Source organism: Flavobacterium lacustre, from assembly GCF_027474525.2.
GTDB lineage: Bacteria > Bacteroidota > Bacteroidia > Flavobacteriales > Flavobacteriaceae > Flavobacterium > Flavobacterium lacustre.
The window spans coordinates 921,850-1,037,192 of record NZ_CP114882.2; the positions used below are offsets into that span (position 1 = coordinate 921,850).

The following is a 115,343-nucleotide window of genomic DNA, read 5'->3' on the forward strand; positions in this document are numbered from 1 at the left end:
AATATAAGGAGGTAAAATGTAAACAATATTACCAACAGGACGTAAAATAACGCCATTTTCGATGAAGAAATTATAGAGTTTGTTGCGTAAACCACCATAATAACTCGCAGCAGTTTCGGTTTTTATTTCTAAAGCAAAAATGACTCCCAAAACACGAGTTACAGTTACTTTTGGATGGTTTTTTATACGTTCTTGAAAATCCAAATGACTTTTATTTACTCTGATAATATTCGCTTGCATTTCATTGGTTTGCAGCAATTCTAAACTGGCCAAAGCTGCCGCGCAACCCGTTGGATTTGCCGTAAAAGTGTGACCATGAAACAACGCTTTATTAATATCATCATCATAAAAAGCCTCAAAAATTACTGAGGAAAAAGTCGTAATCGCCATAGGAATTGTACCTCCGGTTAGCGCTTTCGACAAACACATCATATCCGGTTTTTTAACCAAATAATCCGTTGCAAACGTTTTTCCCGTTTTTCCAAAGCCTGTCATCACTTCATCGGCAATGGTTAGAACATTATTCTCTTGACAAATTTGCATCAATTTATCCAGCGTTTCCGGTTCATACATCACCATTCCTGCCGCTCCTTGTACCAAAGGTTCAAAAATAAAACCGGCGCAAGTATTGTTTTTAACGACTTCGCGCAAAGCAGAATAACTACTCTCTTCGTTGCCTTTTACCGGAACCGGAATCCGAACCACATCAATAAACATTCCTTGAAAAGCTTGTGTGTAGAACGAAATGCCGCTCGCTGCCATTGCTGCAAAAGTGTCGCCGTGAAAAGCGTTTTCAAAAGCAATTATTGTTGTTTTCTTTTCTCCTTTATTAAAAAAATACTGCAAAGCGACTTTAATTGCGACTTCAACAGCCGTAGAACCATTATCGGAAAAGAATATTTTTTGTTGGTTTTTTGGCAGAATTTCAACCAGTTTTTCGGCTAAAATTATCGCAGGTTCGTGTGTAAATCCCCCAAAAAGAACATGCTCTAATGTCGTGAGTTGCTTGTAAATGGCATCGGCAATAAAAGTATTTGAATGTCCAAAAGGATTGACCCACCAAGAGGCGATGGCATCAACATATTCCTTGTCGTTTTCATCCCAAAGCAAGGCGCCTTTTCCTTTTTTAATAGCAATTGGCAACGCTGCTGTTTTGTGCTGGGTATACGGATGCCAAAGGTGTTGGCGGTCTCTTTCTGTTAAATTCATTTTGCAAAGATAAAAGAAGCAAATACAAGAAGTGAAAAAAACACAAAAACAAGTCTTGATTCTTTCCTCTTGATTCTTAATTTTATAAACTCAATAGATTTTCTCTAAATCGATCTGCGTATTCTTTGATTACATTTTGATCAAAATACGGTTCTTGTTCGATTCTTCCAATACATTTTAAACCTGACTTAGTCTGTATTATTTCCTCTGTAGCTTTATTTTCGTCACCCGAAAAAATGATTCCGGCGATTGTAATTTTTCTGTTTTGCAAAGCTTCAATAGTCAATAAAGTGTGATTGATACTTCCTAAATAATGTCGGGAAACTACAATTACCTTATAATCCGGCTGAACCAAATCTATTACGCAATCCTTTGAATTTAAAGGAACAAAAACGCCTCCTGCTCCTTCAACAACCAAGTGACTTGCTGTTTCTGGTTCGATGATTTGATTTAAATCAATCGTAATCCCGTCAATTTCAGCAGCGAGATGCGGACTCGCCGGAGTATTCAACGCATAACTATTGGGATGAATTACTGTCTTTTTATTAGACAAAAATGATTTGATTTTATGACTATCAGAATTTTCTAAGTCGCCCGCTTGAATGGGTTTCCAATAATCTGCCTGTAAAGCTTCTGTTACAATAGCTGACACGATGGTTTTACCAACATCAGTTCCAATTCCTGTTATAAATAGTTTCATTTAATTAAATTCAAATTTACACTTGTTGCATTTGTATTTATGCTTTGAATAAAAAGGCAATAGAATAAAAAGTATCGAAAAAAAGAATGATAAAAATGATTTAAAATCTGTTAAAGACGTAATCATATTAATCTGTTTTTCACCACATTTTGGACAGCAAATCAATTGGCTATTTTCATCCAATGAATAATTACTAACCTCAGAAAGAATCCTGTTTGCTTCAAAAAAATCTTCGCTTTTCACAAAAAGTTTTACGCCACCAACAGCATTACTATACAGTGGATTTGTATCAACAGTAATTTTATCCCGTATAAAAACTTCAATCCCTTCTGACTCTAATTTCCCTTTAAAAATTATTGCTTCTGATGAATATTGATATGTAGCTATTATTTTAAAAATTGGTTCTTCCATTTTACTAAAATGCAAAAGTACTCAACAAAGTCAACACTTCGGAGATTTCTTCCGTTGAATTATAGCTGTGAATACAAAACCGCAATCGCTCCTGTCCTTCGGGAACGGTGGGCGAAAGAATAGCTTTTACATCAAACCCTTTTAGGTGTAATTGATTGGCAATAGATTTTACCTTTTCGTTTCCGGGAATAATCGCAGATTGAATAGCCGACTTGCTTCGAACAAAAAGTGGTTTTAAACTCAACATATTTTTATGCTGATTGAAGAAAACAATGTTTTCTCTTAGTTTTAAAATTGGAATCAAATCCTTTTCTAAATGTTGGTATCCTACCAAAATCGCAGCAACCGAATGGGGTGAAAGCCCCGTAGTGTAAATAAAACTTCGGGCAAAATTGACTAAATAACTTTTTAACTCCAGCGAACCTATAATCGCAGCGCCGTGACATCCCAATCCTTTTCCAAAAGTCATAATTCGGGCAAAAATCTCGTCTTGTAAACCCAACATTTGAACCAATCCTTCGCCTCGTTCTCCAAAAACACCCAACGCATGCGCCTCATCAACAACAAGATAACAATTGTACTTGTTTGAAACCGAAACCAATTCTTCTAGATTTGGACAATCGCCATCCATAGAAAAAACAGTTTCAGTAACGATATAAATAGTGGTGTTTGGATTGCGCTGAATTAATTGTTCTAAATCTTCAAAATCATTGTGATTGAACTTATACGCTTTTGCTTTCGATAGTTGAATTCCGTCCCTGATGGAAGCATGACACAACTCATCATACAAAATTAAATCCCCGCGTTGCGGAACAGAACTAAAAAAACCAACATTGGCATCATAACCCGAATTGAAAATTAAAGCCGATTCCGATTGATGAAATCGAGCAATAAAATCCTCTGTTTCTATATACAATTGATGGTTTCCGGAAAGCAATCGAGAACCGGTTGCGCCGTTATTTTTTATGTTTCTGTCTAATAACAATTGATGCGTTTCATCAAAAATAAGTTCCGATTGGGACCATCCCAAATAATCATTCGAAGCAAAATCAGTCAAAGATGTTGTGTTCGGCAGTTGCCTCAACGCATTATTTTGTTTTCGAATCTCAAGTTTTTCAGAAAGGTTTTGAGGTAAATTTTTCATACGCTACAAAAATAAGCATCTTTTTTGGTTTCTCTATTTACCAATTTATTTGTTGATTCGAGTTGGCGTTCTATTTCTGTTTTTGTATTCTTTACACTGCATTTAATTCTTTTTTAAATAAATGATAAAAGACAAAAAGCTACACTAAATAATCCTATTTAAATTAACATAAAAGTTCCGAAAAGCTTTTCGATTTTAAGACCAAAATAAATTATGTTAAAAAAATCTTAAATAAATTATAAAAAAACGCACCGTGTCCTTTTGTTTTTCTATTTTCGACCCCATGAAAAGAATTGCATCATTATTTCTAGTAGTCACATTGTTCTACAATGTACTTGGATATTACCTGATGTTTGCTCAACAAGAAGAGCAAGCTTGGGTAGCTTCTATGGAAAAAAATGAAAGTGCAGCTTATAAAGTAATTCACCTGAATGCTACTTTATATTCTTTTATAGAAGATACTGATTTTGAATATGTAAACGAAAACGTAACTATAAACAACAAAACGTACCATATTTTTAAGAAAAGGATTCAAAACAATATTTTGAGTTTGTATTATCTTCCCAATTCCCATCAAGATGAAGTGGGCAAAAATTTGAATAGCATTGTAGACAATCAATTATTCAATAATGGAGATTCTAAAGATACTCCTGTAAAAAAATTATTAAAATCTTTTCTAAAAGATTATGTAGCCCATGAAGCTACTGATGTTTGTTTTTCTCCAAAAAAATCAGTGCAGACTATTGCGCACAATATTGCTACAAAAGAGGCAATTCTTGCAGGATACTATACTTTACCGTATTCTCCGCCCGATTTAGTTTAATTATTTTCTATTACCAAAAAACTTGATTCCATTGTCATTCGACAAAACGAGCGTGTAAAACTGGCTATTGGGCTTAGATTTATACTTTATTTTAATTCGTTAGTCTTAAAATAAAGGCGTTTTTAAATTCTTTTGAGGAACCAAAAATCAATCGATTTAACCTGTTTTTCTTCGTAATAGAACGAAATAACTTGACCCTTCAAGGAATTTCAACTCTAGTTTACCACATTCTAATTAGTAACTTTTTTCGTTTTCCTTTTTGGATATTCCAAAAAAGAATCCCCCATTCAAATTAGCCCATGCCCAAGACATGGACTGATTCAACTATTAATTTACTCCCCCCAAGAAGCGACTATATTAACTATTTAAAACAATTAAAACTAAACCAAACCATGAAAAAATTATCCTTCTTAACTACTGCTTTTACTTGCATAATCTGTATTGTAACCACTCTTTTTACAGAAAAAATCAATGCCCAAGGCTGTGTTGCCATCAAAGGTAATGCTACAAGTTGCATGGCCATTCATGCAGACAGCACTAACGCATCGGGATGGCAATTTGCCAGTAGCGGACGCTATTTCAGATCGTTCAGACACTTTTCGGGAACTGAGGAAAACAAAGACCGATTGGTACAAAAAACAGAAGTAATCAACTACACCTCTGTATTCAATCTTTCATTAACAAGAATACTAAACAATCGTTGGTCCGTTATGATTGACATTCCAGTATCAAACAATGTTCGCTCTTCGTTGTACGAACACGGATTAGTAAATGGTGCTTATGTTAAAAAAGAAAGACATTCAACAAGTTCTTTTGGCTTAGGCGACATTCGATTTGCCGCTTACAGATGGCTATTAGATCCGGTAAAAAACACAAAAGGAAATGTACAATTAGGATTAGGGATTAAACTCGCTACGGGTGATTACAACTACAAAGATTATTGGTATAACGTAGGTCCAAACGGAGCAAAAGAATTACGCACAGTAGATCAATCTATACAATTAGGAGACGGTGGAACTGGGTTTACTGTTGAATTGAACGGGTTTTACAACCTTATGGACAACTTAGGAGTTTATGGTAATTTTTACTATCTAATGAATCCTCGTGAACAAAACGGAACCAGAACTTACAGAGAAACAATATCTCCAAATTTAGCTAATGAAGCTATTATGAGTGTTCCGGATCAATACATGCTTAGAGCAGGATTCAATTATTCTTCCCATTATATAAAAGGGTTATCAGTAGCTGCAGGCGCACGTTTAGAAGGAATTCCTGTTCATGATCTTGTAGGTGGCAGTGGCGATTTCCGTCGTCCGGGATATATCTGGTCTGTAGAACCATCTGTAAATTACGAATATAAAAAAGTTACTCTTTTTGCATCAGTCCCTTTTGCTGTGGTACGCAACCGTACCCAAAGTGTTACCGATAAAGAAAATTCAATTACCAGAGGAGTTCATGTTCAGGGGGATGCAGCATTTGCAGATTACACCATTAACGTAGGTATTTCAACCCGATTTTAAATAAATGTTCTTTTATAAAATGATTCATTTCAACAATTAAATTACAATTTTAAACCAAAACCATTTTTAATGAAAAAATTTTATATGGGTTTTCTGCTGATATTACCCCTGTTTATACAAGCACAAACCGACATTGACGCCATTATGATGAGCAAAAACAATTTTTGCTTTGGAGCCGTTTATCAATACAGTGGCTGGGACGAATATTGGGAAGGTGATTTTCAAAGAGAAAATTTAAATTTAGGAACAGTTACTACAAAATCTATTGGAATTATGGGTAATTACGGTATTTCCGATAAATTAAACGTTCTTTTCAGTCTGCCGTATGTAGAAACAAATGCATCTGCGGGAACAATGAAAGGTCAAAAAGGAATTCAAGATCTTACGCTTACGCTAAAATACATGCCGATAGAAAAAACAATTGGCAAATCGACTTATTCTGTTTACGCCTTAGCCAATGTTTCAGCACCATTATCAAATTATCCGGCGGATTATCTTCCTTTAAGTATTGGTATGCAAAGTAAAACTGCCTCTTTACGATTGATGGGGGATTATCAAAGAGGGAATTTTTTCACCACCCTTTCTGGAGCCTATGTAAAAAGAGGCAACAGCACCATCGACAGAAATTCGTATTTAACGAATGACGAAGTTCATTATACCAACGAAGTCGATATGCCTGATGCTATTTCGGTCAATTTCCGAGCAGGATACCGTTCTAACCGATTAATTGCTGAGCTTGTTCTTGACAATTGGGTTACACAATCCGGAGGATTTGACATCACCAAAAACAATATGCCTTTTCCAAGCAATACGATGAATGCATTAAGATATGGTGTTAACTCAAAATACACATTCAAAAAAATGCCACAACTTTCCCTTGTTGGTGGTTTTAATTATGTGGCCGAAGGAAAAAACGTAGGGAAATCTGACACCTATTATGGAGGTGTATTTTATGTGATTAATTTTAAAAAAGAAGTTCAAGATGAAAAATAGAATAGCAAAAACAACCTTAACCAGTCTTACGATTTTGTTTCTCGCCTTCACTTTTTCTTGTAGTGACGATATAACCGAGAGAAATGAAGATTTTACAGCCTTAAACCCAACCAATCCGGATGAATTGGCCGGAACTTGGAAACCTTTTTTATTAACAACTCCCGACGAGTTCACTTTGGATGCACCCATTGCCACAAATACTCCGGCATTTACCAGAGAAATTAACGAAATAAAAAGCTACCAAGCCTCCTTGACCGATGAGCAAAAAAGCATCATCAAATACTGGAGCGCCGGTGGTGTGCTTCGCTGGAATGAAATTATGCGAACATTAGTAGCGAGACACAACCGTCCGCCGTACCAAAATGAGGATGGGACTTACCCGGCACCATCAGGGGCAAATCCGTTCGCCAATCCGCAATTCCCGTTTTCAAATCCTCCTTATGCTGCCCGTGCTTACGCCTATGTGAGCGCCGCACAATATGATGCTTTGATTGCTGCTTGGCATTACAAAAAACTATACAATAGAGCAGCGCCTTTTACCGTAGATGCTGATTTACAAGTTTTAATTCCAAAAAGCACCTTGCCATCTTACCCATCTGAAGACGGAGTTTTGGCCGGAGTTACAGTCGAATTATTAAAATTGTTATTCCCTACCGAAATTGCGTATATCAACGAAAAAGCCGACGAAGAAAAACTATACAGAATCATAAGCGGTGCCAATGTTCGCAGTGATGTGGATGCCGGAATTACATTAGGTCGAAAAATCGCAGCCAAATTTATTGCGCGTGCAGCCGGTGACGGAGCAGGAGCAGCTATAGGAACTCCTGAAATTTGGGCGCAATTAGAAGCACAAACTATTGCCAAAGGAGAAACCCCTTGGATCTCGTTAGACTCTCCAAAAAGACCTCCAATGTTACCATTATTTGGTAAAGTAAAATCATTCTTAATGTCACCGGAAATGGTTGTTGCCAGTCGCCCTGTCGCACCACCCTCTACGAAGTCACCGGAATTTGCAAAAGAGCTTGCCGAAATCAAAGCCTACAGCCAAAACAACTCTAAGAAAAACATGCAAATTGTAACTTTTTGGGCAGACGGAGTAGGAACTTATACCCCGCCAGGACACTGGAACGCTATTGCTACCGAAGCATTTGTTGCAGAAAATTACAGCGAAGTACGATGGGCAAGAAACATGGCTTTATTAAATATTACCATGATGGATGCTGCTATTAGTTGCTGGGATGCGAAGTATTTTTACTTTAATCCAAGACCAAGCCAAATGGATGCTTCTATAAAAACAACAACCGGAGTTCCTAATTTTCCGGCTTATGTTTCTGGACATTCTACATTTAGCGGTGCCGCTGCCACTGTATTATCACATATTTTGCCTTCAAAAGCACAAAGTTTTGATGCTATGGCAAAAGAAGCTTCAGACTCTCGTATGTTTGGTGCCATTCATTATAGAAGTGACTGCGAAAAAGGACTGGAATTAGGCCAAAAAGTAGGCACATTTGCCATAGCAAGAGCCACTACTGACGGTGCCGAATAAATACATCTATTTAAATTGATAGTTCATCAAAATAATTTATTTCAGTGGTTTGTTTTAAAATATTGAATTAATTATCAATTATAACCTAACAGGAATTAAAAAGCCTGTTGGGTTTTTTATCAAAAAATTATTTTACAGCATACCGCATCAAAAACCGAAAAACCATAACCGAAAATCTAAATACCATGACAACAACCTTCAACACTTTGTATTTTAAATTCAGTGAAAAAATAGAAAAACACAGCATCAACAGCATGCGAATAGCATTGGCTATTGTTTACATCTGGTTTGGCGCTCTTAAAATATTCGGGATGAGTCCCGCTGGTGAGCTGGTTGAAGAAACGGTATTTTGGTTTAATCCGGAGCTGTTTATTCCCATTTTGGGAGGATGCGAAATAGTGATAGGATTGGGTTTACTCATAAAACGATTTATTCCTGTTACCATTATGCTATTGCTATTGCATATGGCAGCTACGTTTTTTCCGGTTTTTATTTTAAAAACAGTTTGCTTCGATGGCTTCCCTTTTTGCCCTACATTAGTGGGTCAATACATCATCAAAAATCTGGTATTGATTGCGGGAGCACTCATCATTGCCGGAAAATATAACAAAGAATACTATATGGCACAACAGGAAAAACAAATCGAATAGCCTATTTGAGCCATTTATTTTTCAATTTCCAAAAAAAGCAACAAGTAGTATACTCTTCACTTTGAGTATACTACTTGTTTTTTTGTATAAAACAACGATTTATATGTATAAGACAACAACTTATATGTATAACACCTACCTAAGCGGGGTGTAAAACAACAATCTATTTGTATAAGACAACAACTTATATGTATAACACCTCACTAGGTGTGGTATAAAACAACAATCTATTTGTATAAGACAACAACGTATATGTATAACACCTCCCTAAGTGGGGTATAAAACAACTATTTATATGTATAAGACAACAATTAGGGACTATTGAGAATAATACCATCTCTACCCTTTATAGCACGCTATTAGGTCTTTTTAATTGCGCTGCAAATAATCAGCATCATAATTCCAATTAGAGCTCACTAATGACTTTTGGGATAACCAATAATAAAAAAACGCCTTACAAGTACTTGTAAGGCGTTTTTTTGAAGTATTAGAAACTCTTTTAGTCAGCTAAAAGAATTATTTTATTGTCTTTCATTTCGATTGTTCCTGAATCAACACTTAATGTATAAAGTTGATCATTTACTTTCGTGAACTTCTCCACTGTTTCTTTTGAGATATTAAAACTAGGTGCTGCAATTTTTACAGTTCCTTTTTTTAGCAATGAAACAATTGGTGCGTGATTATTTAAAATCTGAAACTCTCCATCAACACCCGGAAGTGATAATGAAGTTATTTCTCCTGAAAATAATTTTGCTTCTGGTGATACTATTTCTAATAACATAGTTATGAGTTTTGAATTATACGTATGCGTTTTCAAAATTTATGAAAACGCATAACGCATAACTTATAATTTTTAGGCTTCTGCCAACATTTTTTCTCCAGCTTCGATAGCGTCTTCAATAGTTCCTTTAAGGTTGAAAGCTGCTTCTGGCAAGTGATCCAATTCACCATCAATGATCATGTTAAATCCTTTGATAGTATCTTTAATGTCAACTAAAACTCCTTTCAATCCTGTAAACTGCTCAGCTACGTGGAAAGGTTGAGATAAGAAACGTTGAACACGACGTGCTCTGGATACAGCTAATTTATCATCTTCTGATAACTCCTCCATACCAAGAATCGCGATGATATCTTGTAATTGTTTGTATTTTTGTAGAATTTCTTTTACTCTTTGTGCACAGTCATAGTGCTCATCACCTAAGATTTGAGGAGTAAGGATTCTTGAAGTAGAATCTAACGGGTCAACCGCTGGATAAATACCTAACTCAGCAATTTTACGAGACAATACTGTTGTAGCATCTAAGTGAGCAAATGTAGTAGCCGGAGCTGGGTCAGTTAAATCATCCGCAGGAACGTAAACCGCTTGTACAGATGTAATAGAACCTTTGTTTGTAGAAGTAATACGCTCTTGCATCGCTCCCATCTCAGTTGCCAATGTTGGTTGGTAACCTACCGCAGATGGCATACGACCTAAAAGTGCCGATACCTCAGAACCTGCTTGTGTAAAACGGAAGATGTTATCCACGAAGAACAATACATCTTTACCTTGATCAGAACCTGCTCCATCACGGAAATATTCTGCAATTGATAATCCAGAAAGTGCTACACGAGCACGAGCTCCTGGAGGCTCATTCATTTGACCAAAAACGAAAGTCGCTTTAGACTCTCTCATTCCTGGCATATCTACTTTAGACAAATCCCATCCTCCATTTTCCATAGAGTGCATGAATTCCTCACCGTATTTTATAATTCCTGACTCTAACATCTCACGAAGTAAGTCATTTCCTTCACGTGTTCTTTCTCCTACTCCTGCGAATACTGAAAGTCCACCGTGACCTTTTGCAATGTTGTTAATCAACTCTTGAATCAATACTGTTTTACCAACACCGGCACCACCAAACAATCCAATTTTTCCTCCTTTTGCGTAAGGCTCAATCAAATCGATTACTTTAATACCTGTGAATAAAACTTCAGATGAAGTTGATAAATCTTCGAATTTAGGAGCCGATCTGTGAATTGACATTCCGTTTTCACCTGTTTTAGGTAAATTTCCTAAACCGTCAATGGCATCTCCGATTACGTTGAACAAACGTCCGTAAACATCAGCACCGATTGGCATTTGGATTGGATTTCCCGTTCCAACTACTTCATAACCTCTACTCAAACCATCTGTTGAGTCCATCGAAATGGTACGAACGGTATTTTCACCAATGTGAGATTGTACTTCTAGAACTAATAAAGTTCCATCTTTTCTTGTGATTTCTAACGAATCATAAATTTTTGGAAGTTCAACATCTTTACCGTTGAAAACAACGTCAACTACTGGGCCAATGATTTGGGCAACTTTTCCTATTACTTTAGACATTACTTATGTATTTATTAAATAGCTATTTAGGTTTATGAAATGCAACCAAGCGAAACGTATCGATTAAATGCTTTTTTCAGAGTGCAAAGATAATTTTTAAAATATAAAATCAATAATTTTTTTTATAAAAAATTCAGGATAATTTCATTGTTCTGCATATAAAGGATACACAACTTACAAATAACTACTATTTATCCCAAAATAAAAAAACCACCACGTATAAAAACGGGTGGTTTAATACTGTAATATGGTAATTTTTATGGTAAAATAGCCGGATATAATATTTGATATAATCCTAAATCAACTTTCTTCAATGTAGAGGTATATTTTTCATTTATCGCCGCAGTAAAAGCATTTGCGATTAATGCATATCCTCTTGGACTAGGATGTACTCCATCAAGTGAGAATGCACCACCGGTAACGTAAGTAGATTTTAAAGTAAAGCTATTACTTACTACTCCTGTAGTTGACAGTTGAGCCATTATTGCTTTGGTATCCACAAAAGCCAATCCTTTTGCATCAGCAACAGCTTTTATAGTAACATTATATGCGTCTGTAGCTATTTTTACTTCGGCAATTTCATCTTTAGACAAAACCCATTTATCCGCTAACGGCACTGAAACTCCATTAACTTTTGTAGGATCTCCACCAATGGCTGTTCCAATAAAACTCATTGAAGGCAAAACCATCAAATCTTCGGAGGTAGCATGTCTGTATGATGGAATTCCGTATCCTGATAAATTAGTCAAATAACTATCTGCAATTACCACTGCATTGCTTCCTGCAACAAAATTAATGGTTCTTTTTGTCGCTTCTTCTGAAGATATCAATCCATTGGCAGCAGCATACAACAACCCGCCATTGTAAGCAGCATATCCTGCATTCAATTGTGCAGCTACACCAGCCGAAAGCGGAACCGGATTGTAAGGTACTGTTGTAAAATAAGGCAATGTACTTACATAAGGTAAATTTGCAACGACCCCTTTAGCTCCATTTGCGGTTAAATTGGTCACTATCCCTGAATAAACACTTGCAAAAACATTAGGATCTGTAATATCATTAGATGTATAAGTACTAGGGTCTAAATTTCCGGTTTGGTTCACGCCACTTCCTCCTGAAGTTGCATACCCTAAAACGTCATTTCCACCAATCCATAAAGAGAAAAAAGTTGGAGACTGAGCCAAAGCATCGGCCAAAACCGTGGTTCCAGATGCCGTAGCAAATCGAGCAAAATAAGGATTTGCAGCACCCGATGCTACTCCCGCAACGTTTCCATATCCAGGAGCTACCAAATGATAACTTTTAGCTCCGGGAACTCCTAAATTATTAAATGGTCCAGATAAAACTGTTGACACCTCTGTAGTTGGTGTTCCGCTAACCGTAACCGGTCCTGATCCATTAAAATAAAGACGAGCAGTTGCAATTTGGGTTCCACCCAAAAGCAATCCTCCAACATTATCAGACGTAAAAGGTGTTTTAAATTCCCCTCCTCCAGCTTCTGCAAACTGTTGTGAAAGTAAGTTTACATAAGAACCTTCCTGTCCTTTTTTGAAAAGAGCTCCATCACTATATCCGGCAGCAAACGAATCTCCCAAGGCAACATATTTAGTGAAATTTGCCGAACCAGGAGAAACTGGTTCTTCTACAACTGTATTGTCATCATCATTATTACAAGCTATAAAGGTTAGGGAAACCAATAAAAGCCATTTGAAATTTTTTATCATAATAGTATATTTTAAAAATTATTTCTCTTTTTGTCCTCTCTAAAAAGGAAAAAAAAGCAAACACATTTGTTTTATTTATATCACTTTAATTATGGATTGATTGTCCAAGAAGCAAAATATTGTTGCCCGATTAATCCTGCTCCCAATACTTGAGTGTATTCTTTACCTCCAAGATTTGAAGCTCCCAGTTTTAAGGTTGATTTTAGTTTTGGAATATTATAATTGATTTGAGCATCAACTACAGTAGCCGAATCAATCATACCATCTACCATTGTAGATTGCCATAAATATTCGCTGTTCCATCTTCCGCTAACATTGAATCCGAAATTTTTAAATAATCTTTCGTTTCCAAATGATGCTTTTACTCTATGTTTAGGTGTATTAAATCCAGCTTCAAAACTTGGATCTTTTGCCTGATCAAACTTAAATTCAGCATAATTATAATTAACACCAACTTCAAAATCTCTGTATACTTTTTTAGAAAGACCAAGACCAAAACCAAGTGATTTGATTTCAACATCTGTATTAGTGTACAATTGATATACTCTATAGTTCCCGTTTTGAATTGCATGTAAAGATTGTGCTCCTGCATCCGTTGGTCCTCCAAGAGGATTAGGTGCATCTTGAGCAGTTCCGTAAAAAGGAGCAATAACATTTAGATTCCCAATAAAGTCATTATATATATTATAATATCCGTTTACATCAATTGATATATCTTCAATAAAAGAACGGTATCCTAACTCAAATGCTTTTACTTGTTCCGGTTTAACATATTTTACACTTGTTTTTCTTAATAAAGCTGGATTTCCTGTAGCACTAAGCGCTCCTACTGAAGATGCAGTATACGAATTATTGTAAGCATTCAATCCAGTCATAACAACTGAAGTTCCTCCTGCAAAAGCCTGTCCAACTAATGTAGAAACAGGTAATGTTTCACTGTATCTTGTCAAGTTATCCGGAGCTGAACCAAGCAATATGGCACTTCCTACATTAAAACCAATATATTGATCTTGTGTAGATGGATTTCTAAAACCTGTTTGGAAAGAAGTTCTGAAATTATGTTTTTTAGATTCACCCGCAGAATATACTAAAGATACTCTTGGAGAAAAATTACCATCGAAATTTTTTGATTTATCATAACGAAGAGATCCTGTAAATTTCAAACGGTCATCTAATAATTTTTTAGTCAATTGTGTATATGCACCGTACTCATTATAATTAATAGGTCCGTTAGCATCAGTATAAATTCTGCCATAAGAATTCAATTCATACAGTCTGAAAGATCCACCCACTTGAATTTCAGCAAATTTTATAAGATCCTTAAAATTATAATTGGCATCTGAGTGATAGATTCTAGAATTATCAACCAATTTTGATCCCGAAAGTACACTTGGATCAGCAATTACTTCACTAAACGCTTTTTTAAATCCTGCAGAACCTGGCAATAACCTACCTGTATCAGCAACATTTCTAGCTGTAATATGAGCATTTTCAGGAGTCATTCCTCCTAAAGTTGACTGAATGTAAGCACCTGCATATTGACCAAACCAAGTTTTATCATCTTTCCATTTTCTGTTTACATTAATACCTGTAAAAAGCATATCGTATGATTCTCCTCCGTCCTCAGTCGTAGTATATCCTCTTACAAAAAAGTTTTTCCCTTTTAATTCTAATTTATGTTGTTGCATAAAAAAGTTGTTCAGGTAATATCTGTTTGCTCCTTGGTAAACTGCGTTTCCAAAACCAAATTTACTTTGCCAAATAATTTCAAAATCATTTGCAAACGGCTTAAAGTGAAGAGAGAAATCTATTTTGGTATTACTCGCTCTGTTATCTGTCAATTCAACCTCGTTGTAACCCGTTCTGCTCACATTATAATCAGGCAATAAATTTACTGCACCCGCCGGAATCAAACCTAAAGTTGCTAATGATTGCCCAACACCTTTAATATTTGTTGTAACTTCATCACCATATACATTTATACCATCATAATTTACATGACTTCTGTCTCTTCCTGCATTTGTTTTGTCATCATAGTTAGTTGCATGCCAATCTGTACCACGCATGTATGTAAAGTTAGCTTTTGCAGCAAAATATTTATTAAATGCATATGCAATTCTAATTCCGTAATCAACAAAATCATTTGAACCCGCAGCTTGTTGGCTAGTTTGTCCAAATTTTGCATAAGCAGTAATTCCCTGACTGGTAAATGGACTCTTGCTATTCATAAACAAAATACCATTAAAAGCATTGGCACCATATAAAGCAGAAGAAGCTCCAGGTAACAACTCAACACTTTGAACATCAATTTCAGAAATACCAATCATATTCCCTAATACAAAATTCAATAACGGAGATGAATTATCCATTCCGTCAACCAATTGCATGAAACGGGTATTTGCCACAGTAGCAAAGCCACGAGTGTTTATAGATTTAAAAGACAAACTACTGGTATTCATTTGAACTTCTTTCAAGTTTTCCAGACCGTCATAAAAACTAGGGGATGCCGTCTTTTTTATGTCAGTGATGCTCATTCTCTCAATCGTAACCGGAGATTCTAAAACACGCTCTGGAGTTCTTGAAGCCGAAACTACAATTTCATTTAATTTCGTTTCTTCGTCCTCTAATTTTACATTTATCTTTTGAGAAATTGATGTTACATTTACCTTTTTTGATCCAAAACCTAAAGCTGAAATTTCGATTACATAAGGTAATTTTTTTGATGGATTTAGAGTAAATTTTCCATCAATCTCGGTAATTGTACCATAGGCATCACCAATAATTTTGATGTTAGCTCCAGGAATAGGCTGATTGTTTCTGTCTGTAACAGAGCCTGAAATTGAATTCTGCGCAAAAGAAATGCTACAAAAGAACAATGACAAAAAAAGTAAATACACTCTCATTGGGGTTAAATTTTGTTGGTTTATGGCGCCAAAGTACAAATATTTTTTTGCTATTAACAAAAAAACAAGTAAAAAATTTCATAATTACCAATCATATTGCAATATTTCTAACTAATCAATATTTTAGTTTTTAAACTTTTGACAATAAATGGATTACAAGTGAAGAAAAATACTATGCATACATATGAATTTTCAAAAAAAACTGAATTAATCACAAAAAAATGGCATTTAAAAAAACTTTTACGCAATAAAAAAAGCGTCGGCTTTCGCGGACGCTTTTTATAAAGTATATCGACGATTATTCTACCGTCACTGATTTTGCTAAATTTCGCGGCTGATCTACATTACAACCTCTCATTACTGCAATATGATAAGACAAAAGCTGCAATGGAATTGTAGTAATCAACGGAGATAATGCATCTGATGTTTCTGGAATTTCAATAACATAATCCGCCAATTCACGAACTTGAGTATCACCTTTGGTTACAACCGCAATAATTCTTCCACTTCTGGATTTTATTTCTTGAATGTTGCTTACAATTTTGTCATAATGTCCTTGTTTTGGTGCAATTACCACTACCGGCATATGTTCATCAATCAATGCGATTGGTCCATGCTTCATTTCGGCAGCAGGATATCCTTCTGCATGAATATAAGAGATTTCTTTTAGCTTTAAAGCACCTTCAAGAGCCACTGGAAAATTATAACCACGACCCAGATAAAGGCAATTCGGTGCATCTTTGAAAGTAGCCGCAATTTCTTTTGCTTTGTCATTTGTTTCTAATGCTTCCTTAACTTTTTCAGGAATTATCTCTAATTCTTGTAAATACCTATGGAAATCTGAATTAGATAATGTGCCTTTGGCTTTTGCCAAACGCAAAGCAATCATGGTCAAAACAGTAATTTGAGTAGTAAATGCTTTTGTCGAAGCAACACCTATTTCAGGTCCGGCATGCGTATAAGCACCTGCATGAGTTTCTCTTGAAATAGAAGAACCAACTACATTACAAACTCCAAACACAAAAGCGCCATTTTCTTTTGCTAATTTTATTGCTGCCATAGTATCGGCAGTTTCACCAGATTGTGATATAGCAATAACTACATCTTTACTATTGATAATCGGATTTCTATATCTGAACTCTGAAGCGTACTCTACTTCAACAGGAATACGGGCAAACTCTTCAAAAATATATTCTGCCACTAAACCTGCATGCCATGACGTTCCGCAGGCTACAATAATGATTCGGTCTGCATTAAGAAATTTCTCCAGGTTGTCTTCAACACCCGCCATTTGAATCAATCCTTCATTAGCATGAAGCCTTCCTCTGTAAGTATCTTTTATAACGTTAGGTTGTTCGTAGATTTCCTTTAACATAAAGTGATCGTAACCTCCTTTTTCAATTTGCTCCAAATTCATTTGAAGTTCCTGAATGTAAGGATCAACCTGAGAATCGTCTTTAATTTTTCTGACTTTCATAGGTTTATGTAACCTAATATTTGCCATCTCACCATCTTCTAAATAGACCGCATTTGATGTGTATTCTATAAATGGAGAAGCATCAGAAGCAATAAAATATTCTCCTTCTCCAACCCCAATAGCTAATGGACTTCCTAAACGGGCTGCAACAATTTCATTAGGCGTCTTCTTGTCAAAAACTGCAATTGCATACGCACCTACAACTTGATTCAAAGCTACCTGAACTGCTTTTCCTAGTTTTAAATTTTCTTTTTTCTGAACTTCTTCTATAAGATTTACCAAAACCTCAGAATCCGTATCAGAATAAAAAACGTAACCTCTTTTTATTAATTCTTCTTTTAAAGGAGCGTAATTTTCAATAATTCCATTATGAATGATTGCTAAATCTCCAGAATTAGAAAGATGTGGATGAGAGTTTACATCGTTTGGAACACCGTGAGTTGCCCAACGAGTATGTCCTATACCAATGGTTCCATTCATAGTAATTTCTGTAGCCGCTTTTTGTTCCAGATCAGAAACTTTTCCTTTTGTCTTACAAAGTTTCAAATTCTCTCCGTCATATAACATGACACCAGCACTATCATATCCTCTATACTCTAGTCTTTTCAGACCTTTAATAATTATAGGATAAGCTTCTCTATAACCAATGTATCCAACAATTCCACACATAATTTTAGATTAATTAGGTTTTGTATAATAAATTTCAAGTTTTAACCTTTTGTCAGCAGGCACCGATGGATTGCTTCCGTATAATACTGTCCCTAGCGGATTCATAACAGCCGATCTTGGCGTTTGAATATAAAAACTAGGAATTACACTCGTAACATTTATTGGCGTTTTCCATTTTTGGCTAACGGTAGTATTTGTAGTGCTTATATCTTCAGTAACCACAAGACCTAACTTAACATTAGTAGAATCGGCATTTTTGATCAGGTTTCTTATCTGATTGGTAATTCTTATTTTGTACGTAAGACCCCTTCCCGTTCCATCAGTTTTGACTTCTTTATTGATAATTCCATCAAAAACATACTTTGCTTTTTTGGTATCTGAGCTTGTTGTGGCATCATTATAATAATCGACTAACGGGCGATTGTTATTTAAATCGTATAAATAAATTCGATTCGGTTCATAACCACTTGCCATTTTATCGGTATCAATATGAAAAACAAGATTCGCTTCATTGATCAACCAATTGTTTTGTCTTATTGTTTCCAATCGTCCTGGTGTACTGAAAAGATCTATTATTGACATCGAACCTTCACCGCCTTTTACATACAAACGCTCGTCACCAAGTGAAGTATCAGGATTTGTGACAGCAGTTGTATAATCCGTATTAGCATTGCTTTGTTGCAATAAACTTACTGTGTTTCCGGTTAAATTAAGAACGATTGATTGTTCTTCTTTTACCGTTTCAGCATCAGTGGTTATAGCTGTTTTGGCTTTATATTTTATGGTGATTTTACCTAATTTAAAATTCAACATAGCCATACTTCCTGCACTTCCAGCATCTTCAACTTTAAAATATAATCCTTTGAAATAGTCTTTGAACACATCATTAGTGGCCAATTTACCTGTTGGAGCGTTTATAATTTTATTTGCAAAAAAAGCAGCATTCAATTTTAAGCGCATGGCAGGAACTGATCGTGTAGTTGTAACCTTATTATCCGCATCTTTAGTCGTTTCTACAATTTCTTCAGAATCAAAAAAGAATTGGGTGTTTTGACTTGTATCAGCATTATCATTTAAAAGTGTTTGTTTCAAATTATCAAAATCAGCATTTTGATCTGTAAAATATTTTTGAGTTTCTTGAAGTTCTGCAATCGGGTCTAAATCTCTCATGAAATACCCAGATTCGTAAACACTCAGTTTTATTTTTGCTTTATCAGCGCCATAAATTGAATCTAATTCATACTCATGACTACCGTCAGCATTGGTTGTTTTCAATGTACTAAAATAAGGCACTGTCAAGTAAACACTATCAATAACAGCTTCTTCTCCAATTGTTGGATTAGGTGTTGCTAAAACTATTTGAGTGGCAAAATTTGCAGTTGTTTTTCCAAAAGCACCATCGTTGTAGATTCCCAATGCATTAACCGGCAAATTATTAGATTGAATCGGCCCTACTTTTTGGTTGTAAGCCACCACATCTGAACTATATTGAAGCAAATCAAAATGATTATCACCTATTAATTCGTCTCCAATTGCATTATATTCTTTATCACAAGAGTATAAAAAAACTAAGCTTGCTGCTACCAGCATTTTCTTGAAAAAAGAAGTATTGTACATGTTTATAATAAAAGTTTAATTTAAAGAACCTCGTTTTTATAGAAATTCGTATACGCTTCTGCGAACGAATCTTTCGGTGTGAAAGGTAAAAAAGGTTTTCCTGAAGATTCTATAAATTTTGTTAAACTTGGCGAAAGGTTGTCAGAGGCTATAATAACGGCATCCGAATGTTTAACCGAAGCTTTTATAATATTTTCATACGTTGGACTCTCTAAATCGGTAATGGCTTCGTAAGGAATGTCATCAAATTTTACTTTGTTAATCATTTCAATATCCAAAGTACCTTCAAAAGACTGACTGTAAACTGAGGTTACAATCTTTGTTTCAGAAAACAAGGCTTCATTTTTATAAAAATGTTTCATGTAAATAGGCAACATTGCTGCCATCCATCCATGAACATGAATAATATCCGGAACCCAATTCAATTTTTTAACGGTTTCTACTACTCCTTTGGCAAAGAAAATAGCACGTTCATCATTATCCGGATACATAACACCTTCCTCATCGGCAAATGTTGCTTTCCTTTTGAAATACTCATCGTTGTCAATAAAATAAACCTGAATTCGCTCTTTGGGAATGGAAGCTACTTTAATAATCAATGGCATATCCAGATCATTAACTACTAAATTCATCCCTGAAAGTCTAATTACTTCATGTAATTGGTGTCTTCTCTCGTTAATATTTCCATATCTGGGCATGAAAATTCTTATCTGTCCACCTTGATCATTTATCATTTTAGGCACGTCGTAAGACATTAAAGAGACCTCATTTTCAGCGAGATAAGGAACAACTTCAGATGATACATATAATATCCTCTTATCTTTCATAATGTAATTTACTTAATTTATTGGCAATAAAAACCACGCAAAATTACAAAAATTTATGCAGTTATTAACTAAAATAGTAAGTTTGCATTTAATTTTAATAATACCACCATGCACATTTTCTACGGAAAAGCACCTTTGACAGCGTATTTGAAATCTATTAAAACAACAAATTCATCCATAGGATTTGTCCCTACGATGGGTGCATTGCATCAAGGACATCTTGCCTTAATGAAAAAATCATTGCTAGAAAATGACTTTACCGTTGTTAGTATTTTTGTCAACCCAACCCAATTCAACAACCCCGAAGACCTGGCAAAATACCCGAGAACATTAGACGCCGATGTAGAAAAAATGACTGCTCTAAACCCGGAAATCATATTATATGCTCCAACCGTAGACGATATTTACGAAGGCGAAACTGTTTCAAAATCCTTTGATTTTGACGGATTAGAAAACCAAATGGAAGGCAAATTCAGACCCGGACATTTTAATGGTGTTGGTACGATTGTAAAAAGACTTTTTGAAATTGTAGAACCTACAAACGCTTATTTTGGCGAAAAAGATTTTCAACAATTACAAATTGTAAAAAAAATGGTTTCGAAAACCAACTTGAAAGTAAACGTTATTGGTTGCCCTATTTTTAGAGAAGCAAACAACCTCGCCATGAGCTCCAGAAACGAGCGCTTATCGACAGAAGAAAGAGAAAAAGCAGCCATAATTTTCCAGACTTTAACTGTTGCCAAAGAAAAATTTAAAACAAAAAGTGCCAAATGGGTCACAGAATGGGTTCAAAAGTCTTTTGAAAACAATCCTTTATTCGATTTAGAATATTTTGTAATTGCCGATGAAGCAACGCTGCTCCCTTGTTCTACAAAAAATAAAAACAAGAAATACCGTGCTTTTATTGCGATTTTTGTCAATAACATTCGTTTGATAGATACCATTTCACTAAATTAATTTACTTTTGTAGCATGCAAATTCAAGTCGTAAAATCAAAAATTCACCGAGTAAAAGTAACTGGAGCCGATCTTAATTACATCGGAAGTATTACTATTGACGAAACATTATTAGATGCGTCAAACATCATTGAAGGCGAAAAAGTATCCATTGTAAACATCAATAACGGAGAACGTTTTGAAACCTATGCCATCAAAGGCGAAAAAGATTCCGGAATCATAACCTTAAATGGTCCGGCAGCCCGAAAAGTGCAAAAAGACGATATCATCATCATTATTTCCTACGCCACTTTAGAATTTGAAGAAGCCAAAACATTCAAACCTTGGATTATTTTTCCAAATGAGAACGATAATTCTTTGACTTAATTTTCAAAAATTACTTTTCAACCGAATTACAGGAATTCTACTTACATCATTTATAATTTTCCTTATTTGCTGTCGGGGACAGGAATTGATTTTGCCTTTTTGATTTTTAATAAAAGTAAATAAAGTGTTATCTTGGCTACTTTATTTTAATTTTAATTTCAAAAAAAGCCCCAAATCATGAAACAACTCACCTTCTTGTTTTTCCTGCTGAGTAGTTCTGTTTTTTCACAAAAAAAAACAGAATCATTTACATCTGCCAAATTGGGAGAAAGCAGAGAAATCACTATTGGTTTGCCGGCTTCCTATGAAAAAAATCCAGCCAAAAAATACCCAATCCTTATTTTACTCGATGGCGATTACTTATTCGACCCTTTTTATGGAGCTTTGAATTATGGTGGTTATTGGGATGATTTACCGGAAACAATCATTGTTGGAATCAATCAAAATCAAAATGACGAACGAACAGACGACTGTTATTCCGACCAAGCCGATGGTTTACCTGCAGAAAAAGGAGCGCGATTTTTCGAATTTATTGGCGGTGAATTACTTCCCTATATAGAAAAAAAATACCGTGCTGCTCCTTTCCGAATGATTGCGGGACACGACACTACGGCTGGGTTTATAAACTTTTTCCTTTATAAAGAATATTCTATTTTTAACGCGTACATCTCTTTAAGTCCGGAATTGGCAACCGATATGGAAACGCGAATTCCAGAAAAATTAAACCAATTAAAACAACCTGTTTTTTATTACCAATCCTCAGCAGATGGTGATGTAAAAAAACTTCGGGAACCTATAGAACAATTAGACGCGAATATAAAACTGGTAACCAACCCTTTATTGAATTACAAATACGATTCCTTCAAAGGAGCTTCTCATTATTCCTTGGTTTTGCACTCCATTCCAAATGCCTTATACCAAATTTTCGAATCATATAAGCCCATTTCTTCTATTGAATATACTGAAAAAATCGCGGTTCTTTCCTCTGGATATGTGGATTATTTAGTAACTAAATACGATCTTTTATCAAAGAATCTGGGTTTAAAAATACCCGTCCGAATCAATGATTTCAAAGCAATTGAAGCGGTAATTTTAAAAAACAAAGCCTACAACGAATTAGATCAATTGGCTCAGATTGCCAATAAAAACTACCCAAAATCAATGTTAGCCGATTATGAATTGGGTCTAATGTTCGAAAAATTAGGCGATGCCAAAAAAGCAGCAAAAAAATACCAAACCGCCTCACAATTAGAAGAAATTGGCGATTTAACCAAAGATATGATGATGGAAAAATTTGATGATATGCAAAGTTTAATACAAAAAAAATAATGGCAAAAGTGAAAACAACTTTTTTCTGTCAGAATTGTGGCGCACAATATGCCAAATGGCAGGGACAATGCAATTCCTGTAAAGAATGGAATACAATTGCCGAAGAAATTATTCAAAAACAAGAGAAAGTAGCTTGGAAAAGCGAATCCGTTTCGAGTAGCAAAGCACCAAAACCTTTACGAATAAACGAAATCGACTCCACTCAGGAAATTAGGTTAGACACTACCGATGCCGAATTAAATCGTGTTCTTGGCGGCGGAATTGTTCCTGGTTCTTTGATTCTTTTGGGCGGCGAACCCGGCATTGGAAAAAGTACGCTATTGCTTCAAATATCATTAAAGTTACCCTACAAAACTTTATATGTTTCGGGCGAGGAAAGCCAGAAACAAATCAAAATGCGAGCCGAAAGAATCACGCCAAACGGAGACAATTGCTACATTTTGACGGAAACTAAAACGCAAAATATTTTCAAACAAATTGAAGCTATCGAACCCGAAATCGTCATTATCGATTCTATTCAAACACTTCATACGGATTATATTGAATCTACTCCAGGAAGTATTTCTCAAATACGGGAAACCACAGCTGAACTAATCAAATTTGCCAAAGAAACAAATATTCCGGTAATTCTGATTGGCCATATTACCAAAGACGGAACCATTGCAGGGCCAAAGATTCTGGAACACATGGTGGATACGGTCTTGCAATTTGAAGGCGACCGAAACCATGTTTATCGTATTTTACGTTCGCTTAAAAACCGTTTTGGCTCTACTGCCGAAATCGGAATTTATGAAATGCTGGGCAATGGTTTGCGCGAAGTCTCAAATCCTTCCGAAATTTTAATTTCGCACAAAGACGAGGAATTATCCGGAACCGCAATCGCTTCAACACTGGAAGGAATGCGTCCTTTAATGCTCGAAATCCAAGCATTAGTCAGCACCGCAGTTTATGGAACGCCACAGCGAAGCACTACGGGATATAATGCTAAAAGACTCAATATGATTTTGGCCGTTTTAGAAAAAAGAGCAGGTTTCAGGCTTGGCGCCAAAGATGTTTTCCTTAACGTAACCGGAGGAATTTCGGTAGATGATCCAGCAATTGACTTAGCCGTTGTAGCTGCTATTTTATCTTCTAATGAAGACATTCCTGTAAGTAAGGACTTTTGTTTTGCTGGCGAAGTAGGACTTTCCGGCGAAATACGTCCTGTAAATCGTGTGGATCAACGCATTCAAGAAGCAGAAAAACTAGGCTTTTCTACCATTTTTGTATCCAAATACAACAAAATTGCGCTGAAAAATACCGGAATAAAAATCAGATTGGTTGCCAAAATTGAAGATGTAGCGAGTGAACTATTTGGATAAAATATAGTATCAAAAAAACAAATAAAATAATACACTATGAATCTAAAAACAAACTGTATCGGAATTCTGCTGTTGCTCATTCCTTTCTTTTCGATGGCGCAACAAGCCGAAAATCAAAATGCTTTTCCTATTCAACTGACTATTGCTAACGGAACTATTGAAGGTGAATTTGACATAAAGACAAACATTCAAAGTTTCAAAGGAATTCCGTTCGCACAGCCACCAGTAGGTGATTTACGATGGAAAGCTCCACAGCCCGTTACAAATTGGAATGGGGTAAAACAAACCAAAAAATTTGGACCACGAGCCATTCAATCTAATGTTTTTGGCGATATGGGTTTTAGAAGTGATGGTATGAGCGAAGATTGTTTGTACCTGAACGTTTGGTCACCTGCAAAATCTGCCAATGAAAAATTACCAGTTTTAGTGTATTTCTACGGTGGTGGTTTTGCTGCAGGCGATGGCTCAGAAAGTCGTTAAGACGGTGAGAATATGGCAAAAAAAGGAATTGTAACTTTAACCGTAAACTATCGATTAGGGATTTGGGGATTTTTCTCCCATCCGGAATTAACCAAAGAATCACCGAATCATGCGTCAGGAAATTATGGGCTATTAGACCAAAATGCTGCTTTAAAATGGGTACAAGCCAATATTTCAAAATTCGGAGGCGACCCAAAACGCGTAACTATTGCAGGAGAATCAGCGGGTTCTATTGCCGTAAGTGCACAAATGGCTTCTCCTTTATCAAAAGGACTTATTGCAGGAGCTATCGGCGAAAGCGGTGGTTCTATATTCCCAACATTAGCACCGGTTCCTTTGGCCGAAGCCGAAAAAACAGGCCTTGAATATGCCCAAAAAATCGGAGCAACTTCCTTAAAAAACCTGCGTGAAATGTCTACTTTAGAACTTTACCAAAAATCGTTAGGAAGCAGTTTAGGCGTTTTCAAAACTACCATTGACGGTTATTTTTTAACCAAAACATTACCTGAAACTTTTGAAGCCAAACAACAAGCTATGATTCCTTTATTATTAGGATGGAACTCCGAAGAAATGACTTACAGAGCATTGACAGCCGGAAAAGACATCAGTAATGAAACCTATATTCAAAAAGTAAAAGAATTGTATGGCAAAAAAGCCGATGAAGTATTGAAATTATATCCAACAGGAACTCTGGAAGTAACAGAGCAATCTGCCACCGATTTATCGGGTGACCGTTTTATCGCCTACAGCACCTGGAAATGGTTTGATTTGCATCGAAAAAACAGCACACAACCGGTATACCGCTATTATTACACACATCCCAGACCAGAAATGCGAGACAACAGTCTTGAAGCTGGCCTTGCTGGCGGTGTCATCAAAAAGAATTCAAACACTCCAAAAGCACCAATACCAAAAGGAGCGGTTCACTCTGCTGAAATCGAATATGCAATGGGTAATTTAGCCGGAAATAAAGACTATGCCTGGACAGAATCTGATTATGCAGTTTCAGAAACGATGCTGAATTATTTTGCCAACTTTATTAAAACTGGAAATCCAAATGGTGATAAGCTTCCGGTTTGGCCAATGGCAAAAAATGAAGAAAAACCCGAAATCATGATTATCGATTTAGCCTCAAAATCAGTACGAGCAGAGAACGACGCCCGTTACTTATTTTTAGACAAAGAATACTCTAAAAAATAATTTTTCTGCCGTTGCAAAAAAGAGGAAGTCACTAAAAAAGGCTTCCTCTTTTTTTGTTAAAAACTGAAAATCAAATAATTATATTTAAAAAATTTACAAGTGTTAGAAGAAAAAACAAGAAATCAAGAACAAGATTGTTTATTTTTTCGTAAATTTATATGTTGTTTTTTTTCCTCTAAAAGATTAAAAAATGAAACCTTCTCACCAAACAATGACTCGTTTTTACGAGCACCTAGGAAAAGTGTTTTACTGCATTGCGGCCATAGATAAAAATGTTCGTGAAGAAGAAATAATGAAGCTCAAACAGATTGTTAAAAACGAATGGCTTCCGCTGGAAAACACTTTTAATGAATTTGGAGATGATACTGCTTATGAAATCGAAATCGTCTTTGACTGGCTTGCTGCCAATGAATGGGATTCTAAAACGATTATTCCTGATTTTAAAATCTTCAGAAAAGAACACGAAAGCCTGTTTACACTCGAAACAAATTCTTTAATCCTAAAAACAGCAAACGCTATTGCAACTTCTTTTTCAGGAAAAAATAAAACAGAACACGTTTTAATAAGTGAACTGAAAAACATACTGCAACAATACCCCTAAATTAAACAATGCCCATTATTCTTTTCCGAAAAAACAGTTGAAAACATTCTACTTAAACATTTAAAAAAAAAGAACATGAAAACACAAACAGGCATTTGGATAGACAGCTCAAAAGCGATAATTGTAACGCTTAACGGTGGCAAAGAAAAAATTACAGAAATAGATTCTGAAATTGAAAACAACGTATATCACAACAAAGAAGGCAACAAAGGGACGTTCTCAGGCGCACATCAAAGTGACAGCGAAACGAAATTTAAAAACCGCAAAAATGAGCAAACAGACTATTTTATAGAAGCTGTTTTATCGAACGTTAAAAAAGCAGATGAACTCTATGTTTTTGGTCCTGCCGAAACAAAAACAAAACTAGAGCAAAAAATTCAGCATCAAAATATAATAAATCCCAGCATACTGAGAGCCGTTGAAACTTCGGATAAAATGACTTTAAATGAAATTGTGGCCCAAGTAAAAGATTTCTATAAGTCTTAATACAATAGGAAACGGGAATGCTTATTTTAAGCAGAAATACAGTATTGACTTAGGTGTTTTTATGAAATGCTTTTTTATTAAAAACAATCAAAATACCTACGCCTGTTGAAATAGCCATGTCCGCTACATTAAAAATAGCGTTAAAAAAAGTAAACTCTCTTCCTCCCCAAATTGGTAACCAAGTTGGTAAATTTCCATGCCAGAAAGGGAAGTAAAATAAATCGACAACTTTACCATGAAACCAAGTTCCATAAGGTGTATCTGTAAATAATGTTGCTAATTGTTGTTGGCTGTCATCAAAAATCACTCCGTAAAAAACAGAATCGATTATGTTTCCGAATGCTCCGGCAAGAATTAACGAAATGGCTACTATAAGATAATTTGTGCTGTGTTTTCTTTCAACCGAATCCCACAACCAATAGCCAATTCCGCCAACGGCCAGTAAACGGAATACCGTTAAAAACAATTTACCGTAAGCGCCAGGTATTTCGGTCCCCCATGCCATTCCTTCGTTTTCGATAAAAAGAATCTTAAACCATTTGAAAACCTCAACTTCTTCACCCAAAACAAAGTTTGTTTTGATGTATATTTTAGAAAATTGATCAACAACTAATATGATGAAAATAAGGAGATACGCTTTTCGTAATGACATTTTATAAATTTTAATGGCGCAAAAATAACAATTTATTCAAAAAAAACGCTCCCAATGGAGCGTTAATTATTTTGTAACAAGGTGATTATCGTTGTAAGTTCTTCGCTTCGATGCTCATAGTTGCATGAGGAACGATTTTCAATCTTTCTTTCCCGATTAATTTACCCGTAACTTTACAAATTCCGTATGTTTTGTTTTCTACACGGAATAGTGCATTTTTCAAATCACGAATGAACTTTTCTTGGCGAATTGCCAATTGTGAGTTGGCTTCTTTAGACATTGTTTCGCTACCTTCTTCGAAAGCTTTGAATGTTGGCGAAGTATCATCTGTACCATTATTCAAGTCGTTCATATAGGCACTTTTTATCAAATCTAAATCAGCTTGTGCTTTTTGTATCTTTTTTTGGATTATTTCTTTGAACTCGGCTAAATCACCATCTGAGTATCGGGTCATTTCATCTATCATAGCTTATTTATTTAGTGATTGTTATTTTTGTTTTTATTTCGTCAAATTCTATTTCTGTTCCATTTGCTATATTTTCTTCAAAAACCAAAAACTCTGTAAGCGTTTCGGATTTAATATAAGCTTCATTTGCTTTTACAGCTTCTTGTAATGTATCATTATTTTGCAAGTATACTTTAATTTTATCAGTAACTTCAAATCCTGAATCTTTACGGATATTCTGAATTCTGTTTACCAATTCTCTTGCAATTCCTTCTTGTTTCAATTCCGGACTGATTGTAATATCTAATGCAACTGTAATGCCATTTGAATTAGCAACCAACCAACCTTCGATATCTTGGGATGTTATTTCTACATCTTCTAATGATAAAATTACATTATTTCCTGCAATAACAATCGAAAGGCTTCCGTCTCGTTCCAATTGATTAATCTGTTCCGAAGATAAAACCTGTATCTCTTTAGAAATCAAACCCATATCTTTTCCAAAACGGGGTCCAAGTGCTTTAAAATTAGGTTTTATTTGTTTCACCAAAATACCCGAAGCATCATCTAAAAGCACAATTTCCTTCACGTTTACCTCTGCTTTTATTAGGTCCGAAACCGCCTCGATTTCAGCTCTTTGATTAGCGTCAAGTACTGGAATCATTACCTTTTGCAAAGGTTGGCGCACTTTAATCATTTCCTTCTTTCGGAGTGATAAAACCAGTGATGAAATGGTCTGCGCTTTCTGCATTTTACTCTCTAACGATTTATCAACATAGTTTTCAACCAAAACCGGAAACGTCGCCAAATGTACCGACTCAAATTCTTCCGATTGTGTAGCCTGCGTTAAATCTCTGTAAAGTTTATCCATAAAAAACGGAGCAATTGGCGCACCTAGTTTACTTATAGTCAACAAACACGTATATAAGGTTTGATAAGCCGCAATTTTATCCTGTGCATATTCTCCTTTCCAGAAACGTCTTCTGCACAAACGAACGTACCAATTGCTTAAATTTTCCTGTACAAAATCTGAAATCGCACGAGCGGCTTTTGTTGGTTCGTAATCGGCATAAAAACCATCCACTTCTTTTATCAAGGTATTCAATTCCGAGATAATCCATTGGTCAATTTCTGGTCTTTCGTTTAACGGAATCTCCGCTTCGGCATATTTAAAACCATCAATATTAGCATATAAACTAAAAAACGAATATGTATTGTATAACGTTCCAAAGAATTTACGACGAACCTCAGCAATTCCTTCCAAATCAAATTTCAAGTTATCCCAAGGATTCGCATTCGAAATCATGTACCAACGTGTGGCATCAGGACCATATTCTGCTAAAGTTTCAAAAGGATCTGCGGCGTTACCCAAACGTTTGGACATTTTTTGTCCGTTTTTGTCTAAAACCAATCCGTTTGAAACTACATTTTTATAAGCTACTTTATCAAAAACTAATGTTCCAATGGCGTGTAATGTATAAAACCAACCACGGGTTTGATCCACTCCTTCGGCAATAAAATCCGCTGGAAAATCTTTGTTTTCATCAATTTTATCTTTATTTTCAAAAGGATAATGCCATTGTGCATAAGGCATTGAACCAGAATCGAACCAAACGTCAATCAAGTCCGCCTCACGCTTCATTGGTTTTCCGGAAGCAGAAACTAATGTAATTTCATCGACTACATTTTTATGCAAATCAATTAAATCATAGTTACTTTCGTCCATATTTCCTACTTCAAAACCTGCAAAAGGATTTGTAGTTTGAAAACCTGCCGCAATAGATTTTTCGATTTCGTTGTATAATTCTTCAACAGAACCTACTAAAATTTCTTCTTGTTTGTCTTCGGTTCTCCAAATTGGCAATGGAATTCCCCAATATCTGGAACGAGATAAATTCCAGTCGTTGGCATTTTTCAACCAATTTCCAAAACGGCCTTCACCAGTTGCTTTTGGCTTCCAGTTGATGGTTTCGTTCAAGTCAAACATTCTATCTCTAACTTCCGTGATTTTGATAAACCAAGAATCTAACGGATAGTACAAAATAGGCTTATCGGTTCTCCAACAATGCGGATAACTGTGCACGTATTTCTCTACTTTGAATGCTTTATTTTCTTCTTTTAATCGAATGGCAATTTCTACATCTATAGAACGTTCGGGTGCTTCGCCTTCGTTGTAATATTCATTTTTCACATATTTACCGGCATATTCACCCATATGTGACGTGAATTTTCCTTGCAAATCTACCAAAGGAACCGGAGTTCCATTTTCGTCAAGAACCAACATTGGCGGAACTTCTGGCGTAGCTTCTTTAGCCACTTTTGCATCATCTGCTCCAAAAGTTGGTGCTGTATGAACAATTCCTGTTCCATCTTCGGTGGTTACAAAATCACCAGAAATCACTCGGAAAGCATTTTCTGGATTTTGATATGGCAAAGCAAACGGCAATAATTGTTCGTAACGAATACCAACTAAATCAGCTCCTTTACATTCTGCCAAGATTTGATATGGTATTTTTTTATCGCCTGATTTGAAATTTTCAAAATCAGCAGCTTCTGTACTTGCAAAAAATCCTTTTCCGAATTGTTTTCCAACTAAGTTTTTAGCAAGAATAACATTTACATTTTTGAAAGTATATTGATTAAATGTTTTAACTAAAACATAATCGATTTTTGGACCAACAGTCAACGCAGTGTTTGAAGGTAAAGTCCAAGGTGTTGTCGTCCATGCTAAAAATTGAAAAAGGCCTTTCATCGACCCTTCTCCGAAAAAAAGAGGATACTGTAACTTGAATGCTTTCTCAACTGTGTTCTCTGACGTTTCTCCATTAGGATAAACCGTTGCACTAAACTGCGCCACAACCGTCGTGTCTGTAACATCTCTGTAACTTCCCGGTTGATTCACTTCGTGTGAAGATAATCCTGTTCCTGCTTTTGGAGAATACGGCTGAATTGTGTAACCTTTATACATCAAATCCTTGTTGTAGATTTGTTTCAAAATCCACCAAACCGTTTCCATATATTTGGGTTTATAGGTCACATATGGATCTTCCATATCTACCCAATATCCCATTTTTTCGGTCAAATCATTCCAAACGTCCGTATAACGCATTACTGTTTTTTTACAGGCCTCGTTATATTCTTCTACCGAAATGGTTTTCCCGATATCTTCTTTTGTAATTCCTAATGCCGCTTCAGTACCTAATTCCACAGGCAAACCATGAGTATCCCAACCCGCTTTACGCTTTACTTGGAATCCTTTTTGAGTTTTATATCTGCAGAAAATATCTTTAATGGCACGCGCCATTACGTGGTGTATTCCAGGCAATCCATTTGCCGATGGCGGACCTTCAAAAAACACGAATGGTTGATTCCCTTCGCGAGTGGTTACACTTTTTTCAAATATGTTTTCTTCCTTCCAAAAATCAAGTACTTCTGATGCTACCTTTGGTAAGTCAAGTCCTTTGTATTCAGTAAATTTTATACTCATTTTATCCTTTTCTTAATCGAGGTGCGAAAGTAAGGAATTTTGAATTTTTTAGCCACCAATTCCTGAATTAATTTTTTTTAAAACGTTATAGGATAAAATTTTATCGATGAATTGTTACTATCTTCTAAATTATTCCTGCAATTATTCAACAAGAATGGGAAATTTTAAGAGAAAACTTCTTTCAAAACATCTAAAGATTTTGGTTTTTTGAATCCATCAAGATGAAAACTATAGTAATCTATAAGAATTTTCAAAACAATCTGTCTTTCAATAACATGAAAAGTTTTTTGATCGGTATCAAATTTCAAATCGATTAGTTTTTTGAACAAATTACTTTCATGTTCGGTAAGCGAACTGATGGCATGAAAGGGGGTAAAAACACCTTCGGTCATTTCGAAAAAAGGCATGTCAATATCTGAAATATCCGGATAGAAACCCAAATATTTTGTGATTTCCAATAGTAAAATCAAATGAAAATTAGCCGTTTCATCGTGATTATCCAACCAATGCAAAGCCGTTTCAAGGAAAGTAAAAAGTGATTCGTTTTTTTCTTCCTCATGAATAGAATGATGCAAAATTTCGGAAACAAACATCACAATCGTACTTTTATAAATATCCGAATGAATGGAATGAAAAGGAGATGCGATTTTTATTTCTTTGAAATTCTCTAAAGTTCCTTTGTTTTTATGCACCGCCTCGATTTCGAGAATCGTCAAAGGTTGAAAGTAGGCGATTTTTTGATTCGATTTTCTAGCAGAAAAAGCATCTCGGACAAAATAGGATTTCAAACCATGTGACAACGTAAAGCATTTTACAATCAGGCTTTTTTCCTGAAATTTTAATGCCGAAATCACAATGGCTTTGGTTTTTACTAACATTTTAGGTGTTGGGTATTCGGTTTTAGGTATTGGTGTTCGGTTTGAATTTTTTAAACCCAATACCTGAAACCTATCTGATTATCATTACTTTTTTAACTTTAGTTTCGATTCCGTCCTGCGCCGAAATAAAAATCATATACACTCCGGAAGCAACTTTGTGTTTTCCAAAAGCCGTCGTATCCCATTCTATTGTTCCACCTTCGGAAATGGCTTCATAAACCAAATTTCCTTCGATATCGGTGATTTTCACATTGGCTTTGTCTAATAATCCGGCTATTTTAACGGTTCCCTGATATTCTGGTCGCACCGGATTTGGATAAACATATGCGCTGTTTAAATCCTCATTTGCCACCGTTGCAGTTCCTTTAAAAGAAACCAAACCTTTGGTTGTTGCTATAAAAACTTCTCCCGTCGAACTATTTATGTCAATGTCATTGATAATATTACTGGGCAATGGCGAATTACTGGTTGTAAAATGATACTTGGTTTCCTGACCGTTTGCCGAAACTAAAAACACGCCCGAATCTGCAGTACCAATCCATTTATTATTGGCGCCATCTACCACAATATCCGTGATGAATTGTTCGTATAATAATTCCTGCGCCAAATTATCATCTATAATTATAATAGGAGTTGTTGTCAATTGCTCTTCGGTTTGAAAATTACTCACATTTGACAAAATTCGCAATCCTTTTGTCGTTCCTATCCAAAGTTGGTTTCTCGTATCGATTGCCAATGCTCTTACATCCATAATTGGTAAATTCCCATTGTCAGCACCTTGGGTTATTTTTTTGAAACTGTTCGACGTTTCATTAAAAGCAATTACTCCATCACTATTAGTACACCACCATTTTGTACTGTTTTTATCAATAATTAATCGGCCCATACTGGTGTCTATGCTTTTATCTAAAATTACATCCAAGGAATAACTTTGCCATTGTCCCGAAGATTTTAAGACCTTTAATCCTTTTTCGATTAAACTGTTATTTACCCAAAGATTCCCAGATTTATCGAACGCTGCTCCGTTGATTCGAACATCAATATAGCTTGGGCCAAGAAATGATATTGATTCTAATCCGCTATTTGTTTGATTGTATAATATGGTTGGCACCTCATTTTCAATTTTTAATAATCCCGAAAAAAAGGAACTCGCATATACTTCATTTTCATTATTTGGATTCACTGTAATTCTCGAAATTGCTTTTGCGCCTAAAACCGCTTCGTAAGGAATATTAAGCCATCCTGTTTCGCTGTATTTACTTATTCCGAAAGTATTTGGTGCTCCCGGCTCAAAACTATACGGGTTATAACCGCCCGAATACCCACCGTAAACGGTCCAAAGTGCGCTTGAAGTCGCCTGAAGCGCAAACACATTATTTCTGGAAGGCCCAATGGGAGTTATATTTTCAAAAGTCGTTGTGGTAGAAAATGGTGTAGCAAACAAACCGTTTCCTTTGGTCCCCATAAAAAGAACATCATCTATCAAAGTCGCGCAACTAAAAACCGGATTCACGTCTGTAATTTGATTACTGTTTATTTGATGGTCTATAAGCAATTGAGAATTGTATATAAAAACCGTACTCGGAGTCGTTACAATCAATTTATTTTCTCTTGCCCTCACATCCAAAACCGGCTCAGTTAAAGCCATAAAACTGGTAAATGAATTTGTGGTTGCATTGAATTTTTGCAAATTTCCCCCAGTAGTACTCGCAATAAGTTCCGTGCCAAAAGTTTCAATACTGGACCAACTGCCTCCGGAAATGGTTTCCCATTGGTTGTAGTCAATACGGTTTTTATTGGTTAAATCTGCTCTTTTAATTCCATTATTCGAAGCTGCATATATAAATCCGTTGAAAATTGCGGTTTGAGTAATACTAATTTCTGATCCATTTTCACCAATAAAATAGGTATCACCAAACTGCATGGTCTCCAAATTAAACTGAACAATTCCAAAATCACAGGAAACATAAGCAATTCCTTCAAACTCCATGAAATGATTGATTTTTTTTATGTTCGAAGGCAATTCTTTATTGATAATGTCAACAACGTTCAGCATGCTTCCGTCCGCTTCATTAATTACAATAATTAACCCATTTTCATAACCAACTATTGTTTTATTGAATGCCGAACTATAATATAATGATGAAATCGTCTGACCCGAAAGCCCGTCTACGGTATTTATAGTTTTAATTAAATGGGTAACCGTATTTTTAGAAAACAACGCGTTTTCAGAAGCGGCAAAAACTGCCGTAGGAGACTCTGACAAATCTTTGATTTCATTGTATGAAAAATAGCCTTGCCATGACAAATTATTTTGGGAAAAACCCATTTGCACAACAATTAGAAACAAAAAATATAAAAGCCGTTTTTTCATTATTTTTTTAATAGTATGAATTCACAAATATACTACAAACGCAAGTTTCTGGATTTTGTTCTATTAAATAAAAAAATGCCTTCCTCCGAAACAACGGAAGAAGGCATTTTTAATCTTTTGAAAAAATAATTACACCACTCCTTGAGCGAGCATAGCATCTGCTACTTTTACAAATCCGGCGATATTTGCTCCTTTTACATAGTTCACATATCCATCTTCGTCAACTCCGTATTTCTTACACTGATTGTGTATTCCTACCATAATATCTTTCAATCTGGAATCTACTTCTTCGCTTGTCCAGTTTAAACGGATTGAGTTTTGTGTCATTTCTAATCCTGATGCTGCAACACCTCCTGCATTTGCGGCTTTTCCTGGAGCAAAAAGCACTTTTGCTTTCAAGAATAACTTAATTGCTTCTAAGGTACAAGGCATATTTGCAGCCTCTGTTACGCAAATTACACCATTGGCAATTAGATTTTTAGCATCTTCTTCATTCAACTCATTTTGAGTTGCACAAGGAATTGCAATATCTACTTTTACTTCCCAAACGCTTCTTCCTTTATGGAAAACTGCATTTGGATATTTCTCTATATACGCTTCGGCTCTGTTGTCTCCTCTTGCCCGCATTTCAAGCATAAATTCGATTTTTTCACCAGAAATACCTTCTTCATCATAAATATAACCATCAGGTCCGGAAATAGTAAGTAATTTACCGCCCAAATCGTTTATTTTTAAGGCCACTCCCCAAGCTACATTTCCAAATCCGGAAATAGCAAATGTTTTGCCTTTGATTTCATGACCAATGGTTCTCAACATTTGTTCTGTGAAATAAACAACTCCATAACCCGTAGCTTCCGGTCGGATTAATGAGCCTCCGTAAGCCAATCCTTTACCGGTTAAAACACCTGTAAATTCATTTCGTATTCTTTTATATTGACCAAATAAATATCCAATTTCTCTGGCTCCAACACCAATATCTCCGGCAGGAACATCTAATTGCGGACCAATATGTCTGCACAATTCAGTCATAAACGACTGACAAAAACGCATCACTTCGGCATCTGATTTTCCTTGAGGGTCAAAATCCGATCCTCCTTTACCTCCACCCATTGGCAAAGTGGTCAAGCTATTCTTGAATACCTGCTCAAAAGCTAAAAATTTTAAAACCGATAAATTAACTGTGTGATGAAAACGTATTCCTCCTTTGTATGGCCCGATTGCAGAATTCATTTGAATTCTAAATCCTCTGTTTACTTGAATTTCACCTTTATCATCAACCCAAGGAACACGGAATATGATAGAACGTTCCGGCTCAGCTATTCTTAAAAGCAGGTTTTTCCCGTCATATTTCTTTTGCGCTGCTATAAATGGAATTACCGTTTCTGCAAATTCTCTAACCGCTTGAATAAATTCAGGTTCGTTTGGATTTTTGGCTTCAACTTGAGCCATAAAATCATTTATCTTTTGTAACATAGACAGTAATAAATTAATTAAGAAACCGTTTTCGTTTGTAAGTACAAATATACATCTAAAAAGAATATTTGACGCCAATTTTTTGTTATATCAACAGAATTATCTTTTTATTAACCTATTTTAAAGAAATATGAATTTACAATACTCTTATTACGAAAACGTTGTAGTTTTCATAAATAAACAAGTATTTGTTTACTTATCTTTAATTTTTAAGTTTTTATTTTTTGAAATGAATGATGTTTTTATATATTTGTCACGATTTGAAAAATTTATCCCCCCGATGCTCAAACACATAACTCTTATTTTATTTATTTTAATTGGTTTTTCAAATAAAATAAGTGCGCAGTTTGGCTTTTCTCATGAAATAGGAGTAATTGCAGGCCCTGTTGCTTTTCAATCTGATTATGGCGAACGTAAAGATTTGAGAACAAACGCCGGAAATACGGGTACTGGAATAGGAATAATTCATTATTTAAACTTCTCATATAAAGCTGATTGTAACTGCTATACTCCGGAAACTTACTTTAATGACCATTTTAAATTAAGATCTGAACTCTCCTATAATAAGACCAGCTTACAACATTTTGGCCGTTGGGTTAATAAGAATGACAATTCATTAGGCGTACAGCAATTGCGTGGAATGAGAGGAAAAACAGCGGTTACAAACTTAGGAATGCAACTCGAATATTTCCCTTGGAGTATTCGTGATTTCACCTCAACTATAGAAAGCTGGGGACCGTTTGTAAGTTTGGGCGCTCAATTTAGTTATTATAATGCCGAAGCTTCTTCAATTTTAGGTCCTTTGGGAACACCACTAACAACTTTTCCAAAATATTTAATACCCTCTGAAGGTCGCCCTTATGGCTACTCAACCGAAAGTGGTTCCGTTTGGTCTGTGGTTTCAAGTATAGGGACACGTTATAAATTAAGCCCATTACAAGACGTAATGGTCGATATGCGTTTTCAGTATTTTTACTCTAATTGGGTTGATGGACTTAATCCGAATCCGGAAATTTATAAAGAAAACAAAGCTAACGATTGGTTAGTATGGTTTAACGTTGGTTACATTTATTATTTGCAATAACAGAATCTCTAAAATAAAAAAAACAAACCCCAATTCTAGATTTAAAATTGGGGTTTGTTTTTTTTGAAATACTTTTTTTATACCAATGCTTGTTTCAAATCTTCAATCAAGTCATTGATATCTTCAACTCCTACGCTCAATCGAACTAAATCATCTGTAATACCAACTTCTTTTCTTTTAGCTTCCGGAATTGATGCATGCGTCATCAAAGCGGGATGATTTGCCAATGACTCAACTCCACCAAGCGATTCTGCCAAAGTAAAAACAGTAAGATTTTCTAAAAACGCAATTGCATCTTCTTTCTTACCCGAAACAAAAGTAAATGAAACCATTCCGCCAAAACCGCTCATTTGTTTTTTGGCAATTTCATGATACGGATGACTTGGTAATCCCGGATAATATACCGTTTTTATTTTAGGATGATTGTTTAAAAACTCCGCTACTTTTTCACCATTCTCACAATGTCTTTGAACCCGCAAATGCAAAGTTTTTATTCCTCTAAGAACTAAAAAACTGTCCATGGGCCCAAGTGTTGCTCCTGTAGCAAATTGTTGAAAATGCAATTGCTCTCCCAAAGCTTCCTCTTTGACAATTAAAGCTCCGGCAATTACATCCGAATGACCTCCCAAATATTTGGTTGCAGAATGCATGACAATATCAGCACCTAAATCTAACGGTTTTTGTAAATAAGGCGTTGCAAATGTATTGTCGACTGCAAAAAGGATTTTCTTTTCTTTAGTAATCTTAGCAATTTCTTGAATATCGGCTAATTTCATCAAGGGGTTTGTAGGTGTTTCTACCCAAACCAATTTAGTGTTTTCATTAATCAACGAATGAAATTTCTCCAAATCATTCATATCGACAAAATGAAATTTTATCCCGGAATCCTTGTAAATACGGGTAAACATTCGATAAGTTCCTCCGTATAAATCATCCATGGCAATGATTTCATCACCCGTCTTAAAAGAACGAAGAATACAATCTGTTGCTGCCAATCCAGACGAGAAAGCCAAGGCTCTTGTTCCGTTTTCAATACTTGCCAATGCCTGTTCCAATGCCGTTCTGGTAGGATTTGCGGCTCTGCTATATTCATAATCTGGATTTAATGGTTTCCCCGGACTAGTCTGCACAAATGTAGAAGTTTGATACACCGGAGGCATCACAGCTCCAGTACTTGGATCATGATGTTGACCACCATGTATAACTTTGGTATTGAATTTCATAGGTTTACAATTTTTAACTGCTAAAATAAGAAAACAAATTTACCGTTTAATTTATTCAAAGCAAGGAACAAGTCAATACCTTTGTATTTAATTAACACTTTTTCGAGATGAAACATTCTATTATTTTCGCCATACTGGCACTGCTATTTATAAGCTGTTCTAATGAATTGACTTTTGAAGACCGCTATTTCGAGAAGAAAACAACTTTACCCTGCAACGAAAACTGTCCTCAAATTACGGTGAAAATTCCTTTTGCGAAAGACGTTCCTGTTGTTGCCGACAGCATCAATAAAAAAATATTTTCTGTGTTGAAAGGAATTATTTATTTTGGCGAAAAGCCATATCCTTCAACTGATTACAAAGGACTATTGGATTCCTTTATAGGCTCCTACGAAACCGTACAAAAAGATTTTCCGGAAGATACTTTTGGTTGGGAAGGCAAGATTGAAGGACGAGTAATTTATCAATCGGACAGTATCTTGAATATCGAAATTAATCATTATACTTTTACCGGAGGTGCGCACGGTTATCAAGGGTTGCGCTCCCTGATTTTTAATCCTGACACTGGAAAATCAATTCCAAATGACCAATTATTTAAAGACAAAAATGCATTTAAAGCTTTCGCCGAAAAAAAATTCAGAACTAAATATAACATTCCAGAAAACAAATCAATTAATGCCACTGGATTTCAATTTGAAGATGACAAATTTCAGCTGCCACTCAATATTTTTTATACCGATAAAGGATTGCTTTTACATTATAATCAATATGAAGCCGCTTCTTATGCGGATGGTCCAAAAGATTTATTTTTGACGTTCAACGAAGTAAATAATTATTTGATACGGAAGTAATCGTAGCCCTGCTAGGAATCGAACCTAGATCAAAAGTTTAGGAAACTCCCATTCTATCCATTGAACTACAAGGCTGTATGAAAAACGAAATACTTTTTTATTCTTTAATCTCGGCCACTTCCTGCTCTGTTACTGTTTTACTTTGCTTATTACTCCAGGAATTCATGATATAATTCATCACATCAGCCACTTCCTGGTTCGATAATCCCATAGCAGGCATACTGTTGTTGAATTTTGTTTTATTGACAATAATTTCGCCACTTTGGCCAAACTTTACCGCATGAATACTTTGTTTTCTCTGTTTGGTAAGCCAATCTGAACCATCAAGCGGCGGAAAATTTTTCGCATCACCTTTTCCATCAGCGCCATGGCATTGGATACAAAAATCCATATAGATTTCTTTTCCTGGCAACTGATTTTTTATAATATCAATTCTGTTTTTATTTGTAATACTGCTGTAATTACCAGAAATTATATTTGTTTTAACCCTTGGACTTTCAAAGTAAAAGTAGCCTGCTAAAAAAAGACCGAATCCCAAAAATAGTTTTGCTGTCCACATATATTAATTCGGGATAATTTTAAGAATTCCTTTTCCTTCAACAGCTATATAAATATAACCGTCTGGCCCTTGAACTACATTTCGTAAACGCCCAATATCAGTAGCTATTTTTTGTCTGTCGATGACTTCGCTCCCTTTCAATTTTAATAATTCTAAATATTGAAATTTCAATGAACCAACTAATAAATGTCCTTTCCAATCCGGATAACGGTCGCTGGTTACAAATGTCATTCCGCTTGGAGCGATTGAAGGCAACCAGTAAAAAATTGGTTTTTCTATCCCTGGTTTTTCCTTTTCGGTGCTAATGGTAGTTCCGTCATAATCGATACCATAGGTAACTACCGGCCATCCGTAATTAGCGCCTTTTTTGACAATGTTAATTTCATCACCGCCTTGAGGTCCATGTTCGTGAGCCCAAATTTCTCCAGTTACCGGATTTTTGGCCATTCCCTGCGGATTGCGATGACCATAAGAATAAATAGCTTCTTTTGCTCCAGCTTGTCCCACAAAAGGATTGTCTTTAGGAATACTTCCATCATCATTTAAACGGTATATTTTTCCGCCATCGCGTTTAATATCTTGTGGATTTACAAAGTGATCACCACGTTCTCCCACCGAAAAATACAAGTAGCCGTCGTTGTCAAATACAATTCGGGAACCAAAATGATGTGCTTTTGTAGTTTTGGGTGTGGCTAGGTATATTGACTCTATTTGGGCGAGACTTCCATCAATAATTTTGGCACGAATGAGTTTGGTATGAGCCCCATTCCCTTCTCCTTCCTCAGAAGAATAGGTGATATAAATCCATCCATTTTTAGCATAATTGGGATGTAAAGCAATGTCTAATAAACCGCCTTGACCTCTGGAATACACTTTAGGTACATTTTTAATTTCGGTTTTTACACTATCCTTGACAGCATACAATTTGCCACTTTTTTCAGTTATCAAAAGCGTTCCGTCAGGCAACCAAGTCATTCCCCAAGGCACAGCAATACCAGAAGCAACGGTTTCGAGAGTATAGGTTTTAATTTCCTCTTTGATGGGAATATCATTCGATTTAACTTGTGCTTGACAGCCAAAAAAAAGGAAAGAAAAAACAGAAAGATATTGTAGTGTGTTTTTTTTCATGAATACATTTTTAGGTTTCGTTTGAAAAGAAATCTTTTTAAAGATAGTAAAAGAGGTTTTAAATCAACAAGAGTTCATTTTAAATTTGATAAAATATTAACAACATAAATAAAACAAAACCAATGATTTCAATTATTTAAAAATAAAAAGACCATCATTACTGACAGTCTTTTTATACAATTAACTACGTTTTTATTACTTTTTAATGCTGTATTTAGCTGTTCTGGCATCTTTAATAACGCCATTCCAGTTCAATCCGAAACCAAAATCATATACATTTCCAGTAGTATCTTGATACGGAATCATGTCATGAGGAACATCTTCGAATTGTTTTTCAACAGTGCTCATATTCAATGGCATTTGTAAAGGCAATAATCCTGAAGGTTCTGTTTGTCCTGAAATAATATCCATTATCGCTTCTACTTGTACTCCAAACTCCCCTACTATTGCATCGACTTCTTTTTCGAATTCTGCAAAAACCATTGGATTTGAAATATTTACAGATACCAACACCGGTTTTCCATTCATTGCTTTTTTAGTTTCAAGAATCGTATTTAAATCAGGATACGAATTGGATTTAGATGTTTTATTCAAGTACGATCTGTTTGTAATAGTTGGGTCAACCACAGGATCTCCAGCTGCAATACTTTGCGCTCTGGCATCGACTGCCGTGTAATCTTTTAATTGCAAACTAATTGGCACATATCCATTTCCTCCCGCTGCTCTGTCGGCTCTGCTGTATCCGCCGCTTATTGGACTTTTGATAAATACAATGGCAAAATCCGCTTTACTGGCATCATCTGTTACGGTATAATATTTTTTAATCAATTCTAAATTAACCGGATATTCAATTTTTTCAGGAGAGGGTTGACCAAAAAAGTTGATTCCTGCAGGAGTAACTCTTTTCGGGATATAAACCGTTTTTCCTTTTGCAATTGGCAATGTCTTATTTTGATTTTTAATCATCACAATAGACTTTAATTGCGCATCATATCCTGCTTTCATAAATTCAGGTTTACCCACAATAGCTTTGGTTTCTGCAGGGTCTAAATATGAATTTTCGAATAATCCAACTCTAAAAATATTCAAAAGCAAACGAACCGCTGATTGCTCAAAACGCTTGCGCATAAATGCTTCACCATGTTCTTTTATCCCCATTTGGTAGGCTTCAAGAACCGGATTAATATCATTATTACCTCCAAATTGATCGACACCCGCCATCAACACTTTGTAATGTCTTTCGGCTACACTTAACTTTTCAACACCCCATGATTTTCCGGCGAAAACATCTGGAGTTGGTCCTTCATTTGCCGTAATCAACCAATCGGTACACACTACACCTTCATAACCAAACCTGTTTCTTAATAAATCTGTAACAATGTATTTACTGAATCCGTTCCCAACATTCTCCCCATATTTTTTATCCTGATCGTATGAAATCGTATAATAAGGCATCACCGCAGAAGCTTTTTTAGTACCACCATTCAATTTAAAAGCGCCATCTGTGAAAGGCTTCATATGAGTTTCAAAATTATTTCCTGGATATACAGCAAATTTTCCATACGCAAAATGTCCATCACGTCCGCCTTCTTCAGGTCCGCCACTTGGCCAGTGTTTAATCATGGCATTAACACTCAAATTTCCCCAACCTTCATAAGCCTCAATCGCTTTTGGAGAGGTTTGAAAACCGTCTACGTAAGCTCTTGCCATGTCAGTTGCTAGTTTTGGGTCTTCGCCAAAAGTACCCACAAATCTATTCCATCTTGGTTCTGTTGCCAAATCAATTTGAGGTGAAAGTGCGGTTGCAATTCCTAAAGCACGGTATTCTTTACCGGCTATAGCTCCAAATTGTTCTGTAATTGCAGGATCAAAAGTAGCTGCCAAACCTAATTCCTCCGGCCATTGTGATATGGAACCGCCAGAACCTGCATTGTATTCCGCGTCTTTATTAGCTCCGTTTCTAGGATCTGAACTATTATTTGCCGGAATTCCTACACCAATACCTTCAACCAATGCTTGTATATTATTATTCCATTCTGCAGCAATAATTGGACTTACAACCGAAGTCATCAATACGTGACGTAAATTGTCTTTGGTTAGAAATGCAATTTGCTGATCGGACAAATCAGATGGTTTTACACCACTTGCAGAAAAAGGTTTTCCGTTGTATGTTCCTGTAAACATTCCTGCTTCTGGCGCTGGAACCGCTTGGTGACGACTGTACAACATCAATCCGGCCATTTGTTCGACCGTCATTTTGGTAGCTAAATCTTTGGCACGTTCAGCTACTGGTTTTCTCCAATCTTCATAAATATCCAGCTTGCCGTTTTTGTTTAAATCTTTAAAAGCTAAACCATCAACTTGTATGATTTTGACTCCTGATTTTGGCGAATAGCCTAATGTTTGTCCTCCTTTATTTTGAACAATAGTATGTGATCCTTTTGAGGTTTCGGCCCATTTTTTTTGTGCGTAGGTTTGCGTTCCTAGAATTAAAAGCAACGCAGGTAGTACAATTCCTTTTTTCATATTTTTTTGGTTTGGTTTTTTAGATAGTAAACAGCTAAATGTGTTCGCAGGCTAAACTGTCCTCTGGTTTGATTGGTAATACTTTTCCCAATTCCTAGTCAGATTTCAATATTTTCTTTACGAAAACGATTTCAAATATATAAAATAATGCGTCATAACAACACAATGAAACAAAAATATTTAAAAAAAGAGTTATCGAATACGCTCTAAATATGTCATTTAACCGTGTTTTAAATCCAAAAATTGGATAAGGACAAAAAAGACCATCTTTACAGATAGTCTTTTTATATAATTTTATGTATTCGATACATTTACAGTTGTTTACTTCAACTCTTTTATCTTAATATTTCTCAAAGAAACTCCCTTTGCCCAATCCTGAAATGCGATTCGACCACTGATTGCTTTTCCAAATGAGGGGAATTTCCCCAAATTACTTGCTGCAACCAATTCTTTCCAACGGTCACTGTTTATGACTTCCTCACCCGTTAAAACTCCATTCAGCCAAAAGGTAATTTTCCCGTTTTGTTGCAAAATTCGGGAAGAATTCCACTCGCCAAATCGTTTCGTACTTACTTTATTTTTTAATGGAGCCAAGCCGTAAACACAACCGGATAAACGCAATCCATCTCTCAAATCATGAGTCGAAGCATTTGCATTATCTAACAATTGATATTCAGGCCCCGTAGTCCAAGCCGTTGGAAATTCTTCGGCTTCTTGAACATTGATGAATACACCGCTATTCCCTCCCTTGGTGATTTTCCATTCAAAAGTAAAATCATAATTATCATAGGTTTTATCCGAAACGAGGTCGCCGCGTTGCACGTTTTCGGTATTGGGATCACAAATTAACTCCCCATCAATAACCGCCCAAGCAGACTTAATATTTCCCTGATTATAAATGTGCCAACCCGTTGTAGTTGTTCCATCAAAAAGCAATGCCCAACCTTCTTGCTTCTGTTCGTCAGTTAATGTATTGTGACTCTCTGTTTTTTGAGCATACGACAGTAAACTTATTGAGGACACTAAAATAATGCACCATTTGGAAAAGTGGTTTTGTTTCATAGAAATAGTAAATTTTGATGTAAAAAAATGCAATAGCTATTTCAAATATAACAAATTATGTTTCTCTGAAACACAATGCTTTACTAAAACAATAATTTAGGTATTGCTTGTTACGGATTTGATATAAAAGAACAAAAGCTCTAATGTGCTCTTTTTTTGAAAATACTTTTGATTTACAAGTTATACCTAAGCCCTAATGTCCAATTGAATTTTCCATTGGATATCGTCTTATTTGCAAATCCTCTGGCATCAATATTTTTATTTATTTTATAGGTAATCGTTTCAGAAACACCATACGTATTATCTACATCCAGACCGTATAATTGAGATACAAAGCTAAAATTGCCTTTGTTTACAGTAGTATTAAAAGCTAAAAAATTAGCTTCAAAATCATTATTTCTGCCTTTGCCATGCAAATAGAACGAGCCTATCGAAACGCTTTTGGACAATTCATAACTCGTGATTAATTCTTGGGCAAAGAAAGTATCCACAAGATAATCTTCACTAATTTGCAATGCAGGTAAATGAATCCCGATGTTAACTTTTAATTTTTTGTCAATTACTTTATATCGGGAGATAAAAACAACACTTCTGGGAATTAAATTACTCAATCGTATCGTGGATAATAGGTGAAACGAAAGCTTTTTGTCTTGATTTGTTCCAGCATTAATTATTAAATGCGGATCTTCAGAAGTAAAAGCAGGAATAAAGGAAAATCCTCCGGTACTCGCCTCAAAATTGGCGGATTGAGCATGAGCAAATGTGCAAAAAAGAGTGGTAATAATTACAAGTAAAGTTTTGTTCATAAAATGGAATTGTTCGTGGTTTTTCTTAAATATGGATTACAAACATATAAACAAAGTGTCAATCGCACACAATGAAGCAAAGAAAATCACAAAAATCTCTTTAAACCATATATTTTTAAACAAAACGGAGTCTATTTGGATGTAATTCAGTTCATTTGTCCTACAATAAATGAAAAAACAATCAAAGAATCAATTATGTTTGTAAAACAATTTAGCAATAGTTAAAGTAAATAATAGCCCAAGAATATGAAGAAAAAATCGCTTATTCCAATTTTGTTTTTAGTTACTATTTCTGTTTTTGGTCAAAAAAACAAAAAAGTAATAGCTGATTTAGATAATAAAAAAGACAGCTACACAACAATTGCACAAAAAATATGGGGTTATGCCGAAATGGGCTTTAAAGAAGAAAAAAGTGCCACATTGTTACAAGAAACATTAAGTGCCGAAGGGTTTACTATTACTAAAGGTGTTGCCGGAATGCCTACCGCTTTTATTGCCGAATATGGTGAAGGAAAACCTGTTATTGCGCTATTGGGAGAATACGATGCGCTTCCGGGACTTTCGCAGGAAGCAGTTCCCGAGAAAAAGTCGGGAGAAAAAGCCGCCGGACATGCTTGCGGTCATCATTTATTTGGCACCGCGTCTATGGCAGCGGCTATAGAAGTAAAAAATTGGCTCAAAGCCAATAAGAAAAAAGGAACCATTCGGTTTTATGGCTGTCCCGCAGAAGAAGGTGGCTCCGGAAAAGTATATTTAGTTCGCGAAGGGCTTTTTCATGATGTAGATGCAGCTTTGCATTGGCATCCAAATGATGAAAACGATGCCAATGCAGGATCAGCCTTGGCCAATAAATCAGCTAAATTCAGATTTTATGGCATATCATCACATGCTGCAATTGCTCCCGAAAAAGGCAGGTCAGCGCTTGATGGTGTTGAAGCAATGGATATGATGGTCAATATGATGCGGGAACACATTCCTTCGGATGCCAGAATACATTATGTAATTACTAATGGCGGAAAAGCGCCCAATGTAGTTCCTGATTTTGCCGAAGTATATTATTATGTTCGACATGGGAACAGGAAAACCGTGATGGAAATTTTCGACAGAATCACTAAAGCTGCGGAAGGAGCCGCGTTAGGAACGGGAACCAAAATGGATTTTGAATTCATTGGAGGAACTCATGAATTATTGCCAAACCTGACGATTCAAAAACTGATGTATGATAATTTAGTTACCGTAGGAGGAGTCAACTATACCGAAGAAGACAAAGTATTTGCTGCCAAAATCTCGGAAAGTTTAGGTATAAAAAATGAAAGTGTGACGAAAGCAAACACTATTCTACCTTACAAAACCGAAAGCGAGCCTTTTGGTTCAACCGATGTTGGCGATGTCAGTTTTACTGTCCCAACAGCCGGAATGAGCAGCGCTACTTGGGTTCCTGGAACTCCCGCTCATAGTTGGCAAGCCGTTGCTTCCGGCGGAACAGCTATTGGTAACAAAGGAATGATGGTGGCTGCCAAAACCCTTACATTAACCGCCATTGATTTATTTTTGAATCCTGCTGTTATTTCAAAAGCAAAAGAAGAATTGATTCTAAAAAGAGGAGAAGATTTCAAATACATTCCGCTTCTTGGCGACAGAGCTCCTGCTTTGGATTATAGAAAATAATTTAGAAACACTGTAAAAACAAGAATGCTCCATAGTAAATAGGGAGCATTCTTGTTTTTCAAAATTCTATTTTAATAAGCGTACCTCGTAAATACCGGTAATAGTTGAATTCGATTTTGCTTTAAACTTTACTTGTAAAATTTTTGACTTACTCTTGAGAAATTCAGCAGGAAGTTCTACTGTTTTATCAATAAATTGATCTCCTTCTGATCCGTCCATGTTTATAGTTGACACCAAAATATCATTAATATAAACCTCAAATTTTTTATTCTTGTCACCACCAAAATACGTAAAGCGTAATTTATGAGCCTCAAAAAGTGCATTTTTCAAATCATAAGTAAAAAATCCTTGTCCGTATCTGAAATGACGTTCTTTAAAAATTCCGGTTTCGGTTTTTTCTCCTTTAAAATTATGATCTGATTCCGGTTGCTGTTCTCCGGGAGTGACCACATCTACCGTAACAGCTTCTAATTTCATTTGAGCTTCCTCTCTTTCTTTCATCGCTTTTTGAATTTCCGGCAATTTTTCTTTGGTTGTAAACGGCCAATACAGCATATATCGGGCATCATGAATCTGGAAAAATGGAACCAGTTGCAGGTTCTTGTATTTTTCCTGATAAATAAGATCCGAAGCCGAGAAAGTAAATGGTTTGTTTGTTACTGGTTTCAAAGAAACTGCTAAATCTGCAGCATCAGAAACAAGCAAAGGCGCCTCTTCTATAGGATAAATAGGTCCGTTCGCAATATGTCCCATACGGCTGTCGTCCGCTTTTAAACCAATTAAATCTGTGGTATCGGTAACTGCCGCAAGTACAATTGGACCGTGGACAAAAGAAACCCAAGATGATTTATCCGGAAGTTGCTCTGTTTTATTTTGCATTGGCAAAACCACCGAAATCACATCTCCTGTTTTCCATTTTCGTTCAATTGAAACATACGAATTTATATCTTTTGTACTATTAATTTCTTTGTTATTGACCCTGATTATTAACTTCCCGTCTTCTACCCAAGATGGATAACGGAACTTAACGGCAAATTTCTTCGGCTTGTTTAACGTAAATGTGAAAGAAGATTTTTCTTCAAACGGGAACTTGGTATCTTGAGTTACTTTAATTCCTTTTTCTTTCCAATTAAGGGTAGAAGCAATAAAAAGGTTCACATAAAGATTTTGGCCGTCATGTGCATAAATCATTTCTCCATACTTTCCGTGATTTTCAAGACCCGAACCTACACAACACCAAAACGACTGTTGTGACTCTGAATATACTCTGTAATGACGTGGTCGAATGGGTGTAAAATAAACGAATCCGCCGTCAGGATGCTGTGATGACAGAATATGGTTATAGGTGGTGCGCTCATAATAATCCATATATTTTGAAGAAGGATCAGACAGAAATAAATGCTTACTCAATTTAAGCATATTATAACTGTTGCAGGTTTCAGGACCTTCTCTTGATTCAATCATAGAGGAAAAATCGGTTGCAGGATTAAAGTGTTCTCTAACGCTGTTTCCTCCGATAGAAATGGTTCTGTTATTGACAACGGTGTTCCAAAAAAAGGTAGCCGCATTCGCCCATTCTTTATCACCGGAAACTTCGGCAACGCGCATAAAACCAATCACTTTAGGAATCTGGGTGTTGGCATGTAATCCATTTAACACATCTTTATTTTCCAAAAGGGGATTCAAAATCACTTTGTGGGAGAATTTCTCAGCAAGTTTCAAATATTTTTTATCACCAGTAATCGCAGCCACATCTGCAAAAACCTCATTCATACCACCGTGTTCACTGCGCAACATTTGCTGAATCTGGTCATCGGATAGATTTGCCGTAAGATTTACGCACCAATCAGAAAATTGGATAAGCATGTTTCTAGCTTTTTCATTTCCGGTCAAAATATAAGCATCAATCAATCCGGCATATACTTTATGAATATTATACCAAGGAACCCATTTGTCATTCAATGAAAAGCTTCCGGCCTCAATTTTTCCTTGGGCTATAGCGTCCCATAATGGTTTGCTTCCCGGAACGCCTCCAATGTATCCGTTCCCATTTTTCTGCTGACATTGTTCAAGCAAATTGAGCATATAATCGAGTCTTTCCTTTATTTGCTCATTCCCTGTAGCTGCATACATCTCTGATAAAGCCGAAAGATAGTGTCCGCCAATATGACCATCAAGACCTGTATTTTCCCAGTTACTGTAGCTATTTGATTTAGATGTTATTCCGGCTTCTCTTAAATATGGCACCAATAACCGATCGGGATCAAGCGCTAAAATATACTTCATATCGGTTTCCTGAGCCGCTTTGAAAGGGCTTTCAAGTAAACGAACCGATGATAAAGGGAAATTCTGAAGTTGAGCTGACTGTCCATAAACAACGGTCGTTGAAACCATTATCAGTGCGAGCCAAAGCATAATTTTTATACTATTGAGTATCATATTCTTTGAATCTTATTTATTTTGATACTTTAATAATTCTGTATAAGCCTGCACCATGCAAGTTAATTTCGGGAGAAAATTCACCAGAGAATTCACCTACTACTTTTCCTGACCACAAATCTGTGATTAAGTACGAACCAGAAAGTCCTAATTCTTTAAAGTGTATTGGAATTTTCATACTCGGCGGAGGCAAAGCACCTGAAGGGTTTTCGGTAAATACCAAAAATTTAACAGTGGCTCCTACATTTTGAGTAACACAAGCTTCATCTAATCCCACAAGCGCTTTAAAACGGGTGTAACCTTCCGGTACATCAAATTCTATAATTGAATTAGAATGTGTCCCGATACCATTTTCATATTTCACTTTATTTATTGTAAGATCATTGCCAGAAACACTTTTGTTAACATTTGGTTTTTCCCATCCGGATGTTGCTTTTATCCATTTTAAATCGGTAAGCTTAAGAGAATCTTTTTCAGTATACAAAGTTGGCGCAATCCAATTCGCATGGTCCCAATCTGTTTTGTGATCGCCATCATTTACCACCAAATACAGTTTTTTTACACCCGTAATATCAATATCAACCCTTTTACTGTGACCCGGAGTTTCTTTTGTTAGGAGTCCGCTGTTCCAAACTGCTTTTTCTTCAATCGTGATTTTCTGATCGGTTGTATTAAAAACCGCTAAATATTTAGCTCCGGTTCCTGGTTCATCAGCAATCCAAGCTGCTTTATTTTCGTCTGTAAAAATCGGTTTATTGTTTATGCTTTCATTCAAAACTTTCAATACCTTTTTATTGGTCAGTAAAGAAATTGTGAAAGGATCATTATCCGGTAGATTTCCTCCAAACATTAATGGGGATTTAAAAATACTCCAAAGCGTCATCAAAGTGTACTGTTCGTCTGGTGTGAAATTAGTCATGCGGGGATTTCCTCTTTCGGCACGGATACCAATTTTACCCATCGGCAGCATATCGCCATCTGGATAAGCACCATAAGAACGCCACTTATTCCAGCGTTCGAACACCTCAAAATGCTCTTTTAATTGTTGCCAACTGTCCCAAAAATCTCCTACTGTACGCCACATATTCGCGTTTTTTTGAACGTGATCTGCATGTGCAATTGGAGTTTCTCCCGGCGAAGTACTCAATACAATTTTACGTCTGGTGCGATCAATGGCTTTGCGAATCATGTTTATTTCCTCTTCAAAATAAATAGGGGAAGAAAGATCATCTATCTTAACAAAATCGAGTCCCCATGACGCATAAAGTTCAAAAAGTGAATTGTAATATTCCTGTGCTCCTGGCTTACCAGGTACGACAGTATACATATCGCGCAACCAACTGCACTGATTTTTGTCAGAATAAATATCTCGGGCTGTTACATTGGTGCCTTTTATAGGTAAATTTTGTTTTACGGCTATTACAGGAATACCTCTCATGATATGAATACCAAACTTTAATCCTTTTTTATGAAGGTAATCAGCCAATGGTTTAAAGCCTTTTCCTCCTGCAGCTGAGGGAAAACGGTTCACTGCAGGTAAAAATCTGCCATATTGATCTAAAACATAATCCGGATCTTTTTCATTGTAACCGTGTGCTTTATCGTTACCAACATACCATCTAATATCGACTACAATATAATCCCAGCCGTAGGGTTTTAAATATTTAGCCATATAATCTGCATTGGCTTTTACCTCTGCTTCGGTAACTGTGGGCCCGTAACAATCCCAGCTGTTCCAACCCATAGGTGGAGTTGCTGCCCAATCATGAAATTTTTTATCAGATTGTGCTTGAACTTCCACATTAGATATAGAAAAAAATAAGATAAAAAGTCCTATTTTCTTAAATTTAGATTTAATCATTGTTTATATTTTGATTGTTGTTTTTATTATGAATCTTACTAATTTGTTGATAATTCTAATTATAAATACCGCCAAAAAGAAGTGCCAATACTAACGTATTTAAATCCACTGATTTCATTTTTTTTCTTGATTCTAATTTAGAAGGGTATAAATTTACACATAAGTGTATTTATTACATTTATAAATGTAATAAAAAAAACTATATAAAAAAATTATCCGAATGAAAATCAAAATAAACATACAGACTTAAAGCAAGTTTTGACAAAAACTTAGAATTTATAAACAAATGAAAATCAAGAAAAACGAACTTAATCTATAATCATCGTTGGAAAAAAACGACAAAAAAAAGGTTTCAAGAAATAAATCTTGAAACCTTTTTATATTAGTTATTCCGTTTAAATTGGCAACAGCCAACTGTTTCAACTTTTACACATCTAAAGCATCATAAACCACTACTTTTTCCCATAAATGAGAACAGTTTTTTATAAAATCCTGATGAATCGGATGATCTTGGTACACTTTCTGACCCGCTTCATCATCAAAAAACATGAGTTCAGAAACATCCCAAGAAGTGTCTACAACTTCACGTTTTTCTGTAGAAGCTAAAACTCCCACATGAATTTGACGAATTGTAGGGATTGCCGATAAGGTTTTTAAACCAGAAATCAATTGCTGTTTATCAGCCTCTGATTGTGGATTTTTTAACCAAAAAAACACATGGTGCAATAAGACTTTTTTCTTCGGACGTGATGCAAATCCCATAATACCAGCAATTCCGAATAAAGCTGCCGAACCAATAAATCTTCTACGTATCATCATTATTTTTATTTTGAAAGGTAAATATCTAAATTTAAAAAATGAAAAAACAGAAAATAATACTTTTTTTATTCTTGCACATTCTATTAAACTAAGCTACGCCAGAAATTAACGGATGGAATTTATACAAATAACAAAATCAGAGTCAAGACAAGACCTGCTGCGGTAAAGTATAATCCTTTTTTGAATATTGATGTTTTAGGCATGAACATCCAAAAAGAAGATACCACAAAAAACAAAAGTGACAGACCAAAAAACACATTCAAAAAGAATAAAGGATCTCCTGATTTTGCTTTATGAAGATGTGTCATTTTTTCAAGAACTATGGGAAGTTCTTTTGTTGTATAATCTGCTACTCCTGTTGTTTTGTTATACGTTCCTTCTTTAAAATAAACGACATCACCTTCTTCTCGTTCTGCTTTGAAACCTCGAAGCTCCAACATACGACCTAAATCCTCACCACTTGTATTTGGTTTTACCGTTTTTACTACTTGTTTTTCTTGTTTTAGAAAATCAGAATCTCTAAAAATTAATACTATTCCGCTTAAAGCATAAACGGCCATAATTCCGGCAAGAAAAAAGCCTAAATATCGGTGAACGATGCGCATTGTTGTACTAAGAGTTCGTTTTTTTGACATAATTAAACAGATTTTAAATTAAAAATAGTATTGGTGTTTTAAATTCCTAACGGCGAACTAATACTCCGTTTCACATGAATTGCAAATAAAAGGAATTAGTATAAATTGTGCTTTATTAATTTAATTTTTATTGGACAAAAAAGTACTTAAAAGGTTTAATCCGAATCGTAATTTATTTTTGAGTTACTTTCAAATCCTTAAAATATCCTGTCTTTTTATTTAGAAGTTAGGCAATCTATTTATTAAGCCATTTGGTAATGGCAAACCTTAAAAATAGATTTAAGTATTCCGATTATATTTTTATGTAAATTTTATTTCTATTCAGAAAATAACCAACAATCCAACACGTCAGCATTATCGAAAGGGCAAATGCAAAAGATCCCAAATAACCGCCAAGCCAAGAAATAAATACATTATCCGCAATCCAATTATAAGCCGAACTTTCTTTTATTTTAGTTACATATAATGTAATAACAAGCAATTCGGATAGTAGATAAATAAACAAGGGGTTTTTACCCAAGACTTCAAAAAAGAATGTCCATCTCACTTTTTTTAATATATCTAAAACATAAACCAAGACCGAAAGAATAATTAGATCCAGGCCAATGGTGAGCAAAACAAAGGAGCTTGTCCAAAGTTTTTTATTTATTGGAAAAAACAAATCCCAACCTAAGGCAACTATAATCAATAAACCACCAATTAGTGTCATTCGGCCGATAGTTTTAAAATTCTGACCATTTTTCTGAAGAAAAGACCCCGCTAAAAAACCACCAATTATATTTACGATTGCCGGTAGTGTGCTCAATAAACCTTCTGGATCAAAAGCGATTCCATTGCCATGATACATGTGGCTTTCGCCAATTAACCAGGCATCCAATTTTAAAACTGCGTTGCCCGCAAGGGTCAAATCTCCAAAGACAAAGAGTAGATACTGATAAGAAAGAAGCGCAAAAGCACTGAAAATTAATGCGCCTTTCCAATTCCAAAAACGTAAAACAATAGACGCAAAGAAATAGCACAAGGCGATTCTTTGAAGCACCCCAAATATTCGGGTATCACTTAAACTTTTAAGGCTGCCATTTTCAAAAAACGGAAACCAATACATCAAAAAGCCAAGTAAAAATATTATTAAAGTACGCTTGATGACTTTGGAGAAAAAGGTAGAATGAGACAAAGTTTCATATTTGGGCATGCTAAAACTCATGGAATTCCCAACGATAAAAAGGAACGTTGGAAAAACCAAATCCGTTAATGTAAAACCATGCCATTTGGCGTGCAATAAAGGCGCAAAAGTAGTGGCTTCTTTTCCCGGAGAATTAACAATAATCATTAGGGCAATATCCAAACCCCTAAAAACATCTAATGATAAATAGCGCTTTTTTAGTTCATTCATGTTTGTTATTCTTTATAAAAAGGAAACCGAAGTATTGCTTTTCAATTGTACAATTAATAAATTTTTGTGACTGTTTTCAGTTCCTAAACTACGATTTTTTTGATCTTTCCAGACAAACGACTTTTTTCGGCAGTAAATCCAATAATATGACTTTCAACAGAAACGTCGATTGAGGAAGAAAGCAAGCCTGAGTTTTGTTGAGAAACGGCTTGTACCCAATCGGCAACCAAATTCCAATCGCCACCACCATGTGCATCACTGGTTAGTTTCCATTCGGTTTTTTCTCCAGTTAAAAAATTGGTATAAGTAAATTGGGACATATCGCCAACGATATCTCCATGACTTCCCATAATTCTGGTCCGTCTGCCTTCGTAGGAAGTAAAAGCTTCCATATTAAATGAAGCCGTTACACCATTAGAAAACTGAAGATTAGTAGTATAATGATCCGGCTGATCGTTGTCCATTTGATACACACAACGGCCATAATTAGTAGTTTTTAGTCGATCAAGAATAACTTCTCCATGTTTTTCTACCTCATCGGGAAGATCAAAAACATGAGTTCGTTGGCGGTCTCGATAGTAAATTTTCAGAGCACTATAAGGACATTCTTTTTCAACGGTGCATCCATCAATGCAACGAGGGGTTGCTCCGACTGGTTTATTTTCTTTTCTAAACCATTTTAAATCTCCAAAAGCTGCTATTTTTTCGCAAGAACTTCCTATCATCCAACGCAAGATATCAAGATCATGACACGATTTCGCCAGAATTATAGGAGTGGTTTCGGTGCTATTATGCCAGTTTCCACGAACATAACTGTGAGACATATGTATGTGCTGAATGGGTTCAAAATGCTGAACGCTGATTAATTCGCCAATACTACCATTTTGAATAAGCTCCCGCAGTTTTATAAAATAAGGAGAATACCTCAACACATGACAAACTGCCACTACGCGATTGGTTTCTTTTGCCAAAGCCAATATTTTTCGGCATTCTTTTTCAGTGGGTGCAATTGGTTTTTCTAGCAAGATATCGTAACCCATAGCCAATGCCTTCATACATGGACCAAAATGCAAATTATCAGGTGTAGTAATGATGATAGCATCTGCAAATTTAGGCTGCTCAAAAACATCTTCCCAAGTTTTAAAACTATTTCCCATAGGGATATTGTGTTTTTGGGAATACCGCTTATTTCTAATTTGATTAGGATCAGCCACACCGACAATCTTTAAATGATCTGGAAATTTAAGGGCATATTCGCCATAAACATTTCCACGATTCCCAGCGCCAAGCGTAATTGCCGTAACTGGTTTGTCTGGTGCGGGATTTTTCAAAGTAATAGGAATGTGCAAACGGAGGTTTGTTTCGGCAAATCCATGCAAAGGCAAAGTCAATAATCCCCCAGTGGCAAGCCCTAAGGTTTTAAGGAGATTTCTTCTAGAAAGTTCTTTTCCCATATTAAATAGCAATTAATTTATAGTGAATAAAAAAAACGGAATTCAAATATAAACATTTTTTGTGTCGGTTGATTTTTTTAAGTTTTCACACTTCTTTTCATAATTTAATTTTACCATTGCCAATTCTTGATAATAATTTCAAAAAAACTCATAAAAAAAGACCAACATTTCTGAAGGTCTTCAAGTAGCCCTGTCGAGAATCGAACTCGAATCAAAAGTTTAGGATACTTCAATTCAATCCGTTGAACTACTGGGCTAAAACAAGAAAGGCTATCAAAAATGATAGCCTTCCTGTCTTCTTGCATTATGAACGTTTAATTTAGCACTATGATGAACTACAATAAATTAGAGATATATAGTTTTATATCAAATCTTAGCTAAGTATCGTGTAAATTATTTCATTTTAAGAGTACTTTTTATAGATTTACTTTGTAAATGTTTTTATTTTCATAATTTGTTTTTGTCTAATTGCATTTATTTTTTAATGAATTTTTTTGATCCTGATTGTTGGCTATTATTAATGTTTATTATATAAACACCTGAATTTAAATCACTCACATCAAGTACTCCGTTATTAAGTTTTCCCGTTTTGATTACCTGTCCTAAATTATTTAGGATTTCATAAGACGTATTTTCTTCTGAAGTTCTGTTTTCATTGGATAAAAAAACATTCAAACTATTTTCGGTTGGATTTGGATATACCGTAAATTCTAAAACCGGATTATTACTCGATAGACCATTTGGATTATTTCCAACTAAACCGGCACTAGTAAGCGCAATATTTATAGTATAATCTTCTACCTGACCATAAGTGAAAGTTCCACAGGCAGTTGGAATTGCATTGTATTTCATAGAAACACGCATTCTTTTAGAGCCTAATGTTGCAGTTGCAGGTATTGTAAACGTCCCGCTTACAGGAGTTGAAGTTGAAGCTGATTTAGTCCAAACGGTTTCTCCAGCATCTGTGAAAACTCCATTTCCATTATAATCAATAAATACAGCATAACCTTCTTTGTATTTAGTCGAAGTCCAAGCGGGTGTTATTGAAATTGAATAGGCGGTTCCTCTAACTGCATTGGTAGAAATTGCAGTGAAATTTTCATAACCAGCTGTTCCATTAGAAGTATTACTAATAGTTCCCAAAACTACTTTACTTATTTTTTCTCGAGTGGTGTTACTTCCTGTTGAAGCACAATATGAAATTGGGTTTATTGTTGTCACATCAATTATATTGCTTGCAATAGAACTATTTCCTGCAGCATCTTTAGCAACTACATAAAAGGTATAAGCTGTTGATGCCGTTAATCCTGTTATAGTAAAAGAAGTTGTTGCTATAGTTGTTTTTAAAGTAGTTCCTTGATAGATGTCATATGCAGTAATACCGATGTTATCTGAAGCTCCTGTCCAAGACAAATTAGTTGAATTTGAAGTTGTCCCTGAAGCAGTTAATGTTGGAGCTGTAGGAGCAGTTGTATCAGGAATATGAACAGAAGTTGTTTCTGTAATAACATTGCTTTCTGAAGATAAATTCCCTGTAGCGTCTTTTGCTTTTACAGAAAATGAATAAGTTGTAGAAGCTGTTAGTCCTACCACAGTATAGCTTGTTGAGGTTGATGTACCTATCAATGCTGTTCCTTGATAAATATTATATCCGGTAACGGCAACATTATCTGTGGAGGCTATCCAAGATAAATTTGTTGAATTTTCAGTGGTTCCAGACGCTAACAAAGTTGTAGGAGCAGTTGGAGCAATGATATCAGAAGGGCCTGCATAAGCAGCTCCAATTCCTACAGCGTAAAAAGCATTTGTAGTTGCAATTACTTCGGCTGAATTTATACCGTATAAATCCGTTGCAGCTTGAATTCCGTAGGTTCTTGCATTAGCATACGTTGAATTGGCTGTTAAATAAACACTTTCTGTTCTAAAGGCAATTTTGGCTGCTTTATCAATTCCAATACCAGTTACATTATAGGAACTTCCAATGTCGTTAGTTCCTGCTTTACCCATAGTCAAAATATAAAACCAGTGGTTTAATACTCCGCTATTAGTATGAACACCACAATAATCATTCGTTGAAGTAGGCCTACAACTTACCGTCTTCCAATACGTTCCGCCATACGTATCCGGTTGTAATTCAGTTTTTGGGTTACTCATAGAACGCAATGATAAATGTCCAGTCCTTCTTTCGATATCTTCTCCAATTAACCAAGTGGCTTTATTTGGCGCTGCAAAATATTCTACACAGGCTCCCCAAATATCTGAAAAAGCTTCATTCATAGCACCCGATTCTTTCTGATATGCCAAATTTGAAGTACTTGTACATACAGCATGGCCAATTTCATGAGCTGCCACGTCAATAGATGTTAAAATATCAAAATAAGTTCCACTTCCATCTCCATACGTCATTACACTTCCATTCCAAAACGCATTATCATAAGCTGAACTGTAATGAACATAGCTTTTTATAGCAGCTCCTGCATTGTTGTAGCTATTTCTTCCATGTACAGTTGACCAATAATCATAGGTTTTTTCGGCACCCCAATGAGCGTCAAATGCACCATTATCTTTGCTTGTGTTGTTGTATTCCAAAGTAGTCCAGTTGTTATCTACATCGGTAAAATTTACAGCTGCTGTATAGCTAGTTCCATTTTTCATATTATAGGTAGAAACACCTAAACCTCGACTTGCATCAGCTAAAATATAGGACGAACCACTTAAAGTAGTTTGGATAGATTGGGTTCCACTATATCGAGTATCTGCATTTGTAGCTAACAAAATACTACTCATTTTTGTAGCTGTTTTTTCTGAATTTAATCCCGATTTTCCATGGCTATATTCTCCTAAATGTTTTATGATAGCATTATAAAATAAAACATCTCCAGTTATTGCATCAATATAAATATCACCACGACTTATCGGATTTGTGGCATAAATATCAAATTTGTAAGCTAGTTTTAAAGTTTGATTTTCCGAATTAGGAAGTAAAACTAATTCGCCCAAAGGCTTAGAATAATTGAAAGCTGCAGCTTCACTTGGGACTTCCCACAAATAAGACTTAGCTCCTATTTGATTTAATGCTTTATTAAACGCATCCTGATTTGTTATCGATGGAGTTGTGGTTACATTTTCGGTTGAATAGAATTCTCCTGCCATCGAAACCAAAGAACCCTTATTAGAATGAAGCGTATACGTTGCAAATTCAACTTTTATATTATTGTGAAAAAGTTGAAATTTCTCATGTAAAAAGCCTGATTTATCTGATTCTGAAGTTGTTTTTCGAAAACTTGAATTGGGATTTAATTTAAGTTGATCTTTAAAAACCTGATCTGAATCAGTTGATTTATAGGTTGATTTTTCATTAAAAGTGGTCAAAATTGTTCTTCCTCTTTCATGGGTAATTTTTTGTTTAACATTTTTATCTCCCTCTTGAGCAAATGTGTTATAACTTATTAAAAAAAAGACCGTTAGAAATCCTAATTTGCTAAATATGTTTTTTTTCATAGGGAATAAAGTTTTATTTTTTAAATTATTAAGAAGACACAAATAAATAAACAAATAAAAGTAATAAGAAATTTTATCGTTATAATGCACTGTTAATAGGTCCAAATAAAAGATCTTGAATTTACTATAGAATAAAACTTTAAAAAAGATGTTGGCATTATCTTAGATATTCCCGAAGAGAATCGAAATCGAATAAAAAGTTTAGGAAACCACCCATTCAATCCGCTGAACTACAGCTATAAAACAAAAAAGACCTTACATTGCTGTAAAGTCTTTTTAAAAAGCTCCCCTTATTGACAGAAGCTGCAACTATAAGGCGATGATTGAGTTTGTAACTATCAAAAAATTAAAGAGTTGAACTTCTTGCAAATCGACAGGGAGTTTAAATACCTTCCTGTTTTTCTTCTTTCTTGATTGGAGCTTTATAGGGTCTTTTTATTATTTTCAAGTCCTTAAAGTATCCAACTGTAGCTATATCAACATAAAGTCCAACTCCTCCTTTTTTAACTTTACCTAACATTTTATCAACGATAAAAGAAGAGTATTTCATATTGTTAATAAACATTTCGGCCGTTTCTCCATTTACCTCAATTCTCATTATTATCCATTCATTTAAAGCAACTGGTGCTGAGCCCTCATACGATCCAGGAGGATAATTTTTTCTAAGTGTTTCAAATTTTGCATCTGGATAAGAAAAATATTGAACAGCGTGGTTTCTAAACATTTGATTTGAGGCTCTTCCAACTTTAGGTCGCAAATAAATTGACTCAAACGCAGAATCGTTTGCAGCAATTCGATAATACAAGCCAATAAAACCGGCAGCTCCTGCAAAAGGGGATGGATCTTGAATTTGACTATACATCTTAATCTCTATAGTTCCATTTTCAAAATCATTTAATCCAACTAATTTTGCATAATGTTTTTCATCTACAGTCGCCTCTAATCTATTTGGGTCAAATGGCAAAGTGGTTAAATCTCTTTCAATCTTTAATACTTTTGAACCCTGGAATTGGATGATTTCACCTTTGACATTATGTAATTCAAATGTTTGATTTCCTAATTGTAACTTTTGTGAATGTGCATTTTCAGTTAAAATAAGATTTAAAGAAAATAATAAAAGGCACTTAATTATATTTTTCATTAGTATTTATCTTTTTATTTAAATAATCCGGCACCAAATTCAGACCCTAGTGTACCTTCTTTTATGTGTAGAAATTTTTTATTTGTCTGGTCCTCAATAATGTTTAATTCACCTGATTTAATTATATTTAGATCTTTACCAAACATAATTTTATTAGATTTCGATTCTGTTCCAAAATCTTGTGGTCCGCCACCTTTATTGACCAAACTATTATATCCCACCAAAATTGAATTATTAACAGTAAATGACTCTTTTTCATCTTTATCTAGCACCCAAAAAACATTCACATTGGATGCAACATTATTATAAAATTTGAAATCACTTGTTGTAGACCAAGTCCAAACAGCAGCGCCATACATATTTAAGAACAAATTATGATGTAATTGACTGTTTTCTGATTTTCTATTCCACATAACTACAGCATCTTTAACTCCATAAAAAACACAATGATTGACATCTAAAGCCGAACCATTAGCTAAAATACCTAAATGGTTAGGTAAAGCAAACTTATTACCTAAAAACAAACACTGTGTAACTACTAAGTCGGACAATTCTTTACCGTCCCAAACTATTGGATAATTTCTAATTAAAACGCCAGCTTTTGGAGTCTCGTGAACAGGTTCGCCCAAAATTCGTAATCCCTGTATGGTAGTATGGCTAGTTTGAATTAAAATTCCATAATTAGAACCACCTATAATCTCTTTTTCATTATTTTTTTCAACATTAAAAGGCATTGCAGAAACTATAATAGGCATCTTACTCGGCTCCCATTGTATATCATTAGGTAGAACTTCTGCAGATATTAAAAGACGATTTTTTTTAGTAAAATTCCAATTTTTAGGGTTAAAATCAGCTGTCTCATTTAAAGCATATACCCCTTCTGATAAAATCACATTAATAGAGCCTGCTCCAACTAAAGCATTTACTTTCTTAGCAGCTTCACTAAGAGATTTAAGAGGACTATTTATTTTTCCAGCATTTGAGTCATTACCCAATGTAGCATTTACATAAATCTTAACTTCCTCGCTATTTCCATTATTTGATACTTCTTGTGAATTTGCATTTGAAAAAATAAAAAGATTTAGTAATGCAATAATAGTATATTTTGATATTTTCATTTTTCTCTGATTTAAAATAATTTTTCAGCTGGGGGAGTTACACCAGCCAACCTTAAATAAACGGTAATTTGAGCTCTGTGGTGTGTTTGATGTTCAAAACATTTGTTTAACACTTGTTCTCTACTTAAGTCAAATTGACCAAACAATTTAATGCGCTCGGACAATTTTGTGTTTGGATATTTTTGAATTGAGTTGATTGCGAAGTCATATGCAGCCAATACCTTAGCTGTAACAGATGCCTTATTAATATCATTGGATTTTTCTAAATCTGACTCAGTAGGTTTTTCATCTGTTGCTGAAGCAACAAAACCGTAAATAGCATCACTCAAATGAAGCACTTGACCCGAGAATGAACGCATTTCTTTAGTTGGTTTAAATGTATATTCACTTTCTGGCATAGCATCCAAATACTCTTTAGTGTATGCTTTTGCTCTTTGCCAATCTTTGATAATTGTTTCTGTTGGTGTTTGTGCCTGTAAATTATTCATTACTAAAATGGCGGTTAAAAAGGTTAAAATCGTTCTCATATTTTTTTATTTTTTTACAAATTTAATGTTAATAGTATACATTTGTAACTGAATAAGTAAAAACAAGTAACCATATGGTAACCACTATTTCAAGTTCACGATTTATTAGTAATCCATTAGAATGCCCTGTGACAAGGACAATGAGTATAATTGGGGGTAAATGGAAACCCATTATTTTGAATTGTATTGGTGAACGTACAATTAGATTTGGTAAACTAAAACAAATTATCCCTGCAATTTCAAATAAAGTTTTGTCAAATGAGTTGAAGGAATTAGAAAACTTTGGATTGATATCGCGTGTAGAATTCACTGAAATGCCACCAAGAGTTGAATACTCTATAACTAATTCAGGTAAAACTCTTCTTCCAATATTATGTGAACTGGCAAGTTGGGGTAATACAATTATCGCAAAGAAAATTATAGAGGAATTTGAATAATGAATTAGATAGCGTTTGTAAAATTTCAATAGTTATTAAAGTTATACAGAAAAGCGTGTTATTAACTCTGATATATGAATCACTTCATTGAAAAACTTTGTACCGAGTACGACACCAAACCTAATTCGATTGGACTTATTGGAGATAATCAACTTTAACTAAAATAATTGGAATATTGTTTCAGAATTAAAAAAATAAAGAGTGGGATGAAAAGTTTAAGATGGTTTAAAGTCTATTTTCAATACATAAAAGGTGTCAATTGACACCTTCTAAAATTATAAAACCTTGCTTAAATCTTGCTTATAGAAAAAGGGTTCCAAGAAATAAATCTTGAAACCCTTATCATTGTTGCTCCCTCTCTTGGGCTCGAACCAAGGACCCTCTGATTAACAGTCAGATGCTCTAACCAACTGAGCTAAGAAGGAAACTGTGTATTTTTATTCTAATAATGAATGAACGTTTTTATGTCGCTTTGGCTAACTGTGTTTGTTTGTTTAAGCGGTTGCAAATATAGGGCTAAATTTGATTTTCGCAAACAAAATTTTAAAAAATTTTAAAAAATTTTACTTCCCGACAATCGCCTTATAAATATCGTTTCCATTGGCGAATAACAATAAAGTTATAAGTAAAACGAAACCAACCATTTGTGCATTCTCCAGGAATTTATCACTTGGTTTTTTACCACTGATGATTTCGTATAATAAAAACATCACATGACCACCATCAAGTGCCGGAATAGGCAATAAGTTCATTACACCAAGCATAATTGACAACAAAGCCGTGATGTTCCAGAACACTTCCCAGCTCCAAGTATTAGGGAAAATATTAAAAATAGCCGCAAAACCTCCTACTTGTTTGTACGCTTTGGTCTCCGGATTAAAAATCATTTTCAATTGTTTTCCGTAACCTAGCAACTGATCTTTTCCTTTTTCTACTCCAAATGGAATTGATTCAAAGAAGCCAAACTCCTGTTTACTTACCTTGTAATAGCCTAATTTTTCTAATGATTCAATTCCTAATGCGCCTATTCCGATGCCTAATTTTGCATCTTTAGAAACTTTAACGGTTAATGGCACTTCTTTTTCATTTCTCAAAACAGTTGCCGCAATAGTCTTGTTTGTATTCTTTTTCAACACTGCAGTTACCTCGTCATAATATCGGGTTGGCTGTCCGTTTAAGGAAAGAATAATATCTTTTGGTTGTAAAGCTGTATTCACCGATCCTTCAGAAATAGAAGTGATTGCAAACGGCATTCTTATAGATACTAATGGTCCTTTTTCTTGTTTAGACAATTGGTCTACAAAATCAATTGGCATTGTTATAGTCTGTTCTGCTCCGTTTCTTTCAATCAAAACGTGTTTTGCCATGATAATTTTCATATTCATGTCATTGTCAAACTTGATTATTTTTTCGCCGTCTACAGCTATAATTTTATCGCCAGTTTTGAATCCGGCAACATTCATCGCTTTATTTTCTATCAAAAGTCCGTCTTTCAAATCCGCATTGGCAATATACGTATCGCCATAAGCAAAAGCCATTCCGATATAAATGATAAAAGCCAAAATGAAATTCACCGTAACACCACCCAACATAATAATCAAACGTTGCCAAGCCGGTTTAGAACGAAATTCCCACGGTTGCGGAGGCAAAGCCATTTGTTCCTTATCCATACTTTCGTCAATCATTCCGGAAATTTTCACATAACCTCCAAGTGGCAACCAACCAATTCCGTATTCCGTCTCTCCAATTTTCTTTTTTAGAAGCGAATATTTAACATCAAAAAACAAATAGAATTTCTCGACTCTGGTTTTGAATAATTTAGCGGGGATAAAATGTCCTAATTCATGCAGAATAATAAGTAAGGATAAGCTCAATAAAAATTGAGAAAGCTTGATAACTATGTCCATTGTTTAATTTTAGTTCTTAATTTAACGCACAAAAGTAAGGTTTTCTATTTTAGTTGCAAAGGTTTACGATTTTGGATGATAATAAATGTTTGTTAATAATTCTCGTTTTTAATTTTCACTTTGGGTTGCGTCTTGTAACTTTACCATTCTTTTCAACAGAAAGTCATAAAAAATAAAATCAAAGACAATCATGGACTCCCAATTATTCTCTCCTCTTGCCATAAAAAGTATCGTTCTAAAAAATAGAATCGCCATTTCTCCCATGTGCCAATATTCTGCTACCGATGGGTTTGCCAATGATTGGCATTTAGTCCATTTAGGCAGTCGGGCCAGTGGTGGAGCGGGATTAATCATTCAGGAAGCGACTGCAGTTTCACCCGAAGCCAGAATCTCACCGCAAGATTTAGGCCTTTGGAAAGACGAACAAATCGAGAAAATGCAGCAGATTAATCGGTTTATTGTCAGTCAAAACGCAGTTCCCGGAATTCAATTGGCACACGCCGGCCGAAAAGCTAGTGTTTCCGCACCTTGGAACGGCAATAAAAAACTAAATGAAAGTCAAGGCGGATGGGAAACCGTTGCGCCAAGTGCCATTGGATATCATTCGAATGAAAAAGCGCCGATTGCATTAGACAAAATTGGCATTCAAAAAGTAATTTCCGATTTTAAATCAGCGACCAAAAGAGTCGTTCAAGCCGGTTATCAAGTTTTAGAAATTCACGGAGCACACGGATATTTATTACATCAGTTTCTGTCGCCTTTGTCTAATTTCAGAACAGACGAATACGGCGGAAGTTTTGAAAACAGAATCCGTTTAACACTAGAAGTTGTGGATGCTGTACAATCCGAATGGCCAAAAGACTTGCCTTTATTCGTACGAATCTCCGCCACCGATTGGGCAGATGGCGGCTGGAATGTTGAAGAATCGGTGGCGCTTTCAAAAATTTTAAAACAAAAAGGAGTTGATTTAATTGACGCCTCTTCCGGCGGATTAGTTTCGCACCAAAAAATTCCGTTAGGACCAAATTATCAAGTGTCTTTTGCTGAAAAAATCAAAAAAGAAACCGGGATTTTAACCGGTGCTGTAGGTTTAATTACGGAAGCCATTCAAGCAGAAGAAATCATTGCCGGCGGAAAAGCAGATTTAGTTTTATTCGCCAGAGAATCGTTACGAAATCCAAATTTAGGATTAACTTTCGCCCATGAACTTCAGGCCACTATTCAATGGCCAAAACAATACGAAAGAGCTAAAATATAATAATCGATGCGCTTTATCAACGTTTTGAACCTTGACAAAGCTGTTAAAATCCAATAAAAATGCAAAAAATTAAAACCGCTTTACTTTCTTACGGCATGTCGGGAAAAGTATTTCACGCACCATTTTTAACCATTCATCCCGGATTTGAATTAATGGGTTCTTGGGAACGAAGCAAAAAATTAATACAAGCAGATTATCCCGAAGTAAAAAGTTATCCCACAATCGAGGATGTGTTATCTGACGATATTGAATTGGTGGTGGTGAACACGCCGGTTGGAACGCATTTTGAATATGCCAAAAAAGTCTTGCTTGCAGGAAAACACGCATTGGTCGAAAAAGCATTTACAACTACCGTTGCCGAAGCACAGGAATTAGCGGCTTTAGCCAAAGAAAAAGGGTTAAAACTGGCCGTTTTTCAAAACCGAAGATGGGACAGCGATTTCAAAACCGTTCAAAAAGTAATTTTGGATGGCGTTTTGGGCGAATTGGTGGAAGCTGAATTTCATTTTGACCGTTATAATCCCAATTTGAGTCCAAAACAACACAAAGAAACTGCCAATTCAGGCGCCGGAATCCTGAAAGATTTAGGACCACATTTAATTGATCAGGCTTTATGTCTTTTTGGATTGCCAAAAGCTGTTTTTGCAGATATTAGAATCACTAGAGCCCATTCGTTAGTCGATGATTGGATTGACATTCTACTCTTTTATCCCGATTTTCGTGTCCGATTAAAAGCTAGTTTTTTCGTTAGGGAAGCCAATCCTGCTTATACCATTCAAGGCAAAAAAGGCTCTTTCCTGAAACCTCGCGGTGATGTGCAGGAAGACGAATTAAAATTAGGTAAAAAACCCAATTTAGATACATGGGGAACCGAGTCTGATGCGAATCAAGGTCTTTTGCATACCGATATAAACGATGCTGTTTTTAATGCCAAAATACCAACACTTCAAGGAAATTATTATGATTTTTTTGATGGCGTTTATCAATCTATACTGAACGACAAAACCGAACCCGTAACCGCTCAGGATGGCGTTCATGTCATGCAAATTATTGAAGCTGCCATAGAAAGTAGCGCCCAAAGAAAAGCCATCAATTTATAAACAATAACGATGTATTTGCAGGTAAATGTGTTAATTAGACATAATGAATGATTGCTTTTTGTATTTTTGAACCGATAAAAATCTAAAAAACAACACTTTTGATTGATTTAAACTTTTTAGGCAGATTCAGAACTAAGGGAAAATATAAGAAAACATATCAAGATGCCAAAGCTTCTTATCTAAACAGAATACGATGGGCAGTCTCTATGTTTTACTTTGGTCTGGGATTGTGCTTTGCTACTTGGGCCAGCCGAATTCCAGACATTAAAACAGCCTTAAATTTAAGCGAAGGAGATTTGGGAAGCATTTTATTTGCATTGCCTCTGGGACAATTGGCCGCTATGCCTTTTTCAGGTAAATTGGTCGCCCGTTTCGGGAGTCATCGAATCTTGATTACTTCATTATTATGTTATGCTTTTAGTTTAACAAATTTGGGGCTGGCTACTCAGGCTTGGCAACTGTCTTTGGGACTGTTTGTTTTTGGAGTTTTCGGAAACTTATCTAACATATCAGTAAACACACAAGGTGTTTATACCGAAGTCCTTTTCAAGAAAACGATTATGTCCTCTTTTCATGGCATGTGGAGTTTGGCCGGATTTACGGGCGCTTTGGTTGGTTTGGGCATGCTGGCTTTCAAGCTAACGCCATATCAACATTTTCTGATTGTTGCTACAATAGTGGTTTTAATCATGGCTATCAATTTCAAATTCCTGATAAAAGCCGAAGAAAAACTAAAAACAGAAAAGAAAAAAGGATTCTCAAAACCCGATGGTGAACTTATTTGGTTAGGAGTCATTGGTTTTTGCTGCATGGCCAGCGAAGGAGTAATGTTCGATTGGAGCGGTGTATATTTCAAAGATGTCGTAAAAGCACCCGGAGCATTAGTCATTTTGGGCTACACTTCCTTTATGATTATGATGGCCAGCGGACGCTTTTTTGGCGATGGCTTAATTCATAAATTCGGACGAAAAATAGTCATGCAAATCAGCGGAGTCATGATTTCGGCCGGACTTTTTACCGCAGTATTTTTCCCATACATCATCCCGTCAACCATCGCTTTTATGTTTGTCGGATTAGGCGTTTCAACCATTATCCCAACACTTTACAGCATTGCGGGGAAAAATCCAAGAGTTCCTACCAGCCAGGCATTAACCACCGTTTCAAGCGTAAGTTTCTTAGGTTTCCTCATGGGACCGCCAATCATCGGGTACATTGCTGAAATATCCAGTTTGCGGTTTTCATTCGCTTTTATTGGCATCTTTGGTGTTTTAATCGCCTTTATGGTTGCCAGAATCAAAACAACCGAATAAAGTTTGCTTTTTTAGGAGCACCACATTTCCAGTTCTTAAAACCACTCACCCGCTGTCCGCAGTATCTTTTATGCCGAAAACCGTCATAAAAGGATACACGCTGCCATCGGGGCTATACTAGCCCTTTTTAAATTTTTAAGACCTCAACCAAATAAAAAAACAAGAATTTTTTTATAAAAATGATTTGTTTAATAGTTTTTTTATTACATTTATAAAACGAAAATCAAAAACAATCAGCAACAACGCTCTGATTGAAATTCTAAATACCACTTTTTTAGAAGAATTAGTTTGATTAAAGGTCCACTTTTCCAAAAACAAATTTTAATCTTTTCATCAATTGCCTCATAGGGATAATTCCCTATGGTCTAAAATCAGGGTATAGACTCTTTTTTTAAATCAAGTCCGTTTCTAAACCATATCGCCCCAATATGAAAAAACAGATAGTATCCCTTTGTTTTATTTTACTTACCGGATTAGCTTTTGCGCAAAGCGAAACAATCCTTTCCGGAAAAATAATCGATGCAAAATCTCAAAACCCATTAGACCATGTAGTCGTCAGCATTCAAAACAGCAATTTGATGCAACTTACAGACGCAAATGGAATCTTTCGCTTTAGTGCAACACCTTCAGGAAATCAATTACTGCTGCTGCACAGTCAAGGCTACAAAGACCAATTAATTCCTGTTACAATCAGTTCCGGTCAAGCGCTCGATTTAGGCACGATAGCATTAGAAGAAGATCAAACTTCAGAACAACAAGCCGGTTTAATCACATTATCCGAAAATGATTTAAACGATGACAACAGCAATTCCGAAGGCACATCGGGATTACTGCAATCCTCAAAAGATGCTTTTCAACAAGCAGCAGCCTTCAACTGGGGACAAGCCCGGTTTAGAATTCGGGGTTTAGACAGCGAAAATGCAACCATGCTCATCAATGGCGTTTCGATGAACAAGTTGTACGACGGCAGGCCACAATGGGGCAATTGGGGCGGATTGAATGATGCATTGCGAAATCAGGAATTTTCTATAGGAACCGCACCTTCCGATTATACTTTTGGCGGCATTTTAGGAACACAGGAAATCAATACTCGAGCCTCGGTTTACAGAACCGGAACCCGAATTTCTTTTTCGGGAACAAACACCAATTACAGTTGGCGGACGATGGGAACTTTTGCTTCTGGAATGAATGCAAGAGGTTGGGCGTATGTGGTTTCGGCAGGAAAACGGCTGGCTCAGGAAGGCTATTTTGAAGGAACAAATTATGATGCGAGTTCCTTTTTTATAAGCCTCGAAAAAAAGATAAATAATGCCCATTCTTTAAATATAACCGCTTTTTACACCCCAAATTCCCGTGCTAAAAATTCACCAAATACCACTGAAGTAAGCGAACTAACTAGCGAAAAATACAATTCCTATTGGGGTTTTCATGAGGGTAAAAAACGAAATGCCCGCATGAAAACCATCGAAGAACCCATTTTGATGTTGAATCATTATTTCAAAATCAATACTAAGACAACCTTAAACTCCAGCTTAATGTATCAGTTTGGAAAAATTGGAAACAGCAACATCGATTATCAAAATGCAAACAGTCCCGATCCCACATATTACCGAAAAATGCCAAGCTATTACAGTTCTGTTTATGCTACTGATGACGGAGAATTTTCGGGAGCATTTACGCCCGATTATGAAAATGCAGCGAAAAGTAAAGTCCAATTTTTAGTCCATCAGCAAATGGATTGGAACGCCATGTATCAAGCCAACCAAACAGCAATTATCGATGCAAACGGAACAATTTCGGGCTACGAACCAACCAAAAGTAAATACATTTTATACGAAGACCGAACCGACGATAAAACACTGGCTGCAAACTCGACATTCAATACTTTGTTAAATGAAAATACAACTGCAACTATTGGACTGGCTTTTAAAAATTTAAAATCACACAATTATCAGAAGGTTTTAGATTTACTCGGCGGCGCCTATTTTGATGATATTGATGTTTTTTATGCTGGCGACCAAGCGCAATCCGATTTAAATCACCCCGATCGGCACGTAATAGTTGGCGATGAATACGGATACAATTACAACTATGTTGCACATACATTGGACGCCTTTTCGCAGTTTAAATTTTCATATTCTAAAGCTGATTTTTATCTCTCGCAAAGTTTTTCGAGCACTAATTATCAAAGGGAAGGATTCTACAAAAATGGAATTTATGAAAGCAATTCTTTTGGAAAAAGCGAGAAAATAACTTTCGAAAATTTCGGATTCAAAGCCGGAGTAACTTATAAAATATCCGGAAAACAAGTGTTTGTTTTTAACGGAGCACATTTGACAAAAGCCCCAACAATCAGAAATACTTTTCCCAATTCACGTTTGAACAACTCGATTATTGACGAACTGAAAAGTGAAAACATAAGCAGTTTAGACGCCAGCTATATTTTTCGTTCACCAAAATTAAAAACCCGAATTACCGGATATTTTACGTTGATAAAAGACGCAACGCAAACTGCCTTTTTTTATGCAGAAGGTATTTTTGATGATGGCGCAGGTTATTCGAATACAGATGCTTTTGTGAGCCAGACGCTAACACATTTGAACAAGAAGAATCTGGGAGCTGAATTCAGTTTTGAATACCAAATCAATCCAACTTTGAAAACAACTTTTTCTGCCGGTTTCGGAAAATACACCTACGACAGCAATCCAAATGTTACCATTACTAATGATGCCAATGCTTCATTAGAAAACACCAATCCCGTTTTTGACTTTGGAACAGCGACTTTAAAAAATTACAAACAACCGGGCATGCCGCAGCAAGCTTATAGTTTAGGGATGGAATACCGCGATCCAAAATATTGGTGGATTGGAGCCAATGTCAACTACTTGTCCGACAGTTATATTGATGTTTCACCAATTGCCAGAACTAATGTTTTTTATAAAAATCCAGCCAGCGGATTCCCATTTCCGGAAGCTACCGAGGGACGCGCCGCACAACTTTTACAACAAGAAAAATTTGATCCCGTTGCATTACTGAACCTTACGGGCGGAAAATCCTGGCTGATTTATGGTAAGAATGTCGGGCTTTTTGTAAGCGTCAATAATGTGCTTGATGCCACCTACAAAACGGGCGGTTATGAGCAAGCTAGAAACGCTAATTTCAGACAACGGAATCAAGACATTTCGAGCGGAACTCCCAACTTTGGCAACAAATATTTTTACGGATATGGCCGAACCTATTTTGTAAATCTGTACCTCAATTTATAAGTCTAAAAAATGTATCTATGAAACCAACTTTCAACCTTCTGTTTTTTTCTGTAGTCCTCACATTGTTTTTTACAAGTTGTGTAAAAGACGAATTTTCAGTTCCAAAACTAGTGTGCTCGCAACCTGATTTAACGGTAAACCGAACCGTAGCAGAAGTTAATAATAATGCCAATGCCATCGTTACACAATATCTTTTTGATGATATCATAGAAGCTTATGTGGTTTCAAGCGATGAATCCGGGAATTTTTTTAAGACGATTTCCTTTCAGACTTTGGCGACAGCCTCAACTCCGGCAATTGGTTTTAGTGTTCCCGTGGATGCCAGCAATTTATATATTGATTACAGAATTGGCAATAAAGTCTATTTAAAACTAAAAGACCAATACACCGATATTTCCTATGGAGGCATGCGAATTGGCAGTATTTATGTCAATTCATATAACGAAGGTGGCGTGGGACGACTTTCGCAAAACGATTATAAAAATGTACTTCACGCCTCGTGTACTACGTTGAGCGAAACGCTTTTGGTTCGGTCCTTTTCACTTCCTGATGTATTGAATGATGCAAATCTGAATACCTTGGTCGAATTATCTGATGTTCAGTTTACAGAAGCGGCAAACGGCAGACATTATTATGAAGAGAGCAATGATATAGGAGGCGCCACTAATTGGAGTCTGATGGACAAATTAGGGAATCAAGTAATTTTTAGAACCAGCAGTTTTGCTGATTTTGCCAGCAATTTAGTTCCAAACGGAAGCGGAAAAGTAAGAGGTGTTTTGACTAAATATGGTACCGATTATCAGTTGGTAGCACGCTCTGAAAAAGATGTTACGATGACAGATGCGCGAGCGGTTCCTTTCTTTCGGGAAGATTTTGAAACGGTTGTTGACAAAAGCAATTTAAGTCTTCCGGGTTGGGCAAATATAGTTCAAAGTGGCAGTCTTTTTTGGAAAGGCACCGTATATTCCGGAAATGGATATGCAGAATTTAGCATTAGCGGAACGAAAGTTAATTCAAATATTGCTTGGTTAATTTCCCCAACAATTAATATGGATGAGCACACGAATGAAATGCTGACTTTTAGAACCGCACAACATCATTTAGATGTTGATTCTCCTCTGAATTCACTTGAAGTATATGTTTCGAATAATTTTGACGGGCTCCATATTTCTGCAGCCACATGGATTCCTGTTACCGTTATTTTGCCTAAGCAAGCTTCGCCATGGTATCAGTTTATAGGTTCGGGCGGAGTGGATTTGTCCAGCTACACAGGCAACATCAATATTGCATTCAAATATATCGGCTCAGGGAAAAATCTGGCTTTGGATGGTGCTTTTCAAGTAGATGACGTGCAAGTTTTTGGAAATTAATACTAGTCAAATAGAAGCGAAAAACATAAATATGTAGTTGTATTTTATATATTTGTATTCTTACAAATTAAATTAAAATTTATGAAATCTATTTTATTGACATTAGTTTCTGTACTCTTTGTTTCTTGCTTATCAGATGGTGGAGCATCTAAACCGGTTGATTATACCGTTCAAAATGAAAAAGAAATTGTTGATTATATCGCTAAGAATAAATTAACTGCTCAAAAAAGCGATTCAGGATTGTATTATGTGATTAACGAAGCCGGTACTGGCGCGCAACCTACAGCAACATCTAATGTAACAGTAGCATACAAAGGTTATTTCACCAATGGTTCTATTTTTGATCAAAGTAAACCAGAAGGAATTTCATTTGGATTGAATCAAGTGATAAAAGGTTGGACTGAGGGAATTCCTTATTTTAAAACAGGAGGAAGTGGTATTCTTTTGATTCCGGCTCACTTAGGCTATGGAAGTAATGATAGCGGCCCTATTCCTGGAGGTTCTGTACTTATTTTTGAGGTTAAACTTATTGCTGTAAATTAGTATTTATCCCGTTCCCTTTTGGGAAAATTTATGTTGTTTTTGAATGCAATAGCTTCATGAAATGAAATTTCAAAATTGTACCACCCAAAACCTTGTGTTTTTTTTATAAAGTCATATCTCCATAAGTACAATGCAAATGATTAAATTTGTAGCTTATTCAAAGACATGTTAGAAAAAGAAGTAATAAATTTCGAAAAAACCGCTATTGTTGGTATTGTAACCCAAAATCAGAGCGAAGAGAAATTAAACGAATATCTTGACGAATTAGAGTTTTTAACCTTCACCGCAGGTGGTGAAGTTGTAAAACGATTTTCGCAAAAAATGGAACGTCCAAATCCTAAAACTTTTGTTGGAACCGGAAAAATTGAAGAAATTCATCACTTTGTAAAAGAAAATGACATCTCAACTTTAGTTTTTGATGATGAATTATCGCCTTCACAACAAAAGAATATTTCTAAAATCATTACGGAATGTAAAATCCTCGACAGAACGCACCTCATCTTAGATATTTTTGCCCAAAGAGCAGAAACTTCATATGCCAGAACGCAGGTTGAATTAGCACAATGTCAATATTTACTTCCCAGACTTTCCGGAATGTGGACCCACTTAGAACGCCAAAAAGGGGGAATTGGAATGCGTGGTCCCGGAGAAACCGAGATTGAAACAGACAGACGTATCGTTCGCGACAGAATCGCTTTATTGAAAGAAAAAATAAAAACCATCGACAAGCAAATGGGCGTGCAACGCAGCAATCGTGGCGCTATGGTTCGTGTGGCTTTGGTTGGATATACCAATGTGGGGAAATCAACTTTGATGAATGCTGTAGGGAAAAGTGATGTTTTTGTAGAAAACAAACTCTTTGCCACTTTGGACACAACAGTACGAAAAGTAGTCATCAAAAACTTGCCTTTCTTGCTTTCGGACACGGTGGGATTTATTAGAAAACTGCCAACACAACTGGTAGATTCTTTCAAAAGCACGCTGGATGAAGTTCGTGAAGCCGATTTGTTGTTGCACATTGTTGACATTTCACATCCGGAATTTGAAGATCATATTGCCTCTGTAAACCAAACGTTATTAGACATCAAAGCCAATGACAAACCTGTCATTATGGTTTTTAATAAAATCGATGCGTACAAACATTTGACTATTGATGAAGATGATTTAATGACCGAAAAAACACCAAGACATTTTACACTCGAAGAATGGAAAACCACTTGGATGCATCGTGTGGGCGAACAAAATGCCTTGTTTATTTCGGCTACGAATAAAGAAAATTTCGAAGAATTCAGAGAACGGGTTTACGAAGCAGTACGACAAATTCACATCACGCGTTTTCCGTACAATAAATTCTTGTATCCGGATTATAAAGATGCAGTTGAAAAAGAAGAGAAGGAATAAATTTAACGTCTTCTTTATCTAATTTATTTCATAAAAAAAGACCTTTTGATACTAATCAAAAGGTCTTTTTTATATCCAATACTAACTTTTTTAGAATCCGAAATTAACTCCTAAACCAAAAACTTCGCGGGTTTGAAACCCTCTAAAAGCATTGTCATCATAAATAGCCTGAAAAGATAAATTGGTGGTTAAATACCGATTAATTCGCATTACAACGGCTAATGAATAATCAATATCAACATTTTGTAGGTCTTCGAGATAATTAGAATACAGATTTAAGGTGTTTTCGGCAGATACATTCGCCATCAAATTGAATTTATAATATACCGAAGTGTAAAAACCCAATTCATAACGCATGCTTTTATTTGCATCAACACCAAAATAACTTCCGTCAACATACCCAACGCCCGAAGTGTAATCGTTACTTACAAAAGTAAATTTAGAGGTCAACGGAGCAAAATTTATCTTGAAGGCTTCTGTTTTTTTCCAAAACATACCAGGGCCAAAAGTTAGATAACCCGGAGAAAGAAATTCGGTGTTTTCCGTTCTTATTTCCGCGCCATTTATATCTTTTCCATAAAGATATCCTTTTGTAAATTGTGTTCTAAAATTTAAAAAGAAAGAATAATGCCATTCGCCAAATGCTTTTTTACCTAAAATAGAATTTAGTTCAAGTCGGTCATCTGTTTTTTTCTCAAAATCGGCATTCTTAGTCTGAAGCAAACCATAGGAAGCAAGCACTTTATTATCCCAGGTTATATCGTCTTTTTTGTAATTGAAATCATAGTTGATTCCCACATTACCAGACATATTATTTTCTCCGCCCGCAATCCAATTGTTGAAATTAGATTGATTGAAAAGAAGTGAAACATTTCCCTTTTTTTTCCATCCGTTTTTAGTTGTATCGGCTATTGATTTAACTGCTTTTTCGGTATTAAGAACTAACTCTTTTTCCGAATTTTGCGCTTGAACGAATACTGCTGTTGCGATAAACGTTACCAGTAATAGAATTGTTTTCATTTTCATTACTTTTTAGATTGCTAAACAACTATGATAAACCAATGAATCCGTTACGATTCATAACTAATGACAAACCTGAATTTTATGCTTTATATAATGGTACTGCAGAGCAGGCTTCACCATACATAATACTTCTGGCATATGGTTGCAAATATTGCGCAGCTAAAACATAAGCGCGCATAGGAACTGGTTTTTTAGAACATCCTTTTATGATAACAGGCTTGTTTTGATACACCGTATAATCAATTTTAGAAAGGATTGCTTCATACAGTGATGCATCTAAATCTTCTAAATATCCATTTACTATTTTCTTTGCAAAAGGCACCAACTGAATCGTTACCAAAATAGAAGCCCATGCCGGAACGATAGCATTTGTCCCACAGGAAACCGCTACATATTGATTTTGATATTGAGACCAATCATGATTTTTCAGCTTTTCTCTAAAGTCTTTTTCTTTTAAAATAAGACCTTCAAAAAGCCATTGTGAAATATCGATTTGCGCACGAATTCCTTCCGGATAATAGTCTTCAAGATCGAAAACTTCCAAAACACTATTCGCTACTTTATTGATTATTTCCATTTTTAAATTCTTAAAGTCAAAAGTCTCACCGTCAATAGCTTTGTGACGCTATGGCTTTTGACATTATGACTAATTTAAAGCATTCCTAATTCTAGTTTTGCTTCTTCACTCATTAAATCTTTACTCCAAGGCGGATCAAATGTAATCTCAACATCGGCATCTTTTACATGCTCAATTGATTTTACTTTTTCTTCAACTTCTCTTGGTAAACTTTCCGCAACAGGACAGTTTGGAGAAGTTAAGGTCATCAGGATTTTTACTTCATAATCTGTATTCACCATAACATCATAAATCAATCCTAATTCGTAGATATCTACAGGAATCTCCGGATCATAAATGGTTTTTAGTTTTTGTACGATAGCTTCGCCTAATTCTGCTGTGTTTATTTCTTCTGTCATAATTTTAATTTTTGGTGTTGAATGCCAAAGCATACATTTTAATATTTTTTATCATCGAAACCAATCCGTTGGCGCGAGTTGGCGACAAATGTTCTTTTAAACCAATTGCATCAATAAAATCCATATCAGCATCCAGAATATCAGCTGCTTTTTGATTAGAAAAAGCACGAATTAGTATCGCAATGATTCCTTTGGTCAAAATAGCATCACTATCCGCTGTAAAAACGATTTTATCACCTGCTTGTTGGCCTTGAAGCCATACTTTTGACTGACAGCCTTTAATTAAATTTTCATCTGTTTTGGCTTCTTCTTCAATCAACGGAAGACTTTTTCCTAAATCGATAATATATTCATAACGCTGCATCCAATCGTCAAACAACGAAAATTCGTCTATAATCTCGTCTTGTATTTCTTTTATGGTCATGCTATTTTTGGGTAAATGAAACTAATTTTGTTACTATTTTTTTTATTTCGGCAGGGGGAAAACCATGATCAAACGCTTTGGTTTCATAAGTTTTTCCTTTGTATGTTATTTTCAAATTGGCAATTGCTGCACCGTCGTAAAAACGTTTCTCTGTTGGCGCTTTCAAATTTGGAATGGCTTCTAAGTCCAATTTCTCAAACTCAGTTGTCAAAACGATCCAATCCTCATCAGAAATTTTGAGTTCAACTGGTTTTTCGTCTCTATTTTTAGCAACAAAAACCGTTTGATTTTCTACTAAAACTTTCTGATACATTCCTCGGGTTTGCGCTTCGTATTCGATTACGGCTGTTTTCATATCAGTGTTTTTTTGACAGGCACAACTGCTTATCATAAAAAGGCTCAGAAACAAGGCAATTGCTGTTTTCATAATTTGATTGTTTAGGACAACATCATTTGTGCCTTTTTAACGGCTTCTACCATGCTGTCTATTTCTTCTTTGGTATTATAAAAGGCAAACGAAGCGCGGATTGTACCGGGAATTTGAAAGAAATTCATAATCGGTTGCGCACAATGATGACCGGTTCGTACCGCTATTCCTAATTTGTCAATAATAGTGCCAATATCATACGGATGAATCCCTTCAATATTAAACGAAATCACCGAAGTTTTTGCTTTGGCTGTGCCAAAAATTTTCAATCCTTCAATTTCCAATAAGCGTTTGGTTGCATAATCAAGTAAAGCTAATTCCTGTTCCTGAATGTTTTCAAAACCAATTTCATTCATGTAATCAACAGCCGTTCCCAAAACAATTCCGCCAGCTATATTAGGCGTTCCCGCTTCAAATTTATGAGGCAAATCAGCATAAGTTGTTTTCTCGAAAGTTACTTCCTTGATCATTTCACCACCACCTTGATAAGGCGGCAATTTATTCAGCCAAGCTTCTTTTCCGAATAAAATTCCGGTTCCGGTTGGCCCACACATTTTGTGTCCTGAAAAAGCATAAAAATCACAGTCTAATTCCTGGACATTCGGTTTCAAATGCGGAACAGCTTGAGCACCATCGATAAAAACTGCTGCGCCAAATTCGTGCGCTTTATCAATCATGTATTTAATTGGGTTAATGGTTCCCAAAGCATTCGAAATGTGATTAACGGTAACAATTTTGGTCTTATCCGAAAGTAATTTGTCATATTCGGACATGATTAATTCGCCATATTCATTCATCGGAATCACCTTCAAAGTAGCTCCTGTTTTCTCACACAACATTTGCCAAGGCACAATATTGCTGTGGTGCTCTAAAGCGGAAACCAAAACCTCATCGCCTGACTTTAAAATCGAAGCAAATCCATTGGCTACTAAATTGACTCCATGCGTGGTTCCGGAAGTAAAAAGTACTTCATGCGCAAATTTAGCATTGATGTGATTTTGAATTTTACCACGAGAAATTTCATAAGCGTCTGTTGCTAATTGGCTCAAAGTATGCACACCGCGGTGAATATTCGCGTTGATTTCCTGATAGTATTTTGAAATCGCATCAATCACCACCTGTGGCTTTTGTGATGTAGCTCCGTTGTCGAAATAAACTAATGGTTTTCCGTTCACTTTTTGTGACAGAATTGGAAAATCGGCTCTTATTTTTTGAATGTCTACCATTACTTTATTTAGAATTTTTCTAAATACAAAAGTAATGAAATTGAAATTAATTTTTAGCAAACACTTGTTAATAAAATTAAACAATGCAGTAATTTGATTTAACTGCAAAACTAAATTTTTCTTATTCGGATGACGGTGTAAAATTTATGATTCTTTTTTCATAAATTGCTTTAAATTAATTCGCTATGAAAAAAATTTTCCAATTCCTTGGCTTCGCTTCTCTTATTGGTATTTCTTATTTTGGATATATCACGTATCCCAAACTGGATTTAATTTCCGGATTTTCGTCCAAAAGTATGGCTTCGGGATATTTTATCGATAACCGTTCCCAGGAATTAATTGAAAAAGGGGACAATGATATTGACATGATTACTTTGGCCACGAACAAAATTGATGAAAACGGAGAATTTGCAACCGCTTCTGTTTATGGTTTAAAAGAACGAAAAGCCATTTACCGCAAAGGTTTAGGCGTGACCTTAATCAACGATGATTTTGATGCTTCGAAACCGTATTTAATTCCCAAAAGAAGCAAATTAAGTAACAATTTACCTTTTCCGTATGGCAATAACGAACCAAAAGACACTGTTTTTGCCAATGTTGATTATACCAAATTGAATGCGGCTGTAGCCAATGCTTTTGATACAAAAGGAGCAAAAAACAAAAGAACCCGTTCCGTCATAGTAATTTACAAAGACAAAATTATTGCCGAAAAATACGATACCGGTTTTACTAAAAACAGTAAAATATTGGGTTGGTCAATGACCAAAAGTATTACCAGCGCTGTGTTTGGGGTTTTGGACCACCAAGGCAAATTTGATATTTATAAACCCGCTCCAATTCCGGAATGGGCAAACGACGAACGCAAAATTATTACAACTAATGATTTATTGCATATGAATTCCGGTTTAGAATGGGAAGAAAATTACAATACCATTTGTGATGCGACCCAAATGCTTTTTCAAGCCGAAGATATGTCACGTTCACAACTAGAAAAACCGGCCGCTTTCAAGCCTGACACACATTGGAATTATTCATCTGGAACGACTAATTTGCTTTCTGGAATTTTGCGGAAGCAGTTCAAAACGCATCAGGAATATTTAGACTTTTGGTACACCAATTTGATTGATAAAATCGGGATGAATTCCATGTTAATAGAAACGGATATGGCAGGAAATTATGTGGGTTCTTCTTACGGTTGGGCCACCACACGGGATTGGTCAAAATTTGGATTATTGTACTTGCACAAAGGCAACTGGAATGGCGAACAAATCCTCAACGAAAACTGGGTGAAATATACAGCAACACCAACAAAGACGTCAAACGGGCAATATGGCGCTCAATTTTGGCTCAACGCAGGCGGAAGATTCCAGGATGCCCCAAAAGATATGTTCTATTGCAGCGGTTACCAAGGCCAAATGGTTGCTATTTTCCCGAGCCACGATTTAGTAATTGTGCGAATGGGATTGAAAGAAGATCCTGAATTTGATTTTAATGGATTGTTAAGTGGAATTGTGGGCAGTTTGAAGAAATAAAAAAACCCGACAAATTTGAAATTTGTCGGGTTTTTAAAATTATAATTATTACTAATATTACAAATCAAATCCCATTTTCACGCCTAATTTATTAGCGATAATAGCAGTAATTCGTTTTTTGAGTTCTGGTATTTTGATGCTTTCAATTACGGCATTCGAGAACGCATACATCAATAATGCTTTGGCTTCTTTCTTAGGAATTCCGCGTTGTTGCATGTAAAACATTGCTGTTTCGTCTAATTGTCCAACGGTACATCCGTGAGAACATTTTACATCATCAGCAAAAATTTCTAACTGAGGTTTAGCGTTGATAGTTGCTTTATCACTCAATAAAATGTTGTTACTTTTTTGGAAGGCATTTGTTTTTTGCGCTTCTTTCTCCACATATACTTTTCCGTTGAAAACGCCGGTAGAACGATCTGAAAAGATGCCTTTATAATCTTGGAAACTTTCACAGTTAGGCGTCGCATGATTCACTAATGTATAATGATCCACATGTTGCTTGCCGCCAATGATTGTGATTCCGTTTAAAGTGCTGGTCAAACGTTCTCCAAAATGATAGAAATTCAAATTGTTTCTAGTCAAATTCCCTCCAAAAGAGAATGTGTCAACCGATACGTGACTTTCTTGTTTTTGAGAAACGTAAGTATTGTCAATTAAGTTGGCTTCTAGACTGTCGTTTTGAATTTTATAGTAATCAACAATAGCGCGTTTTTGAGCAAAAATCTCGGTAACCGAGTTGGTCAAAACCGCATTTTCGTTTAAACATTGGTGTCTTTCGATAATTTGAACATGAGAATTCTCCCCTACAATTACCAAGTTTCTGGGTTGTACCAAAAGCGCTGCTTCGGAACCGGTTGAGAAATACATAATCTCAATTGGTTTATCGGCCACTTTGCTTTTTGGTATGTTGATATACGCTCCTTCATTGGCGAAAGCCGTGTTCAAAGAAGTTAACGTTTCATCCTTACTGGCAATTTTGTTAAAATAAGTGTCAATAACCATCTTGTATTTTGGCTTGTTCAATGCCGATGACATCAAGCAAACGTCAATTCCTTCGTGTGTGGTTGAAGACAAGTTTGAACTAAAAACGCCATCAACAAAAACTACTTTATAGGTGTCGATTTCGTGTAAAAAGTATTTTTTTACATCTCTGAATTCAATTGTTTTTTCGTTTTTTGGAAATACACTAAAATCATTTTTTAGAATGGCATTCAGCGATGTATATTTCCAAGCTTCGTCTTTTTTAGTTGGAAACCCTTTATTTTCAAAGTTTTTTATAGCCGAAGTTCGTACATCATGAAGTTCTGAATGAACATCGATACGCTCTTCAAAAGCCATAAAAGACGATAGTAATTTTTCTTTCAATTCCATTTTTATTTAAGTCTTAAAGTCGAAAGTCAAATGTCTTAAAGTCGGGATAAGCATAAAATAGCTGATTGAACTATTCTTGACTTCGACTTTTGACTTTTAAACTTTACGACTAGATTCTAAGTATTTAATAAAACCACTTAACAATTTTGATATTTCTGTTACTGATTCTAAAAGTTTTTCAAATTCTTCTATAGTAATATAATCTAAATCAAATGCTAAATATAATTGAGAACGAACTTCTCCAGCGGAAGCTTTTGCAACATATAAAAAGTAAATAAACTCTTTGTCTGTATTTCTCTCAAATCCTTCAGCGATATTTGATGATATAGAAATTGATGCCCGTCTAATTTGTCTAATGAAATCAAAGTCTTTTTTGAAATTTGTATTTTCTGTAATTAGGTATATTCTTTTCTTGAATAGTCTTGCTTTTTGCCAAGAATTAATTTCTTCGAAAGAATTAAATTTCCCCATTACTTTTTTCTTTTGACTTTAAGACCTTTGACTTTAGACTGTTTTAATTTTACGCTTCTTGTTCTTGTTTAATCCAGTCGTATCCTTTTTCTTCAAGCTCATAGGCTAATTCTTTCCCTCCGGATTTTACAATTCTTCCGTTGTAAAGAACGTGAACAAAATCAGGAACAATATAATCTAACAAACGTTGGTAGTGCGTGATAACGATAATGGCATTTTTGTCACTTTTCAATTTATTAACCCCGTTGGCAACAATTCGAAGTGCATCAATATCAAGACCTGAATCGGTTTCGTCAAGAATAGCTAATTTTGGTTCTAGCATTGCCATTTGAAAAATCTCATTCCTTTTTTTCTCTCCACCTGAAAAACCTTCGTTTAGGGAACGGGACAAAAATTTTCTGTCGATTTCTAATAATTCTGATTTTTCACGAATAAATTTCAGCATTTGGTTTGCCGGCATTTCTTCTAATCCTTGTGCTTTACGCGTTTCGTTGATAGCGGTTCTCATGAAGTTAGTTACCGAAACTCCCGGAATTTCAACTGGATATTGAAACGAAAGAAAAACTCCTTTATGCGCTCTTTCTTCGGGTGCCAATTCTGAAATATCTTCTCCTTCCAAAAGGATTTCTCCATCAGTTACTTCGTAATTTTCATTTCCTGCAATAATTGCCGAAAGTGTACTTTTTCCGGCACCGTTTGGTCCCATTATCGCGTGGATTTCTCCTGCTTTTACTTCAAGGTTGATTCCTTTTAATATTTCTTTATCCCCAATTGAGGCGTGTAAATTTTTTATACTTAACATCTGTTTCTATTTGTTTTATAAAGTCTTAAAAAGATTAACCTACTGATCCTTCAAGAGAAATTTCTAATAATTTTTGTGCTTCAACGGCAAATTCCATTGGTAACTTATTCAATACATCTTTACTGAAACCGTTTACGATTAAGGCAATGGCTTTTTCGGTTGGAATTCCACGTTGGTTGCAATAAAAAACTTGGTCTTCGCCAATTTTACTTGTCGTAGCTTCATGTTCAATTTTGGCTGTTGGATTTTTACTTTCGATGTATGGAAAAGTATGCGCGCCACAATTATTACCCATCAACAACGAATCACATTGTGAAAAGTTTCGGGCATTATCTGCTCTGGCACTAATTTGAACTAAACCTCGGTAACTGTTTTGTGATTTTCCGGCCGAAATTCCTTTAGAAATAATGGTTGATTTGGTGTTTTTACCAAGGTGAATCATTTTGGTTCCTGTATCCGCTTGTTGGAAATTATTAGTAACAGCAATCGAATAAAATTCGCCTACTGAATTATCTCCTTTTAAAATACAAGATGGGTATTTCCAAGTTACAGCAGATCCGGTTTCGACTTGCGTCCAAGAAATTTTTGCGTTTTTCTCACACAAACCTCTTTTGGTCACAAAATTGAAAACCCCGCCTTTACCTTCTTTATTTCCAGGATACCAGTTTTGAACGGTTGAATATTTGATTTCGGCATCATCCATGGCAATCAATTCCACACAAGCAGCGTGCAATTGGTTTTCATCACGACTTGGAGCGGTACAACCTTCAAGATAAGAAACATAACTTCCTTCATCTGCAATGACCAAAGTTCTTTCGAATTGTCCGGTTCCGGCTTGATTGATACGGAAATACGTTGATAATTCCATTGGACAACGAACGCCTTTTGGAATATAACAAAACGAACCGTCAGAGAAAACAGCTGAATTCAATGCGGCGTAAAAGTTATCTTTTTGTGGAATAACGCTTCCTAAGTATTTTTGGACTAATTCCGGATACTCCCGAATCGCTTCAGAAATGGAACAGAAAATAATTCCTTTTTCGCCTAATGTTTTTTTGAATGTTGTAGCTACCGAAACCGAGTCAACCACAATATCCATAGCAACTCCCGAAAGCATTTTTTGTTCATCGATAGAAATCCCCAGTTTTTTGAATGTTTCCAATAATTCTGGATCTACCTCGTCTAAACTTTCGTATTTTGCTTTGCTCAAAGGAGCCGAATAATACGAAATAGCTTGAAAATCGGGTTTGTCATAATGCACATTTGCCCATTCTGGCTCTGTCATTTGTTCCCAGGCACGAAAAGCCTCAATACGCCAATCGGTCATCCATTGTGGTTCTTCTTTTCGAAGGGAAATGGCTCGAACAATATCTTCGTTTAAACCAATGGGAAACGTATCCGACGCGATATCTGTATAAAATCCGTACTCGTATTCTTTAGTTTCGAGTTCAATTTTTAAATCGTCTTCAGTATATTTTGACATATTTTTTTGTCTTAAAGTTTAAAAGTCTACTGTCAAAAGTCATTTTTAGTCTTGCGGGTTTATGCCTTTTGATTTTCGACTATAGTGAAAATGATTCTCCGCAACCACAAGTTCTACTTGCATTTGGATTATTAAAAACAAATCCTTTTCCGTTTAATCCGCCGGAGAATTCTAAAATTGTTCCTGCTAAATAAAGGAAAGATTTTTTTTCAACCGCAATGGTTATATCATTATCTACAAATATTTTATCGTCTTCTCCTTTGGCTTTATCAAATTTTAAATCATAGGATAAACCGGAGCATCCGCCGCTTTTTACACCTACTCTAACATAGTCGATAGCAGCATCAAAACCATCGTCTTTCATCAGATCGATGATTTTCTTTTTGGCAGTATCAGAAACTTTTATCATAGCTTATCTTTATTTCGTCTAAATTAACGACAAAGATATTACTTTTAATAGTTTTCGCCATACATCTTAACATTTTTTGATTGATGTAATCATAGAAAAAGTCTATTAAACCGTTTAAAAGTAAATGTATTGGCTAACTTTGTTACATCCAAAAATTAAAAAAATGAAATTATATCCTATAGAAACCGGCAATTTTAAACTCGATGGTGGTGCCATGTTTGGCGTTGTTCCCAAAACTATTTGGAACAGAACCAATCCTGCCGACGAAAATAATCTGATTGATATTGCCGCAAGATGTCTGCTGATTGAAGATGGAAACCGATTAATTTTGATTGATACCGGAATGGGAAACAAGCAATCCGAAAAGTTTTTTGGATATTATTCGCTTTGGGGAACGCATTCTATGGATAAATCGTTGGCAAAATATGGATTTCATCGTGATGATGTTACCGATGTTTTTATGACGCATTTGCATTTTGACCATTGTGGTGGAAGTGTGCAATGGAACCAAGACAAAACGGGTTATGAACCTGCTTTTAAAAACGCAAAATTTTGGAGTAACGATAAACATTGGGAATGGGCCACAAAACCTAATGTTAGAGAAAAAGCCTCCTTTTTATCCGAAAACATTTTGCCAATGCAAGAAAGCGGACAATTGCATTTTATAACCAGACCCGAAGGTGATTATTTAACACAATCTGAGCTGGGATTTGGGATTTTCTTTGCCGATGGTCATACCGAAAAACAAATGCTTCCACACATTCAATATCAGGATAAAACCATTGTTTTTTGCGCAGATTTATTGGCCACAGCCGGACACATTCCTATTCCTTATGTGATGGGTTATGACACACGACCACTTTTGACGATGGACGAAAAAACAAAATTTATGACTGCTGCTGCCGAAAATAATTACTACTTATTCTTGGAACACGATGCGCATAATGAAATTATAACTGTCGAAAAAACAGAGAAAGGCGTTCGACTAAAAGACCGATTTTCTGCCGAAGAACTATTAATGTAGTGTTAATCATTTCATTTTTATAACAAAAAAACATACTTTAGTCGCATATTTAACATTTTTAAAACTTGTACATGAATAGCATTAAACCTTTCTACATTTCTGCGATTGCTATGTTGGCTTTGGCAGGATGTGGTGCATCAAAACAAATTGCCACAACAGCAACTCCCGCTGTAACTGCTCCCGTAATTATCAAAAAAGTGGCGCCTATTGCTGATATTGACTTAAAACGCTGGAGCCATTTAGACCTAGCCAAAGATACAATTCCCGGAATGAGCGTTGATAAAGCATATGCTGAATTATTGAAAGATAAAAAAGGAATTAAAGTAATTGTTGGTATAGTAGATTCGGGTGTTGATATTGAGCACGAAGATTTAAAATCAGTAGTTTGGACTAATGCCAAAGAAATTCCCGCTAACGGAATAGATGATGATAAAAACGGTTACATCGATGATATTCACGGATGGAATTTTCTGGGAGATGCTGTAAACGAAAACTTAGAAATGACCCGAATTATCAAAAAAGCCGATGACGGATCTGCCACATACAAAGAAGCTAAAAAAGTATATGACGAAAGATACAACAAAGCTTTGGAGGATAAAAAACAAGTCGATTTTATTGTAAACACCAATCAATCTATTCAAAATTACTTGAAAAAAGACGTTTATACGGTTGAAGATTTGAATGCAATTGTTACGACAGACAACGATTTGAATAAAAATAAAATGATAATGACTCAAATCCTTTCTCGCTCAGGAGCAGGAATTTTTGACGAAATCAAAGAATACAGAGAATATGTATATGACAATTTTGATTTTAAATTAAATAAAGAATTTGAAGGTCGAAAAATTGTAGGCGACAACCCAGAAGATATTGAAGACAGAAAATATGGAAACAATATCGTTTTTGGTCCCGATAAAGAAAAAGCACTTCACGGAACACACGTTGCCGGTATTATAGCACAAGTTCGCAACAACAATTTGGGTGGTGACGGTGTGGCAAATCATGTTGAGATTATGGCGGTAAGAGCCGTTCCTAACGGAGATGAATACGACAAAGACATTGCCTTGGCCATACGTTACGCTGTAGATAACGGAGCAAAAGTAATCAACGGAAGTTTTGGTAAAAATTTTTCCCCTAATAAAGAATGGGTTTTTGATGCTATAAAATATGCCGGGAAAAAAGATGTTTTACTTGTTTTTGGATCTGGAAATGACGGAAATAATATTGATTTAGACGTGAATTCTAATTTTCCAAGAGATTCTAAAGACAATAAAACCGAATTTGCAAGCAACGTACTGTCAATAGGCGCCTTGACTGATGTATATGGTGAAAGTGTAATAGCACCTTATTCAAATTATGGAAAATTAAATGTAGATGTATTTGCGCCAGGTTCCGAGATTTACGCCTCAGTGCCTAACAACAAATACAAATATTTACAAGGAACTTCTATGGCTTCGCCAAATGCGGCTGGAGTTGCGGCATTAATCCGTTCGTATTATCCAAAATTATCGGCCAAAGAAGTGAAACAAATCCTAATGGACTCAGGAACTCCGCTTCCGGCAACAGTTGCTTTGGGAGAATCACAAGAAAAAAAATCAGTTGCTGAAACCTCAAAATCAGGAAAAATGATCAATGCTTATGACGCATTGCTTATGGCTGAAAGAATGTCAAAAAAATAAATTTAAACTATTAATCTATTGGAAGGGCTTTTGTCCTTCCATTTTTTATTGAAAAAAAGATGAGAAAATTACTTTTACTGGCTTTTATCGCCCTTCATTCCGGTTCGCTTTTTGCGCAAAGCACAACATACTGGCAACAACACGTTGATTACAAAATGGAAGTTGCTATGGATGTAAAAACCTATCAATACAAAGGCAATCAGGAACTGGTTTACACCAATAATTCTCCGGATACCTTAAAGAAAGTCTATTATCATTTATTCAACAACGCGTTTCAACCCGGCAGCGAAATGGACGCCAGAATACAAAGCATCAAAGACCCGGATTCAAGAATGGTTAATAAGGTGAAAGTTGATGGTAAAGAGGTCAAAGAAAGCCGAATCAAAACGTTGAAACCAAATGAAATTGGGTATTTACGAATTTCAAACTTCAAACAAGACGGAGTTGTTGCCACTGCTAAAGAAGTGGGAACCATCTTGGAAGTTACTTTGGCAAAGCCCATTTTACCCAATTCTAAAACCACTTTTACACTAAATTTTGAGGGTCAGGTACCCGTTCAAATTCGTCGTTCGGGAAGAAATAATGTCGAAGGAATCGAATTGTCAATGACGCAATGGTATCCTAAAATTGCCGAATTTGATTTTGAAGGTTGGCACGCCGATCCGTATATCGCCAGAGAATTTCATGGTGTTTGGGGAAATTTCGATGTGCAAATTACTATCGACAAGAACTATATTTTAGGAGGTTCCGGGTATTTATTAAACAAAAACGAAATAGGTTACGGCTATCAGGATGAAGGAGTTGTTGTAACACTGCCAAAGAAAACAAAAACCTTGACTTGGCATTTTAATGCACCAATGGTTCATGATTTTGCTTGGGCTGCTGATAAAAATTACATTCATGATGTGGTAAAAGGGCCTAATGATGTTGACTTGCATTTTCTATACAAAAACGATTCAAAAATCATAGAAAACTGGAAAAAAGCCGAACCAAAAATCGTAGCTATAATGGCGCTTTTTAACAAAACTGTGGGTGATTATCCGTACAAACAATACTCTGTAATTCAGGGTGGCGACGGCGGAATGGAATATGCCATGTGTACTTTAATTTTGGGTCAAGGCGCCTTAGATGGTTTAGTCGGACTTATTGCACACGAAATGGGACATTCTTGGTTTCAACATATTTTGGCCTCAAACGAATCTAAACACGGATGGATGGACGAAGGTTTCACCTCTTATTTAGAAGATTTTGCCACCAATGAAATTGCAGAAAACAAAGTCGAAAACCCCTTTACCGGCGCGTACAAAGGGTATTTTTCTATGGTAAATTCCGGTAAGGAATTGCCTCAAGGCACCCATGCTGACCGTTTTGACGAAAACAGAGTTTACAGCATTACCTCTTACAGCAAAGGAGAAATTTTCTTGACACAATTAAGCTATTTGATTGGAAAAGAAAATCTGGATAAAACCTTAAGACGCTATTATCAGGAATTCAAATTCAAACACCCTACTCCAAACGATATCAAAAGAACGGCTGAGCGTGTTTCGGGAGCAGAATTAGATTGGTATCTAACAGATTGGACACTAACAACAAATACCATTGATTATGGTATCAAAGAAGTAAAAGAAAACGCAGGTCAAACCACCGTTGTTTTAGAAAGAATCGGCAGAATGCCAATGCCAATAGATGTATTGGTCGAATACACAGACGGTACAAAAGAGAGTTTTTATATTCCGTTGCGCATGATGAGTTTCGAAAAAGAAAATCCAAACCCTGCCGTAAAAAGAACCGTTTTAAACGATTGGGCTTGGGCTTATCCTACCTTTGAGTTTGCGGTTTCAAAACCAAAAACAAGCATCAAAAAAATCACCATAGACCCAAGCGGATTAATGGCCGATGTGAAACCGGAAAACAATAGTTTTGAACTCAAATAGTTCTAATTAAGATTGTAATTCAATTTTAAAAAAACGCTTCCATTAACTTGAAAGCGTTTTTTTAGTTTAAATTTAAAAACATTTCTGCTTTATCCCATTTATTATCAATTAATTAGAACCTAAAAAACCCTAAATCAAAATTCTAATAACGTATCTTTACTAAGCAAAACAAAAGGAATTTCTTTAATGAAAAAGTCATTGTACATAGTACCCTTTTATACGCTTTCGGTATTGTTGTTATTCTTTGCCAGCAGTTGTAACAAAAGCAGACCCGCCAATAAAATCCATGATGAGGAAAAAAAAGAACTTGCTTCAGATACTATTCCGCTTGATACGATAGTAAAAACCGTTTCCGCCACAATTGACACCGCCGATTATAATAAACGAATGCTTGCACTGAGCAATTATGACACCTCCGGAAGATGGCCCGTAAAAACAACCTATCCGCTACCCGGAGCCTTGCTGCCTTACAACCGAATTGTGGCCTTTTATGGAAATTTATTTTCTAAAAGAATGGGGATTTTAGGCGAACTTCCCAAACAACAAATGCTAAAAAAATTACAGTCTGAAGTGGCCAAATGGCAAGCAGCTGATACTACCGTAAAAGTAATTCCGGCCTTACATTATATCGCTGTAACCGCACAAGGCTCGAACAGCGTAAACAACAAACACCGTTTGAGAATGCCGTTTCGCCAAATTGACACGATTGTAAATTGGGCAAAATCAATCGATGCTGTGGTATTTCTGGATATTCAAGTGGGTCACAGTTCTGTAAAAGAAGAAGTGGTTTCCTTATCAAATTATTTTAAATTACCCAATGTCCATTTAGGAATTGATCCCGAATTCTCTATGAAAAACGGAGAAACACCAGGCACAAAAATTGGAACATTCACTGCTGACGATATTAACGACGCCATCGATTTTTTGGCCAAAATAGTTCGGGACAACAAGCTTCCGCCAAAAGTACTCGTGGTACACCGCTTTACACAACGCATGGTTACCAATTATAAAAAAATAAAAACAATTCCCGAAGTACAAGTAGTAATAAACATGGATGGTTTTGGCGATAAGATTTTAAAAAAATCAACCTATCTCGCCTATATATACAGGGAACCGGTGCAGTTTACAGGCTTTAAATTATTTTATAAAAATGACACCAAAAAAAGCTGCAACGGGTTATACACGCCCGAAGAATTACTGAAATTTAAGCCTCAACCCATCTACATTCAATATCAATAATTGAATTATGAAAAAAACTACACTGTTATTCCTGACCCTTTTTTTGGTATCAATAGGATGTTTTTCTGATACAGGCACGATAAAAAAAGAAATTGCCGTAGCCAGTCCTGCGATAAAATTAGAAAAACCAAAAACCAATACTGCCGCATTAATTATTTCTAAAAAGGAAATTCCGGTTTTATGTTATCATAACATTCGAGCTATTCAACCAAATGCAAGTGCCACAGTCAAAGCGTATACCGTAACTCCAAAAGCTTTTGAAGAACAAATGAAAGCCTTATCGGATGCAGGATATCAGACCATTCTCCCCGATGAATTGTATGCGTATTTAGTGCATAACAAACCGTTACCTGCTAAACCAATTCTAATTACTTTTGATGATACGCGGGAAGAACACTTTCGTTTAGCCGCTCCAGAAATGGCTAAATATGGTTTTAAAGGCGTGTTTTTTATCATGACCGTTTCTATTGATCGTCCAGGATATATGAACAAACAGCAGATAAAAAATTTATCAGATACCGGACATAGCATTGGCTCACACACTTGGGATCATCATCGGGTAACTAAATACTCCCAGAAAGATTGGGAAATCCAACTCCTCAAACCGCAACAACAACTTGAAGCGATAACCGGCAAACCCATTCGTTATTTTTCCTATCCTTTTGGGTTATGGAATGCCGCCGCTATTGCAAGAATAAAAAATGAAAATTACAAACTGGCCTTTGCTTTAGCCACAAAAAGAGACACTGTTGAACCTCTTTTTACGGTAAGACGCATGATTGTTGGCGGCACTTGGTCTACTCCTACTATGCTCAAGGCGATAACAACTACTTTCAATAAATAAGCCCGATTGGGTTTAATGATGCGTTTAGTATTTTTATATGCAATAAAAAAACTTGACAAACTTTGCTAAAGTCGCTGCAAACTTTGCGAACTTTGCGTTTCAGAAAAATTTACAATGGCAAAAATACTTACAGGCGTTCAAAGTACAGGAACACCACATTTAGGGAACTTACTTGGCGCAATCATTCCCGCAATAGCATTATCGAATAATCCTGAAAACGAATCGTTTCTTTTCATCGCCGATTTACATTCGATAACCCAAATAAAAAACGGAGCAACCTTACGAACCAATATCTACAGCACTGCAGCAGCTTGGCTTGCCTGTGGATTGGATGTCAACAAAGTGGTCTTCTACAGACAATCGGATGTGGCACAAACCGCAGAGTTGTCTTGGTATTTGAGTTGTTTTTTCCCTTTTCAACGCTTAACATTGGCACATTCTTTCAAAGACAAAGCCGATCGTTTAGAAGATGTCAATGCAGGTCTTTTTTCGTATCCAATGTTGATGGCTGCCGATATTTTATTGTATGATGCCGAATTTGTTCCCGTGGGAAAAGACCAATTGCAACACTTAGAAATAACGCGTGATGTAGCCTCTCGTTTCAACCACCAAATGGGAGAAACTTTCGTTATTCCGGAAGCCAAAATCCAACAAGACAGCATGTTAATTCCCGGAACCAATGGCGGAAAAATGAGTAAATCAGCCAATAATTTTATCAATATTTTCTTGGATGACAAAGCTTTGCGCAAACAAATCATGAGTATTGAAACAGACAGTACGCCGCTCGAAGAACCAAAAAATCCTGAAACCTGTAATGCTTTTGCGATTTATAAATTATTAGCCACCGAAGAACAATTAGCGGTTATGAGAGCTAATTATTTAGGTGGAAACTACGGTTACGGACACGCCAAACAAGCGTTATTTGAGTTAATCACAGAGAAATTCAAAAGCGAAAGAGAAAAATACAATTACTACATTAATAATCTTGCTGAAGTAGATGCTTTATTGAAAATTGGCGCTGCAAAAGCCACCATTGTTGCTAATGGAGTCTTGAACAGAGTAAGAGAAAAATTAGGATTCGAAACACTTTAAAAAGCTTCTTTATAAAAAAGCCGAAGACGCACCTTTGATCTGTGCATCTTCGGCTTTTTATATTAAATCGCCTCAAATAATTTCCCGGGCAGGGGTCGAATAACACCTTTCAGTTCCATATTCAACAGCATTCCTGAGATTTTATAAATCGGAAAATCACATTGTAAGGCAATAATATCCATTACTTCTTTTCCGGTTTTAAGAAGGTAATCGTAGACTTTTTGCTCATCGGCATCCAGAGTCACAAATAATTGTTTTTGAATGGGTTTGGTTTCTTTTTCTAAATCCCAATTCAAGATATAAATTAAATCAGCGGCACTGGTCAGCACATTTGCTTTTTGCGTTTTTATCAGGTTGTTGCAACCTTGACTGTATTTATCCGTAACACGGCCGGGAACAGCAAAAACATCCCGATTATAATCATTCGCCATATTGGCCGTAATCAAAGAACCGCCTCTATCCGCAGATTCTATTACAATTGTTGCCTCAGACATACCCGCTACGATTCGGTTTCTACGCACAAAATTTTCTTTATCAGGATTGGAAGAACTCCAAAATTCGGTCATAAATCCACCATTTTGTTCTACTTTGGCCACATATTTCTTATGCGTTTTTGGATAAATTTGATTTAGACCATGCGCCACAACACCAATAGTTTGCAAGTTATTTTCGATGGCCAATTGATGCGCCACGATATCAACGCCATAAGCAAAACCACTCACAATAATAGGATCTAAAGGCGCTATATCTTCCATCAATTTTCTACAGAATTCTATTCCGTAAGAGGTGATTTGGCGTGTTCCAACAATGCTGATTATTTTTTTATTCTTTAGATCAATGTTTCCCGAAGTAAACAACAAAACCGGACCATCAATGCAATGTTTCAATCGCTCCGGATAATTTTCGTCTTGAAAATAAGCTACATTAATTTCATTTTTTTGAATAAAATCCAATTCTTGGTTGGCTTTTTCAAAAACGGATTTGTCTTTCAAATTTTTTATTAAAACCGAACCTACGCCATCAATTCCGGTTAGTTGCGAAGCTTTTGCTTTAAAAACAGATTCGGCATTACCAAAAAGAGTCAGTAATTTTTTGGCCATTATATCGCCCACTCCTTCTACTCTTTGTAAGGCCAATAAATGAAATAAATCTTGTTCTATCATAAATGAAATTATACCGTATGGTTACTTATCAAACTGTTTTATATGATTTCAATGCCATAAACAGTTGTTTTTTCTCCATATAAAGATAGCTTTTTTATTACATTTATAAGATAAATAAAGTTATTTTTCGATTGCAGACAGAACGGCTTTTAAATAACTATTTGAAATTGAAATGTATAAAATTTAAAGCCGATTGTTAATAACAATTGTGAATAAAATTTTGATAAGTATTTTGGTTGTATAACTTTGTTACTATGAAAATCGAACTTTACATCGCGCAGCTTTTATACCGTTATCAATGTGTAACCGTTCCGGGTTTTGGAGCTTTTTTGACCGAAATCCAATCGGCACAATTAAATGAAAATACCAACTCATTTTCTCCTCCAAAAAAAATGATTTCTTTCAATGCTTATTTGAAAAATAATGATGGTTTATTAGCCAATCATATTGCTCAAGCCGAAAAAACATCATATGAATATGCCGTAAGTGCGATTCAATATGAAGTTTTTACTTGGAAAAAAGCCTTGCAGGAAAATGGTCTTTTTTCAATCAAAAATGTAGGTGATCTTACTTTGAATAGAGATAATAATTTGATTTTTACACCTTACGATAACACCAATTATCTGACGAATTCATTTGGTTTAAGTCCTTTTGTTTCTCCGCTTGTAAAAAGAGAAATTTTCGAAAAAGAACTTGAAGCGATTGATAATCAAGATAACGTTATTGATTTCGTTCCAGAAACAAGAACAACAAATCCATATTTAAAATACGCCGCAATTTTTGTACTGGGATTAGGATTAACAGGAAGCATTGGTTACCCAATTTACCAAAATCAAATCGCTACCGAAACTATTCTGGTAGAAACATCAGTACAAAAACAAGTACAAAACAAGATTCAACAAGCTACTTTTTTTATTGAAACGCCAATACCTGCTGTAACTCTTTCTGTAAAAGAAAATAAATTACCGTATCATATTATGGCCGGTGCTTTTAGAAATGAAAGAAATGCAGAAAATGAATTGGATCGTTTAACTCGTTTAGGCTATAAAGCGAAACGTATTGCTCCAAATAAAAACGGCCTTTTTCCGGTACTTTACGGAAGTTTTTCCACATTTGCCGAAGCAGAAAAAGTAAAAAATGAAATTCAGAAAACACTAAATCCTGAAGCTTGGATTTTGATTCAATCACTATAAAAAACGAAACCTATTCTTAACCGAATAGGTTTTTTGTTTAAGGTCAATTCGACTGATTTACCTTTAATTTAAACTTGCCTTATACATTCTGGCTTCATCCCAAGTAAATTTGTCGCTGTGTTTTTCCATTAAAGCATTCAGGGATTCTTCTTTGTATCCTAAAAAAGCATCCGCTAATTCTTGAATCTTATCTTCCGGCAAAACCTCTGAAATAGAAACCGCTTTGGTCTGAATTAATTTTACAAAATGTGAATAAATAGTTTGTTTTGTCAGCACTCTTATGGTGGCAATATCTTGTATAGAATTTTTTTGAATCCATAACTCATACGTTTCCTGAACAGTAGATTTTTTAGGCTCTTTGGTTTTTGCTTTTTTGGCAGTATAGCGTTCTATGTCTTTTTCGTCCTCGATTAAGGTGATATTTACCTTTTTGAATTCTTCAAGAATGGCTTCGGTCATATTAATCTTATACTGTTTTATTGCTGGGGAAGTTAGTTTCTCTTTTGAAATAGTTGCACCGGAAACCACCGTTTCAATTAACAATCTGGCTTTCATTAGACGCAAAACAGCATTAGTTTGCAACTCTTCCAGTACCATTAATTCATCATAAAAAGCTTTGGCCTTTTTGGTGCGTTTGACTTCTTCTATCTTCCAAAGGATTTGGTAAACCAATGCATCCATCGGAGCCATAAAATAATTGAAAGCCGCTTCAATTCGTTCTGAAACATGATTTAAATCGACAGTTTCTGAAGCAAAAAGTTTATTCAATTGTAAAATAAATTTTTTGGATGGCTCCAAAAGTTGTTCAATAGATTCCGACTGATTTTTTGCCCAAATGGCATGTTTTGATTTGGCCGAACTTTCTGAATTTTCAGAATAACTAAATCTGTGATTGCGCCATTCTTGAGCTAAATCATACCAATCGAAAGTGTTAATGAGATAGTTGTGAATAAAATTCTTGGTTTCAAAATGCAAGGCGTTTTCTAAAAAAGAATCGGAAGCTTTATTCAACGAATAATCCATCACATCCTGATCATTTGAAATGCCATTCATTCGTAGCGGTGAAAGCAAAATAAGCCCTTCTAAAGAGCGCAAACGTGACAATGCAACGTATGCCTGTCCTGGAAGAAAAACTTGCGAAACATCAAGCGCAGCTTTGTCAAACGTCAATCCTTGACTCTTGTGAACGGTTATTGCCCAAGCCAATTTTATAGGATAATGAACAAAAGTACCTAAAACTTCTTCTTCTATATCCTTGGTCATTTCATCTACTTTATAGCGAATGTTTTGCCATTCATACTTTTCGACTTCAATAGTTTTATTTTCATCCGGAAAATGAACGAGAATTTCATGACTCGAAAGTGATTTGACAATTCCCATTTTTCCGTTGAAAAATTTTTTATCAAACGACAAATCGTTTTTTACAAACATGATTTGTGCGCCAACTTTAAGTTGTAATTGTTCCTCTACAGGAAATATTTTATCCGGAAAATCGCCCGTAATTTCAGGATTGTATTTGACTAATTTCCCTTCTAAATCTTCAAGAGCCTGAGCGTTCATAGAATCTGCTTTGGCATTATGAGTCGTTAAAGTAATGTATCCTTTATTGGCTTTCAAATCAAAATCTGGCTTAACATATTGATTTAAAGCCTGAATGTCTTCGGCTGTAATTTGATTGTTCCGTAAATTATTTAAAACCGAAATAAAAGCATCGTCCGTTTGACGAAAAATTTTAGACAATTCTATATACAATGGCGGATTTTGCTGCACAACATGCGAATGAAAAAAGAATTTTCCCTTGTAATACGTTCGCAATGTTTTCCATTCTTCATCCCGAATTACAGGCGGTAATTGGAGTAAATCACCAATATATAACACTTGAATTCCTCCAAAAGGAGTGTTTTTTTTACGAACTGTCTGCATCATAAAATCCATCGCATCAAGTAAATCAGCACGAAGCATACTTACTTCATCAATGATTAACAACTCCATATTTTTGATTACAGATTTCTTCAAACCACTCATTTTGAAGTGCCTGCGCAAAGTAGCTTTCGTTTCAAATTTGGTATTTTGGGAAAATTGTGGCGAAGAATTATCAGGAATAAATCCGCCAAAAGGCAACTGAAACATCGAGTGAATGGTAACACCGCCAGCGTTTAATGCAGCAATTCCGGTAGGCGCGACAACTACAGTATTTTTATGTGTGGTTTGTATGATTTCACGCAAAAGCGTGGTTTTCCCAGTTCCGGCTTTACCGGTCAAAAAAACGGATCGGTGGGTTTGATTGATGAATCGTAAAGTGTAGGCAGCGGCTTCAGAGATGGTTTGCATTTGGCTTATAATATAGAGATAGCTAAAATATCGAAAATTTATATCAGGTCAAACTGTTTTTATCATTACTTTTTTTAAAGCTTTATTTCTAATCGTAGCAATTATTACCAGAACCAAAAGGATTGTAAAAAGAAAGACAGAGGAACCAATCGTGCCAAAATTAAAGCCTCCTTTTTCATATGGTTTCATCAATAAATCTCCGAAAGTTGCTCCAAATGGTCTTGTCAAAATAAATGCTGTCCAAAACAAGAATATTCTGGAGACAGCAGTAAAAAAATATGCTAAAACAATTAAAATCAAAAGACTACCGATTAGGATTGCGCCGCCCGAAAATCCCAAACCGGAATCATCCGCAAGAAAATCTCCAAGTGCCGTTCCTAATGTGTTTGAAAACAAAATAGCTGTCCAATAAAAGAGCTCTCCGTTACATGAATTTATTTGGGTAACAGATAAGGATTTCTCTTTTTTGTACCAAATAAACAAAGTGAGAATCAATAAAAAAACAAGAATCAAAGAGCCTTTTGCGTACCCGAGACCTAAAGATCGATCCATAAAATCGGACATGGTAGTTCCTGCCGTACTGGTCGCCAAAATTACAGCCCAATATTTTATTGGACTAAATTCCTTAGACAAAAGTTGAATTATAAGCGTGCCTAAAAATAAACTGATTAGAATCAAAGAGCTCATCCCGTAGCCCACTTTAAATGTCATTGACAACAAATCTCCGGCAGTTTCACCAAGAGTAGTCGCACAAATTTTCATAATCCAAAATGCAATAGTAACTTGAGCTAATTTATTCATCATCTATACTTTTAAATTCTCGTAATATTCAAAAAAAAAAGCCTTCAATCTACAATAGATGAAGGCAATTTTTGAATTAATATTGAAAAATTATTTTTTCGCTGCTGCTTTTACTTCTTTTGGAGCAGCTGCTTTATATTTGTCGTTCAATGCTTTGATAACCTCTTTTGTAATATCAAATTTATCTTCGGCATATAAAATTGAAGCAGCATCACCTGTTCCATAAATATAAGAATATCCTTTTTCTTTACCGTAAGTTTTGATAAATTTTTTCACACCACTTACTAAAGAATCCATTTCTTTTCCGCTTTCTTGTTGCAATTGTTGTGATAATGCTTGTTGTGCATAGCTCAATTGTTGCTCTCTTTTTTGCAATTCAGCTCCTTTTTGTTGTGCCCAAGCTTGACCGTTTGCCTGTGCTTGAGTTTGAAAACTGGCAGCTTCTTGTTTGAAACGAGAAATTTCCGCTTCTAATTGTCTTCCTTTTTCTTCAGCTTGTGCTTTATATTTAGCTTCAAGATCTTTTGCTTCTGTATATTCTTTCATCAATTCAGAAGTATCAACATAAGCGGTTTTTACTTCTTTAACTTCTGCAGTTTTGTTACAAGCAATAAGTGAAATTGAAAGTGCGATAATTACTAATGCGTTTTTCATTTTGGTAAATTTCTAGTTTTTAAGTATTGGTGACAAAAATATAAAAAAATAGGTTGCTTTGACATAAAGTTTAAAAAATGCAACATTTTTATGATATCAGTTTTTATTATTAAAATTTAAAACAGTATAATCTAAAATTATTAAAAATGACTTTATTAGCTTTCCCATAAAGCAAGTTTTCAAAACAGAGAATACAATCGCTCAAACTATTCAAAAACCGTGCTTAAATGCGCTTAAAATCAAATTTAACTGTTTTTTAGGATGTAAATGTGAGAAGAATACTCAAAATCGTGTTTGGCTTTCCAATTTGATTGCAATCCGATGAAAAAAGCTTTTACAAAATTCATATTTCCAGTTTTGTATTTTTCAGAAAGTAAACTCACATAAAAAGAATCAAATTTCATGGGAAGCACTTTTTCGAGTTTCATATTTTCATTACCAAAAAGTTGCTGAATTGCTTTTTTAGAAAAATGCCAAAAATGAATTGGCACATCATAAGCTGCCCAAAATTTACCGTAATGTTTTGCATCAAAAGATTTGAAATTAGGAACCGCAATAATTAAAGTTCCATTAGGTTTCAATAATCGTTTTAATTCTTTGATTTGATTATCTAAATTAGGAACATGTTCTAAAACATGCCACATTGAAATAACATCAAAAGAATGATTTTCTAATATACTGGTTTGTTCTACAAATGAAACTCCTTTATTTTTTGCAATACCTTTTGCTTTTTCACTTGGCTCTACTCCTATCGTTTGCCAACCGTTTTCTTTGGCAACTGATAAGAAATCTCCAGTTCCCGCTCCAATATCTAAAATTCTTCCTTTACCAGGTTGCAATTCATTTATTAGATTGAGTTTGTTTTTTAAAGCAATGTTTTTTACAAAGTGATACGCTTTTTCAAACAGAGATCTTTTAGAATCCGTATGCGAAATATAATCAACACTTTCGTAGTACTTCCCTAGATTCTCTAAACTAGGTTGTGGATGCGTAATTAACATATCCAACTTTTCATCGTAATACAAATCAAAAATCTCTTTAGAAACAGAATAATCTTTTACGGTTAGAAAATGCTTTTTGTTTGAAATATCCATTTATATATTTTATTCTTTTTTAAAAATTTTCAACAATACCAATGCTTCACAAAGTAGTTTCACGTGGAACATTTGATTTCTGATAGCAAATTCAATATTAACGCCCCATATAAATCAACAACACCGAAACATCACTTGGAGATACTCCGCTGATTCTTGATGCTTGCGAAATAGTAACAGGTCGAATTTTGCTTAATTTCTGTTTCGCTTCAATCGACATAGATTTGATTTTATTATAATCAAAATTCTCTGGGATTTTCACTTCTTCTAGACGAGTAAGCTTATCCGCATTGTTTCTTTCCTTTTCGATATAACCCGAATACTTCACTTGGATTTCCGCTTGCTCTAAAATTTCCTGATCTAAATTGTTTTCAGCAACATAAGCCGCAACTTTTTCAAATTTCATTATATCTTCTAAATCAATTTGCGGACGAGAAAACACTTTAAACATTTTATCCCCCTGAGTAATCAAAGCAGTATCTTTTGATTCTAAAATAGGATTTGCTTCAGCAACAGAAACACTCGTTTCTTTGAAAAAAGCGACCATCTTTTCTGATTCATTTAATTTGTGTTCCATTCTGCGCAAACGCTTTTCGGAAGCCAAACCAATTTCATAAGACATTGGAGTTAATCTAAAATCAGCATTGTCTTGACGAAGTAAAGTTCTGTATTCTGCACGAGAAGTAAACATTCTATAAGGCTCTTCTGTTCCTTTTGTAATTAAATCATCAATCAAAACTCCGATGTACGCTTCATCTCTTTTTAAAATCAAAGGTGCTTTTTCATACACTTTTAAATGCGCATTTATTCCTGCCATCAGTCCTTGAGAAGCAGCTTCTTCATATCCTGTAGTTCCGTTAATTTGTCCGGCGAAATACAATCCTTCAACAAGCTTAGTTTCCAAAGTATGTTTCAATTGTGTCGGTGGAAAATAATCATATTCAATTGCATAACCCGGACGGAAGAACTTAACTTTTTCAAAACCTACAACAGAACTCAATGCTTTAAATTGAATATCCTCGGGTAAAGAAGTAGAAAAACCATTTACGTATACTTCACAAGTATTCCAACCTTCAGGCTCAACAAATAACTGATGTCTTTCTTTATCAGCAAAACGATTTATTTTATCTTCAATAGAAGGACAATATCTTGGTCCTAGACTTTTTATTCTTCCGTTAAACATTGGGGAACGATCGAAACCTTCTCTCAAAATATCATGAACATCAAGAGATGTGTATGTCATGTGACATGATTTTTGAATAACTAACGGCGAAGTAGCATCAGAATAAGAAAACTTATCCGGCTTTGCATCTCCTTTTTCTTCGTTCATTTTTGAATAATCCAATGAACGGCCATCAACTCTGGGCGGAGTTCCTGTTTTCATTCTTCCCGCTTGAAAACCGGCATTCACTAAATCTTCTGTAATTCCGTAAGCAGCACTTTCTCCAGCTCTACCTCCACCAAACTGTTTTTCTCCAATATGAATCAAACCATTTAGGAAAGTTCCATTAGTCAACACAACAGATTTAGATCGGATTTCAACACCAAGAGAAGTTCGGATTCCTTTTATTTTTCCGTTTTCAATGATCAATCCACTTACCATTTCTTGGTAAAAATCAAGATTTGGAGTTCCTTCCAACATCATTCTCCATTCCTCAGCAAAACGCATACGGTCACTTTGAACACGAGGCGACCACATCGCAGGTCCTTTTGATTTATTCAACATCTTAAACTGGATAGCCGTTTTGTCGGAAACAATTCCGGAATAACCACCAAGCGCATCAATTTCACGCACAATCTGTCCTTTTGCAATTCCTCCCATAGCAGGATTACAAGACATTTGCGCAATATTCTGCAAACTCATCGTAACCAATAAGGTTTTTGAACCCAAATTTGCAGCAGCAGCGGCAGCTTCAGAACCTGCGTGACCTGCCCCAACAACAATTACATCATATTCGTTTAGAAACATTTTATTATACTAATTTAACCTTTCGGAAACCCAAGGCTGTAATTTTGAAATCTTATTTGTTTTATGTTCCACGTGAAACACATTTAAAACATTATTATTTAAGTGTTCCACGTGAAACACTTTTGTAAAAAAAATAATTATTGTTTCACGTGAAACATAGCTAATTTTTCATCTTCTTTAGAGCGCATTAATTTTTCGTCAGCTTCAGATTTATCTTTATAACCGGAATAATGCAGAACACCATGTACAATTACGCGCTTTAATTCTTCATCAAAAGGAACATTAAAATCAACAGCGTTTTCTTTGACTCTTTCAACAGAAACAAATATATCGCCATTCAGTTCATTCCCCATAGAATAATCAAAACTGATAATATCCGTTAGCGTATCGTGGTTTAAATACTCTATATTGATTTTAAGCAAATACTCATCATCGCAAAAGATATAATTAATCTCCCCTTCTTTCTTGTTTTCTGACACAATTACATTTGACAACCAAGAGGCAATAGCTTCTTCGTTTTCTAAAGTAAAGTCTGTTTCGTAATTAAAATTGATCATTTTTTATTAAAATATTCTTGAACCTTTAGGTCAAAATTGGAGCGCAAAGGTAAGGATTGTCTATTTAATATTTCAATGCTATTCAAATAATCTAATAAAGACGCAGGCAACGCATTAGATTGATTATTAAACTGTTTTATATTCGTCTCAGATTGACGTTTATTTTCTTCTCCTTGCATTTGCAAAGCAGTATTTAATTTTAATAATTCCTGATTAACATTCAAAATTTTTTGTAAAGTTTCATTTTTAAAACCTTTATTAAGCAATTGTTTTTCTATCTGCTTCATTTGTTCTAAAGCATTTTGACCATTCCCACTCAAACCTTGCTTAGTTAATTCATTTTCTAAAGCTTCACGCAATTGCTTTTGCTCTTTATAAATTTCCATAATTTCTTTAGCGTTACCTTCTCCATCATCACCATTAAAATTTCCTTTTTCACCTTCTTTCCCTTGTTGTCCCGGCTTCTTTCCTCCTGGTTGTTCCCCTTTTTTAATGCCTTCTTTTAACTTCTCTCCTAACCCTTCTTGCTTCTTAATAATATCAGGAAGTTGCATTCCCTGTCCTTTTCCGGGTTTTGGTTTTCCTTCACCCATACTCGAAAGGTCCGTTTTCATGTTGTTCAATAATTCACTCAAAAAGTCGGCCAATTTATTCGCTGATGCAACAGAATATTGTTGATGTGATATTCCTTTTGGTATTTGAGCATTCGATAATGTTTCGATAGATTTATCTAAATTGTATTGAACATTACCAATATCTTTCGTTACATCTTCAGCAATTTTTGGGTTACGCAAAGACATTGCAAACAAACTATCATCAACATGTTTGAACTGTAATTTTAGATTTTGTTGAATTTTAATATTCTTATTGAAAGCCGGAGAACCCGATTTCAAATTTTTAAATTGATCTCTAACATCTTCTTGTGCTAAAGAAAAAGCCAATAAATTATCTAAAATTTGACGCAACATAACAACATCTTCTTGCAATTGTTCCATCTCCGAAGATTCCATACTTTGTTCCATTTTCTTGGACATTTCTTTCATTTTCTTAGATGCACTTTTTTGTTTCGGTTTAGCCTTTTCTTTCTGGCTTTTATCTAATTGTTCTTTGGCTTTATTCAAATCATCAGCAACACTTTTTTCTTTTTCAGCCTCTTTTGAAATATCTAAAGGTGATTTTAATTCTTTATTTTGTTTGTCTAAATCGTTTAATTCTTCTTCAATCTTATCAAAAGCTTTATTAATTTCTTCTTGATTTTCAGAATTATTTTCCTTGTCTGAATCAGATAACTGATTTTGTTTTTCCGAAAGCTTATCTAATTTATCTGCAATTTGTGCAGCTTTCTTTTCAACATAATACTTCTTTGTGAGTTCCACTAATTGTTCTAATGTCTTCACTTGATTTTTACTGTTCTGTTTAAATTTTTCTAATTTATCCTGTAACTCTTCATTACTAATCTTATCGTTCAACTGTTTTAATTCATCCAATAATTTTTGATTATTATCCAAATCTTTTTTTGCTTTGTCAAGTCGATTTTCTAATAAATCTTTCGTTTCGTCCTTTTTATCTGTTTTGGTTTTATCCAAATTATTCTTCATTTTATCCGCAAATTCTTTCATCAAATCATCTTGTTGTTTTTGACGATTGATAAAATCGTTGACTTTCTGTTGATCTTTGAATTCAAAATTTTCTTTCTCTTTTCCGGTTTTTCGAAGTTTATCGATTTCTGAAAATTGCTTATCTTGATTTTTAAGTGACTTTTCTAAACTATTGATATTGTCATTTTGCTGTTGCAAAAGTTGGTCTTCTTTTTCTTCAATGGTTTCAACGCGATTTGAAAAAACTGCCGACTTTGTACTTTTGAAATGATGTAACGCATCAGTATCAAAAACCTCAAAATAATAATCATACGAAACGCCTTGCTGAACTGGAAGATTACTTGGAAATGCAAAAACAAACTGATCAAAAGCAGCAGCCTTTATAGCAATAGTTCCACGTTTAGCAGTTTTAGGCTTACCTTTTTCGTAATATACAATTTGTAGCTTTGAAAGTCCGTAATCATCCGAAATTTGACCCAATATATAGTTGTTTTCAACCTTTAAACTATCAGGAACGTAATTAACGTTTATAGAAGGAAACTGATCTTTGATTACAGACAACTGAAAATTAAGCTTTTCATAGTTTTTTACTTTTGAATTTGATGTAAGAATTTGATAATCTGTATTTTGAAGGATATTTTTAGTCAAAACAAAAGCATTTTCTACTTTAGAAAACGGAGAAACAGCAACATCCGTTTTAAAATCAACATATTGCGTCGCTTGAGTATTCATTTTCCAAGTAACACGAGTTCCTTCTGGAATAATTGCGTTACCAGTGCCTTTAATAGTTTCTGGTTTTTTATGTAAATAAAAAGGGAAATTCAGTTGCATTTCAAAGTTAGAAATTGAAGGAACCGTAATCACTTTCAATTCAAAATCAGATGAAATTACAGCATTCGCTTCTAAATGAAAAGAAACATTCTCTGATGGTTTCACAATCTTAAATTGAAATTCACCGGTTTTAGAAGATTCCATAAAATAACTTTCGTCATCAATAAAAATCATCACATTCTCAGGAACAATTTTACCTTCGGATTTAATTCGCAGAACGAAATCTTTATTTTGTTCCGTTTGAAGTTTTGAATTTAAAACCACAAATTCAAAAGGTGCCGGAGGAGAAAAAGCAGCATTAAAATGCACTACTCTATTCAAACTTTGAGAAATTATTTTACTATTTCCGGATAAATAGAAAAAAACAAAAAATAAAATTGGAACAATCGCCAACGGTAAATATTTTTGATTTTTCTTAAAATTAATTGCATTCGTGAAAGGAATCGGTTGCAACGCATTTGCTTTTTGTTCTATCGAAGCCAATAACAATTCAGATTTTATAGTTTGATTTTCTGAATCTGATAATTGCAAAAAATTGGTCAACTTATCACTTACTTCTGTAAAATGATTTCCAATAATAGCCGAAGCTTCATTATAATTAATTCCTTTTTGAAGTTTAAATAATTTAAAAATTGGAAAAAGAATAAATCGAGACATCAAGAAAAGTTCGACTCCGACAAAAATCCAAAATAAAAACGTTCTTCCCATTGGCTTAAGCCAAAGAAAATATTCAACAAAAAGCGTAAAAAGAAGATACAACAAACCCAACCCAACAAAGAAAATAATTCCCTTGAGGAGTTCATTGGTATAAAACTTTCTGATGAAAGCTTCTAACATTTGATAAATAAAACCGGAAGTGTCCAATATTAATTCGCTGTTTTTTGTAACCAATAAAAGTAACAATTTAAATGAATAAAGAAATGTTAAAAAAATTAGCCTATAAAAGTCGCAAATTATCTTAATTTCTAGTTATCGAATTAAAAGATAGGCTAATTGAAAAGTGTATCTTTGCCAAAAATTTCAAAATAATGTCTATACCAGTTCGGGTGCGTTTTGCACCAAGTCCAACAGGACCTTTACATATTGGCGGAGTTCGTACCGCATTATTCAATTATTTGTTTGCCAAGAAAAACGGTGGTACTTTTTATTTAAGAATTGAAGACACAGACCAAACCCGTTTTGTTCCCGGTGCCGAAGAATACATTATGGAAGCTTTAGAATGGTTAGGAATTTCTCCGGATGAAACCATTGGAAAAAACGAAAAATTTGGTCCGTACCGTCAAAGCGAAAGAAAACATTTGTACAAACAATATGCTGATTTATTAATTGATTCCGGAAATGCTTATTATGCATTTGATACAGCCGAAGCTTTAGATGCGCATAGAAAGCAACACGAAGAGCAAGGAAAAACCTTTATCTATAATCACCACAACAGAGAAAAACTGGATACTTCTTTAGTTATTTCTGAGGAAGAAACAGCGAATAGAATTGCTTCAGGACAAGATTACGTAATCCGTTTTAAAACTCCGGTAAATGAAACATTGCATTTGCAAGACATCATTCGTGGTGAAGTAAAATTTGAAACAAATCTTTTAGATGATAAAGTTTTGTTCAAAAGTGACGGAATGCCAACCTATCATTTGGCGAATATTGTTGATGACCATTTAATGGAAACTTCACACGTTATTCGTGGAGAAGAATGGTTGCCATCTATGCCGTTACACGTTTTATTGTATCGCGCTTTTGGATGGGAAGCACCAGAATTTGCACATTTACCTTTGATTTTAAAACCTGTTGGAAACGGAAAACTATCCAAACGTGACGGTGATAAAATGGGATTTCCTGTATTTCCTTTAGAATGGAAAACAGCAGAAGGCGTTTCATCAGGTTACAGAGAAAAAGGATTTTTTCCGGAAACGGTTATCAACTTTCTGGCATTACTAGGTTGGAACGACGGAACCGAAAAAGAATTATTTTCGCTTGAAGAATTAATCGAAGCATTTGATTTGACCAGAGTTCATAAATCAGGAGCTAAATTTGATCCTGAAAAAAACAAATGGTTCAACCATCAATATTTAGTAAAACAAAAAAACAAAACTTTAGCGAAAGCCTTTGCTCCTATTATTGAATCTAAAAATGTTTCCAGAGATTTTACCTTTAGCGAAATGACAAAAATAGTTGCTTTGATAAAAGACAGAGCGCATTTTGTATCCGAATTTTGGGAATTAAGTGATTTCTTTTTTGTGGCTCCAACTTCATATGATGAAAAAGCAAGCAAAAACTGGAAAGAAGAGACACCTGCATTAATGGAAGAATTGATTTCGGTTCTTGAAGAAATAAGCGATTTTACTTCGGTAAATATCGAAACCATCGTTAAAGATTGGATGACAAAAAACGAGATTGGAATGGGGAAAGTTATGCAACCGTTTCGTTTGAGTTTAGTAGGAGCGCTCAAAGGGCCTCACCTATTTGATATTGTTGAAGTAATTGGAAAGGATGAAACCATTAGAAGAATTCAAAAAGCAATAACGCTTTTATAAAATTTTTTAAATCAAAGTTCATATAAAAGGCACAAAGATCACAACAATTAATTGTGAGTTTTGTGCCTTTTTTTGTATTAGAAATTACTATAAATAAAGAATCACATTCCCATTTAACATACTCGAATTCACTTTGAAATTAGTACCTATATTTTTGCTGTTTAAATTCCCCAATGTGTTCAACAAACCATATTGATAGGAAACATTCAATCTAAGATGCTTGATACCAAAAGTAATTCCTGCTGTTGGATAAAAATTAAATTTAGAAATATCTTGGATATCTTTTGCGAATAAAGTCGTTCCGGAAATGATATTATTTTCATTTTCAGTGTCTAATTTTAATTTTCCATTCAATTGAATTAAAGGACCAAACTCTACACTCAAATGATTTGGAACAATTTTATAACTCAATTGCAATGCGATTTGAGCAGATGGTAAGGCATAATTTACATCTTCACTCAGTAACACTCCATTTTTTGTAGCAACAGTAAAATTATTTTCACTGAACTGAATGCCATAAACCATATCCCAGTTATTATAGAAATTTCCTCGTATAGAAAGTCCGGCATTCCAGCCAGATTCTGGTTTTGCATCAAAATTTTTGGTGTCTAAAGTATATTGGTTTACACCAAAAAAGATTCCAATTCTATTCGAATCCCGATATTCATATTGAGAAAAACCCAATAGGGAAATCAAAAGAAAAAAGCAAGTAAAAGGTAATTTTTTCATAATTAAAAACTAAACGAATGACAAACCTAAAGTTTTTTTGTAATTTAACAGTAATTTTTTTAACTAAATTATACTTCACTATGGACATTCCATTAATTATTTTTCTTGTATTTGGATTATTTATTTTTCTATCCTCCTTCTTTACTGTCAAACAACAATCATCAGTCATTATTGAACGTTTCGGTAAATTTTTAAGCGTTAGAAATTCTGGGCTCCAACTCAAAATTCCGTTGATTGACAGAATTGCAGGTCGTGTAAATTTAAAAATTCAACAACTTGATGTTATTATCGAAACGAAAACCAAAGACAATGTTTTTGTGAAACTAAAAGTATCTGTTCAATTTATGGTTATTAAAGAAACCGTTTATGATGCTTTTTATAAATTAGAATATCCACACGATCAAATTACTTCTTATGTTTTTGATGTGGTTCGAGCTGAAGTTCCAAAATTAAAATTAGATGATGTTTTTGAAAGAAAAGATGATATTGCTATTGCAGTAAAACGAGAATTGAATGAAGCAATGACAACTTATGGTTATACGATTATCAATACTTTGGTTACTGATATTGATCCGGATATTCAAGTAAAAAATGCGATGAACAGAATTAATGCTGCCGACAGAGAAAAAACTGTAGCCGAATTTGAAGCAGAAGCATCCAGAATTAGAATTGTGGCTAAAGCCAAAGCAGAAGCAGAAAGTAAACGTTTACAAGGACAAGGTATTGCAGATCAAAGACGTGAGATTGCAAGAGGATTGGTAGAAAGTGTTGATGTGTTGAACAAAGTGGGTATAAACTCTCAGGAAGCCTCTGCGCTTATTGTGGTAACGCAACATTATGATACCTTGCAAGCCATTGGAGCCGACTCTAATTCGAATTTAATTTTGTTGCCCAATTCTCCACAAGCCGGAAGTGATATGTTGAATAATATGGTGGCTTCATTCTCCGCTTCAAACCAAGTAGGTGAAATGATGAAAAAAACAAAAAGGGTGAAACCAAAAACTGATGAACATCAAACAACCACTCCTACTCCAAAACCAGAAATTAACCCGGAGGAAGAAGTATAAAAAAACAATATTGCATAAAAAAAGAGGCTCAACGGCCTCTTTTTCTATTGGATAACCAACCGATAATATAAGGAATTACAGCTTGTAGAATTTTTACATACGAACTCGTAACCATTGTTTTACAATAACCAAACAAATCGTTTATCATGTTTTCAGGACTCAGGGCATCCTTAGTTCTTTCGTAACTCAAAATCAATTTTTGCAAATGAATTTCTTTTTCGAGTTTCAAAATCTCTAATTCCCTTTCGATTTCAGCGTAGGATGAGTATTTCTTGCTTCCCATAATTAGTCGTTAAAAAAGATTTCAGAAAATTTCTCTAAAATAGGACCTTCTATTATTTTATCCTTAACCAAAAATAGAAAACCCGTTGCTACTACATAAATTCCGCCAACAATAAGAAAACCTAAAGCGTTATTCTCCAAATAACTTCCTATGGCAAAAGCACCAGCTATTGAACAAAACAATAAAACCATACTGCAACACAACAAAATCAAAGTAAACTTTAAAATCATTGTGGTTGATTTCATTGCCAATTTAAAACTCCGCAATTTATAGTACGCTAAATTACTTTCGATATACTTTTGCGCCTGTTCTTGAATGTTTTCGGTTTGTTCTTTTAATTCTTCAAAAGCCATGGTTTAGTTTTTAGTTTTCAATGGTAATACAACTCCCCTATTTTTTTTGAAGTTTAGCATTTTGAGTTTTCAAATCTGCTAATTTAGTTTCCAGAAAAGAAATTACATCTTCGGTTTTATAACTCATATTCGAAACCAAATCTTCATAAGAATCTTCTAAATTGTATTTCGTATTGTTAAACTTATTTTTCAACTGTGATGACACATCGTCCAGTTTATGTTTCAGTTCATCTTTAGCTTCATCAAAACCATCTTTAATTTTTCCTCGGGTATTTGAACCTTTATCCGGAGCAAACAAAATTCCAATTCCGGCACCAATTGCCGCACCAGTCAAAAGTGCCAACAATGTATTTCCTGTATTATTTGACATGATCTTTATATTTTAATAGTTTGTCTTATAAAGATACAACTTTATTAACAAGTACTCGTTAACAACTCGTTAAAGTGTAATTATATAAGACAAAACACAAATAAAAGCGCGCTGATTAACGCTTTTTATAAAAACGGGTATTGTGTCATAAAAAGCAAAAAAGTGTTTCAAATTTAACTTATGGAAGCCGTTTTTGATTGTAAAAAATAATAGAAAAATAGAAAATAATAGAAAAATTCAATAATAATAAAAGCCCGTAATATTACGGGCTTTTCATTTATAAAATCTATACTTTTAAAATAGAAAGTTAAATTACAAATCGTTTAACAACTCAAAAACTTTTTCGTTTTTTTCGCTATTTTTCAAATCAAAAAGTTGGTCCTTAAAATCATCAAAATTTAAAGTATCATGTTTTAAATTTTGAATGGCTGAAATTCTAACTTTTGCCAATTGACTTTTTAAAGACATGGTATATAACTTAGTCAAAGATTCTAATTCTATATCTGAAGCTTTAACTTTATCCGAATGTTCCAATATCAAATTAGCAAACAATAAAGAATTATTGTCGTTTTTGATATTTTTGACAATCGTCTGATTAATCAAACTGAAATTATCAATACTTTTTATGTTTTCAATAATAGATTCAAGAATCAAATCAGCAGCTGTTTCCTCTTTTTCTTTTACATATTTATTGATTTCTTTTTGGGTATTCATCAATAAATTTTGTTCTTTTTTGCCTTTTTCTTCCCAGGCATCTTTAAGTCCAACTGTTTTATTAAAAACTAATTTTCCTTCTTTAGCATCTTTATCCACATTAAAATAACCCAGACGTTGAAACTGAAAATTATCTCCAATTGCAGCACTAGAAAGGCTTGGCTCAACAAATCCTTTTACAATTTCTAAAGAATTAGTATTCATAAATTCTAAGAAATTTTTCTCTTTATGACTGTCCGGAGCTTCATCAATAAATAGTCTGTCGTATAAACGAACTTCGGCTTCAACAGCATGAGAAACAGCAACCCAATGCAAGGTTCCCGCTACTTTTCGTTGACTGGCTTCACTTCCGCTTCCGCTTCGGGAATCTTCATCATATGTTACTTGAATTTCTGTAATATTTCCTTGACCATCTTTGGTAACACTTTCTCCTTTAATGATATATCCATTTTTTAGACGTACTTCATTACCAATACTCAAACGGAAAAATTTAGCTGGAGCTACTTCCATAAAATCTTCTCTTTCTATGTATAATTCACGTGAAAAAGGAACTTTTCTAAAACCTGCAGTTTCATCTTCCTGATTATTTTCGGCTTCAAGCCATTCTTCTTTTCCTTCCGGATAATTTGTAATAACCAGTTTTACAGGATCTAAAACTGCCATTACTCTTGGTGCTTTTTTATTTAAATCTTCACGCAAACAAAAATCCAAAAGCGATACATCAATTACATTCTCGCGTTTAGCAACTCCAATAATATCACAAAATTTACGAATCGATGCAGCGGTATATCCTCTTCTTCTCAATCCGGAAATCGTTGGCATTCTTGGATCATCCCAACCATTTACAATATTTTCCTGAACCAATTGCAAGAGTTTTCGCTTGCTCATTACAGTATAATTCAGATTCAAACGGGCAAATTCATATTGATGCGGTCTCACTTTAGTTTCATCGTAAATTTGGTCTAAAAACCAATCATACAATTCTCTATGCATCACAAACTCTAAGGTACAAATTGAATGCGAAATTTGCTCGATATAATCACTTTCTCCATGTGCATAATCGTACATTGGATAAATGTTCCAATCATATCCCGTTCTATGATGATGACGGTGTAAAATACGATACATCAACGGATCACGCATCAACATATTAGTAGAAGCCATATCAATTTTGGCACGTAAAACATGACTTCCTTCAGGAAAATCACCGTTTTTCATTCCTTCAAATAAGGTCAAATTTTCTTCAACAGAACGATTTCTATAGGGACCATCAACACCTGGTTGTGTAGGAGTTCCTTTTTGTTGCGCCATATCTTCTGAAGATTGACTATCAACATACGCTTTGCCGTTTTTAATCATTTGAACCGCCCAGTCATATAATTGCTGGAAATAATCCGAAGAATACAATTCTTCTGTCCAATTAAAACCCAGCCATTTCAAGTCTTCTTTGATGGCATCTACATATTCCTGTTCTTCTTTGGCAGGATTTGTATCGTCAAAACGAAGATTTACAGGTGCATTGTATTTTAATCCTAATCCAAAATTTAAACAAATAGATTTGGCGTGACCAATGTGTAAATACCCATTAGGTTCCGGTGGAAAACGAAAACGTAACTTTTCCTGAGGAAAACCATTCGTTAAACTGTCTTCTATGATTTGTTCTATAAAATGAAGTGATTTATCTTCTGTTGCCATTTTTTTAATTTTGAAAGGCAAAGTTACCAAAATTGATGGTTTAATCAATTATTCCCTAAGTTGTTTCTTTAGTTTTAAAAAATTAAAAACGAAATAATTCGTACTTTTAACCCATAGAATTTTTGATAAATCATTGAATAAAGATAATCATGGGAATTATAAAACTAAAAAATATACGCACTTTCTCTTATCACGGTTGTTTAATCGAAGAAGGGAAAATTGGCTCGGATTACAGTGTAGATTTAGAAGTAAAAACTGATTTACGAAAATCATCAGTCTCAGATAATCTCGAAGATACGGTAGATTATGTGCTTTTAAATAAAATTGTAGTAGAAGAAATGGACATAAGAGCACAATTATTAGAACATGTGGCTCATAGAATTATAGTTCGTATTTTTGCTGAAGTAGCAGCTATTTCCAGAATTATTGTGGCAGTTTCTAAATTAAATCCTCCAATTGGCGGTGATGTAGAAGCAGTTACCATAGAAATGGAAGAATATCGAAATTAAAAAAAAGATGGTACTACCTTAAAGCAGAACATTTTAAAAGTATAAATTCTATCTTTTTTAAAGATTTTGAACTTTAAACTTTTAAACTTTAAACTTTTTAGTTACTTTTGCCATCCGTTTAATCATGGCGTCGTGGCCGAGCGGCTAGGCTGGGCTCTGCAAAAGCTCCTACTCCGGTTCGAATCCGGACGATGCCTCTAAAACCTTCAAGGAAACTTGGAGGTTTTTTTATGACTAATTTTTAAGAAAAATTAAATAAAGTCTAGGTTCGAATCCAGACGATAAATCATAAAAATTCAAGGAAACTTGGAGGTTTTTTTTATGACTAATTTTTAAGAAAAATTAAATAAAGTCTAGGTTCGAATCCGAACGATTAATTATAACTCTTCAAGGAAACTTGGAGGTTTTTTTTATGACTAATTTTTATGAAAAATTAAATAAAGTTTAGGTTCTAATCTAAACGATAAATCATAACTCTTCAAGAAAAATTGGAGGTTTTTTTATGACTAATTTTTAAGAAAAATTAAATAAAGTCTAGGTTCGAATCCGAACGATAAATCATAAAAATTCAAGGAAAATTGGAGGTTTTTTTATGTTTAATTTTTAAGAAAAATTATATAAAGTTTAGGTTTGAATTCTGACAGAACAAATATAATTTTAAACCACATAAGTAATTTAAGTACTTATTAGAAATAAAAAAAGCCTGATTCTAAGGTTAGAATCAGGCTTTTTTGTTTCTGTATAAAATCTATTTATTCGATGTTTTCAAAAGCATTTTTAACCATTTCTTTCTCTTTTGGAAACCAACCTTGTGTGATTAAAACAATGCCAAAAATGATTAAAATAATACTGATTCCTTTTTTGACTTTAAGAATATTGGTAGGCGTCATTTTTGATTTTAATTGCTTGGCTAATATGATTTTAATGCAATCAATCAGTAAATAAGATAGAATTACCGAAGTAAAAAAAGTCATCATTCTGGAAGTTTGCATTTCTAATTTTGGTCCAACCGAAATAATTATTGCCAACCAAAATCCAAGAACTCCAATATTAATAATATTCAAGAAAAACCCTTTTATAAAAAGACTTCCATACTTTTTTTTAATAATTTCTTTATCGATTAATTCGTATTTAATTTTCCCTTCTTTTTTTAATTTTATGAAGGATATAATTCCATACGCCAGCATTAACATACCGCCAAACATAAAAAGAGCAGGTTTATCTTTTAAACTTTCTATCAATCTGTAACTGCCTAAATAAGCAATTGCTATAAAAAAAACATCTCCTAAAACAACTCCTAAATCAAAAACTAAAGCAGCTCTGAATCCTTTTGTAATACTGGTTTCCAATAAAATAAAAAACACGGGGCCAATCATAAAACTTAAAAAAATTCCCCAAGGTATACCAGTTAAAATATCGTTAATCATTAAAATTTTAAATTTTATTAAAAAATAGTTAGGCCTGCTTTATTAGTTTTTTTCAATAATAGTACCGCCAATAATAGTTTCTTTATTAATTTGTTTTGGTTTTCCATATATGTAAATAGAACCTCCGGCTTTTACTTTTGCATCTACTAAGGTTGTAGCATAGATTTCGGCTTTTCCTCCTGCAGCGACGCTTATTGAAGTTTGAGAAGTATGTAAATCCGTTGCTTTCAAAATTCCACCAGACGTAATTACTACATTTTGATTTAATGCATCTCCGGAAACCTCTACAATTCCTCCAGAATTTGCTTTAACATTTACTTTTTGTACATCAACTTTCACTTTTATTTCAGATCCTTCTTTAACATTCACCTCTAATGAAGTTTGTTTGAATGTATAATCACTTGAAACATAACTTCCTTCGCTGGCATTGATGCTTTCCAATCTTTTAAAATAC

At 35.0% G+C, this 115,343-nt stretch carries 93 protein-coding genes, 3 tRNA genes and 1 pseudogene (2 of these 97 only partly in view); 35 read left to right on the forward strand and 62 right to left on the reverse strand.

Annotation, left to right across the window (positions count from 1 at the left end; translation table 11 throughout):
• The 4 genes from bioA to O6P34_RS04150 form a co-directional block, all read right to left on the reverse strand.
• A protein-coding gene (bioA, locus tag O6P34_RS04135) for an adenosylmethionine--8-amino-7-oxononanoate transaminase (protein WP_269686065.1) crosses the window boundary here: on the reverse strand, positions 1-1,209 show its 5' portion. 63 nt of this gene lie to the left of the window's left edge; the window shows 1,209 of its 1,272 coding nt (coding positions 1-1,209); its start codon is at positions 1,207-1,209; its stop codon lies beyond the left edge, outside the window.
• 82 nt (positions 1,210-1,291) lie between these two features.
• The gene (bioD, locus tag O6P34_RS04140; RefSeq protein WP_269686066.1) at positions 1,292-1,909 is read right to left on the reverse strand and encodes a dethiobiotin synthase; all 618 of its coding nucleotides are present in this window, start codon (positions 1,907-1,909) and stop codon (positions 1,292-1,294) included.
• Positions 1,910-2,320 carry a putative signal transducing protein gene (locus tag O6P34_RS04145; protein ID WP_269686067.1) on the reverse strand — a complete coding sequence of 137 codons (411 nt, stop codon included), beginning with the start codon at positions 2,318-2,320 and terminating at the stop codon, positions 1,910-1,912.
• A 4-nt stretch (positions 2,321-2,324) separates the two neighbouring features.
• Positions 2,325-3,464 (reverse strand): aminotransferase class I/II-fold pyridoxal phosphate-dependent enzyme, encoded by a 1,140-nt coding sequence (locus O6P34_RS04150; RefSeq protein WP_269686068.1) that lies wholly within the window; start codon positions 3,462-3,464, stop codon positions 2,325-2,327.
• A gap of 283 nt (positions 3,465-3,747) precedes the next feature.
• On the opposite strand from O6P34_RS04150, the gene O6P34_RS04155 reads away from it, so the two are divergent.
• The 5 genes from O6P34_RS04155 (at position 3,748) to O6P34_RS04175 (ending at position 8,996) form a co-directional block, all read left to right on the forward strand.
• On the forward strand, positions 3,748-4,287 hold the full coding sequence (locus O6P34_RS04155; RefSeq protein WP_269686069.1) for a hypothetical protein: 540 nt from the start codon (positions 3,748-3,750) through the stop codon (positions 4,285-4,287).
• Between the two features lie 392 nt (positions 4,288-4,679).
• Entirely contained in the window at positions 4,680-5,807 is a 1,128-nt protein-coding gene (locus O6P34_RS04160; protein ID WP_269686070.1) for a hypothetical protein, read from the forward strand.
• Between the two features lie 69 nt (positions 5,808-5,876).
• The gene (locus tag O6P34_RS04165) at positions 5,877-6,800 is read left to right on the forward strand and encodes a transporter (RefSeq protein ID WP_269686071.1); all 924 of its coding nucleotides are present in this window, start codon (positions 5,877-5,879) and stop codon (positions 6,798-6,800) included.
• Positions 6,790-8,346: a vanadium-dependent haloperoxidase gene (locus tag O6P34_RS04170; protein ID WP_269686072.1), complete on the forward strand. Its 1,557-nt coding sequence runs from the start codon at positions 6,790-6,792 to the stop codon at positions 8,344-8,346. The genes O6P34_RS04165 and O6P34_RS04170 overlap by 11 nt, the downstream gene beginning before the upstream one ends.
• Before the next feature lie 185 nt (positions 8,347-8,531).
• A complete protein-coding gene (locus O6P34_RS04175) occupies positions 8,532-8,996 on the forward strand; it encodes a hypothetical protein (RefSeq protein WP_269686073.1) in 465 nt (154 codons plus the stop codon).
• Positions 8,997-9,495: 499 nt separating this feature from the next.
• On the opposite strand, the gene O6P34_RS04180 is transcribed toward O6P34_RS04175, so the two are convergent.
• The 7 genes from O6P34_RS04180 to O6P34_RS04210 form a co-directional block, all read right to left on the reverse strand.
• Positions 9,496-9,777, reverse strand: a complete 282-nt coding sequence (locus O6P34_RS04180; protein ID WP_269686074.1) for a F0F1 ATP synthase subunit delta/epsilon — start codon at positions 9,775-9,777, stop codon at positions 9,496-9,498.
• A 72-nt stretch (positions 9,778-9,849) separates the two neighbouring features.
• Entirely contained in the window at positions 9,850-11,361 is a 1,512-nt protein-coding gene (gene atpD, locus O6P34_RS04185; protein ID WP_269686075.1) for a F0F1 ATP synthase subunit beta, read from the reverse strand.
• A gap of 257 nt (positions 11,362-11,618) precedes the next feature.
• Positions 11,619-13,085 (reverse strand): SGNH/GDSL hydrolase family protein, encoded by a 1,467-nt coding sequence (locus O6P34_RS04190; protein ID WP_269686076.1) that lies wholly within the window; start codon positions 13,083-13,085, stop codon positions 11,619-11,621.
• An 89-nt stretch (positions 13,086-13,174) separates the two neighbouring features.
• Positions 13,175-15,988, reverse strand: a complete 2,814-nt coding sequence (locus O6P34_RS04195; protein WP_269686077.1) for a TonB-dependent receptor — start codon at positions 15,986-15,988, stop codon at positions 13,175-13,177.
• 298 nt (positions 15,989-16,286) lie between these two features.
• The gene (gene glmS, locus O6P34_RS04200) at positions 16,287-18,134 is read right to left on the reverse strand and encodes a glutamine--fructose-6-phosphate transaminase (isomerizing) (protein WP_269686078.1); all 1,848 of its coding nucleotides are present in this window, start codon (positions 18,132-18,134) and stop codon (positions 16,287-16,289) included.
• Positions 18,135-18,143: 9 nt separating this feature from the next.
• A complete protein-coding gene (gene bamH / locus O6P34_RS04205; RefSeq protein ID WP_269686079.1) occupies positions 18,144-19,751 on the reverse strand; it encodes a BamH family beta-barrel-assembly machinery protein in 1,608 nt (535 codons plus the stop codon).
• A 20-nt stretch (positions 19,752-19,771) separates the two neighbouring features.
• On the reverse strand, positions 19,772-20,578 hold the full coding sequence (locus O6P34_RS04210; protein WP_269686080.1) for a glycogen/starch synthase: 807 nt from the start codon (positions 20,576-20,578) through the stop codon (positions 19,772-19,774).
• 108 nt (positions 20,579-20,686) lie between these two features.
• Here O6P34_RS04210 and panC point away from each other — a divergent pair, with 108 nt between their 5' ends.
• The 7 genes and pseudogenes from panC (at position 20,687) to O6P34_RS04245 (ending at position 27,357) form a co-directional block, all read left to right on the forward strand.
• Complete coding sequence (gene panC, locus O6P34_RS04215) at positions 20,687-21,535, forward strand: pantoate--beta-alanine ligase (protein WP_269686081.1); 849 nt, start codon at positions 20,687-20,689, stop codon at positions 21,533-21,535.
• A gap of 14 nt (positions 21,536-21,549) precedes the next feature.
• The gene (panD, locus tag O6P34_RS04220; RefSeq protein ID WP_269686082.1) at positions 21,550-21,900 is read left to right on the forward strand and encodes an aspartate 1-decarboxylase; all 351 of its coding nucleotides are present in this window, start codon (positions 21,550-21,552) and stop codon (positions 21,898-21,900) included.
• Between the two features lie 177 nt (positions 21,901-22,077).
• Positions 22,078-23,229, forward strand: a complete 1,152-nt coding sequence (locus tag O6P34_RS04225) for an alpha/beta hydrolase (RefSeq protein ID WP_269686083.1) — start codon at positions 22,078-22,080, stop codon at positions 23,227-23,229.
• Positions 23,229-24,590: a DNA repair protein RadA gene (radA, locus tag O6P34_RS04230; RefSeq protein WP_269686084.1), complete on the forward strand. Its 1,362-nt coding sequence runs from the start codon at positions 23,229-23,231 to the stop codon at positions 24,588-24,590. The genes O6P34_RS04225 and radA overlap by 1 nt, the downstream gene beginning before the upstream one ends.
• A gap of 93 nt (positions 24,591-24,683) precedes the next feature.
• Positions 24,684-26,270 (forward strand): annotated as a pseudogene (locus tag O6P34_RS04235) (carboxylesterase/lipase family protein).
• Between the two features lie 190 nt (positions 26,271-26,460).
• Positions 26,461-26,871, forward strand: a complete 411-nt coding sequence (locus O6P34_RS04240; RefSeq protein ID WP_269686085.1) for a hypothetical protein — start codon at positions 26,461-26,463, stop codon at positions 26,869-26,871.
• A gap of 75 nt (positions 26,872-26,946) precedes the next feature.
• Positions 26,947-27,357 (forward strand): hypothetical protein, encoded by a 411-nt coding sequence (locus O6P34_RS04245; protein ID WP_269686086.1) that lies wholly within the window; start codon positions 26,947-26,949, stop codon positions 27,355-27,357.
• Positions 27,358-27,406: 49 nt separating this feature from the next.
• Here O6P34_RS04245 and O6P34_RS04250 read toward each other — a convergent pair whose 3' ends face one another.
• The 6 genes from O6P34_RS04250 to gdhA all read right to left on the reverse strand — a co-directional run bounded on the left by O6P34_RS04250 (position 27,407) and on the right by gdhA (position 36,666).
• Entirely contained in the window at positions 27,407-28,009 is a 603-nt protein-coding gene (locus tag O6P34_RS04250; protein WP_269686087.1) for a lipoprotein signal peptidase, read from the reverse strand.
• A gap of 85 nt (positions 28,010-28,094) precedes the next feature.
• Positions 28,095-28,475, reverse strand: coding sequence for a TraR/DksA family transcriptional regulator (locus tag O6P34_RS04255; RefSeq protein WP_269686088.1), 381 nt, complete (start codon positions 28,473-28,475; stop codon positions 28,095-28,097).
• A gap of 7 nt (positions 28,476-28,482) precedes the next feature.
• Positions 28,483-31,941, reverse strand: coding sequence for an isoleucine--tRNA ligase (ileS, locus tag O6P34_RS04260; protein ID WP_269686089.1), 3,459 nt, complete (start codon positions 31,939-31,941; stop codon positions 28,483-28,485).
• A 164-nt stretch (positions 31,942-32,105) separates the two neighbouring features.
• Positions 32,106-32,819: a DNA repair protein RecO gene (recO, locus tag O6P34_RS04265; protein WP_269686090.1), complete on the reverse strand. Its 714-nt coding sequence runs from the start codon at positions 32,817-32,819 to the stop codon at positions 32,106-32,108.
• Positions 32,820-32,889: 70 nt separating this feature from the next.
• Positions 32,890-35,193 carry a type IX secretion system anionic LPS delivery protein PorZ gene (gene porZ, locus O6P34_RS04270; RefSeq protein ID WP_269686091.1) on the reverse strand — a complete coding sequence of 768 codons (2,304 nt, stop codon included), beginning with the start codon at positions 35,191-35,193 and terminating at the stop codon, positions 32,890-32,892.
• Positions 35,194-35,322: 129 nt separating this feature from the next.
• Complete coding sequence (gene gdhA / locus O6P34_RS04275) at positions 35,323-36,666, reverse strand: NADP-specific glutamate dehydrogenase (protein WP_269686092.1); 1,344 nt, start codon at positions 36,664-36,666, stop codon at positions 35,323-35,325.
• Positions 36,667-36,946: 280 nt separating this feature from the next.
• On the opposite strand from gdhA, the gene O6P34_RS04280 reads away from it, so the two are divergent.
• Complete coding sequence (locus O6P34_RS04280) at positions 36,947-37,750, forward strand: THC0290_0291 family protein (protein ID WP_269686093.1); 804 nt, start codon at positions 36,947-36,949, stop codon at positions 37,748-37,750.
• A 77-nt stretch (positions 37,751-37,827) separates the two neighbouring features.
• Here the strand turns inward: O6P34_RS04280 and O6P34_RS04285 are convergent, their stop codons facing one another.
• A complete protein-coding gene (locus tag O6P34_RS04285) occupies positions 37,828-38,973 on the reverse strand; it encodes a cystathionine gamma-synthase (protein WP_269686094.1) in 1,146 nt (381 codons plus the stop codon).
• Between the two features lie 107 nt (positions 38,974-39,080).
• On the opposite strand from O6P34_RS04285, the gene O6P34_RS04290 reads away from it, so the two are divergent.
• Positions 39,081-39,824: a DUF3298 and DUF4163 domain-containing protein gene (locus O6P34_RS04290; protein ID WP_269686095.1), complete on the forward strand. Its 744-nt coding sequence runs from the start codon at positions 39,081-39,083 to the stop codon at positions 39,822-39,824.
• A gap of 3 nt (positions 39,825-39,827) precedes the next feature.
• On the opposite strand, the gene O6P34_RS04295 is transcribed toward O6P34_RS04290, so the two are convergent.
• The 6 genes from O6P34_RS04295 to O6P34_RS04320 all read right to left on the reverse strand — a co-directional run bounded on the left by O6P34_RS04295 (position 39,828) and on the right by O6P34_RS04320 (position 45,905).
• Positions 39,828-39,899: transfer RNA gene (locus O6P34_RS04295), tRNA-Arg, on the reverse strand.
• Positions 39,900-39,921: 22 nt separating this feature from the next.
• On the reverse strand, positions 39,922-40,383 hold the full coding sequence (locus O6P34_RS04300; protein WP_269686096.1) for a c-type cytochrome: 462 nt from the start codon (positions 40,381-40,383) through the stop codon (positions 39,922-39,924).
• Positions 40,384-40,386: 3 nt separating this feature from the next.
• On the reverse strand, positions 40,387-41,511 hold the full coding sequence (locus tag O6P34_RS04305) for a PQQ-dependent sugar dehydrogenase (RefSeq protein WP_269686097.1): 1,125 nt from the start codon (positions 41,509-41,511) through the stop codon (positions 40,387-40,389).
• 195 nt (positions 41,512-41,706) lie between these two features.
• A complete protein-coding gene (locus O6P34_RS04310; RefSeq protein ID WP_269686098.1) occupies positions 41,707-44,037 on the reverse strand; it encodes a glycoside hydrolase family 3 protein in 2,331 nt (776 codons plus the stop codon).
• A gap of 321 nt (positions 44,038-44,358) precedes the next feature.
• Positions 44,359-45,099 carry a 3-keto-disaccharide hydrolase gene (locus tag O6P34_RS04315; protein WP_269686099.1) on the reverse strand — a complete coding sequence of 247 codons (741 nt, stop codon included), beginning with the start codon at positions 45,097-45,099 and terminating at the stop codon, positions 44,359-44,361.
• A gap of 173 nt (positions 45,100-45,272) precedes the next feature.
• Positions 45,273-45,905: a hypothetical protein gene (locus O6P34_RS04320; RefSeq protein ID WP_269686100.1), complete on the reverse strand. Its 633-nt coding sequence runs from the start codon at positions 45,903-45,905 to the stop codon at positions 45,273-45,275.
• Positions 45,906-46,151: 246 nt separating this feature from the next.
• Here O6P34_RS04320 and O6P34_RS04325 point away from each other — a divergent pair, with 246 nt between their 5' ends.
• The gene (locus O6P34_RS04325; RefSeq protein ID WP_269686101.1) at positions 46,152-47,573 is read left to right on the forward strand and encodes an amidohydrolase; all 1,422 of its coding nucleotides are present in this window, start codon (positions 46,152-46,154) and stop codon (positions 47,571-47,573) included.
• 66 nt (positions 47,574-47,639) lie between these two features.
• On the opposite strand, the gene O6P34_RS04330 is transcribed toward O6P34_RS04325, so the two are convergent.
• The 10 genes from O6P34_RS04330 to O6P34_RS04375 all read right to left on the reverse strand — a co-directional run bounded on the left by O6P34_RS04330 (position 47,640) and on the right by O6P34_RS04375 (position 62,461).
• Positions 47,640-49,988: a glycoside hydrolase family 127 protein gene (locus tag O6P34_RS04330; protein WP_269686102.1), complete on the reverse strand. Its 2,349-nt coding sequence runs from the start codon at positions 49,986-49,988 to the stop codon at positions 47,640-47,642.
• 40 nt (positions 49,989-50,028) lie between these two features.
• Positions 50,029-51,873, reverse strand: a complete 1,845-nt coding sequence (locus tag O6P34_RS04335; protein WP_269686103.1) for an NPCBM/NEW2 domain-containing protein — start codon at positions 51,871-51,873, stop codon at positions 50,029-50,031.
• 426 nt (positions 51,874-52,299) lie between these two features.
• Positions 52,300-52,692 carry a Dabb family protein gene (locus O6P34_RS04340; protein ID WP_269686104.1) on the reverse strand — a complete coding sequence of 131 codons (393 nt, stop codon included), beginning with the start codon at positions 52,690-52,692 and terminating at the stop codon, positions 52,300-52,302.
• A gap of 119 nt (positions 52,693-52,811) precedes the next feature.
• The gene (locus O6P34_RS04345) at positions 52,812-53,327 is read right to left on the reverse strand and encodes a PepSY domain-containing protein (protein ID WP_269686105.1); all 516 of its coding nucleotides are present in this window, start codon (positions 53,325-53,327) and stop codon (positions 52,812-52,814) included.
• Between the two features lie 292 nt (positions 53,328-53,619).
• Entirely contained in the window at positions 53,620-54,720 is a 1,101-nt protein-coding gene (locus O6P34_RS04350; protein WP_269686106.1) for an acyltransferase family protein, read from the reverse strand.
• 83 nt (positions 54,721-54,803) lie between these two features.
• Positions 54,804-56,174 carry a Gfo/Idh/MocA family protein gene (locus tag O6P34_RS04355; RefSeq protein WP_269686107.1) on the reverse strand — a complete coding sequence of 457 codons (1,371 nt, stop codon included), beginning with the start codon at positions 56,172-56,174 and terminating at the stop codon, positions 54,804-54,806.
• Between the two features lie 474 nt (positions 56,175-56,648).
• Positions 56,649-59,675 carry a M4 family metallopeptidase gene (locus tag O6P34_RS04360; protein WP_269686108.1) on the reverse strand — a complete coding sequence of 1,009 codons (3,027 nt, stop codon included), beginning with the start codon at positions 59,673-59,675 and terminating at the stop codon, positions 56,649-56,651.
• Positions 59,676-60,057: 382 nt separating this feature from the next.
• Positions 60,058-60,816: a LamG domain-containing protein gene (locus O6P34_RS04365; RefSeq protein ID WP_269686109.1), complete on the reverse strand. Its 759-nt coding sequence runs from the start codon at positions 60,814-60,816 to the stop codon at positions 60,058-60,060.
• 14 nt (positions 60,817-60,830) lie between these two features.
• Complete coding sequence (locus O6P34_RS04370; RefSeq protein WP_269686110.1) at positions 60,831-61,934, reverse strand: right-handed parallel beta-helix repeat-containing protein; 1,104 nt, start codon at positions 61,932-61,934, stop codon at positions 60,831-60,833.
• An 11-nt stretch (positions 61,935-61,945) separates the two neighbouring features.
• Positions 61,946-62,461, reverse strand: coding sequence for a DinB family protein (locus O6P34_RS04375; RefSeq protein WP_269686111.1), 516 nt, complete (start codon positions 62,459-62,461; stop codon positions 61,946-61,948).
• 74 nt (positions 62,462-62,535) lie between these two features.
• Here O6P34_RS04375 and O6P34_RS04380 point away from each other — a divergent pair, with 74 nt between their 5' ends.
• Positions 62,536-62,898, forward strand: coding sequence for a winged helix-turn-helix transcriptional regulator (locus O6P34_RS04380; RefSeq protein ID WP_269686112.1), 363 nt, complete (start codon positions 62,536-62,538; stop codon positions 62,896-62,898).
• A gap of 351 nt (positions 62,899-63,249) precedes the next feature.
• Here O6P34_RS04380 and O6P34_RS04385 read toward each other — a convergent pair.
• Positions 63,250-63,323: transfer RNA gene (locus tag O6P34_RS04385), tRNA-Asn, on the reverse strand.
• 138 nt (positions 63,324-63,461) lie between these two features.
• On the reverse strand, positions 63,462-64,805 hold the full coding sequence (rseP, locus tag O6P34_RS04390) for an RIP metalloprotease RseP (RefSeq protein ID WP_269686113.1): 1,344 nt from the start codon (positions 64,803-64,805) through the stop codon (positions 63,462-63,464).
• A gap of 190 nt (positions 64,806-64,995) precedes the next feature.
• On the opposite strand from rseP, the gene O6P34_RS04395 reads away from it, so the two are divergent.
• From O6P34_RS04395 to hflX, 7 genes are all read left to right on the forward strand, one after another.
• Positions 64,996-66,063, forward strand: a complete 1,068-nt coding sequence (locus O6P34_RS04395; protein WP_269686114.1) for an NADH:flavin oxidoreductase/NADH oxidase — start codon at positions 64,996-64,998, stop codon at positions 66,061-66,063.
• Between the two features lie 59 nt (positions 66,064-66,122).
• The gene (locus tag O6P34_RS04400) at positions 66,123-67,163 is read left to right on the forward strand and encodes a Gfo/Idh/MocA family oxidoreductase (protein ID WP_269686115.1); all 1,041 of its coding nucleotides are present in this window, start codon (positions 66,123-66,125) and stop codon (positions 67,161-67,163) included.
• 98 nt (positions 67,164-67,261) lie between these two features.
• Positions 67,262-68,473 (forward strand): MFS transporter, encoded by a 1,212-nt coding sequence (locus O6P34_RS04405; protein WP_269686116.1) that lies wholly within the window; start codon positions 67,262-67,264, stop codon positions 68,471-68,473.
• A 428-nt stretch (positions 68,474-68,901) separates the two neighbouring features.
• Entirely contained in the window at positions 68,902-71,739 is a 2,838-nt protein-coding gene (locus O6P34_RS04410; RefSeq protein WP_269686117.1) for a TonB-dependent receptor, read from the forward strand.
• Positions 71,740-71,756: 17 nt separating this feature from the next.
• On the forward strand, positions 71,757-73,109 hold the full coding sequence (locus tag O6P34_RS04415; protein WP_269686118.1) for a DUF5689 domain-containing protein: 1,353 nt from the start codon (positions 71,757-71,759) through the stop codon (positions 73,107-73,109).
• Between the two features lie 81 nt (positions 73,110-73,190).
• A complete protein-coding gene (locus tag O6P34_RS04420; protein WP_269686119.1) occupies positions 73,191-73,652 on the forward strand; it encodes an FKBP-type peptidyl-prolyl cis-trans isomerase in 462 nt (153 codons plus the stop codon).
• A gap of 165 nt (positions 73,653-73,817) precedes the next feature.
• Positions 73,818-75,053: a GTPase HflX gene (gene hflX, locus O6P34_RS04425; protein WP_269686120.1), complete on the forward strand. Its 1,236-nt coding sequence runs from the start codon at positions 73,818-73,820 to the stop codon at positions 75,051-75,053.
• A gap of 90 nt (positions 75,054-75,143) precedes the next feature.
• Here hflX and O6P34_RS04430 read toward each other — a convergent pair whose 3' ends face one another.
• The 6 genes from O6P34_RS04430 to O6P34_RS04455 form a co-directional block, all read right to left on the reverse strand.
• The gene (locus O6P34_RS04430) at positions 75,144-76,073 is read right to left on the reverse strand and encodes a DUF3078 domain-containing protein (RefSeq protein WP_269686121.1); all 930 of its coding nucleotides are present in this window, start codon (positions 76,071-76,073) and stop codon (positions 75,144-75,146) included.
• A gap of 82 nt (positions 76,074-76,155) precedes the next feature.
• The gene (locus tag O6P34_RS04435) at positions 76,156-76,653 is read right to left on the reverse strand and encodes a DUF2480 family protein (RefSeq protein WP_269686122.1); all 498 of its coding nucleotides are present in this window, start codon (positions 76,651-76,653) and stop codon (positions 76,156-76,158) included.
• A gap of 74 nt (positions 76,654-76,727) precedes the next feature.
• Positions 76,728-77,051, reverse strand: coding sequence for an SUF system Fe-S cluster assembly protein (locus tag O6P34_RS04440; protein ID WP_269686123.1), 324 nt, complete (start codon positions 77,049-77,051; stop codon positions 76,728-76,730).
• A gap of 4 nt (positions 77,052-77,055) precedes the next feature.
• The gene (locus tag O6P34_RS04445) at positions 77,056-77,475 is read right to left on the reverse strand and encodes a SufE family protein (RefSeq protein ID WP_269686124.1); all 420 of its coding nucleotides are present in this window, start codon (positions 77,473-77,475) and stop codon (positions 77,056-77,058) included.
• A 1-nt stretch (position 77,476) separates the two neighbouring features.
• The gene (locus O6P34_RS04450; RefSeq protein ID WP_269686125.1) at positions 77,477-77,902 is read right to left on the reverse strand and encodes a hypothetical protein; all 426 of its coding nucleotides are present in this window, start codon (positions 77,900-77,902) and stop codon (positions 77,477-77,479) included.
• An 11-nt stretch (positions 77,903-77,913) separates the two neighbouring features.
• On the reverse strand, positions 77,914-79,128 hold the full coding sequence (locus O6P34_RS04455) for an aminotransferase class V-fold PLP-dependent enzyme (RefSeq protein ID WP_269686126.1): 1,215 nt from the start codon (positions 79,126-79,128) through the stop codon (positions 77,914-77,916).
• Positions 79,129-79,313: 185 nt separating this feature from the next.
• On the opposite strand from O6P34_RS04455, the gene O6P34_RS04460 reads away from it, so the two are divergent.
• On the forward strand, positions 79,314-80,660 hold the full coding sequence (locus O6P34_RS04460; protein WP_269686127.1) for a serine hydrolase domain-containing protein: 1,347 nt from the start codon (positions 79,314-79,316) through the stop codon (positions 80,658-80,660).
• A gap of 57 nt (positions 80,661-80,717) precedes the next feature.
• Here the strand turns inward: O6P34_RS04460 and sufD are convergent, their stop codons facing one another.
• The 5 genes from sufD to O6P34_RS04485 form a co-directional block, all read right to left on the reverse strand.
• Positions 80,718-82,034, reverse strand: coding sequence for a Fe-S cluster assembly protein SufD (gene sufD / locus O6P34_RS04465; protein ID WP_269686128.1), 1,317 nt, complete (start codon positions 82,032-82,034; stop codon positions 80,718-80,720).
• A 96-nt stretch (positions 82,035-82,130) separates the two neighbouring features.
• Entirely contained in the window at positions 82,131-82,505 is a 375-nt protein-coding gene (locus O6P34_RS04470; protein ID WP_269686129.1) for a four helix bundle protein, read from the reverse strand.
• Positions 82,506-82,554: 49 nt separating this feature from the next.
• A complete protein-coding gene (gene sufC / locus O6P34_RS04475) occupies positions 82,555-83,307 on the reverse strand; it encodes a Fe-S cluster assembly ATPase SufC (protein ID WP_269686130.1) in 753 nt (250 codons plus the stop codon).
• A gap of 34 nt (positions 83,308-83,341) precedes the next feature.
• Positions 83,342-84,790: a Fe-S cluster assembly protein SufB gene (sufB, locus tag O6P34_RS04480; RefSeq protein ID WP_269686131.1), complete on the reverse strand. Its 1,449-nt coding sequence runs from the start codon at positions 84,788-84,790 to the stop codon at positions 83,342-83,344.
• 79 nt (positions 84,791-84,869) lie between these two features.
• Positions 84,870-85,199 carry a HesB/IscA family protein gene (locus O6P34_RS04485; RefSeq protein ID WP_269686132.1) on the reverse strand — a complete coding sequence of 110 codons (330 nt, stop codon included), beginning with the start codon at positions 85,197-85,199 and terminating at the stop codon, positions 84,870-84,872.
• Between the two features lie 163 nt (positions 85,200-85,362).
• Between O6P34_RS04485 and O6P34_RS04490 the strand changes: the two genes are divergently transcribed.
• From O6P34_RS04490 to trpS, 6 genes are all read left to right on the forward strand, one after another.
• Positions 85,363-86,223, forward strand: a complete 861-nt coding sequence (locus O6P34_RS04490) for an MBL fold metallo-hydrolase (protein ID WP_269686133.1) — start codon at positions 85,363-85,365, stop codon at positions 86,221-86,223.
• Between the two features lie 71 nt (positions 86,224-86,294).
• Positions 86,295-87,902 carry a S8 family peptidase gene (locus tag O6P34_RS04495; protein WP_269686134.1) on the forward strand — a complete coding sequence of 536 codons (1,608 nt, stop codon included), beginning with the start codon at positions 86,295-86,297 and terminating at the stop codon, positions 87,900-87,902.
• 59 nt (positions 87,903-87,961) lie between these two features.
• Entirely contained in the window at positions 87,962-89,836 is a 1,875-nt protein-coding gene (locus O6P34_RS04500) for a M1 family metallopeptidase (RefSeq protein WP_269686135.1), read from the forward strand.
• Positions 89,837-90,022: 186 nt separating this feature from the next.
• Positions 90,023-91,075 (forward strand): hypothetical protein, encoded by a 1,053-nt coding sequence (locus tag O6P34_RS04505; protein WP_269686136.1) that lies wholly within the window; start codon positions 90,023-90,025, stop codon positions 91,073-91,075.
• A gap of 7 nt (positions 91,076-91,082) precedes the next feature.
• A complete protein-coding gene (locus O6P34_RS04510; RefSeq protein ID WP_269686137.1) occupies positions 91,083-91,919 on the forward strand; it encodes a polysaccharide deacetylase family protein in 837 nt (278 codons plus the stop codon).
• A gap of 114 nt (positions 91,920-92,033) precedes the next feature.
• Positions 92,034-93,011, forward strand: coding sequence for a tryptophan--tRNA ligase (gene trpS / locus O6P34_RS04515; protein ID WP_269686138.1), 978 nt, complete (start codon positions 92,034-92,036; stop codon positions 93,009-93,011).
• A gap of 62 nt (positions 93,012-93,073) precedes the next feature.
• Here the strand turns inward: trpS and dprA are convergent, their stop codons facing one another.
• Positions 93,074-94,174 carry a DNA-processing protein DprA gene (dprA, locus tag O6P34_RS04520; RefSeq protein ID WP_269686139.1) on the reverse strand — a complete coding sequence of 367 codons (1,101 nt, stop codon included), beginning with the start codon at positions 94,172-94,174 and terminating at the stop codon, positions 93,074-93,076.
• Positions 94,175-94,428: 254 nt separating this feature from the next.
• Here dprA and O6P34_RS04525 point away from each other — a divergent pair, with 254 nt between their 5' ends.
• Positions 94,429-95,367 carry an HU domain-containing protein gene (locus tag O6P34_RS04525; protein ID WP_269686140.1) on the forward strand — a complete coding sequence of 313 codons (939 nt, stop codon included), beginning with the start codon at positions 94,429-94,431 and terminating at the stop codon, positions 95,365-95,367.
• A gap of 63 nt (positions 95,368-95,430) precedes the next feature.
• On the opposite strand, the gene O6P34_RS04530 is transcribed toward O6P34_RS04525, so the two are convergent.
• The 7 genes from O6P34_RS04530 to O6P34_RS04560 form a co-directional block, all read right to left on the reverse strand.
• Entirely contained in the window at positions 95,431-97,698 is a 2,268-nt protein-coding gene (locus tag O6P34_RS04530) for a helix-turn-helix domain-containing protein (RefSeq protein ID WP_269686141.1), read from the reverse strand.
• A gap of 48 nt (positions 97,699-97,746) precedes the next feature.
• Complete coding sequence (locus O6P34_RS04535) at positions 97,747-98,502, reverse strand: COG4705 family protein (protein WP_269686142.1); 756 nt, start codon at positions 98,500-98,502, stop codon at positions 97,747-97,749.
• Between the two features lie 87 nt (positions 98,503-98,589).
• On the reverse strand, positions 98,590-99,153 hold the full coding sequence (locus O6P34_RS04540) for an OmpH/Skp family outer membrane protein (protein ID WP_269686143.1): 564 nt from the start codon (positions 99,151-99,153) through the stop codon (positions 98,590-98,592).
• Positions 99,154-99,398: 245 nt separating this feature from the next.
• Positions 99,399-100,247 carry a class I SAM-dependent methyltransferase gene (locus O6P34_RS04545; protein ID WP_269686144.1) on the reverse strand — a complete coding sequence of 283 codons (849 nt, stop codon included), beginning with the start codon at positions 100,245-100,247 and terminating at the stop codon, positions 99,399-99,401.
• Positions 100,248-100,344: 97 nt separating this feature from the next.
• Positions 100,345-102,216, reverse strand: coding sequence for a tRNA uridine-5-carboxymethylaminomethyl(34) synthesis enzyme MnmG (gene mnmG / locus O6P34_RS04550; protein ID WP_269686145.1), 1,872 nt, complete (start codon positions 102,214-102,216; stop codon positions 100,345-100,347).
• A gap of 137 nt (positions 102,217-102,353) precedes the next feature.
• Positions 102,354-102,773, reverse strand: a complete 420-nt coding sequence (ybeY, locus tag O6P34_RS04555) for an rRNA maturation RNase YbeY (protein ID WP_269686146.1) — start codon at positions 102,771-102,773, stop codon at positions 102,354-102,356.
• Positions 102,770-106,039 (reverse strand): hypothetical protein, encoded by a 3,270-nt coding sequence (locus tag O6P34_RS04560; protein WP_269686726.1) that lies wholly within the window; start codon positions 106,037-106,039, stop codon positions 102,770-102,772. The genes ybeY and O6P34_RS04560 overlap by 4 nt, the downstream gene beginning before the upstream one ends.
• A 191-nt stretch (positions 106,040-106,230) precedes the next feature.
• On the opposite strand from O6P34_RS04560, the gene gltX reads away from it, so the two are divergent.
• Positions 106,231-107,742, forward strand: coding sequence for a glutamate--tRNA ligase (gltX, locus tag O6P34_RS04565; RefSeq protein WP_269686147.1), 1,512 nt, complete (start codon positions 106,231-106,233; stop codon positions 107,740-107,742).
• 87 nt (positions 107,743-107,829) lie between these two features.
• Here the strand turns inward: gltX and O6P34_RS04570 are convergent, their stop codons facing one another.
• Positions 107,830-108,471 (reverse strand): outer membrane beta-barrel protein, encoded by a 642-nt coding sequence (locus tag O6P34_RS04570; RefSeq protein ID WP_269686148.1) that lies wholly within the window; start codon positions 108,469-108,471, stop codon positions 107,830-107,832.
• Between the two features lie 80 nt (positions 108,472-108,551).
• Between O6P34_RS04570 and O6P34_RS04575 the strand changes: the two genes are divergently transcribed.
• Entirely contained in the window at positions 108,552-109,538 is a 987-nt protein-coding gene (locus O6P34_RS04575; RefSeq protein ID WP_269686149.1) for an SPFH domain-containing protein, read from the forward strand.
• Positions 109,539-109,566: 28 nt separating this feature from the next.
• Here the strand turns inward: O6P34_RS04575 and O6P34_RS04580 are convergent, their stop codons facing one another.
• From O6P34_RS04580 to O6P34_RS04595, 4 genes are all read right to left on the reverse strand, one after another.
• A complete protein-coding gene (locus tag O6P34_RS04580; RefSeq protein WP_269686150.1) occupies positions 109,567-109,821 on the reverse strand; it encodes a DUF6327 family protein in 255 nt (84 codons plus the stop codon).
• Positions 109,822-109,823: 2 nt separating this feature from the next.
• Positions 109,824-110,174 (reverse strand): competence protein, encoded by a 351-nt coding sequence (locus tag O6P34_RS04585; RefSeq protein WP_269686151.1) that lies wholly within the window; start codon positions 110,172-110,174, stop codon positions 109,824-109,826.
• A gap of 37 nt (positions 110,175-110,211) precedes the next feature.
• Positions 110,212-110,544, reverse strand: coding sequence for a YtxH domain-containing protein (locus tag O6P34_RS04590; protein WP_269686152.1), 333 nt, complete (start codon positions 110,542-110,544; stop codon positions 110,212-110,214).
• Between the two features lie 312 nt (positions 110,545-110,856).
• Positions 110,857-112,953 (reverse strand): glutamine--tRNA ligase/YqeY domain fusion protein, encoded by a 2,097-nt coding sequence (locus tag O6P34_RS04595; RefSeq protein ID WP_269686153.1) that lies wholly within the window; start codon positions 112,951-112,953, stop codon positions 110,857-110,859.
• Positions 112,954-113,102: 149 nt separating this feature from the next.
• Between O6P34_RS04595 and folB the strand changes: the two genes are divergently transcribed.
• Both folB and O6P34_RS04605 read left to right on the forward strand, forming a co-directional pair.
• Positions 113,103-113,462 carry a dihydroneopterin aldolase gene (gene folB / locus O6P34_RS04600; RefSeq protein ID WP_269686154.1) on the forward strand — a complete coding sequence of 120 codons (360 nt, stop codon included), beginning with the start codon at positions 113,103-113,105 and terminating at the stop codon, positions 113,460-113,462.
• A gap of 126 nt (positions 113,463-113,588) precedes the next feature.
• Positions 113,589-113,659, forward strand: a tRNA-Cys gene (locus O6P34_RS04605).
• 555 nt (positions 113,660-114,214) lie between these two features.
• On the opposite strand, the gene O6P34_RS04610 is transcribed toward O6P34_RS04605, so the two are convergent.
• The gene (locus O6P34_RS04610) at positions 114,215-114,889 is read right to left on the reverse strand and encodes a LysE family translocator (RefSeq protein ID WP_269686155.1); all 675 of its coding nucleotides are present in this window, start codon (positions 114,887-114,889) and stop codon (positions 114,215-114,217) included.
• Between the two features lie 42 nt (positions 114,890-114,931).
• Positions 114,932-115,343, reverse strand: the 3' portion of a protein-coding gene (locus tag O6P34_RS04615; RefSeq protein ID WP_269686156.1) for a head GIN domain-containing protein. Its footprint extends 257 nt past the window's final position; 412 of the gene's 669 nt are visible here — the last part of the coding sequence; the start codon falls outside the window, past its right edge; its stop codon occupies positions 114,932-114,934.

Coding starts and splice junctions, on each gene's coding strand:
- O6P34_RS04495 (WP_269686134.1), top strand. CDS start 86,295: ATGAATAGCATTAAACCTTTCTACATTTCTGCGATTGCTATGTTGGCT.
- O6P34_RS04535 (WP_269686142.1), bottom strand. CDS start 98,502: ATGATGAATAAATTAGCTCAAGTTACTATTGCATTTTGGATTATGAAA.
- O6P34_RS04375 (WP_269686111.1), bottom strand. CDS start 62,461: ATGAGAACGATTTTAACCTTTTTAACCGCCATTTTAGTAATGAATAAT.
- O6P34_RS04410 (WP_269686117.1), top strand. CDS start 68,902: ATGAAAAAACAGATAGTATCCCTTTGTTTTATTTTACTTACCGGATTA.
- sufB (WP_269686131.1), bottom strand. CDS start 84,790: ATGTCAAAATATACTGAAGACGATTTAAAAATTGAACTCGAAACTAAA.
- atpD (WP_269686075.1), bottom strand. CDS start 11,361: ATGTCTAAAGTAATAGGAAAAGTTGCCCAAATCATTGGCCCAGTAGTT.
- O6P34_RS04460 (WP_269686127.1), top strand. CDS start 79,314: ATGAAAAAAATTTTCCAATTCCTTGGCTTCGCTTCTCTTATTGGTATT.
- O6P34_RS04350 (WP_269686106.1), bottom strand. CDS start 54,720: ATGAATGAACTAAAAAAGCGCTATTTATCATTAGATGTTTTTAGGGGT.
- O6P34_RS04525 (WP_269686140.1), top strand. CDS start 94,429: ATGAAAATCGAACTTTACATCGCGCAGCTTTTATACCGTTATCAATGT.
- O6P34_RS04505 (WP_269686136.1), top strand. CDS start 90,023: ATGAAAAAGTCATTGTACATAGTACCCTTTTATACGCTTTCGGTATTG.
- O6P34_RS04420 (WP_269686119.1), top strand. CDS start 73,191: ATGAAATCTATTTTATTGACATTAGTTTCTGTACTCTTTGTTTCTTGC.
- dprA (WP_269686139.1), bottom strand. CDS start 94,174: ATGATAGAACAAGATTTATTTCATTTATTGGCCTTACAAAGAGTAGAA.
- O6P34_RS04175 (WP_269686073.1), top strand. CDS start 8,532: ATGACAACAACCTTCAACACTTTGTATTTTAAATTCAGTGAAAAAATA.
- O6P34_RS04355 (WP_269686107.1), bottom strand. CDS start 56,174: ATGGGAAAAGAACTTTCTAGAAGAAATCTCCTTAAAACCTTAGGGCTT.
- gdhA (WP_269686092.1), bottom strand. CDS start 36,666: ATGTTACAAAAGATAAATGATTTTATGGCTCAAGTTGAAGCCAAAAAT.
- hflX (WP_269686120.1), top strand. CDS start 73,818: ATGTTAGAAAAAGAAGTAATAAATTTCGAAAAAACCGCTATTGTTGGT.
- O6P34_RS04455 (WP_269686126.1), bottom strand. CDS start 79,128: ATGGTAGACATTCAAAAAATAAGAGCCGATTTTCCAATTCTGTCACAA.
- O6P34_RS04530 (WP_269686141.1), bottom strand. CDS start 97,698: ATGCAAACCATCTCTGAAGCCGCTGCCTACACTTTACGATTCATCAAT.
- glmS (WP_269686078.1), bottom strand. CDS start 18,134: ATGTGTGGAATTGTTGGATACATTGGTTATAGAGAAGCTTATCCTATA.
- O6P34_RS04150 (WP_269686068.1), bottom strand. CDS start 3,464: ATGAAAAATTTACCTCAAAACCTTTCTGAAAAACTTGAGATTCGAAAA.
- folB (WP_269686154.1), top strand. CDS start 113,103: ATGGGAATTATAAAACTAAAAAATATACGCACTTTCTCTTATCACGGT.
- ileS (WP_269686089.1), bottom strand. CDS start 31,941: ATGAGTATAAAATTTACTGAATACAAAGGACTTGACTTACCAAAGGTA.
- O6P34_RS04450 (WP_269686125.1), bottom strand. CDS start 77,902: ATGAAAACAGCAATTGCCTTGTTTCTGAGCCTTTTTATGATAAGCAGT.
- O6P34_RS04155 (WP_269686069.1), top strand. CDS start 3,748: ATGAAAAGAATTGCATCATTATTTCTAGTAGTCACATTGTTCTACAAT.
- rseP (WP_269686113.1), bottom strand. CDS start 64,805: ATGGACATAGTTATCAAGCTTTCTCAATTTTTATTGAGCTTATCCTTA.
- O6P34_RS04340 (WP_269686104.1), bottom strand. CDS start 52,692: ATGATGATACGTAGAAGATTTATTGGTTCGGCAGCTTTATTCGGAATT.
- O6P34_RS04380 (WP_269686112.1), top strand. CDS start 62,536: ATGGTAACCACTATTTCAAGTTCACGATTTATTAGTAATCCATTAGAA.
- sufC (WP_269686130.1), bottom strand. CDS start 83,307: ATGTTAAGTATAAAAAATTTACACGCCTCAATTGGGGATAAAGAAATA.
- O6P34_RS04170 (WP_269686072.1), top strand. CDS start 6,790: ATGAAAAATAGAATAGCAAAAACAACCTTAACCAGTCTTACGATTTTG.
- O6P34_RS04325 (WP_269686101.1), top strand. CDS start 46,152: ATGAAGAAAAAATCGCTTATTCCAATTTTGTTTTTAGTTACTATTTCT.
- O6P34_RS04365 (WP_269686109.1), bottom strand. CDS start 60,816: ATGAAAAATATAATTAAGTGCCTTTTATTATTTTCTTTAAATCTTATT.
- O6P34_RS04250 (WP_269686087.1), bottom strand. CDS start 28,009: ATGTCATTACGAAAAGCGTATCTCCTTATTTTCATCATATTAGTTGTT.
- O6P34_RS04190 (WP_269686076.1), bottom strand. CDS start 13,085: ATGATAAAAAATTTCAAATGGCTTTTATTGGTTTCCCTAACCTTTATA.
- O6P34_RS04540 (WP_269686143.1), bottom strand. CDS start 99,153: ATGAAAAACGCATTAGTAATTATCGCACTTTCAATTTCACTTATTGCT.
- sufD (WP_269686128.1), bottom strand. CDS start 82,034: ATGGAATTGAAAGAAAAATTACTATCGTCTTTTATGGCTTTTGAAGAG.
- ybeY (WP_269686146.1), bottom strand. CDS start 102,773: ATGATCAATTTTAATTACGAAACAGACTTTACTTTAGAAAACGAAGAA.
- O6P34_RS04470 (WP_269686129.1), bottom strand. CDS start 82,505: ATGGGGAAATTTAATTCTTTCGAAGAAATTAATTCTTGGCAAAAAGCA.
- gltX (WP_269686147.1), top strand. CDS start 106,231: ATGTCTATACCAGTTCGGGTGCGTTTTGCACCAAGTCCAACAGGACCT.
- O6P34_RS04595 (WP_269686153.1), bottom strand. CDS start 112,953: ATGGCAACAGAAGATAAATCACTTCATTTTATAGAACAAATCATAGAA.
- panD (WP_269686082.1), top strand. CDS start 21,550: ATGCAAATTCAAGTCGTAAAATCAAAAATTCACCGAGTAAAAGTAACT.
- O6P34_RS04195 (WP_269686077.1), bottom strand. CDS start 15,988: ATGAGAGTGTATTTACTTTTTTTGTCATTGTTCTTTTGTAGCATTTCT.
- panC (WP_269686081.1), top strand. CDS start 20,687: ATGCACATTTTCTACGGAAAAGCACCTTTGACAGCGTATTTGAAATCT.
- O6P34_RS04610 (WP_269686155.1), bottom strand. CDS start 114,889: ATGATTAACGATATTTTAACTGGTATACCTTGGGGAATTTTTTTAAGT.
- mnmG (WP_269686145.1), bottom strand. CDS start 102,216: ATGTTTCTAAACGAATATGATGTAATTGTTGTTGGGGCAGGTCACGCA.
- O6P34_RS04240 (WP_269686085.1), top strand. CDS start 26,461: ATGAAACCTTCTCACCAAACAATGACTCGTTTTTACGAGCACCTAGGA.
- O6P34_RS04280 (WP_269686093.1), top strand. CDS start 36,947: ATGCTCAAACACATAACTCTTATTTTATTTATTTTAATTGGTTTTTCA.
- bioD (WP_269686066.1), bottom strand. CDS start 1,909: ATGAAACTATTTATAACAGGAATTGGAACTGATGTTGGTAAAACCATC.
- porZ (WP_269686091.1), bottom strand. CDS start 35,193: ATGAAAAAACGGCTTTTATATTTTTTGTTTCTAATTGTTGTGCAAATG.
- O6P34_RS04300 (WP_269686096.1), bottom strand. CDS start 40,383: ATGTGGACAGCAAAACTATTTTTGGGATTCGGTCTTTTTTTAGCAGGC.
- O6P34_RS04330 (WP_269686102.1), bottom strand. CDS start 49,988: ATGCTTTGGCTCGCACTGATAATGGTTTCAACGACCGTTGTTTATGGA.
- O6P34_RS04435 (WP_269686122.1), bottom strand. CDS start 76,653: ATGGAAATAATCAATAAAGTAGCGAATAGTGTTTTGGAAGTTTTCGAT.
- O6P34_RS04335 (WP_269686103.1), bottom strand. CDS start 51,873: ATGATTAAATCTAAATTTAAGAAAATAGGACTTTTTATCTTATTTTTT.
- O6P34_RS04320 (WP_269686100.1), bottom strand. CDS start 45,905: ATGAACAAAACTTTACTTGTAATTATTACCACTCTTTTTTGCACATTT.
- O6P34_RS04485 (WP_269686132.1), bottom strand. CDS start 85,199: ATGATAAAAGTTTCTGATACTGCCAAAAAGAAAATCATCGATCTGATG.
- O6P34_RS04430 (WP_269686121.1), bottom strand. CDS start 76,073: ATGAAAACAATTCTATTACTGGTAACGTTTATCGCAACAGCAGTATTC.
- O6P34_RS04415 (WP_269686118.1), top strand. CDS start 71,757: ATGAAACCAACTTTCAACCTTCTGTTTTTTTCTGTAGTCCTCACATTG.
- O6P34_RS04500 (WP_269686135.1), top strand. CDS start 87,962: ATGAGAAAATTACTTTTACTGGCTTTTATCGCCCTTCATTCCGGTTCG.
- O6P34_RS04580 (WP_269686150.1), bottom strand. CDS start 109,821: ATGGGAAGCAAGAAATACTCATCCTACGCTGAAATCGAAAGGGAATTA.
- O6P34_RS04210 (WP_269686080.1), bottom strand. CDS start 20,578: ATGAAAGATAAGAGGATATTATATGTATCATCTGAAGTTGTTCCTTAT.
- O6P34_RS04145 (WP_269686067.1), bottom strand. CDS start 2,320: ATGGAAGAACCAATTTTTAAAATAATAGCTACATATCAATATTCATCA.
- O6P34_RS04585 (WP_269686151.1), bottom strand. CDS start 110,174: ATGGCTTTTGAAGAATTAAAAGAACAAACCGAAAACATTCAAGAACAG.
- O6P34_RS04440 (WP_269686123.1), bottom strand. CDS start 77,051: ATGACAGAAGAAATAAACACAGCAGAATTAGGCGAAGCTATCGTACAA.
- O6P34_RS04180 (WP_269686074.1), bottom strand. CDS start 9,777: ATGTTATTAGAAATAGTATCACCAGAAGCAAAATTATTTTCAGGAGAA.
- O6P34_RS04345 (WP_269686105.1), bottom strand. CDS start 53,327: ATGTCAAAAAAACGAACTCTTAGTACAACAATGCGCATCGTTCACCGA.
- trpS (WP_269686138.1), top strand. CDS start 92,034: ATGGCAAAAATACTTACAGGCGTTCAAAGTACAGGAACACCACATTTA.
- O6P34_RS04400 (WP_269686115.1), top strand. CDS start 66,123: ATGCAAAAAATTAAAACCGCTTTACTTTCTTACGGCATGTCGGGAAAA.
- O6P34_RS04305 (WP_269686097.1), bottom strand. CDS start 41,511: ATGAAAAAAAACACACTACAATATCTTTCTGTTTTTTCTTTCCTTTTT.
- O6P34_RS04590 (WP_269686152.1), bottom strand. CDS start 110,544: ATGTCAAATAATACAGGAAATACATTGTTGGCACTTTTGACTGGTGCG.
- bamH (WP_269686079.1), bottom strand. CDS start 19,751: ATGTACAATACTTCTTTTTTCAAGAAAATGCTGGTAGCAGCAAGCTTA.
- O6P34_RS04310 (WP_269686098.1), bottom strand. CDS start 44,037: ATGAAAAAAGGAATTGTACTACCTGCGTTGCTTTTAATTCTAGGAACG.
- O6P34_RS04315 (WP_269686099.1), bottom strand. CDS start 45,099: ATGAAACAAAACCACTTTTCCAAATGGTGCATTATTTTAGTGTCCTCA.
- O6P34_RS04165 (WP_269686071.1), top strand. CDS start 5,877: ATGAAAAAATTTTATATGGGTTTTCTGCTGATATTACCCCTGTTTATA.
- O6P34_RS04245 (WP_269686086.1), top strand. CDS start 26,947: ATGAAAACACAAACAGGCATTTGGATAGACAGCTCAAAAGCGATAATT.
- O6P34_RS04510 (WP_269686137.1), top strand. CDS start 91,083: ATGAAAAAAACTACACTGTTATTCCTGACCCTTTTTTTGGTATCAATA.
- O6P34_RS04160 (WP_269686070.1), top strand. CDS start 4,680: ATGAAAAAATTATCCTTCTTAACTACTGCTTTTACTTGCATAATCTGT.
- radA (WP_269686084.1), top strand. CDS start 23,229: ATGGCAAAAGTGAAAACAACTTTTTTCTGTCAGAATTGTGGCGCACAA.
- O6P34_RS04490 (WP_269686133.1), top strand. CDS start 85,363: ATGAAATTATATCCTATAGAAACCGGCAATTTTAAACTCGATGGTGGT.
- recO (WP_269686090.1), bottom strand. CDS start 32,819: ATGTTAGTAAAAACCAAAGCCATTGTGATTTCGGCATTAAAATTTCAG.
- O6P34_RS04370 (WP_269686110.1), bottom strand. CDS start 61,934: ATGAAAATATCAAAATATACTATTATTGCATTACTAAATCTTTTTATT.
- O6P34_RS04285 (WP_269686094.1), bottom strand. CDS start 38,973: ATGAAATTCAATACCAAAGTTATACATGGTGGTCAACATCATGATCCA.
- O6P34_RS04395 (WP_269686114.1), top strand. CDS start 64,996: ATGGACTCCCAATTATTCTCTCCTCTTGCCATAAAAAGTATCGTTCTA.
- O6P34_RS04360 (WP_269686108.1), bottom strand. CDS start 59,675: ATGAAAAAAAACATATTTAGCAAATTAGGATTTCTAACGGTCTTTTTT.
- O6P34_RS04575 (WP_269686149.1), top strand. CDS start 108,552: ATGGACATTCCATTAATTATTTTTCTTGTATTTGGATTATTTATTTTT.
- O6P34_RS04290 (WP_269686095.1), top strand. CDS start 39,081: ATGAAACATTCTATTATTTTCGCCATACTGGCACTGCTATTTATAAGC.
- O6P34_RS04445 (WP_269686124.1), bottom strand. CDS start 77,475: ATGACCATAAAAGAAATACAAGACGAGATTATAGACGAATTTTCGTTG.
- O6P34_RS04560 (WP_269686726.1), bottom strand. CDS start 106,039: ATGTTAGAAGCTTTCATCAGAAAGTTTTATACCAATGAACTCCTCAAG.
- O6P34_RS04225 (WP_269686083.1), top strand. CDS start 22,078: ATGAAACAACTCACCTTCTTGTTTTTCCTGCTGAGTAGTTCTGTTTTT.
- O6P34_RS04545 (WP_269686144.1), bottom strand. CDS start 100,247: ATGGATATTTCAAACAAAAAGCATTTTCTAACCGTAAAAGATTATTCT.
- O6P34_RS04570 (WP_269686148.1), bottom strand. CDS start 108,471: ATGAAAAAATTACCTTTTACTTGCTTTTTTCTTTTGATTTCCCTATTG.
- O6P34_RS04255 (WP_269686088.1), bottom strand. CDS start 28,475: ATGATAGATGAAATGACCCGATACTCAGATGGTGATTTAGCCGAGTTC.